The 114,872-nt window shown below is 61.9% G+C and carries 107 protein-coding genes and 2 tRNA genes (1 of these 109 cut by a window edge); 54 read left to right on the top strand and 55 right to left on the bottom strand.

Annotated features, from left to right (window positions below):
* The 11 genes from rlmH to CK910_RS10715 all read left to right on the top strand — a co-directional run.
* Positions 1-282 carry the 3' portion of a 23S rRNA (pseudouridine(1915)-N(3))-methyltransferase RlmH gene (gene rlmH, locus CK910_RS10770; RefSeq protein ID WP_042034723.1) on the top strand. The gene continues 186 nt to the left of window position 1, outside the view, so 282 of the gene's 468 nt are visible here — the last part of the coding sequence; the start codon falls outside the window, past its left edge; the stop codon is at positions 280-282.
* A gap of 101 nt (positions 283-383) precedes the next feature.
* Entirely contained in the window at positions 384-2,300 is a 1,917-nt protein-coding gene (gene mrdA / locus CK910_RS10765; RefSeq protein WP_043135745.1) for a penicillin-binding protein 2, read from the top strand.
* On the top strand, positions 2,293-3,396 hold the full coding sequence (rodA, locus tag CK910_RS10760; protein WP_043135747.1) for a rod shape-determining protein RodA: 1,104 nt from the start codon (positions 2,293-2,295) through the stop codon (positions 3,394-3,396). Before mrdA ends, rodA begins: the two co-directional genes overlap by 8 nt.
* A complete protein-coding gene (mltB, locus tag CK910_RS10755; protein WP_098982890.1) occupies positions 3,396-4,394 on the top strand; it encodes a lytic murein transglycosylase B in 999 nt (332 codons plus the stop codon). Before rodA ends, mltB begins: the two co-directional genes overlap by 1 nt.
* Positions 4,336-5,316: a septal ring lytic transglycosylase RlpA family protein gene (locus tag CK910_RS10750; protein WP_098982887.1), complete on the top strand. Its 981-nt coding sequence runs from the start codon at positions 4,336-4,338 to the stop codon at positions 5,314-5,316. Before mltB ends, CK910_RS10750 begins: the two co-directional genes overlap by 59 nt.
* Before the next feature lie 195 nt (positions 5,317-5,511).
* A complete protein-coding gene (locus tag CK910_RS10745) occupies positions 5,512-6,702 on the top strand; it encodes a D-alanyl-D-alanine carboxypeptidase family protein (RefSeq protein ID WP_043555087.1) in 1,191 nt (396 codons plus the stop codon).
* 279 nt (positions 6,703-6,981) lie between these two features.
* Positions 6,982-7,245: a DUF493 family protein YbeD gene (ybeD, locus tag CK910_RS10740; RefSeq protein ID WP_042867550.1), complete on the top strand. Its 264-nt coding sequence runs from the start codon at positions 6,982-6,984 to the stop codon at positions 7,243-7,245.
* Positions 7,246-7,338: 93 nt separating this feature from the next.
* The gene (gene lipB, locus CK910_RS10735; protein WP_098982884.1) at positions 7,339-8,028 is read left to right on the top strand and encodes a lipoyl(octanoyl) transferase LipB; all 690 of its coding nucleotides are present in this window, start codon (positions 7,339-7,341) and stop codon (positions 8,026-8,028) included.
* An 85-nt stretch (positions 8,029-8,113) separates the two neighbouring features.
* A complete protein-coding gene (gene lipA / locus CK910_RS10725) occupies positions 8,114-9,079 on the top strand; it encodes a lipoyl synthase (protein WP_042867544.1) in 966 nt (321 codons plus the stop codon).
* A gap of 162 nt (positions 9,080-9,241) precedes the next feature.
* Positions 9,242-9,745, top strand: a complete 504-nt coding sequence (locus tag CK910_RS10720; RefSeq protein ID WP_172955292.1) for a GNAT family N-acetyltransferase — start codon at positions 9,242-9,244, stop codon at positions 9,743-9,745.
* Positions 9,746-9,882: 137 nt separating this feature from the next.
* Positions 9,883-10,455, top strand: a complete 573-nt coding sequence (locus CK910_RS10715; protein WP_098982876.1) for an RBBP9/YdeN family alpha/beta hydrolase — start codon at positions 9,883-9,885, stop codon at positions 10,453-10,455.
* Between the two features lie 41 nt (positions 10,456-10,496).
* On the opposite strand, the gene nqrE is transcribed toward CK910_RS10715, so the two are convergent.
* The 4 genes from nqrE to CK910_RS10695 all read right to left on the bottom strand — a co-directional run bounded on the left by nqrE (position 10,497) and on the right by CK910_RS10695 (position 14,358).
* The gene (nqrE, locus tag CK910_RS10710) at positions 10,497-11,096 is read right to left on the bottom strand and encodes an NADH:ubiquinone reductase (Na(+)-transporting) subunit E (RefSeq protein ID WP_042867538.1); all 600 of its coding nucleotides are present in this window, start codon (positions 11,094-11,096) and stop codon (positions 10,497-10,499) included.
* A gap of 154 nt (positions 11,097-11,250) precedes the next feature.
* Positions 11,251-11,661, bottom strand: coding sequence for a hypothetical protein (locus tag CK910_RS24070; protein WP_043135758.1), 411 nt, complete (start codon positions 11,659-11,661; stop codon positions 11,251-11,253).
* A gap of 284 nt (positions 11,662-11,945) precedes the next feature.
* A complete protein-coding gene (gene recJ, locus CK910_RS10700) occupies positions 11,946-13,676 on the bottom strand; it encodes a single-stranded-DNA-specific exonuclease RecJ (protein ID WP_098982871.1) in 1,731 nt (576 codons plus the stop codon).
* Positions 13,642-14,358 (bottom strand): disulfide isomerase DsbC N-terminal domain-containing protein, encoded by a 717-nt coding sequence (locus CK910_RS10695; protein WP_043555080.1) that lies wholly within the window; start codon positions 14,356-14,358, stop codon positions 13,642-13,644. The genes recJ and CK910_RS10695 overlap by 35 nt, the downstream gene beginning before the upstream one ends.
* Before the next feature lie 260 nt (positions 14,359-14,618).
* Between CK910_RS10695 and mscL the strand changes: the two genes are divergently transcribed.
* Complete coding sequence (mscL, locus tag CK910_RS10690) at positions 14,619-15,026, top strand: large-conductance mechanosensitive channel protein MscL (RefSeq protein ID WP_005317444.1); 408 nt, start codon at positions 14,619-14,621, stop codon at positions 15,024-15,026.
* Positions 15,027-15,092: 66 nt separating this feature from the next.
* On the opposite strand, the gene xerD is transcribed toward mscL, so the two are convergent.
* Positions 15,093-16,004: a site-specific tyrosine recombinase XerD gene (gene xerD / locus CK910_RS10685; protein WP_043555079.1), complete on the bottom strand. Its 912-nt coding sequence runs from the start codon at positions 16,002-16,004 to the stop codon at positions 15,093-15,095.
* A 207-nt stretch (positions 16,005-16,211) separates the two neighbouring features.
* Between xerD and fldB the strand changes: the two genes are divergently transcribed.
* The 5 genes from fldB (at position 16,212) to CK910_RS10660 (ending at position 21,129) form a co-directional block, all read left to right on the top strand.
* Positions 16,212-16,730, top strand: coding sequence for a flavodoxin FldB (gene fldB / locus CK910_RS10680; RefSeq protein ID WP_042867526.1), 519 nt, complete (start codon positions 16,212-16,214; stop codon positions 16,728-16,730).
* A gap of 454 nt (positions 16,731-17,184) precedes the next feature.
* Positions 17,185-18,585: a TldD/PmbA family protein gene (locus CK910_RS10675; protein ID WP_098982868.1), complete on the top strand. Its 1,401-nt coding sequence runs from the start codon at positions 17,185-17,187 to the stop codon at positions 18,583-18,585.
* Complete coding sequence (locus CK910_RS10670) at positions 18,585-19,925, top strand: TldD/PmbA family protein (protein WP_098982865.1); 1,341 nt, start codon at positions 18,585-18,587, stop codon at positions 19,923-19,925. Before CK910_RS10675 ends, CK910_RS10670 begins: the two co-directional genes overlap by 1 nt.
* A 299-nt stretch (positions 19,926-20,224) precedes the next feature.
* The gene (locus CK910_RS10665) at positions 20,225-20,599 is read left to right on the top strand and encodes a VOC family protein (RefSeq protein WP_098982863.1); all 375 of its coding nucleotides are present in this window, start codon (positions 20,225-20,227) and stop codon (positions 20,597-20,599) included.
* A 230-nt stretch (positions 20,600-20,829) separates the two neighbouring features.
* The gene (locus tag CK910_RS10660) at positions 20,830-21,129 is read left to right on the top strand and encodes a type 1 fimbrial protein (protein WP_172955291.1); all 300 of its coding nucleotides are present in this window, start codon (positions 20,830-20,832) and stop codon (positions 21,127-21,129) included.
* Positions 21,130-21,201: 72 nt separating this feature from the next.
* On the opposite strand, the gene CK910_RS10655 is transcribed toward CK910_RS10660, so the two are convergent.
* The 5 genes from CK910_RS10655 to CK910_RS10635 form a co-directional block, all read right to left on the bottom strand.
* Positions 21,202-22,128: a L,D-transpeptidase family protein gene (locus CK910_RS10655; protein WP_043135772.1), complete on the bottom strand. Its 927-nt coding sequence runs from the start codon at positions 22,126-22,128 to the stop codon at positions 21,202-21,204.
* A 269-nt stretch (positions 22,129-22,397) separates the two neighbouring features.
* On the bottom strand, positions 22,398-23,681 hold the full coding sequence (locus tag CK910_RS10650) for a glycosyltransferase (RefSeq protein ID WP_098982857.1): 1,284 nt from the start codon (positions 23,679-23,681) through the stop codon (positions 22,398-22,400).
* Positions 23,681-24,556, bottom strand: a complete 876-nt coding sequence (locus tag CK910_RS10645) for a TauD/TfdA dioxygenase family protein (RefSeq protein ID WP_098982854.1) — start codon at positions 24,554-24,556, stop codon at positions 23,681-23,683. The genes CK910_RS10650 and CK910_RS10645 overlap by 1 nt, the downstream gene beginning before the upstream one ends.
* Before the next feature lie 10 nt (positions 24,557-24,566).
* A complete protein-coding gene (locus CK910_RS10640) occupies positions 24,567-25,541 on the bottom strand; it encodes an L-tyrosine/L-tryptophan isonitrile synthase family protein (protein ID WP_043140241.1) in 975 nt (324 codons plus the stop codon).
* A 545-nt stretch (positions 25,542-26,086) separates the two neighbouring features.
* A complete protein-coding gene (locus CK910_RS10635; RefSeq protein ID WP_098982850.1) occupies positions 26,087-26,935 on the bottom strand; it encodes a patatin-like phospholipase family protein in 849 nt (282 codons plus the stop codon).
* 141 nt (positions 26,936-27,076) lie between these two features.
* Between CK910_RS10635 and CK910_RS10630 the strand changes: the two genes are divergently transcribed.
* On the top strand, positions 27,077-28,441 hold the full coding sequence (locus tag CK910_RS10630) for an endonuclease/exonuclease/phosphatase family protein (protein WP_172955290.1): 1,365 nt from the start codon (positions 27,077-27,079) through the stop codon (positions 28,439-28,441).
* A 56-nt stretch (positions 28,442-28,497) separates the two neighbouring features.
* Here CK910_RS10630 and CK910_RS10625 read toward each other — a convergent pair whose 3' ends face one another.
* From CK910_RS10625 to dsrO, 3 genes are read right to left on the bottom strand one after another with little or no spacing between them, the layout of a single operon-like run.
* Complete coding sequence (locus CK910_RS10625; RefSeq protein WP_098982844.1) at positions 28,498-31,605, bottom strand: tetrathionate reductase subunit A; 3,108 nt, start codon at positions 31,603-31,605, stop codon at positions 28,498-28,500.
* Positions 31,605-32,732 (bottom strand): NrfD/PsrC family molybdoenzyme membrane anchor subunit, encoded by a 1,128-nt coding sequence (nrfD, locus tag CK910_RS10620; protein WP_098982841.1) that lies wholly within the window; start codon positions 32,730-32,732, stop codon positions 31,605-31,607. The genes CK910_RS10625 and nrfD overlap by 1 nt, the downstream gene beginning before the upstream one ends.
* The gene (dsrO, locus tag CK910_RS10615) at positions 32,722-33,510 is read right to left on the bottom strand and encodes a sulfate reduction electron transfer complex DsrMKJOP subunit DsrO (protein ID WP_098982838.1); all 789 of its coding nucleotides are present in this window, start codon (positions 33,508-33,510) and stop codon (positions 32,722-32,724) included. The genes nrfD and dsrO overlap by 11 nt, the downstream gene beginning before the upstream one ends.
* Positions 33,511-33,769: 259 nt before the next feature.
* Here dsrO and CK910_RS10610 point away from each other — a divergent pair, with 259 nt between their 5' ends.
* The 7 genes from CK910_RS10610 to fumC all read left to right on the top strand — a co-directional run bounded on the left by CK910_RS10610 (position 33,770) and on the right by fumC (position 43,548).
* The gene (locus CK910_RS10610) at positions 33,770-35,713 is read left to right on the top strand and encodes a sensor histidine kinase (protein WP_098982835.1); all 1,944 of its coding nucleotides are present in this window, start codon (positions 33,770-33,772) and stop codon (positions 35,711-35,713) included.
* A gap of 1 nt (position 35,714) precedes the next feature.
* The gene (locus CK910_RS10605; RefSeq protein WP_098982832.1) at positions 35,715-36,326 is read left to right on the top strand and encodes a response regulator transcription factor; all 612 of its coding nucleotides are present in this window, start codon (positions 35,715-35,717) and stop codon (positions 36,324-36,326) included.
* Positions 36,327-36,538: 212 nt separating this feature from the next.
* Positions 36,539-38,233: a sensor histidine kinase gene (locus CK910_RS10600; protein ID WP_098982830.1), complete on the top strand. Its 1,695-nt coding sequence runs from the start codon at positions 36,539-36,541 to the stop codon at positions 38,231-38,233.
* Positions 38,227-38,976: a two-component system response regulator BtsR gene (gene btsR, locus CK910_RS10595; RefSeq protein ID WP_098982827.1), complete on the top strand. Its 750-nt coding sequence runs from the start codon at positions 38,227-38,229 to the stop codon at positions 38,974-38,976. Before CK910_RS10600 ends, btsR begins: the two co-directional genes overlap by 7 nt.
* A 214-nt stretch (positions 38,977-39,190) precedes the next feature.
* A complete protein-coding gene (locus CK910_RS10590; RefSeq protein ID WP_098982824.1) occupies positions 39,191-40,999 on the top strand; it encodes a carbon starvation CstA family protein in 1,809 nt (602 codons plus the stop codon).
* A gap of 288 nt (positions 41,000-41,287) precedes the next feature.
* Positions 41,288-42,028: a dipeptidase PepE gene (gene pepE / locus CK910_RS10585; protein WP_098982822.1), complete on the top strand. Its 741-nt coding sequence runs from the start codon at positions 41,288-41,290 to the stop codon at positions 42,026-42,028.
* Positions 42,029-42,153: 125 nt separating this feature from the next.
* Positions 42,154-43,548 carry a class II fumarate hydratase gene (fumC, locus tag CK910_RS10580; protein WP_098982819.1) on the top strand — a complete coding sequence of 465 codons (1,395 nt, stop codon included), beginning with the start codon at positions 42,154-42,156 and terminating at the stop codon, positions 43,546-43,548.
* A 65-nt stretch (positions 43,549-43,613) separates the two neighbouring features.
* On the opposite strand, the gene CK910_RS10575 is transcribed toward fumC, so the two are convergent.
* Positions 43,614-43,988: a DUF1090 domain-containing protein gene (locus tag CK910_RS10575; RefSeq protein ID WP_098982817.1), complete on the bottom strand. Its 375-nt coding sequence runs from the start codon at positions 43,986-43,988 to the stop codon at positions 43,614-43,616.
* A 178-nt stretch (positions 43,989-44,166) separates the two neighbouring features.
* Here CK910_RS10575 and CK910_RS10570 point away from each other — a divergent pair, with 178 nt between their 5' ends.
* Both CK910_RS10570 and CK910_RS10565 read left to right on the top strand, forming a co-directional pair.
* Positions 44,167-44,520 (top strand): DsrE/DsrF/TusD sulfur relay family protein, encoded by a 354-nt coding sequence (locus CK910_RS10570; RefSeq protein ID WP_098982814.1) that lies wholly within the window; start codon positions 44,167-44,169, stop codon positions 44,518-44,520.
* Between the two features lie 134 nt (positions 44,521-44,654).
* Positions 44,655-45,737, top strand: a complete 1,083-nt coding sequence (locus tag CK910_RS10565; RefSeq protein ID WP_098982811.1) for a protoglobin domain-containing protein — start codon at positions 44,655-44,657, stop codon at positions 45,735-45,737.
* On the opposite strand, the gene CK910_RS10560 is transcribed toward CK910_RS10565, so the two are convergent.
* From CK910_RS10560 to rlmE, 16 genes are all read right to left on the bottom strand, one after another.
* On the bottom strand, positions 45,734-46,954 hold the full coding sequence (locus CK910_RS10560; protein WP_098982808.1) for an MFS transporter: 1,221 nt from the start codon (positions 46,952-46,954) through the stop codon (positions 45,734-45,736). The genes CK910_RS10565 and CK910_RS10560 overlap by 4 nt on opposite strands.
* 132 nt (positions 46,955-47,086) lie before the next feature.
* The gene (pnp, locus tag CK910_RS10555; protein ID WP_043140206.1) at positions 47,087-49,228 is read right to left on the bottom strand and encodes a polyribonucleotide nucleotidyltransferase; all 2,142 of its coding nucleotides are present in this window, start codon (positions 49,226-49,228) and stop codon (positions 47,087-47,089) included.
* Between the two features lie 167 nt (positions 49,229-49,395).
* The gene (gene rpsO, locus CK910_RS10550) at positions 49,396-49,665 is read right to left on the bottom strand and encodes a 30S ribosomal protein S15 (RefSeq protein ID WP_005317514.1); all 270 of its coding nucleotides are present in this window, start codon (positions 49,663-49,665) and stop codon (positions 49,396-49,398) included.
* Between the two features lie 129 nt (positions 49,666-49,794).
* Positions 49,795-50,754 (bottom strand): tRNA pseudouridine(55) synthase TruB, encoded by a 960-nt coding sequence (gene truB, locus CK910_RS10545; RefSeq protein WP_043140204.1) that lies wholly within the window; start codon positions 50,752-50,754, stop codon positions 49,795-49,797.
* Between the two features lies 1 nt (position 50,755).
* Positions 50,756-51,187: a 30S ribosome-binding factor RbfA gene (gene rbfA, locus CK910_RS10540; protein WP_042866616.1), complete on the bottom strand. Its 432-nt coding sequence runs from the start codon at positions 51,185-51,187 to the stop codon at positions 50,756-50,758.
* 55 nt (positions 51,188-51,242) lie between these two features.
* A complete protein-coding gene (gene infB, locus CK910_RS10535) occupies positions 51,243-53,939 on the bottom strand; it encodes a translation initiation factor IF-2 (RefSeq protein ID WP_098982805.1) in 2,697 nt (898 codons plus the stop codon).
* Positions 53,940-53,959: 20 nt separating this feature from the next.
* Positions 53,960-55,462 (bottom strand): transcription termination factor NusA, encoded by a 1,503-nt coding sequence (nusA, locus tag CK910_RS10530; RefSeq protein WP_043140200.1) that lies wholly within the window; start codon positions 55,460-55,462, stop codon positions 53,960-53,962.
* A gap of 14 nt (positions 55,463-55,476) precedes the next feature.
* Positions 55,477-55,935 (bottom strand): ribosome maturation factor RimP, encoded by a 459-nt coding sequence (rimP, locus tag CK910_RS10525; protein WP_005317527.1) that lies wholly within the window; start codon positions 55,933-55,935, stop codon positions 55,477-55,479.
* Positions 55,936-56,101: 166 nt separating this feature from the next.
* Positions 56,102-56,178 (bottom strand) — tRNA-Met (locus CK910_RS10520).
* Positions 56,179-56,270: 92 nt separating this feature from the next.
* Positions 56,271-56,355 (bottom strand) — tRNA-Leu (locus tag CK910_RS10515).
* A gap of 9 nt (positions 56,356-56,364) precedes the next feature.
* Positions 56,365-56,691: a preprotein translocase subunit SecG gene (gene secG / locus CK910_RS10510; RefSeq protein ID WP_025326063.1), complete on the bottom strand. Its 327-nt coding sequence runs from the start codon at positions 56,689-56,691 to the stop codon at positions 56,365-56,367.
* Positions 56,692-57,456, bottom strand: coding sequence for a triose-phosphate isomerase (gene tpiA / locus CK910_RS10505; protein WP_098982802.1), 765 nt, complete (start codon positions 57,454-57,456; stop codon positions 56,692-56,694).
* 131 nt (positions 57,457-57,587) lie between these two features.
* The gene (gene glmM, locus CK910_RS10500) at positions 57,588-58,922 is read right to left on the bottom strand and encodes a phosphoglucosamine mutase (protein WP_043140194.1); all 1,335 of its coding nucleotides are present in this window, start codon (positions 58,920-58,922) and stop codon (positions 57,588-57,590) included.
* A gap of 17 nt (positions 58,923-58,939) precedes the next feature.
* Positions 58,940-59,785, bottom strand: a complete 846-nt coding sequence (gene folP / locus CK910_RS10495; protein WP_098982799.1) for a dihydropteroate synthase — start codon at positions 59,783-59,785, stop codon at positions 58,940-58,942.
* 62 nt (positions 59,786-59,847) lie between these two features.
* Positions 59,848-61,797 (bottom strand): ATP-dependent zinc metalloprotease FtsH, encoded by a 1,950-nt coding sequence (gene ftsH, locus CK910_RS10490; RefSeq protein ID WP_098982797.1) that lies wholly within the window; start codon positions 61,795-61,797, stop codon positions 59,848-59,850.
* A 45-nt stretch (positions 61,798-61,842) separates the two neighbouring features.
* Positions 61,843-62,472: a 23S rRNA (uridine(2552)-2'-O)-methyltransferase RlmE gene (gene rlmE, locus CK910_RS10485; RefSeq protein ID WP_042866625.1), complete on the bottom strand. Its 630-nt coding sequence runs from the start codon at positions 62,470-62,472 to the stop codon at positions 61,843-61,845.
* A gap of 97 nt (positions 62,473-62,569) precedes the next feature.
* On the opposite strand from rlmE, the gene yhbY reads away from it, so the two are divergent.
* Positions 62,570-62,866 (top strand): ribosome assembly RNA-binding protein YhbY, encoded by a 297-nt coding sequence (gene yhbY / locus CK910_RS10480; RefSeq protein ID WP_042035811.1) that lies wholly within the window; start codon positions 62,570-62,572, stop codon positions 62,864-62,866.
* Positions 62,867-62,971: 105 nt separating this feature from the next.
* Positions 62,972-63,565 carry a hypothetical protein gene (locus tag CK910_RS10475; RefSeq protein WP_043140188.1) on the top strand — a complete coding sequence of 198 codons (594 nt, stop codon included), beginning with the start codon at positions 62,972-62,974 and terminating at the stop codon, positions 63,563-63,565.
* Positions 63,566-63,612: 47 nt separating this feature from the next.
* Here the strand turns inward: CK910_RS10475 and greA are convergent, their stop codons facing one another.
* The 3 genes from greA to pomA all read right to left on the bottom strand — a co-directional run bounded on the left by greA (position 63,613) and on the right by pomA (position 65,891).
* Positions 63,613-64,089: a transcription elongation factor GreA gene (greA, locus tag CK910_RS10470; RefSeq protein ID WP_042866628.1), complete on the bottom strand. Its 477-nt coding sequence runs from the start codon at positions 64,087-64,089 to the stop codon at positions 63,613-63,615.
* 144 nt (positions 64,090-64,233) lie between these two features.
* Positions 64,234-65,127, bottom strand: a complete 894-nt coding sequence (locus tag CK910_RS10465; RefSeq protein WP_043140185.1) for a flagellar motor protein MotB — start codon at positions 65,125-65,127, stop codon at positions 64,234-64,236.
* A 5-nt stretch (positions 65,128-65,132) separates the two neighbouring features.
* Entirely contained in the window at positions 65,133-65,891 is a 759-nt protein-coding gene (gene pomA, locus CK910_RS10460; RefSeq protein ID WP_043140183.1) for a flagellar motor protein PomA, read from the bottom strand.
* Between the two features lie 220 nt (positions 65,892-66,111).
* On the opposite strand from pomA, the gene xseB reads away from it, so the two are divergent.
* The 3 genes from xseB to dxs are packed head-to-tail and all read left to right on the top strand — an operon-like array spanning position 66,112 to position 69,141.
* On the top strand, positions 66,112-66,363 hold the full coding sequence (gene xseB, locus CK910_RS10455; RefSeq protein ID WP_005317577.1) for an exodeoxyribonuclease VII small subunit: 252 nt from the start codon (positions 66,112-66,114) through the stop codon (positions 66,361-66,363).
* Positions 66,364-67,254: a (2E,6E)-farnesyl diphosphate synthase gene (ispA, locus tag CK910_RS10450; protein WP_098982794.1), complete on the top strand. Its 891-nt coding sequence runs from the start codon at positions 66,364-66,366 to the stop codon at positions 67,252-67,254.
* Between the two features lie 21 nt (positions 67,255-67,275).
* Entirely contained in the window at positions 67,276-69,141 is a 1,866-nt protein-coding gene (dxs, locus tag CK910_RS10445) for a 1-deoxy-D-xylulose-5-phosphate synthase (protein ID WP_098982791.1), read from the top strand.
* A gap of 211 nt (positions 69,142-69,352) precedes the next feature.
* Here dxs and CK910_RS10440 read toward each other — a convergent pair whose 3' ends face one another.
* The 15 genes from CK910_RS10440 to glyA all read right to left on the bottom strand — a co-directional run bounded on the left by CK910_RS10440 (position 69,353) and on the right by glyA (position 83,890).
* On the bottom strand, positions 69,353-70,294 hold the full coding sequence (locus CK910_RS10440; RefSeq protein WP_043140174.1) for an ABC transporter permease: 942 nt from the start codon (positions 70,292-70,294) through the stop codon (positions 69,353-69,355).
* 89 nt (positions 70,295-70,383) lie between these two features.
* Positions 70,384-71,358: an ABC transporter permease gene (locus tag CK910_RS10435; RefSeq protein WP_098982789.1), complete on the bottom strand. Its 975-nt coding sequence runs from the start codon at positions 71,356-71,358 to the stop codon at positions 70,384-70,386.
* A 97-nt stretch (positions 71,359-71,455) separates the two neighbouring features.
* Entirely contained in the window at positions 71,456-73,012 is a 1,557-nt protein-coding gene (locus tag CK910_RS10430) for an ABC transporter substrate-binding protein (RefSeq protein ID WP_098982787.1), read from the bottom strand.
* Positions 73,013-73,082: 70 nt separating this feature from the next.
* On the bottom strand, positions 73,083-74,807 hold the full coding sequence (locus CK910_RS10425) for a dipeptide ABC transporter ATP-binding protein (RefSeq protein WP_098982784.1): 1,725 nt from the start codon (positions 74,805-74,807) through the stop codon (positions 73,083-73,085).
* Positions 74,808-75,319: 512 nt separating this feature from the next.
* Positions 75,320-75,814, bottom strand: a complete 495-nt coding sequence (locus tag CK910_RS10420) for a phosphatidylglycerophosphatase A family protein (protein WP_043555036.1) — start codon at positions 75,812-75,814, stop codon at positions 75,320-75,322.
* Complete coding sequence (gene thiL, locus CK910_RS10415; protein WP_043140161.1) at positions 75,811-76,770, bottom strand: thiamine-phosphate kinase; 960 nt, start codon at positions 76,768-76,770, stop codon at positions 75,811-75,813. Before thiL ends, CK910_RS10420 begins: the two co-directional genes overlap by 4 nt.
* Positions 76,771-76,827: 57 nt before the next feature.
* Positions 76,828-77,241 (bottom strand): transcription antitermination factor NusB, encoded by a 414-nt coding sequence (gene nusB / locus CK910_RS10410; RefSeq protein WP_042035824.1) that lies wholly within the window; start codon positions 77,239-77,241, stop codon positions 76,828-76,830.
* A gap of 14 nt (positions 77,242-77,255) precedes the next feature.
* A complete protein-coding gene (ribH, locus tag CK910_RS10405; protein WP_042866640.1) occupies positions 77,256-77,726 on the bottom strand; it encodes a 6,7-dimethyl-8-ribityllumazine synthase in 471 nt (156 codons plus the stop codon).
* A 131-nt stretch (positions 77,727-77,857) separates the two neighbouring features.
* A complete protein-coding gene (gene ribBA / locus CK910_RS10400) occupies positions 77,858-78,967 on the bottom strand; it encodes a bifunctional 3,4-dihydroxy-2-butanone-4-phosphate synthase/GTP cyclohydrolase II (RefSeq protein WP_043140152.1) in 1,110 nt (369 codons plus the stop codon).
* Positions 78,968-79,109: 142 nt separating this feature from the next.
* Positions 79,110-79,763, bottom strand: coding sequence for a riboflavin synthase (locus CK910_RS10395; protein ID WP_098985058.1), 654 nt, complete (start codon positions 79,761-79,763; stop codon positions 79,110-79,112).
* Between the two features lie 55 nt (positions 79,764-79,818).
* Complete coding sequence (gene ribD, locus CK910_RS10390; protein ID WP_043140151.1) at positions 79,819-80,928, bottom strand: bifunctional diaminohydroxyphosphoribosylaminopyrimidine deaminase/5-amino-6-(5-phosphoribosylamino)uracil reductase RibD; 1,110 nt, start codon at positions 80,926-80,928, stop codon at positions 79,819-79,821.
* A 189-nt stretch (positions 80,929-81,117) separates the two neighbouring features.
* Positions 81,118-81,567 (bottom strand): transcriptional regulator NrdR, encoded by a 450-nt coding sequence (gene nrdR, locus CK910_RS10385; protein ID WP_042866644.1) that lies wholly within the window; start codon positions 81,565-81,567, stop codon positions 81,118-81,120.
* Between the two features lie 134 nt (positions 81,568-81,701).
* Positions 81,702-82,034: an NIPSNAP family protein gene (locus tag CK910_RS10380; protein WP_098982781.1), complete on the bottom strand. Its 333-nt coding sequence runs from the start codon at positions 82,032-82,034 to the stop codon at positions 81,702-81,704.
* Between the two features lie 65 nt (positions 82,035-82,099).
* Positions 82,100-82,528, bottom strand: coding sequence for a hypothetical protein (locus CK910_RS10375; RefSeq protein ID WP_098982779.1), 429 nt, complete (start codon positions 82,526-82,528; stop codon positions 82,100-82,102).
* Positions 82,529-82,636: 108 nt separating this feature from the next.
* The gene (glyA, locus tag CK910_RS10370) at positions 82,637-83,890 is read right to left on the bottom strand and encodes a serine hydroxymethyltransferase (RefSeq protein ID WP_098982776.1); all 1,254 of its coding nucleotides are present in this window, start codon (positions 83,888-83,890) and stop codon (positions 82,637-82,639) included.
* A gap of 350 nt (positions 83,891-84,240) precedes the next feature.
* Here glyA and CK910_RS23700 point away from each other — a divergent pair, with 350 nt between their 5' ends.
* The 8 genes from CK910_RS23700 to CK910_RS10330 all read left to right on the top strand — a co-directional run bounded on the left by CK910_RS23700 (position 84,241) and on the right by CK910_RS10330 (position 90,873).
* Complete coding sequence (locus CK910_RS23700; protein WP_157774609.1) at positions 84,241-84,471, top strand: hypothetical protein; 231 nt, start codon at positions 84,241-84,243, stop codon at positions 84,469-84,471.
* Complete coding sequence (locus tag CK910_RS10360) at positions 84,461-84,748, top strand: hypothetical protein (RefSeq protein ID WP_098982770.1); 288 nt, start codon at positions 84,461-84,463, stop codon at positions 84,746-84,748. Before CK910_RS23700 ends, CK910_RS10360 begins: the two co-directional genes overlap by 11 nt.
* Positions 84,749-84,774: 26 nt before the next feature.
* A complete protein-coding gene (locus tag CK910_RS10355) occupies positions 84,775-85,179 on the top strand; it encodes a GFA family protein (RefSeq protein ID WP_098982768.1) in 405 nt (134 codons plus the stop codon).
* Positions 85,180-85,327: 148 nt separating this feature from the next.
* Positions 85,328-85,972: a molecular chaperone TorD gene (gene torD / locus CK910_RS10350; protein WP_098982765.1), complete on the top strand. Its 645-nt coding sequence runs from the start codon at positions 85,328-85,330 to the stop codon at positions 85,970-85,972.
* A 4-nt stretch (positions 85,973-85,976) separates the two neighbouring features.
* Positions 85,977-86,345: a hypothetical protein gene (locus CK910_RS10345; RefSeq protein ID WP_098982762.1), complete on the top strand. Its 369-nt coding sequence runs from the start codon at positions 85,977-85,979 to the stop codon at positions 86,343-86,345.
* 169 nt (positions 86,346-86,514) lie between these two features.
* Positions 86,515-87,654, top strand: a complete 1,140-nt coding sequence (locus CK910_RS10340) for a hypothetical protein (protein ID WP_043555023.1) — start codon at positions 86,515-86,517, stop codon at positions 87,652-87,654.
* Positions 87,644-88,282, top strand: a complete 639-nt coding sequence (locus CK910_RS10335; protein ID WP_098982759.1) for a hypothetical protein — start codon at positions 87,644-87,646, stop codon at positions 88,280-88,282. Before CK910_RS10340 ends, CK910_RS10335 begins: the two co-directional genes overlap by 11 nt.
* A 140-nt stretch (positions 88,283-88,422) precedes the next feature.
* Positions 88,423-90,873: a sensor domain-containing protein gene (locus CK910_RS10330; protein ID WP_098982756.1), complete on the top strand. Its 2,451-nt coding sequence runs from the start codon at positions 88,423-88,425 to the stop codon at positions 90,871-90,873.
* Positions 90,874-90,913: 40 nt separating this feature from the next.
* On the opposite strand, the gene CK910_RS10325 is transcribed toward CK910_RS10330, so the two are convergent.
* Positions 90,914-91,213 carry a hypothetical protein gene (locus CK910_RS10325; RefSeq protein ID WP_098982754.1) on the bottom strand — a complete coding sequence of 100 codons (300 nt, stop codon included), beginning with the start codon at positions 91,211-91,213 and terminating at the stop codon, positions 90,914-90,916.
* A gap of 168 nt (positions 91,214-91,381) precedes the next feature.
* Here CK910_RS10325 and acs point away from each other — a divergent pair, with 168 nt between their 5' ends.
* The 7 genes from acs to CK910_RS10290 all read left to right on the top strand — a co-directional run bounded on the left by acs (position 91,382) and on the right by CK910_RS10290 (position 99,326).
* The gene (gene acs, locus CK910_RS10320) at positions 91,382-93,328 is read left to right on the top strand and encodes an acetate--CoA ligase (protein WP_098982751.1); all 1,947 of its coding nucleotides are present in this window, start codon (positions 91,382-91,384) and stop codon (positions 93,326-93,328) included.
* 265 nt (positions 93,329-93,593) lie between these two features.
* Entirely contained in the window at positions 93,594-94,043 is a 450-nt protein-coding gene (gene aroQ, locus CK910_RS10315; protein WP_043140128.1) for a type II 3-dehydroquinate dehydratase, read from the top strand.
* 36 nt (positions 94,044-94,079) lie between these two features.
* Entirely contained in the window at positions 94,080-94,535 is a 456-nt protein-coding gene (gene accB, locus CK910_RS10310) for an acetyl-CoA carboxylase biotin carboxyl carrier protein (RefSeq protein ID WP_043140125.1), read from the top strand.
* A 15-nt stretch (positions 94,536-94,550) separates the two neighbouring features.
* Positions 94,551-95,891, top strand: coding sequence for an acetyl-CoA carboxylase biotin carboxylase subunit (gene accC / locus CK910_RS10305; RefSeq protein WP_042866664.1), 1,341 nt, complete (start codon positions 94,551-94,553; stop codon positions 95,889-95,891).
* Between the two features lie 207 nt (positions 95,892-96,098).
* Complete coding sequence (locus tag CK910_RS10300; RefSeq protein WP_098985057.1) at positions 96,099-96,362, top strand: YhdT family protein; 264 nt, start codon at positions 96,099-96,101, stop codon at positions 96,360-96,362.
* Positions 96,352-97,809: a sodium/pantothenate symporter gene (panF, locus tag CK910_RS10295; RefSeq protein ID WP_098982749.1), complete on the top strand. Its 1,458-nt coding sequence runs from the start codon at positions 96,352-96,354 to the stop codon at positions 97,807-97,809. Before CK910_RS10300 ends, panF begins: the two co-directional genes overlap by 11 nt.
* Positions 97,810-97,898: 89 nt before the next feature.
* A complete protein-coding gene (locus CK910_RS10290) occupies positions 97,899-99,326 on the top strand; it encodes a PTS transporter subunit EIIC (protein WP_098982746.1) in 1,428 nt (475 codons plus the stop codon).
* A gap of 2 nt (positions 99,327-99,328) precedes the next feature.
* Here the strand turns inward: CK910_RS10290 and CK910_RS10285 are convergent, their stop codons facing one another.
* Complete coding sequence (locus CK910_RS10285) at positions 99,329-100,201, bottom strand: LysR family transcriptional regulator (protein WP_172955289.1); 873 nt, start codon at positions 100,199-100,201, stop codon at positions 99,329-99,331.
* 100 nt (positions 100,202-100,301) lie between these two features.
* On the opposite strand from CK910_RS10285, the gene CK910_RS10280 reads away from it, so the two are divergent.
* The 4 genes from CK910_RS10280 (at position 100,302) to CK910_RS10265 (ending at position 104,625) form a co-directional block, all read left to right on the top strand.
* Positions 100,302-101,318 carry a zinc-binding alcohol dehydrogenase family protein gene (locus CK910_RS10280; RefSeq protein ID WP_098982744.1) on the top strand — a complete coding sequence of 339 codons (1,017 nt, stop codon included), beginning with the start codon at positions 100,302-100,304 and terminating at the stop codon, positions 101,316-101,318.
* A gap of 528 nt (positions 101,319-101,846) precedes the next feature.
* The gene (gene prmA / locus CK910_RS10275; RefSeq protein ID WP_098982739.1) at positions 101,847-102,725 is read left to right on the top strand and encodes a 50S ribosomal protein L11 methyltransferase; all 879 of its coding nucleotides are present in this window, start codon (positions 101,847-101,849) and stop codon (positions 102,723-102,725) included.
* A gap of 239 nt (positions 102,726-102,964) precedes the next feature.
* Positions 102,965-103,939: a D-2-hydroxyacid dehydrogenase family protein gene (locus CK910_RS10270; RefSeq protein WP_098982737.1), complete on the top strand. Its 975-nt coding sequence runs from the start codon at positions 102,965-102,967 to the stop codon at positions 103,937-103,939.
* Between the two features lie 110 nt (positions 103,940-104,049).
* Complete coding sequence (locus CK910_RS10265) at positions 104,050-104,625, top strand: sugar O-acetyltransferase (protein ID WP_098982734.1); 576 nt, start codon at positions 104,050-104,052, stop codon at positions 104,623-104,625.
* A 516-nt stretch (positions 104,626-105,141) separates the two neighbouring features.
* Here CK910_RS10265 and CK910_RS10260 read toward each other — a convergent pair.
* Both CK910_RS10260 and CK910_RS10255 read right to left on the bottom strand, forming a co-directional pair.
* Entirely contained in the window at positions 105,142-105,690 is a 549-nt protein-coding gene (locus CK910_RS10260) for an NAD(P)H nitroreductase (protein WP_098982732.1), read from the bottom strand.
* Positions 105,691-105,790: 100 nt separating this feature from the next.
* Complete coding sequence (locus tag CK910_RS10255; RefSeq protein WP_098982729.1) at positions 105,791-107,806, bottom strand: NADPH-dependent 2,4-dienoyl-CoA reductase; 2,016 nt, start codon at positions 107,804-107,806, stop codon at positions 105,791-105,793.
* Positions 107,807-108,137: 331 nt separating this feature from the next.
* On the opposite strand from CK910_RS10255, the gene sppA reads away from it, so the two are divergent.
* Entirely contained in the window at positions 108,138-109,982 is a 1,845-nt protein-coding gene (gene sppA, locus CK910_RS10250; RefSeq protein WP_098982726.1) for a signal peptide peptidase SppA, read from the top strand.
* A 65-nt stretch (positions 109,983-110,047) separates the two neighbouring features.
* On the opposite strand, the gene CK910_RS10245 is transcribed toward sppA, so the two are convergent.
* Both CK910_RS10245 and CK910_RS10240 read right to left on the bottom strand, forming a co-directional pair.
* Positions 110,048-110,605 carry an NUDIX domain-containing protein gene (locus CK910_RS10245; protein ID WP_043555005.1) on the bottom strand — a complete coding sequence of 186 codons (558 nt, stop codon included), beginning with the start codon at positions 110,603-110,605 and terminating at the stop codon, positions 110,048-110,050.
* 5 nt (positions 110,606-110,610) lie between these two features.
* Complete coding sequence (locus tag CK910_RS10240) at positions 110,611-111,411, bottom strand: DUF2989 domain-containing protein (RefSeq protein WP_098982723.1); 801 nt, start codon at positions 111,409-111,411, stop codon at positions 110,611-110,613.
* A gap of 197 nt (positions 111,412-111,608) precedes the next feature.
* On the opposite strand from CK910_RS10240, the gene CK910_RS10235 reads away from it, so the two are divergent.
* The gene (locus tag CK910_RS10235) at positions 111,609-113,039 is read left to right on the top strand and encodes a glyceraldehyde-3-phosphate dehydrogenase (RefSeq protein WP_098982721.1); all 1,431 of its coding nucleotides are present in this window, start codon (positions 111,609-111,611) and stop codon (positions 113,037-113,039) included.
* A gap of 40 nt (positions 113,040-113,079) precedes the next feature.
* On the top strand, positions 113,080-113,373 hold the full coding sequence (locus CK910_RS10230) for a YeaC family protein (protein WP_043140085.1): 294 nt from the start codon (positions 113,080-113,082) through the stop codon (positions 113,371-113,373).
* A 264-nt stretch (positions 113,374-113,637) separates the two neighbouring features.
* Here CK910_RS10230 and ansA read toward each other — a convergent pair whose 3' ends face one another.
* Positions 113,638-114,645: an asparaginase gene (ansA, locus tag CK910_RS10225; RefSeq protein ID WP_042866682.1), complete on the bottom strand. Its 1,008-nt coding sequence runs from the start codon at positions 114,643-114,645 to the stop codon at positions 113,638-113,640.
* Between the last annotated feature and the right edge of the window lie 227 nt (positions 114,646-114,872).

The raw sequence follows: 114,872 nt of genomic DNA, 5'->3' as shown, positions 1-114,872 counted from the left end.
GCCGCCGGCCGTTCGCGCATAGTGACCCTGGATATTCCCGGCAAGCCCTGGACCACGGAGCAGCTCGCCGTACAACTGGAAGCCTGGAAGCTGGATGGGCGCGACGTGGCGCTGCTGGTCGGGGGCCCGGAGGGGCTGTCACCCGAGTGCAAGGCCGCCGCCGAGCAGAGCTGGTCGCTGTCGCCGCTGACCCTGCCCCACCCGCTGGTACGGGTGCTGGTGGCCGAGAGCCTCTATCGCGCCTGGAGCATTACCACCAATCATCCGTATCACAGGGAATGAACCATGCACATCTGGCGCATCACCCCCTTATATCACCCGTATCACAGGGAATAACCCATGGGGTTTTTGTCTTCTCCCTTCGTCTGTCATAAGGTAGCGGCATGCTGAAGAATCGCATCGAAATGCGCGACCACAGCGCCGAGGGTCGCCTCTTCTTCCGACGCACCCTGGTCGCCTACATCGGCATGATAGTGCTGATGCTGGTGCTGCTGGGCAATCTCTATTACCTGCAGGTCGAATCCTTCGAGACCTATCAGACCCGCTCCAACGACAACCGGATCCGGGTCGTGCCCGTGGCGCCGCCACGGGGCCTCATCTATGACGCCAACGGCGTGCTGCTGGCGGAGAACCGCCCCGTCTACAGTCTCGAAATCGTGCCGGAAGAGACCAAAGACCTGGACAAGACCGCCGACGAGCTGATCACCCTGCTGGCCCTGCCGGAAGGGACCAAGGAGAAGTTCCTGGCCGAGGTCAAACGCCAGCGCCGCTTCAAGCCGGTGGCCCTGTTCGAGAAGCTGACCGAATATCAGGTCGCGCTCTTCTCGGTCAACCAGCACAACTATCCGGGCGCCAGCATAGAGGCCTACCTCAAGCGCTACTATCCGTTTGGTGACACCCTCACCCATGCGCTGGGCTACGTGGCCAAGATCAACACCCGCGACGTGGAGCGCCTCGACAAGGAGGACAAGCTCGCCAACTATGCCGCCACCAAGGATATCGGCAAGCAGGGGGTGGAGAAGTTCTACGAGGATCAGCTGCACGGGGTGGCCGGTTATCAGGAGGTCGAGGTCAACAACCGCGGCCGCGTGGTACGGACCCTCAAGTTCCAGCCGCCGGAACCCGGCAAGGACATCTACCTCAACATCGACATTCGCCTGCAACTGAAGGCCCAGCAACTGCTGGCCGGTCGCCGGGGCGCCATCGTCATGATGGATCCCAATACCGGCGCCATCCTGGCCATGGAGTCGAGCCCGAGCTATGACCCCAACCTGTTCGTGACCGGCATTTCCAACACCAACTATTCGGCGCTGCTCAACGATCCGGCCCGCCCGCTGGTGAACCGCACCACTCAGGGCATCTATGCCCCCGCCTCCACCGTCAAGCCCATGATGGCGGTGATGGGACTCAACGAGGGGGCCATCACCCCCAACTACCGCTACTTCGGCGGCCCCAGCTTCTCCATCCCCGGCACCACCAAGAAGTTTCGCGACTGGCGCCGCTGGGGCCACGGCTGGCTCGACGTCTACCGCGCCATCGAGGTGTCGGCAGATACCTATTTCTATGATCTCGCCTATCGAGTTGGCATCGACAAGATCCACAGCTACATGACCAAGTTCGGTTTCGGTCAGTACAGCGGGGTGGATCTGTACGAGGAGACCAAGGGGGTGATGCCCTCTCGCGACTGGAAGATGGCACGCTGGCGCCAGCCCTGGTATCAGGGTGACACCATCTCCATCGGCATCGGCCAGGGCTACTGGAGCGCCACCCCGATCCAGCTGGCCAAGGCGATCAGCATACTGACCCAGAACGGTCACGACGTGACGCCGCACCTGCTCAAGAGCACGGCCTCGCTGGATGGGGTGGTCAACGCCCCCGTCAACCCTAACATGGCGCTCAAGGCCAAGAACGACGCCTATTGGCAGGTGGCCAAGGACGGCATGTGGCGCGTCATCAACGGCAATGAAGGCACAGGGCGCCGCGCCTTTGCCAACACGCCCTACAAGGCCGCGGGCAAGTCAGGTACCGCCCAGGTGGTGGGTCTGAAAGAGAACCAGGTCTACAACGCGGCCACCACCAAGGTTGAGCACAGGGATAATGCCCTGTTCGTCTCCTTCGCCCCGTTCGAGGCACCCAAGGCCGTGGTGGCCCTGGTGCTGGAGAACGCCGGGGGCGGCAGCAGCATGGCCGCGCCCGTGGCACGCCAGATGCTGGATGCCTATCTGGTGCCACCAGAGCCCCAGTTGCCCCCCGCTCCCAAGCAGCCGTCCCCATCACGCGAGGCCGTTTCCCATGAGTAATTCCGCGCAGCGACAGAGCATCTGGTACCGGCTGCATATCGACCTGCCGCTGTTTCTCGGCCTGCTGGCCCTGATGTCCCTCTCCATGGTGGTGCTCTACTCCGCCTCCGGTCAGAGCGTGGACTCCATAGTGCGCCAGCTGGTGCGTGGTGGCCTGGCCTTCGCCCTGATGATAGGCATGGCCCAGCTGCCCCCCTCCCTCTACGCGCGCTGGTCCGTGCCGCTGTTCGTGGTGGTGGTGCTGCTGCTCATTGCGGTGGACGTGTTCGGCCATATCGGCAAGGGCGCCCAGCGCTGGCTGGATCTCGGCTTTATGAAGTTCCAGCCCTCCGAGGTGATGAAGCTCTCCATGCCCATCATGGTGGCCGCCTGGCTCAGCCGCCATTCGCTGCCCCCCAAGTTCAGCCATGTGGTGATCGCGCTGGTGATGGTGCTGCTGCCCACCCTGCTGATCGCGGCCCAGCCCGATCTCGGCACCTCCATCCTGGTGGCCGCCTCCGGCTTCTTCGTCATCTTCCTGGCGGGGATCAGCTGGTGGCTGATCGGACTGGCGGTGCTGCTCATCTGCGCCTTCATGCCGGTGCTCTGGTTCTTCCTGATGCACGACTACCAGCGCCAGCGGGTACTGATGCTGCTCGACCCGGAGAAAGACCCGCTCGGTCGCGGCTATCACATCATCCAATCGAAGATTGCCATCGGCTCCGGCGGCGTCTTTGGCAAGGGCTGGCTGCAAGGCACCCAGTCCCAGCTTGAATTTCTGCCCGAGCGCCACACCGACTTCATCTTCGCGGTGTTCAGCGAGGAGTTCGGTCTGGTGGGCGTCGCCCTGCTGCTGGTGATCTATCTCTACATCATCAGCCGCTGCCTGTTTATCTCCATGCAGGCCCAGAACAGCTTCGAGCGCCTGCTCGGTGGCGCCCTGACCCTCACCTTCTTCGTCTATGTGTTCGTCAACATGGGCATGGTGAGCGGCATACTGCCTGTGGTGGGGGTGCCCCTGCCGCTGGTGAGCTACGGCGGCACCTCCATGGTGACCCTGATGGCCGGCTTCGGCATCCTGATGTCCATCCAGACCCACAGAAGGCTGCTGGCCTGATGAGAGGTGCCTGGCTGGCGCTCTCCCTGTGCTCGCTGACGGCGAGTGCAGCCCCTGTGCCCGAGCGGCTGGCGTTGCTGGCCGAGCAGCAACAGGTGCCGCTGGCCGAATTGCAGGCGGCCACGGCGCAGGCCCGGCTGCGCCAGGAGATACTCGACACCATCAGCAAGCCGTGGGAAGCCAGGCCCTGGCACAGCTACCGGCCCCTATTCGTGACCCAGGCCCGCATTCAGGATGGGGTCAACTTCTGGCAACGCCATGCCGATGCCCTGGCGCGGGCCGAGCAGCACTACCGGGTGCCCGCCTCCCTCATAGTCGCCATCATAGGCATAGAAACCTTCTACGGCCGCCAGATGGGCCGCCACTCTGTGCTCGACAGCCTCTACACCCTGGGATTTCACTACCCAGCGCGCGAGGAGTTCTTCGCCAAGGAGTTTGCCCAGCTGGTGCTGCTGGCCAAAGAGGAGAAGTGGCCACTCACCCGCCTCAAGGGCTCCTACGCGGGCGCCATGGGCATGGGGCAGTTCATGCCCTCCAGTTACCGCCACTACGCGGTCGATTTTGACGGAGATGGCAAGCGGGATCTGTTTGCCAATCCGGTGGATGCCATCGGCAGCGTCGCCAACTATTTCGCCCTGCACCAGTGGCGCTGGGGCGAGTCGGCCGTCGAGCCCGCCTTGATCGGGCTGGCGCCAGTGAGTACCCTGCTTCGGCCCGAACCCGAGCTCAGGCAGCTGTGGGCAGAGCTGGCCGCCGCCGGGATTGAACTCGCCACCCCGCTGGCACCCGACACGCCGGTGAAACTGCTGGCATTGGAACAGGCCGATGGACCGGAATACTGGGTCGCACGCCACAATTTTTATGTGATCACCCGCTATAACCGCAGCCCTCTCTATGCGATGGCGGTGCATCAACTCAGTCAAGCAATCCAGGAAGCGTATGCATTACAGCCACAAACTTCTCCCGCTCAGCCTGAGCTTGTTGCTGGCCGCCTGTAGCAGCCAGCCGGAACAGGCTCCCCTGCCGCAGGAACCTATCCAGCAGGAAAAACCCCAGGTCATCGAGATCCCGCAAGCCACGGGCGCCATTCCGCGTCCCGAGCCCCTGAGTGCCAGCGGCAACCGGGACTACTGGATAGGCAAGCAGAAGAACGAGGTGTGGCGCGACATCAAGCACTACACGGAAGAGGGCACCGCCAGCTGGCTGGCCCAGGATCTGGACGGTCAGCAGACCGCCAACGGCGACGTGCTGGACAGCAAGCTGTTCAGCGCCGCCCACCGCAACCTGCCGCTGCCAAGCTATGTGCGGGTCACCAACCTGGCCAACGGGCTGGAGACCATAGTGCGGGTCAACGATCGCGGCCCGTCCGACAGCACTCGCCTCATCGATCTCTCCTACGCCGCCGCCAAACAGCTGGACATGGTGGAGAGCGGCGAGGCGCGCGTGCGGCTGGAGCTGATCAACGACAAGCCGGATCAGATGGTCGAGATGGTGCCCATGATGACGATGCAGCCCATGCAAGCGGCGCAGAGCCCGGCGACCCCGGCCGCTCCGCAGGCTGCGGCGCAGGAGGGTTTTCTGGGTGAACCGACCGCGCTCGCCATGGCCACGCCGGCCGCCGCTGAACCGGCCCCCGTCAAGGCCCCCTCGGCCAAACCCGCCAAACCGGCACCGACCAAGGCGGCCGCCCCCGCCGGCAGCGGCGACGGCAAGATGATCCAGGTGCTGGCCAGTGGCTCCCAGCCCAGGGCCGAGGCCATGGGCAAGGTGATGACCCAGCGCTACGGCGTGCCGTATCAGGTGGTGGCCCACGGCGCCATCTTCCGGGTCCTGCTGGGGCCGGTCGCCGCCGATCAGCAGGCAAGCCTGCTGGAACAGATCCGTCAGGGGGGGCTGGAGCAAGCCTTTATCGTCCCCTGACACCAGCTGGCTCACCTCGGGTGAGCCACCGCCGGGTGCCCGTCGTCACGTCGTTTCCCGGCGTGACGACGGTTCCCGATGGATAAAAAACCAGACCAGATGGCACGTCGGACTATGACCGACGGTCGCTTCTGGTATAGTGAAGCCCGCATTTTTAACTTGGGTTACCCCCATCCAGGCTCCAGGAATTTCAAGATGTCCAAATTTGCCCGTTCAGTTATTCTGGCCTCCCTGTTAAGCGCCACCGCCCAGGCCAACCAGCCTGTACCGACCCCGAACGCAACCCCCATGGTCGTTCCCGCCGCGCCGGAGATCTCCGCCAAGGCCCATATTCTGATCGATTACTACTCGGGTCAGGTGCTGGCCGAGCAGAACGCCGAAGAGCGTCTGCCGCCCGCCAGTCTGACCAAAATGATGACCTCCTATATCATCGGCCAGGAGCTGCTGAAGGGGAACATCAAGCGCACCGACATGGTGACCATCAGCCAGAACGCCTGGTCCAAGAACTACACCGACTCCTCCAAGATGTTCATCGAGGTGGGCAAGCAGGTCTCCGTCGATGACCTCAACAAGGGCATCATCATCCAGTCCGGCAACGATGCCTGCGTCGCCATGGCCGAATTCCTGGCCGGCAGCACAGACTCCTTCGCCAGCCTGATGAACTCCTGGTCCGCCAAGCTCGGCATGAAGGACAGCCACTTCATGAACCCGCACGGTCTGGATGCGGAAGGCCACTACAGTACTGCCCACGACATGGCCCGTCTGGGTCAGGCCCTGATCCGCGATCTGCCTGAGGAGTACAAGATCTACTCCCAGAAATCCTTCGTCTTCAACGGCATCACCCAGCACAACCGCAACCGCCTGCTGTGGGATCAGTCCCTGCAGGTGGATGGCATCAAGACCGGCCACGTCAGCCAGGTCGGCTACAACCTGGTCTCCTCCGCCACCAACAACGAAGGCATGCGCCTGATCGCCGTGGTACTGGGCGCCAGCAGCGAGGGTTCCCGCGCCGCCGAGAGCAAGAAGCTGCTCACCTACGGTTTCCGTTTCTTCCAGAGCCTGACCCCGTACAAGGCCGGCACCGAGCTGGTCACCCAGAAGATCTGGATGGGCGACAAGTCTGAAGTGAAACTGGGTGTCGACAAGGATGTGTCCGTGCTGGTCACCCGTGGTCAGGGCAACAACCTGAAGGCGGATTTCCAGCTCGAGAGCGAACTGAAAGCCCCGCTGGCCAAGGGCCAACGGGTCGGCACCGTGTTCCTCAAGCAGGGCGACAAGGAGATCAAGCAGGTGCCGCTGGTCGCGCTGGAAGAGGTGCAGGAAGGCGGACTGATGAGCCGTCTGTGGGATTACCTGGTGATGCTGGTCTCCAGCTGGTTCAAGTAAGAGAGACGCACAATCCTGACCAAACAGCGGCGCCAACAGGCGCCGCTGCTGTCTTTACCCGGTCATACCAGCGAATAACCCTGCAATCTGCAGGTTCCGCCGACTGGCGATTTGTGGTAAAAAGCAGCATCTCCATGTCTTGTCGCGCGGCCCGGGCCTTGATCTCTGCCCGGGCTATGCCCATATAGACTTGTACATGACGGCCTGATGAGCCATTGGCCACCAGCCACGCAAGATTAAAGATGAAGTCATCCCGTGATGACGCCAAAAGGTGAGTAGATGAATACCAAGTTTGATGAACTGCTGGAGTTCCCCTGCAAGTTCCCGTTCAAGGTGCTCGGCATTGCCGACCCGGCCCTGCCGGATCAGGTGGTTGAAGTGCTGCAGCAACACGCCCCCGGTACTTACAGCCCGACTGTTCAGCCCAGCTCCAAGGGCAACTACCACTCGGTCCGCGTAACCGTGACAGCCCAGAGCAAAGAGCACATCGAAGCGATGTACCACGCCCTTGGCAAGATCGAGCTGGTGAAATACGTACTGTAATTTCTCTCTCGCCCCGCCAGGGGCGATTGATTTTGCGTCACCCCCGAGCGCTGACCCATGGTGCCGACTCAAGCGCCAGCCTGTGAGGAAAAGATGTCACCCCAGATCCCCGCCCAGCCACAGCTGCTCGTCAGACACCTGGGTCGCCGCCCCTACCAGCCGGTATGGGACGCCATGAAGGCCTTCACCGACAGCCGCACCAGCGACACCCCGGACGAGTTCTGGGTGGTGGAGCACGACCCCGTCTACACCCAGGGCCAGGCCGGCAAGGCCGAGCACCTGCTCGCCCCGGGCGACATCCCTGTAGTGCAGAGCGATCGCGGCGGTCAGGTGACCTATCACGGCCCCGGCCAGCTGGTGCTCTACGTGCTGGTGGATGTGCGCCGCAGCAAGCTCACGGTGCGCGAGCTGGTGACCTGCCTCGAGACCGCCATCATCAAGACCCTGGCAAAGAGCGGGATTGAGGCTTATGCCAAACCCGACGCCCCCGGCGTCTACGTGAAAAACGAGCTTGGCACCTCGTTGCAGACAGAAGCCAAGCTGGCCTCGCTGGGCCTGCGCATCCGCAAGGGCTGCTCCTTCCACGGGCTGGCACTCAATATCAACATGGACATGACCCCCTTCCTGCGCATCAATCCGTGCGGTTATGCAGGCATGGCCATGACCCAGACCAGCGCCCTGGGCGGCCCGCAGAGCGTGGCCGAGGCGCAAGCCATTCTGGTGGCCGAACTGGCCAGCCTGATTGGCTATGAGACGATCACCCATACCGAAGAGGCGGCATGAGCAAGCCCATGCTGCGTGGCCATGAGGGCACAGAGATGACCCCGACGGCTATCTACCAAACAATAACAAACACCGAGAGTGAATCATGAGCAAACCCGTTCGTATGGAGCCGGGCGTCAAGCTGCGCGATGGCGACAAGATGGCCCTGATCCCGGTGAAATTCATGCCGGATCCCGACGAGGAAGTGCTGCGCAAGCCGGACTGGATGCGGATCAAGCTGCCGCCGTCGAGCCAGAAGATCGAGCACATCAAGAGCACACTGCGCAAGAACAAGCTGCACTCAGTGTGTGAAGAGGCCTCCTGCCCCAACCTGGCCGAGTGCTTCAACCACGGCACCGCCACCTTCATGATCATGGGCGCCATCTGCACCCGTCGTTGCCCCTTCTGCGACGTGGCCCACGGCCGCCCGCTGGCGCTGGATCCCGACGAGCCGCACAAGCTGGCACTCACCATCAAGGAGATGGGGCTGAAATACGTGGTCATCACCTCGGTGGACCGCGACGATCTGCGCGACGGCGGTGCCCAGCACTTCGCTGACTGCATCAAGCAGATCCGCGAGCACAGCCCGCAGACCCGCATCGAGATCCTGACCCCGGACTTCCGCGGCCGGATGGAGCAGGCGCTGGAGGTGTTCCGCGAGACGCCCCCTGACGTGTTCAACCACAACCTGGAAACAGCCCCGCGCATGTACCGGGTCGCCCGCCCCGGCGCCGACTACAAGTGGTCCCTCGAGCTGCTGCGCCGCATCAAGGAGATGCACCCCCATGTACCGACCAAGTCCGGTGTCATGATGGGCCTTGGCGAGACCAACGAAGAGATCGTGCAGGTGCTCACAGATCTGCGCGAGCACGGCGTCAACATGCTGACTCTGGGCCAGTATCTGCAGCCGAGCCGCCACCACCTGCCGGTGAAGCGCTACGTGCCGCCCGCAGAGTTTGACGAGCTCAAAGACGTCGCCATGGGGCTGGGCTTCTCCCACGCGGCCTGCGGCCCCTTCGTCCGCTCCTCCTACCATGCGGACCTGCAAGCCAAGGGCGAAGAGGTGAAATAACCTCATCCACCCCTGGTCAAAAAAGAGCGCCCAAGGGCGCTCTTTTTTATGGGCCAGCCGCGGGCTGACGCCGTTCCGGCTCCCGACAGCAGCCAGCGTCGTTTGCGCTCACTTCGCCGCCGGGTTAACGTGAACCTCCTTTCCCTTTGAGTGATGTGCAGTATGCCAACCCCCCTCGTTCGCCTGCTCCCCATGAGCCAGGCCCACTACCCCGCCTATTGCGCCTACTTCATCGAGGATTACGCGCAGGATATCGCCAGCAATCATGGCCATGATCTCGCCACCGCCCGTCGCAAGGCCGAAGCCTCCCTGCTGCACTCCCTGCCGCAGGGGGTAGCCACCGCCGGCCACAGCCTGCTCTGCATCCTGCCCGCAAGCGAAGAGGGGTCGGTTGCGACCGCAGAAGTGCAGCCACTGGGCTATCTCTGGCACGCCATCGACCCCGATGCCAGCGCCACCTTTATCTATGACTTCTATGTCGCCCCGGCTCACCGCAGCCAGGGTATCGGCAAGGCCGCCATGGCGGTGCTGGAGGCCGAGCTCAGGGCCAGTGGCATCAGCCAGATCAAGTTGCGGGTCGCGTACGACAACCCGCGTGCCCTGGCGCTCTACCAGGAGGCGGGCTTCGCCATCACCGGCTACAACATGGCCAAGCGGCTGGACTGAGCGGTTTACCCCTCCCCTGTATCACCTAGACAGGGACGTGTCGGCACCCAGGGGCGCTGGTATTATGTGGCCGCCCCGGCCAGTTGCCGCAGCGGCACGGTTTTTCATTCCCTGTTGCCCGTTTCAGGATCATGCTCATGTCACACACCCGCGTCTTCATAGTGCACGGCTACACTGCCTCCCCCCACTCCCACTGGTTCCCCTGGCTCAAGGAGAAACTTGAAGCCCGCGACATTCAGGTCGAGGTGCTGGCCATGCCGGACCCGCACCGGCCGGAACCGGCCGCCTGGGATGCCGCCATGGACAGCCTGGTGCGGGATCACGATGAGCGCACCTTCCTGCTGGGCCACAGCCTCGGCTGCATCGCCATACTGCGTCAGCTCAGCCGCCTGCCCGCCTCCCGCCGGGTGGGCGGGATCCTGCTGGTGTCCGGTTTCGATCAGCCCCTGCACACCCTGCCGGAACTGGATCCCTTCATGCAGCCGGGCTACGACCCGGCGCACATCATGACCCTGGCTCCCCAACGCGTCGTGGTTGCCTCCCGCGACGATGCCATAGTGCCCTATCGCTACTGCCAGCACCTGAGCGAGCAGCTGGCCGCGCCGCTCTACAGCCTGGAGCAGGGTGGCCACTTCCTCGACCGGGACGGCTTCCTGACACTGCCGCTGGTCCACGACCGGCTGCTGGGGATGATAGCCCCAGCCGCATAGCAAAACGGCCACGCAAGTGGCCGTTTTCACCGATGGCGTGCCTAGAGCGACATGCCGGAGAAGGACATGAAGCCAAGCGACATCAGCCCGGCCACTATGAAGGTGATGCCGATACCGCGCAGCCCCTCGGGTACATCCGAATACTTCATCTTCTGGCGCAGGCCGGCGATGGCGACGATGGCCAGCAACCAGCCAAGCCCTGAACCCGCCCCATACACTATGGATTCGATGAAATCGTAATCCCGCTGGGCCATGAACATGACGCCACCGAAGATGGCGCAGTGCACCGTCAAGAGCGGCAGATAGATGCCCAGCGCGTGATGGAGCGCCGGGAAGTGCTTGTCGAGCACCATCTCCATCACCTGCACCAGCGCGGCCAGCACCCCTATGTAGACGATGAAATCGAGAAAGCTGAGATCAAACTCGCCGAGGAAGGTGCTCTCGGGACGCAGGATATGGCGGTAGATCAGGTTGTTGAGGGGAATGGCGATCACCATGACCACCAGCACCGTCAGGCCCAGGCCGAAGGCGGTATTGATGTTCTTGGAAACGGCCAGGAAGGTACACATGCCCAAAAAGAAGGCCAGCGCCAAGTTTTCGACAAAAATCGACTGAATAAACAGGTTTACATAATAATCCATCGGATCGGCTCACAGCTTGTGCAGATAAGGGCCCGGCTCCCGCACAGCGGGTGGGATAGCAGGGGCAACAAGGCGCGGCAACCGATCGCAGGCGTCAGCCGGCAGAGGGGTCAAACAGTCAGTCGACGGGGAAACGCCGGGATCCGGTGCGCGCTCAGCAGCAAGCCGGACGCGAGTGGCCGTGGCAGAAGCGAAATTGCAGGTGATGGCAGACCAGCAGGCGTTTGTGCAGGTAACCGAAGTAATCGGACAGTTGCCTGAGGTAGATGAGGGGCAGGAAGAACAGCAGGCCGCAGAGCAGACCCAGGATCTCGTGCTGGAACCAGGCCAGCAGCATCTGATAAAGCTCGGGGTGGCCGGCGCTCTCCAGCCGCCGCCCCTGCTCGAAGCTGAGCCGCCACTGGCCGCCCGGCGGCAGGCTGACGCTGTTGACGAACCCGGGATCGGACGGCTCGTGCAACTGCATCGCGGCGCCCTGGCCGACCGAGGCCTGACGAACGGCTGCACCGACCTCTGCCGCGGCGAAGGCGGCAAGCCACAGCAGACTGGCGATGGCGAGAGCCATCGCCCAGGTCGAGAGTCGGCCAGAGGGTGACAAGCGGGCAGTCCCTTCTTGAAAAGAGGATTCAGCGAGGCCGAATATATCACAATCCATCTTTTTATTGAATTTGAAACCCTGCAAATCAGCGTGAATTGATACTAAAAACCCTCGTTATCAATAAAGCCGGCAATTTAAAACCACCATGAGCGAAGGGAACATTCACTATGTGCCCCGAAGTGCAACCGCCCACAACAACACGGCCACCCCGAGGGATGGCCGTGACAAGACAGCTGACAAGCGGCCAACGGCTAGAGACCGGCCGCCTCCAGATGCTCCACCAGCAGCTGCACGCTGCGGTTGCCGCGCCACTCGTTGACATCGAGCCGATAGACCAGCCGCACCCGCTTCACCGAGGCGTCCGGCCAGCGCTTGAGATCGACCCCGAAGGCGATGGCATCCACCGCATGACCGGAATCCGTGGTCAGCATCATCTTGAGGTGCTTCTCCCCCACCAGCCGCTGCTGCACCAGCACGAATTCGCCGTCAAACAGCGGCTCGGGGAAGGCCTGGCCCCAGGGGCCGGAGGCGCGAATAAGCTCCGCCAGCTCAAGGCTTAGCTCATCGGGCAGCAGTTCGCCGTCGGTGAGCAGCACCCCGGTCAGCAGTTCGGGGGTCACCAGCTCGCTTATCACCGTCTCAAACGCCCGGCCAAAGGCCTCGATATTGGCCTTGGGCAGGGTCAGCCCGGCCGCCATGGCATGACCGCCAAACTTGCCCATCAGACCCGGGTGACGGGTGTCGAGCAGTTCGAGGGCATCGCGCAGGTGCACACCGGGGATGGAGCGACCCGAGCCCTTGAGCTCGGTGTCGCTGCTCTCGGCGAAGGCGATGACCGGGCGGTAGTACTTCTCCTTCACCTTGGAGGCCACCAGCCCCACCACCCCCTGATGCCACTCGTCTCTGTGCAGCACTATGCCGGAGGGCACCTCGCCGTCCCGGAAACGAATCTGCTCCAGGGTGGCGAGCGCCTCCTGCTGCATCCCCTGCTCTATCTCCTTGCGCTCTTGGTTGAGGCTGTCCATCTCGGCCGCAAGCTGGCGCGCCAGATTGAGATCGTCGCTCAGCAGACAGGCGACTCCGAGGGACATGTCATCGAGCCGGCCCACGGCGTTGAGGCGCGGCCCCAGCGCGAAGCCAAGGTCGGCGGCGGTGAGGCGGCGGCCGTCCCGGCCCGACACGTCCACCAGCGCCTGGATGCCGGGACGGCAGCGACCGGCCCGGATCCGCTGCAGCCCTTGGTGCACCAGGATGCGGTTGTTGCCATCCAGCGCCACCACGTCGGCGACCGTGCCAAGCGCCACCAGATCCAGATAATCCGCCACATTGGGGGCGCGAATGCCTTGGCGCTCGTACCAGCCCAGCTGACGCAGGTGGGTGTTGAGGGCCGCCATCAGATAGAAGGCCACCCCCACCCCGGCCAGGGACTTGGAGGGGAAGTCGCAGCCGTGCTGGTTGGGATTCACTATCGCATCGGCAGCCGGCAGCTCCTGGCCCGGCAGGTGATGATCGGTGACCAGAACCTGCATGCCGGCCGCCTTGGCCGCCGCCACCCCGGCGATGCTGGAGATGCCGTTGTCTACCGTGATGAGGAATTCGGCGCCGCGCGCCACCGCCAGCTCGACTATCTCGGGGGTGAGGCCGTAGCCGAACTCGAAGCGGTTGGGCACCAGAAAGTCGATGTGCTTGCCGCCCATGGCCCGCAGGGCCAGCACGCACAGGGCCGAGCTGGTGGCGCCGTCGCAGTCGAAATCACCGACGATCAGGATGCGCTGCTGGGCGGTGAGCGCCGCCGCCAGCAGCGGTACCGCCTGCTCCATGCCGAACAGGCGCTGGGGTGGCAGCAGCGAGCTGGCGCTGCGCTCCAGCAGGACGGGATCTTCTACGCCACGGCTGGCGAAGACTTGACGAAGCAGTGGATGCAGGGTGGCGGGCAGATGGGAATCATCAACTCGCGGACGACGACGGATTTGCAGGGGCATTGATGTGATCCAGTATCTTGAGCAGTTGTTCAGGGCTCTGATAACCCCGTACCAGATCCCCGTTTGGCAGGACCCAGCTCGGCAGCGCCTTGATCCCGAGCCACTGGCTCAGGCCGATATGATGGGCAAGGATCTCATTACAACCGGCCGCAGGCAAACGATCACTGAGACTGAGTTCACTGAACAGAGCGGGATCGCACCAGCGCGCCTGCGCCTCGGCCAGATCGGCGAAGGTACTCAGCGCTGGCAACAGCTGCACGCTCACCCCCTGCGCCTGCAGTATGGGCAGCTCATCGAGCGAGGTACGGCAGCTGCGGCAAGTCAGATCGGTAAAAAGTGTGATGCTGTGACGCTCGGGCACCGCCTTGAGCTGCATACGCCGTTCGCCGATCTGGGTCAGGGCCCGCTGCCGTTGTTGACGCTGGCCCAGCATGGTGAGGTTTTTCATATCGTGGCCCAGATCCAGCATGATGCCCTGGAGCACATAGTCCCCCTTGGCATCGGCATAGAGCGGCCCCTGACTGGTGCCCAGCATGAAGAGGCCGGGCATGGGGGTCGCATCCACCAGATAGACCTGGACCCCGAGCCGCTGCTCTATACGCTGTTTCAATAATTGGGGATCCATCCCCGCGCTGGCAGCAAAGGTGCACAGCAGCATCATTCCCAGTAGTAAATGCTTCACTCTTTTACTCACTTGGCATGAACGAATGGACTCACAAGGTAACTCAGGCCATATACTGGCCTCAACCTGTTAATTACTGATTGATTAATAGCGAGGGCTGCAAAAAAATCCCTCCCTGACAGGTTGCCAATTGGGCAGAGGCCCAGCAAGCTAACCGTGACGACAGGAAACAAGACGGTCATCCCTCTGTTTTCCTGATGCTTTATTATTCAAACCTTGGTGCGGCAGCGGCCGCACTCTGCCCATTTTTGGAGGGAAACATGAGTCTGATTCAAGAGTTCAAGGCCTTTGCAGCCAGGGGCAACGTCATCGACATGGCGGTCGGTATCATCATAGGTGCCGCCTTCGGCAAGATAGTCTCCTCCTTCGTGGGTGATGTCATCATGCCGCCAATTGGTCTGATCCTGGGGGGAGTGGACTTCAGCGATCTCGCCGTAACCCTGAAGGCCGCCGAGGGTGCCACCCCGGCCGTGGTCATCGCCTACGGCAAGTTCATCCAGACCATCATAGATTTTCTGATCATCTCCTTCGCCATCTTCATGGGGCTCAAGGCCATCAACACCCTCAAGAAGAAGCAGGAAGAGGCAGCCGCCCCCGCCGGTCCCACCAAGGATCAGGAGCTGCTGAGCGAAATCCGCGATCTGCTCAAATCCCAGCAGGGAAAATAAGCGCCAACTCCTGTCGTGTTTTTAAAAAAACCGCCCGAGGGCGGTTTTTTGTTGCGCGTCAGCGGCTCAGGCGCGGGGGTGGTGCTCCCCGTGCAGCGCCTTGAGTCGCTCGTTGGCCACATGGGTGTAGATCTGGGTGGTGGAGAGATCCGCATGACCCAGCAGCATCTGCACCACCCGCAGATCGGCGCCGTGGTTGAGCAGATGGGTGGCAAAGGCGTGGCGCAGGGTGTGGGGAGAGAGCTCGCCCTGGATCCCGGCGCGCAGGGCATAGAGCTTGATGCGATGCCAGAAGGTCTGGCGGGTCATCATGCGGGCCAGCCTGGAGGGGAACACCACGTCCGAGCTGGTGCCCCCCAGCAGCAGGGTGCGGGCCTCGCGGTAGTAACGCTCGAGCCAGTGGATAGCCTCCTCCCCCATGGGCACCAGCCGCTCCTTGTTGCCCTTGCCCACCACCCGCACCAGCCCCTGGCGCAGGCTGACATGCTCGGCGGTGAGCCCCACCAGCTCGGAGACCCGCAGCCCGGTGGCGTAGAGCAGCTCCAGCATCGCCTTGTCCCGCAGCTCCAGCGGATCGTCCACCAGCGGCGCCGCCAGCAGCGCCTCCACCTCCCCTTCACTGAGATCGGAGGGGAGCTTCTTGGGCAGCTTGGGCCCCTCCAGCAGCACGGTCGGGTCATCACTGCGCAGCTTTTCGCGGTTCAGATACTGATAAAAGCGGCGCAGGGCAGACAGAAAGCGGGCCGTGCTGCTGGCAGCGAACTGGTGATCCACCCGCCAGGCGAGGTAGTGCTGGATCTCGTCCATCCCGGCCAGCAGCAAAGAGCTGCCCTGCTCATCGAGCCAGAGGGCAAACTTTTCCAGATCGCTGCGATAGGAGCTGACAGTGTTGTCAGACAATCCCCGCTCCAGCCAGAGGGCGTCGAGGAAGGGTTCGATCAGGGGATGATTGTGCACGGCAGGCGCTGGCTTGGTCATGGTACTGGGTCTTGGGCAAACGGTGGCCCATTGTAGCGCGCCCGACGCCCGGCGACAGCGGGATCTGATGAGGCCTGCACCACGCTTGCCCCGTGAAGGGTGCCGGGCAATCTGTTAAACTGGCGCCCCTCCCTGCTGCCTCCGCGCGCGCCAGCCCCACGCGCCGCCAGGATAAAGAGCTATCTGTTTTACGGTAAGGACAGTGCGATGAAGATAGGTTTGTTTTACGGTTCCACCACCTGTTACACCGAGATGGCCGCCGAGAAGATCCGCGCCCTCATAGGCCCGGAGCTGGTCGATCTCCACAACATCAAGGATGTGCCCCTCATCCGCATGCAGGAGTACGACATCCTGATCCTCGGCATCTCCACCTGGGACTTTGGCGAACTGCAGGAAGACTGGGAATCCCGCTGGGAGGACATCAAGGATGTCCATCTGGAGGGGCGCATCATAGCCCTGTTCGGCCTGGGCGATCAGCTGGGCTATGGCGAATGGTATCAGGATGCCCTCGGCCTGCTGCACGATCAGCTGGTGCCCAAGGGGGTCAAGCTGGTGGGTTACTGGCCCAGCGAGGGGTATGAGTTCGACGCCTCCAAGGCGCTGATCGACGATGGCCGTCACTTCGTCGGCCTGGCGCTCGACGACGCCAACCAGTACGACCAGACCGAATCCCGCATCGAACAATGGGTCGACCAGATATTGAGCGAGATCCACGAGCTGCTCTGAACCAGGTGGTTTGACGATGGCCGTCATCTTGCGTCGGCCTGGCGCTCGATGACGCCAGCCAATGGGACCAGACCGACCCCGCATCGAACAGTGGGTCGACCAGATATTGAGCGAGATCCACGAGCTGCTCTGATCCAGGTGGTTTGACGATGGCCGTCATCTTGCGTCGGCCTGGTCTTCGACGACGCCAGCCAATGGGACCAGACCGACCTCGCAGCGAACAGTGGGTCGACCAGATCCTCGGCGAGATCCACGAGCTGCTCTAACCTCTCCTGCCGGCGGCCTGGATCTGGGCCGCCGGGCGCACGAATCGCACCGATTTTCTCAATCGGTATCATCGCATGACGCTATAGCGACTTTTTTGTGCTGGTCTGCAACAATGCAATCGACACCCCATAACACAATCAGAAGGGTGTCGGAAGCAAACAGGAAACAGACCAGAAAAGGATATTCTATGACCTCATTCTCCCTGTTGGCCCCCGCCATTGCCCGCGACGTGCTCGATCACGCGCTGGCGCTCGGTGCCGACTTCGCCGAGCTGTTTGTGGAGCGCAAGCGCCGCAGCCAGCTCAGCCTGCTCTCCAGCCAGATCGAAAATATCAGCGGCGGCCTCGATTTCGGCATAGGCGTGCGCCTGTGCTACGGCCACAAGGTGCTCTACGGCTACACCAACCTGGCCGATCGCAACGAGCTGCTGCGCATCGTCACCCTGCTGGCGGCCAAGGACAGACGCGACCCAGTGGTGACCGCCACCGCCTTCGACTTCAGCCGTTTCACGGACCGCAACCCGGTCACCCTGCCGCTCGGTGCCGACAAGCTGCTGGAGCAGAAGATTGCCTATCTGCACGCCATGGATGCATCGGCCCGCGCCGAGAGCGCCAAGGTAAGCCAGTTCTCGGGCAATGCCCTGGGCTGGGAGCAGGAGGTGGAGATCTTCAACAGCGAAGGGCTGCAAGTGGCCGATCGTCGCCACTACAACCGCATCATGGCCCAGACCATAGCCATGGAAGGGAGCGAGCAGAGCGTGGGCTACGAGGCCCCCGGCGCCATGATGGGCTGGGAACACGCGGCCCTCATAGACCCGCGCGAGCTGGCCCTCACCGCCACCCGCCAGGCGCTGGTGAAACTCGGCGCAGCCCCCTGCCCGAGCGGCACCCTGCCGGTCATCATGGAGAGCGGCTTTGGCGGCGTCATCTTCCACGAGGCGTGCGGCCACCTGCTGGAGACCACCTCGGTGGCCAAGAAGGCCTCGGTGTTCCACGACAAGATGGGCCAGCTCATCGCCAACCCCGTGGTCAACGCGGTGGACGAAGGCTTGCAGAGCAACGCCTGGGGCTCCATCAACGTCGATGACGAGGGCATGGCGACCCAGCACACCCAGCTCATCAAGGATGGCGTGCTGACCGGCTTCCTGGTCGATCGCATGGGGGCGCTTAGAACCGGCTATGCCCGCACCGGCTCGGGAAGACGCGAATCCTATCGCTTCGCCCCGGCGTCGCGCATGCGCAACACCTATATCGAGGCGGGCAGCCACAGCCTGGACGAGATGCTGGCGACGGTGGAACACGGCATCTATGCCAAGCGGATGGGCGGCGGATCTGTGCAGCCGGGCACAGGCGAGTTCAACTTCAACGTGCAGGAGGCCTACCTCATCGAGGGGGGCAAGATCACCCGGCCGCTCAAGTCGGCCACCCTGATCGGCACAGGGCCCCAGGTGCTCAAAGAGATCTCCATGGTGGGCCGCGATCTCGCCATCGCTGCCGGCATGTGCGGCTCTGTCTCCGGCTCGATCCCGGCATCCGTCGGCCAGCCACCACTCAAGGTCGACAATATTCTGGTCGGAGGTAACGCCTGATGAGCCAACTCGATATGAATACTCTGCTCACCCGCCTGCTGGACAAGGTCGCCGATATCAATGCCGAGGCGGACATCATAGCCAATCGGGACAAGGCTTTCTCCCTCAAGGCCGACAAGGGCGAGCTGGGTGAATACAAGGTCACCAGCAGCCAGCAGCTCGGCATCCGCCTCATCAAGGATGGCCGGGTCGGCATCGCCTACTCGGAATCCCTGGATGAGCCGGCGCTGGATGCCATGCTGCAGGATGCGCTCGATGCCAGCCGCTTCGCCAAGCTGGATGCGGATCAGCGCATCTCGGTGGCCAACAGCCGGATCACCACAGACTGCGCCGAGATAAACCAGCCCGACACCACGGCGGCGGAGGAGAAAATCGCCCTGGCCCTGCGCCTCGAGGCAGACATGCTGGCCCTGCCGGACGTGACAGGCGCGCCTTACAACAGCTTCTTCGAGGGGGAGAGCCAGCTCTGGCTCGCCAACAGCCTGGGCAGCCGCTGCCAGCACAGTGAATTCAGCGTCGGCTGCTACACCTCAGCGCTGATCGAGCGGGCTGGCCGCCAGTCCATGCATTCCCAGGGGCAGTATGGCCGTCGCTTCGACGAACTCGACAGCCAGTCCCTCATAGCGCAGATCCATGCCGTGGCCGACGGCCTGCTGCCGGGGGAAGCCGTGCCGAGTGGTCACTACAGCGCTATTTTCAGCACCAACTGCTTCGCCAGCCTGTTTGGCTGCTTCCAGGCGGCGCTGTCGGGCAAGTGGGCCCAGCAGGGGATCAACCCCTGGCGGGGCAAGCTGGGCCAGTCTGTGGCCTCCCGCTGGCTCACCCTGGAGAGCCGGGCCTATATGCCGGGCGGCATGAACATCAAGGCGTTTGACGGTGAAGGGGCCCCCACCTCGGATCTGCTGCTGATTGGCGAGGGCGAGCTCAAGACGCTGCTGCACAACAGCGCCACCGCTCACCACTTCGGCCTGGCCAGCAACGGCTCGGCAGCGCGCAGTGCCCGCGGCGCGCTGGATGTGACGGCGCGCCACCTGGTGTTTGGCACAGGCCCCCACAGCGAGGCCGAGGTCAAAACCGGCGAGTATCTGGAACTGGTCAAGCTGGACGGTCTGCACTCCGGTGCCGATGCGGTGAGCGGCGACTTCTCGTTCGGGGCATCGGGCTTCCTGTGCCGGGATGGCATTCGCATCCAGCCGGTGCGCGGCATTACGGTGGCGGGCAACTTCTATCGCCTGCTGGGCGAGCTGGAGGCGGTCGGCGATCGGCTGCACCACGACGATGGCAAGGGCTTCTACGCGCCCCTCATCCGCTTTGGTGGGCTAAATATCGCAGGCAAGTAACAGCCAATGGATGACCAGGAGCATCATGCTCCTCCATCCATCCGCTTTGGCGGGCTGAACATCGCAGGCAAGTAACAACCAATGAATGAGAAGGAGGACCAGGCTCCTCCATCCATCCGCTTTGGCGGGCTGAGCATCGCAGGCAAGTAACTGTATATCGAGGGGAAAAGACTTCACTTCCCCACCCAATAACGGCGCCATCAGGCGCCGTTTTTTTGCCTCTGGCGCCCCTCGGTGGCCACTCCTACCCTCTAAGAGCCACCGGCCGCATCGGCCGGTAACATCTGGAGATCACCAAGATGGACAATACCCTGGTCTGGGCCGACATTCCGACACGGGATCTGGATCGCGCCATGGCCTTCTACTCGGCCCTGCTCGACGTGCCGGTCACGCCGATACAGGAGGAGATACGCTTCGCCATGCTGCGCCACGATGGCAACAACGCGGCGGCCTGCCTCGGCCCCATGGATAAATACCACCAGCCGGGCGGCAATGGCCCCCTCATCTATCTCTCCCTCGGAGACAGGCTGCAAGCGGCGCAAGAGATGGTCCCAAGGCTAGGCGGACGCGTGCTCGAACCCTTGCACAGCATCGGCAGCGGCCATGGCTCCCGGGTCATCATAGAAGACACCGAAGGCAACTGGCTTGCCCTCTACGCCCCTCCCACCCCCTGAGCCAGATAAGCGCCGCGTCTGGATGTACGCGGCCTTGTCACCCGCAGCCGGCGGCCATAGCAAGGGCAACCTCTGGGTTGCCCTGTTTTTTTCAGTCAACCCGCCAGCGCCGGGCGACATGGCAAGCGCTCAAATAACGCTCAGCTCCCTTCTGATCAGGTCGATAGTGACAGTGCAAGGCAATGAAAAAGTGGTTTCCTACCAGCGTGCAAGACAATCAGGAGGTCTGCATGAAGACAATCGCAGTGGCGCTCACCCTCGCCACCATCTCCACGGCACAGGCGGTGCCGGCAACCAGTACGGGACGCATCAGCTTCAGCGGAGCCATAGTGGAAGATGCCTGCCGTATCCAGCAGCAACAGGATCAGATGCAGGTCACCTGCCTCTCGGGCCCAGCGCAAACTACAGAGACACTCAATCTGCAGCAGTTGGCGAAACAGTCGCCACTGCGTCTCGCCAGCAGCCAGGTTTCCTGTCGATGGATTGACCCGCGCCATACCATGGCGGTGATCACCATCAGCCACGAATAGCTCTCACCAAGGCCGGAAACAACAACGGCGACCACAAGGTCGCCGTTGTTCATTACCGGGTCTCCCGGGCCATCAGGCCTGCGGGTTGAGACGGGTCGGCATGCCGGTACGCTGTTCCAGCACCTGCTTGACCACATTGGAGTCGCTGTCCATGTGGGCAATGAAGCGGGTGATGGCCGGGGTCATGGGCAAGGGCACGGACGTGGTGGAGTTGAACTCCTCCTCGTTGCGCGACAGCGGCTCATGGACTTCCATGTAGCGACCGCCATCCGGCTCGACCGTGGACTTGACCGGCTGGTTGACGAACTGGACACGGGTACCGACCGGCACCTTGTCGAACAGGTACTTGATGTCGTCGGCACGCAGACGCACGCAACCACTGCTCACCCGCAGACCTATGCCGAAGGTGGCGTTGGTGCCGTGGATGGCATACAGGTTGCCGATGTAGAGAGCGTGCAGACCCATGGGGTTGTCCGGACCGGCCGGCCAAACCGCAGGCAGTGTCTTGCCCTGGGCGGCGTAGCGGCGACGGATGTTCTCGGTCGGGGTCCAGGTCGGGTTGGCACGCTTGCGCTCCACCTTGGTGATCCAGTTTTCCGGGGTATTCACACCCAGCTGGCCTATGCCGATGGGCAGCACTTCCACCACGTTCTTGCCCTTGGGGTAGTAGTAGAGGCGCATCTCGGCCACGTTGATGACGATCCCTTCACGGGGCGCATTCGGCAGGATCAGCTGATGGGGGATGACCAGCTTGCTGCCCGGTGTCGGCAGATAGGGGTCGACGCCCGGGTTGGCTTCCATGATGTTGGTCAGGCCCAACTGGAAGTCGGAGGCGATCTGCTCCAGCGGACGGTTGTCCGCAGGCACCACGTATTCCTGGTTCTCACCGATCAGGCGGCTGTTGGCCGCGGGCAGTGTGTATTCAACGGCGGCGGCCTGATGGCTGACCAGCGTCAGAGTACATAAAAGGGCCGAAGCGGCAGTGCGAAGGGGATTCATAAAATTCCTGTGTGGTTTCCTGTACCAAGTTGGCCGGGGGCCGTGTCATCCTCGGTCTGGCCTGTGACGAGTCACCCTGCGCCCGAGGTCAATAACCGAGCGCGCATTCTTTCCTGAGTCGGCCAAAAATTCAACGTCGGGATAGCTCTTTTTGCATGAAAAAGTGCATCCATCGCCGCCGGCGCCTGCTCTTTAACTGGCAAGCAGGCTAACAACCGCAAACTGAGCAGAAGCTGAACAAAAAGGGAGGCCAGATCGGCCTCCCTCTGTTAGCGGGTGCTGGCGAGCAGGGTCGTCACCGCCCCGGCGATGGCAGCCCTGGCATCCAGCCTTCCCATCTCGTCGGCCAGCAGGCGCGCCCGTGCCCGATAGCGCTGCTCGCGTACCAGCTTGCGCACCGCAGCGGCTACGGCCGCTGCCGTCGGCTCGTTGCTGTGCAGATTGATGCCAACGCCACTCCACGCCACCCGGGTGGCCACCTCGGCCTTGTCCTCCCCCGTGCCCGCCACCACCAGCGGCACCCCGTGGGCCAGTGCGGCCTGTACAGAACCATAGCCGCCGTTGGTCACCAGCACGGCGGCCCGGGGCAGCGCCAGCTCGAACGGCACATGCTCGGTGACGATGGCATTGGCGGGGATGCATGGACCCAGCAGCGCCGGATCCCGCCCGCCCGTGGTCAGCAGCAGTTGCAGCTCGTCACCCGCCAGCCCCTGCATGGCCGGGATCAGCAGCTGCCCCAGATCCACGTTGGCCAGGGTGCCCTGGCTGACGATGACCAGCGGCCGTTCATCCAGTTGCTCCCACCAGGGCGGCGGCACCAGCTCAATCCGGGGTGGCAGCAGGGGGCCGATATAACGGATCACCCCTTCCAGCTCGGGCCGCTCGTATTCAAAGCCGGCGCAGGAGAGTTGCAGGAAGGCATCCGGCGCCGCCATCATCACATCGGTGAAGGGGGCCGCCAGCGGCGGTGCCCCCGCCTCTGCCAGCGCGGCATCGAAGCACTGCTGAACCTCCCTTTGCAGTCGCCGGGTCTGTTCATCCAGCCAGGGCAGATCGCCAAGGGAGCGGCGCAGCTCGGGAGGAATACGCGGGCCGTAGAAGATGGCATCCGGGCTCGAGAAAGATACGGGGTTCACCCCCAGCATCAGTATGGGAAGGCGCCGGCTGCGCGCCTGCTGTAACAGCGGCAGCACACCGTAGAAGCCGTTCTCCACCAGCAGCAGATCCACCCCCTCTTCCGCGATCAGCGCCCGCAAGCGGCGGTCGTGCTGCGGGATGGGCGCGGCGAAGAAACGCCTGAGCGCCAGCGCCATCTGGGCGGTACCGCTCAGGCTGGCCCGCTCGGGGAAGTGCTGCTCCAGCGCCCGGTAGTCAAAATCCAGCTCGGGGGAGAAGGGCACAAACTCGGCGCCGCTCTGGCGGATGCGCTGCTCGAACAGGGCGCCGCACAACATCAGCACCCTGTGCCCCTCCCCCACCAGCAGGCGGACCGCCGCCAGCATGGGATTGACGTGGCCTGGGGTGGCGGTGGCCGCCAGCAAAATGGTCGCCATCACGCCGCTCCTTGCGGCGCCAGCGCCGGGTTGAGGCAGAGCGGGCTGGCCTGGATATGGACCCGCTGGATGTGGCGCGCCGAGCGGGCTGTGAAGCCTTCGCGGCCGTGCAGCAGGCCGAGGTTGTCGGCGATCACCACGTCTCCCGGCTGCCACTGGTGGGCATAGAAGTAGCGCGGATCGTAGAGTCGCTCGTGCAGATCCTGCAGGAAGGCGGCCTGCTCATCGGGCGGGATCCCCTCAATCTGCAGCGCATGCTGATTGAGGAAGCGCACCCCCTCGCGCGGCGGCTCGTTGTAGCGCATGACGGTCTCGCCGCTCACCGGGTGGGGCACCAGCAGGGGTGAGCTCACTTGGCCGCCGTAGTGCACCACCTGCTTGATGCGATAGGTGATCCGCACCCGCTCCCAGCGGGCCAGCCGCTCGCCATCGAGATCCACCAGCAACTGGCGGGTATTGATGAAGGTGGTGCGCCCCCCCTCGTCGGCAGCCGGGGCGTGCACGCAGTGAAACAGCTGGAATTCGGGCAGGGTCGGCTTGTACATGCCATCCCAGTGCAGCGGTACATAGCTGGAATCGAAGATGTGGTCGGTGGCGTTCTCGTGCTCCTTCACGTCCAGCACGGCACCGAACGGCCACATCATGATCTCACCCCACGCCTCGCCGTAGCGGGTCAACCGCTCGGGGTCGGTGAAGCCGGACTCGAATCCGCGCAGGATCAGCACGCCGTGGCGACGGGCCAGTTCACGCAGCGATTCGACCGGCAGGGCCTGTACAGCCTGCCCCTCCCGGGCCGGTTCGATCAGCAGGCCGAAGGGGGCCTGGGGGTGAATGCGGCAGTGCTCGCCGCCAAGGGGAATGATGGATGCTGTCATGGTGAACTCCTCAGGCGGCGGCCTGCTTGCTGTGGATCAGGTAGTGACTGGGACGGCCGTGGATGTGGACCAGTTCGTGCTCCAGAGCCAACACGTCGCGCCGCTTCATCAGCACGAACTGGCCATCCAGATTGGCCGCCACCCCGTGCCAGGGGGTGAGCCAGTCATCCCGGGTCGGCAGCATGTGAATGCCCATCTTCAGGCTGTGGCTGGCCTGGGGGTGGATGGAGAGGCGGATCGCCTCGGGGAAGCGCTCAGCCAGCAGCTTGCCCCAGGCGCGGCTGCGCTGGATCACGGCATGGGTGCGCGACTTGGCATCCCGCTGCAGCGCCGTGTTGGAGAGTGGCGTGTCCGGCAGCTGGCTGTCTTCATAGAGGAAGCGGGTCATGGCGCGATAGAGACGAACCCCCTCCTCCGTGGTCTTCACCTCTTCACTGATCTGCGCCAGCGGCTCGGCATAGCGCTCGACCAGCTGTTCACGCAGGGTGTCGAAGTCGCGGCTGGCGCAGAACTCGGCCATGCCCGCCACCATCCCCAGGTGGAAGACCCCGAGGTGGGTCGCCCCCAGCTCCAGGATCAGCTGCTCGATATGGGCCTGATAGGCGTCGATGGCCGGATCCGGCACCCGGATGAGGTCACCGAACACGTGACCATCCGAGCAGATGAGGATCCGCATGCCGGGCCTGTAGTGCAGCTGGATGCGCTGGCAGAGATGATTGAGAAAGCTGAGGGAGAGGCGCTCCGCCATGTCCGGCAGGGTGCCCAGCACCTTGTTCGGGTTCGGTGACTTGGTGGGGAAGGCGGGCAAGACGCAGGTGATGGTCTCGCCCCGCTCGATGAAGGCCTGCAGCCGGGGGATCTGGATGGCGGCCACCTCCTGCTCTTCGCTGTGCCGATCCAGGATGGGATCGGGAAAGCGACGACGATAGGGCAACAACTCGGCAAATATCTCACGGGCAATTTGATGGGAAGATAAACCACTCATTATTCCGGCTCCTTTGGCAGGATTAAAATCAATAAAGATGACTCTTTATCAATGCGTCCAGTCTCTGTCGTTATTATTGACGTATCCGTTTGCTACCCAAACGAATCGAGAGGGGACAGTAGCCGAGATGAAGTCAGGCTATCAATTCGCCATTAATGTAAAGAGATTCAACCCAGCGCTAATAATCTATTTCGCATAAGTTAACTAACTCTATGCATATGAATAAAAACAGATTTAATGAATAATTTGGCGTATTAAAAAACACCGATCAGGAAAGTTCCCCACCGGCTTTATTATTCAGTCACAATTTGACTCGTGGATTATTTAGCTCAACTTAATAGTGATATTTCTTCATGCTGGCAATGCTGACCATTTCGCTTTAAATATCGTAAATAATTATCCAGCTGCATATTAAGCGGACGAACAAAAGCTGGCTCTGGCAATCAAGACGGGGAGTGGCGGGCAGGATGATTCATCCCTGACCCGCAGCGGCATCGCCATGGTTTTTCATGGTGACGGCCCTGGGCGGAGCCGCCCAAACAGGTTCAAGGCTGGGCCAGGTCGGCCGCCAGATAGTCCAGGGCCGCCTGCCAGCCCATTTGGTAGCCCTGCTCCAACCGCCCCTTGTCTGTGGTCATGCGGCCGACCCGAAAACCCGCCGGCGGCACTATGACCCGGATGCGGCAATCGGCCGGTGGCTGGCGGATGAAATCGATGGCGTCGTTGTAGCTTTGATGACGCGAAAGGCTGGCGCGAGCCAGGGCCGGGGTCTCGCGCAGCAGATAACGGTGCAGGGCCGGCAGACGTGGCGCCCGCTTGCGATAACCCAGCGGCCGGGAGAGCACCACTGTGATGTCGCGCGCCCCCTGTTCGTAGGCATGACGCACCGGAATGGAATCGGCCACCCCGCCATCCGTCATGGCTTCCCCGCCGATGCGCACGAAGTCGCGATAGACCAGGGGCACAGAACAGGAGGCCTTGATCTGCTGCTCCAGCTCGGCCGCATTCCCCTTGAGGTAGGCGGCCTGACCATCCGAGACCCGGGTGGCCACCACGGTCAGCGGCACCGGATTGGCGGCGAAGCGGGCCAGATCGAGTCGGCACTCACGGATAGTGATCGCCCACAGCCAGTCGAGATCGAGCCAGTGGCCGCCGCGCACGAACCTGGCCAGACTGATGAACTCGGGGCGGCAGGAGTAGTCAGTGATGACGCTGTGGTTGCGCCCCCGCTGGCCGGCCAGAAAGGCCGCCAGATTGACCGCCCCCGCCGAGACCCCGATACAGTGATCGAACGCCGTCCTGCCCTGTGCCAGAAAGGCATCCAGCACACCGGCGGCAAAAATGCCGCGCATGGCGCCCCCCTCGACCACCAGGGCCGTTTGTCGCCGACTCATCTCGCCTCCCCTCATTGCTCTGTGAATGGACTCACACTTTGGCTCATCCGGCGCCCGGCCCGGAGCCGGTATCCCTATAATGGGCGCGCCTCAACGCTCGTACCAACGAGATATAACTTATTGATGCTACGGAATATTACAATGAAAAATATCAGCAAGTCCCTACTCGCCGCTGCCATTTCCCCTAGAGGATTGATGGCAGGCTGTAACAGCCAAAACGACTCCGAGACCCCGACCCCCATGGTTCGCTTCGCAACGTTCAACCTCTCCTTCGATCGCACCGCCGCCGGCATGCTGAGCGGGGAACTGGCCCTGACCCGCGCCGAGCAGGACACCCTGCTGGCCCGCCTCGCCGACAGCACCTTGAGCGGCGCAGAGAAGACCAAGGCCCTGGACGTGCAGCAGATCCGCAATATCGCCGAGATAGTGCAGCGCACCCGGCCGGATGTCTTCCTGCTCAACGAGTTCGACAACGACGGCAAGGGCGCCGGCACCGCCGACCTCAAAGCCTTCAACGACAACTACCTGGCCCACGCCCAGCACAGCGAGGTGACCGCCATCAGCTACCCGGTGCTGCAAAACTTCGCCACCAACACAGGCCTGATGAGCGGCCATGACCTCAACCTGGACGGCAAGGTCAACAATGGGCCGGACGACGCCTGGGGCTTTGGCAACTACCACGGCCAGTACGCCTTTGCCGTCATGTCCCAGTACCCCATCGATACCAAGCAGATCCGCACCTTCCAAAAATTCAAGTGGAAGGACATGCCGGGCGAAGCGAACCCCGTCATCGACGACTGCAACAATGCCAAGGCCCCGATCCCGGCCGGCCGCCAGTGTGGCGATGCCTGGTATGACGACGCCGCCTGGCAGGCCTTCCCGCTCTCGTCAAAGAACCACGCAGACGTGCCGGTGCGCATCAAGCGCGGCAACAAGGAGGAGGTGATCCACTTCCTCGTCTCTCATCCGACCCCGCCCATCTTCGGCAACGCGGCGCGCCACAACGTCAAGCACAACCGCGCCGAAGTCGCCTTCTGGCAGGACTACGTGGAGACCGCCAGCTACATGGTGGATGACGCAGGCAAGGCCGGTGGCCTGGCCGAGGGCGCCAAGTTCGTCATCGCCGGCGATCTCAACGCCGATCCCCAGATCGGCGATGGGGATCTCACCGCCATCCAGGATCTGCACAACCATGTGCTGGTCAATCAGGCGGTCACCAACGGCGCCATCATACCGGTCAGTCAAGGCGGCCCCGAGTGCCTCGCCAGCCAGCCGGATCAGTGCAAGCGCAACAACAAGCGCCCCACCCCGGAGCGCATCACCAGCAGCAGCGGCCTGCAGCTCGATCATGTGCTGCCCTCCGCCAACCTGAACGTGGTCGCCTCCGGCGTGTTCTGGCCGGCCAGCTTCGAGCCGGGCTATCACCTGGTGTACGACGCCAAGCTCGGCATCGCCAAGGGAGTCAGCTCGGATCACCGCCTGGTGTGGGTCGACTTCAAACTGTGACAGTGACGCAGAGCAGATAAGCAACGGGGCCCGCAGGCCCCGTTTTCATTGGATCGTCATACCAGCTTCTCCACCCGGGCCGGCAGCCCCTGGCGGGCCGACGAGCCAATGGCCCAGTCCACCAGGGGGTAGCGGCCATGGCGGCTGGGATCCAGCACCGCCAGATCGTTGAGATTGACCCCGGCTCCGCGCAGCGGATTGGCGACCACTTTCTGGCCGTCTATCCAGTGTTCCCGCGCCCCCAGCTCCTTGTGGCCGAAACCGTGCTCGATGGCGATGGCATCGGCCTGCACCCCGGCCACGCACTCGGCCACCCCGATCACGCTGCCATCCGGGGTGCTGACCCGCACCCTGTCCCCACTCTCTATTCCCAGCTGCGCCGCCGTCTGCGCATTGAGCCGCACCCGGTTGCTGGGGTTCACCTGGCGCAGGCGATCCGAGCCGATGCTCATGGAGCTCATGGTGTGGGATTTGTAACTGGTGAGCAGCAGCGGCCACTGGGCCGGCTTGAACGCCTCATTGAGCGGCGTGCCGTCCGCCAACTGGGGGCGGAAGAAACGCGGGGTGCCACTCAAGTATTGCCCGCTCTGGCTGTGACGGCGGCTGCCCACCTCGGGGTTCCACACCATCAGCGGCTTGGGCCAGCGCTTGCTCGGCTGACCCGCGTCGTCGCGCCCCTTGGCCGCCGGCTCGAAGCGCCCGCCACGGGCGAAGAGATAGGCGGCGCGGCCCGCCTCCTCCGCGCTCAGGGTGGCATTCAACACCGGCAGGATCCGTTCCACCCCGGACCAGGCGAGATCCTCGGCCCCTATGGGGGGCACCGGCTCACCCAGATAGGCGACGTTGGCCGCCCCATAGAGGGAGAAATCTGCCGCCCGATTGAGGGCATGCAGGCTGCCATCGGCCCCCTTGACCGCCCCCTCGCCAAAGCCCGGCAGCCCCAGGCGTTTCGCCACAGCGATAAAGAAGGACTCCATGCAGACGGGGTCCCCCGAGGCCGTCTTGGCGACGCGAGGCTCCACCACCGGCCAACGGCCGGTGGAGACCTTGGTCATGACCCCGTGCCAGGCGGTGGCCCAGCCCCAGGACTCGTAGGTCAGGGTGTCAGGCACTAGGTAGTCCGACAGCGCCGAGGATTCGTTGATTAAGCTGTCGATGCTGACAAAGAGCGGCAGCACCTTGGGGTCCTTGAGCTGCGGGCCTATGGCCTTGGCGAGCCCCGCCTGACCGTAGAGGGGGTTGCCCATGTGGTTGATCCAGGCCTTGGCGCGGTAGGGATAGCCGCTCACCGCCGCGGTCAGGTGCTCGCCAAGCAGGGGCCCCGAGATGGGGAACCAGGGCTCGTGGGCCGGATAGGGGTTCTGCCCCGCCTCTTTCTTGCGGCGATATTCCGAGGTCTTCTCGTAGGGGAACTTGGAGCGGGAGAGGAAGACCCCGGCGGTTTTGACCATACCCGGGAAGCTCGCCAGATCGTAGCGCGGCCCGGCGCCGAAGGGATCGAACTTGCCGCCGCTCGCCACGGCGCCGCCCCGGGCGTTGAGGTTACCTATCATGGCGTTGAGCATCATGATGGCCCAGGCCGTGTAGAAACCGTTGGCGCTCATGGTGCCGCCGTGGGTGATCACCGCCGCCCGGGTGCCGTGGCTGGTGAACTCCCGCGCCAGCTCGACGATGTCGTTCACCGGCACGGCGCACTCGGTGCTGTATTGCTCGAGGGTATGCTCCCGGCTCGCCTCGGCCAGCAGCTGGAAGCTGCTCTTGACCATAAGCTCCCCTTTTGGGCCCTGAATGAGGCGATCCACCCGGAGGCTGGCTCGCTCGCACTGGCCGGCGGGCAGCAGGGCGTCGCTGTCCTCTTCGACCACCAGCACGGCGTCCCCTTCCCCATGGGCCTCGCCCTCAAAGGGCAGCCCCAGATCGCTGGCGTGCAGCATCTGACCGAAGCGCGGGTGGGATTCATCGCTGATAACCAGATGGCTGGCGTTGCAAAAGCCGCGATAGCCGGCCCGCTCGGCGGCCTCGGCATTGGGGGCCGCCAGGAAGGGCTCGGCGTAGCGCTCGTTGTCGATGATCCAGCGCAGCATGGCCATGGCCAGCGCCGAGTCGGTGGCGGGCCGGATGGGCAACCAGCGGTTGGCGGGGGCGGAGGGCAGGTTCACCGTGTTCGGCAGGCTGGGGGCCACCACCACGTAGGAGAACGGCTTGCCCTCCCGCGCCCGCCCCGCCGCCAGCTGGCGGGACTGGCGCTTGAAGGGGTTGCCGGACTGCTGGGGGGAGGTGCCCATGAACAGCAGGAAGTCGCTCTCGTCCCAGTCGGGCTTGAGGTGGGCGTTCTTCTCCAGATCGTCCAGCAGGGCGCCGGCACCCACCCTGAACGACAGGCCGCAATAGGCGCCGTGGTTGGCGAAATTGCGGGTGCCGAAGCTGTTGAAGGTGAAGCGCTTGATGAAGGCATCTCGCCCCTCGTCCGAGGCGTTGCTCACCAGCAGCTGGTTGGCCCTGGGGCCGTATTCCGGGTTGGCGGGATCGAGCGGCTCGGCCAGGTTGCGGATGGCCCTCAGCCCTTCAACCTGGCCCTCCCCGAACAGATCGCCCCCCTCCACCACCTCCTCGATGAGCTGCTCGAAGGGGATGCTCTGCCAGCGGCCGCTGCCGCGGGGGCCCAGCCGCTTGAGGCAGCGGGTGACCCGGTGGGGGCTGTCGAGCTGCTCCAGCATGGCGTTGCCCCGGGCGCAGGCGGTGGAGCGTCCCTCCAGCCCCCCTTCCTGATAGCCGCTGGTAGCGATCAGCGCCTGCTTGACCGGGGTCTTGAAATCGATGTGATGGCGGGCGGAGAGCGGGTGATAGGGGTTGCCGAGGATACGCACTATCTTGTCGTTCTCATTGTCGATGCGGGCCCGCACCCCGCACAGGGTCCAGCAGCCGAGGCACATGGTGTTGGCGAGGCGCTGGTCCGGGTTGGGGTGAAGCTCCCCCTGCCCGTCGACCCTGTACTCCACCGCCAGGGAGTTGCCGTGGATGGGATCCCGGGTCGGCTTGCCCGAGCTGCCGGTGGCCACTCCGCTCGCCACCTGCTTGAGGGTGTCGCTGTAACCGGCCACGAAGAGCCCCGTGCCCCCGGCAATGGCGGCCCCTTTGAGAAACTTGCGCTTGCTGTGATCCATCAGAGTGCCTCGCGAGCGGAATGGGTGGTGGCTGCCTGGGTGGCAGATGAGTGTGTGACGGATGGCAGAGCCGGGGCGCGCACCAGCTCTGAGAGCTCCACCAGCAAGGCCAGCAGCAGGCCGAAGGTGCCGAGAATGCCGAGCACACCGGCCGGGCCCCAGGCGATTTCATAGAGATAGACGCCGGCCCCGTATTTCGGGACCAGCTGCCCCTGGATAAGCACCAGCCAGCGCAGGCCCCACACCAGGTGCAGTGCCAGCAGCCCCAGGCCCCAGGTTTGCAGGCGGGGGGATAATCGGTGCCCCGCCAACAGCAGCAGGCCGAGCAGGCCCAGGGTCAGCAGCAGCCAGTGGGCCGCCAGCCGCCAGCTGGGATCCAGCCGATAGAGGGCACTCGCCTCAGCCGCCGAGGCGCCCCCAAAGAGGGCCCAGCCCAGCAGGGAGAGGACGAGCAGCGCCAGGGTCGGGCGGATCTGGCGTAGCAGCCCCGCCTCGGTACGTTGCTGCCAGCCGGCCAGCAGGCGGTTGAGCAGCAGCAGGGCGCTCTGGGCCGCCAGCAGGGCGCTCAGCGCCAGCAACCAGGGGAGCCAAGGGCTGTGCCAGAGGGGCCGCGCCGCTACCGCCATGGTCTCGAGCCCGGTGTAGAGGGCGATGCTGAGCCCGCTCAAGGCCGCCATCAAAGCCAGCGGTTTGAGCCAGGGGTCGCCGGGCCAATGTCCCAGGCAGAGCAGCCGCGCCAGGGCGGCGACCCTGTCATGCTCCTCGCCGCGCCGGGCCAGATTCGGCCTGAGCAGCAGCCAGCCGAGCAGCATGGAGAGCAGGCTGAACAGCGGCAGCAGATAGGCGCCATACCACATGACGGAGCCAAAGCGCGTCTGGGCGTAGAAGTGCCAGGCCCGGGCCGGCTGGTGCAGATCCGCGGTCAGGGCGATGGGGGCCACCAGGCCGGCCACCACCATCAGCACCGCCGCCAGGGTCTGCAGCCGCGGATCCGGTGCCTTGCGCCACAGATCAAAGGCGCCGAGCCAGAGGGCCCCATAGGCGAGGCCGATCAGAAAGAAATATTGCACCGCCCAAGGCAGCCAGGTGATGGGCTGAGCCGGGGCCAGCAGTTCGTTAATGACCATGGGCTATCTCCTTGCCATCGTCGGTGAGCAGGGTGCGCAGGGCCGGGTTGCCGTCGACCTTGCTGACGAAGGCCTCGTCCATGCCGAGATAAAAGACCCGCGGCTGGGTATTGGCCTCCGGCTTGAGCACCTTGAGCGCCGGCTCGTGTTCGCGCAGCAGCCGGCTGATCCGGCTCTTGGGATCGTTCAAATCGCCTATGATGCGCGCCTCGCCGACACAGCTCTCCACGCAGGCGGGCAAGAGCCCCGCCTCCAGCCGATGGGCGCAGAAGGTGCACTTGTCGGCGGTGTTGGTCTCGTGGTTGATGAAGCGGGCATCGTAAGGGCAGGCCTGCACGCAGTAACCGCAGCCGACGCACCAGTCGTTGTTGACCACGACGATGCCGTCATCGCACTGGAAGGTGGCGCCGGTGGGGCAGACCTCGAGGCAGGCGGGCTCGGCGCAGTGGTTGCAGAGCCTTGGCAGCATCAAGAGGGAGGCAGGAGCATCGAGGGCGGCCACGTCGCTCACCTCGTACTGGCTCACCGTGGTGCGAAACTGGCCGAGAGGGGGCTGGTTTTCGATGGTGCAGGCCACGGTGCAGGCCTGACAGCCGACGCAGCGGCGCAGGTCGATCAGCATGCCGTAACGCTTGCGCCCGTCCCCCCGGCTGATGGCCGCCCGCCCGTTGCGGGGAGCGGGAACGGACTGCGCCTGAACCTGGGTGACGGGGATCAGGGCCGCCCCTGCGGTGAGGGCGGCGATCCCGGATAACAATCGGCGCTTGCTGGGCTCCATGGCGTCTTTCCTTCTGCTGAGCTGGCTTGAAAGGGGTTGGGCCGATTGTCCTCAACGCAGGAAGTCGCCTCTATTGTGGTTTTCCACATACCGGGAGCCGGGTTGATCCAGCGCAATAAAAAATGCCCCAGCCCTGCTGAACTGTGACCGGGGCGGCGTTTGCCACCCCTCCTGGCCCCGTTCGCGTGCAAGCGCGCGCCCTGGTGATAGACTGCCCCCTTTGCACCGAGAGGAGAGCCCCCTGCACGCCCCAGTTCCCTTGCCCCTGCTCAGCCTGCTGCTCTGGCTCGCGCTGTCAGCCCTGCCGCTGCGGGTGCATGCCGCCCCGACCCCCTCTTCGCCAGCGCCAGCCCGGCAACAGCCCGCGTCATCCCAGGCCACGCCGGTGCAGGCCTTGGCCGAACCGATACGCATCGGCGTGCTGGCAACCCGCGGCCCGGCCCAGGCCAGAGCCCAGTGGCAACCGCTGCTGCGCTGGCTGGCACAGCGCGTGCCCGATCATCGCTTCGTGCTGCATCCGCTGGGGCTCGATGAACTGGCCGAGGCCGTCGCCCTCGAGCACCTCGATTTCATCATCACCAACCCGGGCCAGTCGGTGAGTCTGGCGCGCCAGTACCCGCTGGCCTGGCTCGCCACCCTCAAGAGCCCGGCAGGGGGAGACAACCTCGCCATCGGCGCCGCCCTGGTGGTGCCTGCCCAGACCCCCTACCGACACTGGCGTGACCTCGAGGGGCAAGCGGTCGCCGCCGTCTCGGAGAACGCCTTCGGTGGCTACCTCGCCTATCGCTTCGAGGCAGGCGAACAGGGGGTCAGGCTGGAGCACTTCTTCTCCACCGTGCAGTTCACCGGCTTTCCGCTGGACCGGCTCATCGAGCGGCTGGCGACAGGGGAGGTGGCCGCAGCCATCGTGCCGGTGTGCCAGCTGGAGCGCATGGAGCGGGAGGGCAAGGTCGCCAGGGGGGCGTTTCGGGTACTGGACAATCAGGCGCCGGCCGGCTTTGGCTGCCAGAGCTCGACCCGGCTCTACCCCAACTGGTCCTTCGCCAAGACAGAGCGGGCCTCCCCCGCGCTGGCGCTGGCGGTGACCCGTGCGCTGTTCGACCTGCCCGCTGATAGCGAGGCGGCCATCACCGCCGATTCGGCGGGCTGGACCGTGCCCACCAGCGAGCTCGCCATCGACCGCCTGCTCAAGGCGCTGGATCGCCACCCGCTGCAGGGCCCCTGGTGGCAAACGGCCTGGCACTGGCTGCGCCAGCATCAACAGTGGGGTTGGGGCGCCCTGGCGCTGATACTGCTGCTGGGGGGCCACCACCTGCTGCTGCAATACCTGTTCAACCGCAGCCAGCGCCGGCTGCTCAAAGCCCGCCACCAGCTCGAGCAGAAGGGACGCCAGCTGGCACAGGCCAGACGGCTCGCCGAACTGGGCGAGCTGGGCGCCAACGTGGCCCACGAGATCAATCAGCCCCTCAGCGCCATCGCCAACTACAGCCAGGGGGCCTTGTTGCGACTGGACAGATTGGCACAGGATCCGGCCCAGGTTGCCGCCCAGGCCTCCCTGCGTCAGGCTCTGGAGCAGATTGGGCTCCAGGTCCAGCGCATCACCCAGACCGTCAACCGGCTCAGGGCCAGGCTGCAAAAGCGCCCTCCCCGCTTCGCGCCTTGCGATCTGCCCACCCTGCTGGCGGAGCTGCGCCCCCTGCTGGAGCAGATGCTGGCGCCGCTCGACGTTGCCTTCACCCTGCACTGGCGGGGCCAGCCGCGCCGGCTGCCTCTGGACGGCACCGGGATGGAGCAGTTGCTGGTCAACCTCATCAAGAATGGCGCCGAGAGTGCGGCGAAGAGTGCGCGCGCCACTGTTCACTCTCCTGCTCGCTCCCCTGCGCAAGCAGCGGCACAGGAGCCTGCCCGGGTCGAGCTGCTGATCGCCTTCGAGGCGCAAAGGCTGCTGCTGGAGATCCGCGACAACGGCGCCGGCCTGAGGGTCTCCGCGACCGAACTGCAGCAGGCGTTTTACAGCGACAAGCCCGATGGCATGGGGCTGGGGCTGGCCATCTGCCGGGAGGTGGTCGAGAGCCATCGCGGCCAGTTCAGTCTGGAGAACCTGAGCCCCCACGGCTGCCTGGCCCGGGTCACCCTGCCCGTGCCGCCACCCGAGGATCCCGCCTCAGCCACCCCCACCCACCCGCCGACACCGAGGAACTGAGATGACGCCCCCCTCCCGCCCCCCGCTCTATCTGGTCGACGACGACGAGGCCGTGCTCGACTCCCTGCGCTTCATGCTGGAGAGTTGCGACGAGCGGCAGCTGTTCAGCTTTGCCGATGGCGAGCGCTTTCTGGCCGAGGTCGACCTGCACCAGCCCGCCTGCCTCATCCTCGACTGCCGCATGCCGGGGCTGTCGGGCCCCGAGGTACAACAGCGGCTGAAGGTGGCCCGGAGCCCCATCGCCATCCTGTTTCTCACCGGCCACGGCGAGGTGCCGCTGGCGGTGGAGTCCCTCAAGCAGGGGGCGGTGGATTTCTTGCAAAAGCCGGTGCAGCTGGCCCCCCTGCTCGCCGCCATCGCACGGGCCGAGCAGGCGACGCTGAGTGCGGCCACCCGTTTCGCCCAGCTGGCCGCCTATCAGCGGCTCACCCCGCGCGAGCACCAGTTGCTGCAACTCATCGCCCGGGGCCACAAGAATCAGCAGATAGCGCAGGATCTCTGCATCTCGGTGCGTACCGTCGAGGTGTGCCGCGCCAGCCTGATGCGGCGCCTCGAGGTCGACTCCCTGGCCGAGCTGATGCTGCTCTATGCAAACGTCCATTCAGCCCCCTGAGCCGGGCCCCTAATCCAGGCCAGAGAGAGTGACTCACTTGCAGGGCCTATGCCCATCCCCCATCGGCCGCACAGGGGATGCCTTTGGCTCAGGCTGTCAACCAAATCTGTGCGCAACCCCGCTATTCCGGCGCCCGTGGCTTGCAGCGCAAATCTGGGTTTGCTAATACTCCGCGTCCATTGGATGAGCATCCCCTTTCGAGATAGTGTGCCGTGGCTTTCGAACAATTCGCGCTCGTGATATCTCTCTTCCAGCAGCTCTGCGTCTATCTGGTGATCGCCTGGCTGCTCTCCAAGACGCCGCTGTTCATGCCGCTGACTCAGGTGACCCTGAGCTGGCCCCACAAGATCCTCTGCTACCTCATCTTCTCCGGCTTCTGCGTGATGGGCACCTACTTTGGCCTGAGAGTCGAGGACTCCATCGCCAATACCCGCGCCATCGGCGCCGTGCTGGGGGGCATAGTCGGCGGCCCTGTCGTGGGGCTGCTGGTGGGGCTCACCGGCGGCATCCATCGCTACTCGCTGGGGGGCTTCACCGCCCTGGCCTGCACCTTCTCCACCATAGCCGAGGGGCTGCTCGGCGGCCTGGTGCACCGCCACTTTGTCGCCCGCCATCGGCTCGATCTGCTGTTCAGCCCCTGGGTGGTGGGATCTGTGGCCCTGGTCGCCGAGCTGATGCAGATGGGCATCATACTGCTGGTGGCCCGCCCGTATGACGATGCCATCCACCTCATCGAGAACATCATAGCCCCCATGCTGGTGGCCAATACCCTGGGGGCCGCCATGTTCATGCGGATGATCCTCGATCACCGCGCCATGCTGGAGAAGTACTCGGTCGCCTTCTCCGCCCGCGCCCTCAAGATCGCCGAGCGGGCGATGCGGGTGCTGGACAAGGGCTTCACCCAGCAGGCGTGCCAGCAGATGGTGCGCATTCTCTACGAGGAGACAGGGGTGGGCGCCGTGGCCATCACCGATCGGGAGAAGCTGCTCGCCTTCATCGGCATAGGCGAGGATCACCACCTGCCGGGCACCGCCATCAACTCGGCCCACACCTTCAAGGCGATCCAGCACAACGAGGTGGTCTATGCGGACGGCAACCTGATCCCCTACAGCTGCAACCTGCATCCCCAGTGCCGGCTCGGCTCCTCCCTGGTCATTCCGCTGCGGGGGGAAGAGGGGTCGGTGGTGGGCACCATCAAGCTCTACGAGCCCAAGCGCAAGTTCTTCTCCTCCATCAATCGCACCCTGGGAGAAGGGATTGCCCGGCTGCTCTCCGGCCAGATCCTGGCCAGCAAGTACAACGAGCAGAAGCGGCTGCTGGCCCAGTCGGAGATCAAGCTGTTGCAGGCGCAGATCAACCCGCACTTCCTGTTCAACGCCCTCAACACCCTGGCGGCGGTGATCCGGCGCGACCCCGAGGATGCCCGCACCCTGGTGCACCACCTCTCCACCTTCTTTCGCAAGAACCTCAAGCGCCAGGGGGACGAGGTGACCCTGGCCGACGAGCTGGAGCACGTGAACGCCTACCTGCACATAGAGCAGGCCCGTTTCGCCGAGCACCTGAGCGTGGAGATCCATATTCCCGAGCCGCTGCTGGAGTACCGGCTGCCCACCTTCTCCCTGCAACCCATAGTCGAGAACGCCATCAAGCACGGCATCTCCCAGATGTTCGAGCCCGGCCGACTGACCCTGACCGCGCGGCAGGAGGGCGAGCAGCTGGTGCTGGAGGTGTGTGACAACGCCGGCCTCTATCAGGCCAAACGGGAAGAGAGCGGCCTTGGCATGAACATAGTGGATCGGCGCATCAAGGCCCGTTATGGCGCCGAGTACGGGGTCACCATTCACTGCGAACCCCATCAATCCACCCGGGTGAGGATCACCCTTCCCCTGCAGGAGAGCCCATGCTGACCGCCCTGATCGTCGACGATGAACCCCTCGCCCGCGAGGAGCTGCGGCTGCTGCTGGAGCAGGCGGGCAATATCCGCCTGCTGGGGGAGTGTGCCCACGCCATGGAGGCGCTGCCCGCCATCCACCGCCTCAAGCCCGACCTGCTGTTTCTCGACATCCAGATGCCGCGCATCAGCGGGCTGGAGCTGGTGAGCATGCTGGACCCGGACTTGCGCCCCCACATCGTCTTCATTACCGCCTACGACGAGTTTGCCCTGCGCGCGTTCGAGGAGAACGCCCTCGACTACCTGCTCAAGCCGGTCACGGCTGAGCGGATGAACAAGGCGCTGGAGCGCATCCAGCGACTGCTCTCCCCCCTCTCCTCCAAAGGGGGTGAACTGGCTGGCCAGCCGCTGCCGGATCCTACCCGCATCGCCCAGCCCCTGCGCAGCATCCCCTGCAGCGGCCACAACCGCATCCTGCTGCTGCCCCTTGGCGAGGTGGAGTTCGTCCACAGCGATCTGGCCGGCAACAAGGTGGTGAGCGCCCAGCAACAGGGCACCACAGAGCTGACCCTGCGCACCCTGGAGGAGAAGACCGGCTTCGTGCGCTGTCACCGCCAGTACCTGCTCAACCCCGGCCAGATCCGCGAGATCCTGCTGCTCGACGGCGGGCTGGCGGAGGTGGTGACCCAGGGCGGCCACAAGGTGCCGGTGAGTCGGCGCTACCTGAAACCGCTCAAGGAGCTGCTGGATATTCCCTGATGGGGCGGGGCGCTTCACTCCGCCACCCTGCCCGTTACCGCTCACCCGCCTCCCACGCCCGCCAGCTCCCCCCTCAAACCGCTCGGGGCCGCTTTTCTGCCGCTCGCGGGCGGCCCTCTGCCACTGACCTTTTCTGCGCTCCCCTTTCCCTGCCGCCTGCGTAGAGTGCAGCCTGAGCCCGGCCGGATTGGCCGCAGGAAAAGGAAACTCCGTCATGCAACACGCAATCACCTTCGTCATTGCGGCCCTCTGCATCCTCGCCATCGCCTATCGCCTCTACGGCGTGTTCTTTGTGCGCAAGGTGCTGATGGCCGACGACAAGCTTGTCACCCCCTCCCACCAGCTGGAAGATGGCAAAAACTATGTGCCGACCAACAAGTGGGTCAACTTCGGCCAGCACTTCGCGGCCATCGCCGCCGCCGGCCCCCTGGTGGGCCCGGTCCTGGCGGCCCAGTACGGTTACCTGCCGAGCTTCCTCTGGCTGCTGATCGGTTGCGTCATCGGCGGCGCGGTGCACGATACCGTGGTGCTGTTCGCCTCCATGAAGCATCAGGGCAAGTCCCTCTCCGAGGTGGCCAAGGCCGAGCTCGGCCCCATCGCCGGCTGGTGTACGGGGCTGGCCATGTTGTTCATCATCACCATCACAATGGCGGGCCTCTCCATGGTGGTGGTGCACGCGCTGGAGCGTAACGCCTGGGGCGTGTTCGCGGTCTTCATGACCATCCCCATCTCCATGGTGGTGGGGATCTGGCACAAGCTGACCGGCAACCTGCAAGCCGCCTCCTGGGTGGGCTTCATCGCCGTGCTGGCCTGCGTCTTCTTCGGCCCCTACGTGCAGGAGAGCGCCTTCGGTGCCTGGCTGACCCTGCGTGCCGAGACCATCAGTCTGGCGCTGCCCATCTACGCCTTCTTCGCGACCGCCCTGCCGGTCTGGCTGCTGCTCACCCCGCGCGGTTACATCTCCAGCTTCATGAAAATCGGCGTGTTCGGCGCCCTGGTCATCGGCGTTATCTGCATCAACCCGGAGATCCAGTTCCCCGCCATGACCCAGTTCGTCCACGGCGGCGGCCCGGTACTGGGCGGCCCGGTCTGGCCCTTCATCTCCATCACCATCGCCTGTGGCGCCATCTCCGGCTTCCATGCCTTCATCGGCTCAGGCACCACCCCGAAACTGGTGGACAAGTGGAGCGACATTCTGCCGGTCGCCTTCGGTGCCATGCTGGCCGAGTGCGTGGTGGGCGTGATGGCGCTGATCGCCGCCACCGCCCTGCACCCGGCCGACTACTTCGCCATCAACGCCACCCCGGAGGCCTTCGCCAAGCTGGGGATGCAGGTGGTGGATCTGCCCTTCCTCTCCCAGGAGATCGGCATGGACCTGAACGGCCGCACCGGCGGCGCCGTCACCCTGGCGGTAGGCATGTCCTACATCTTCACCAAGGTGCCCTGGTTCAGCAATCTCGCCTCCTACTTCTTCCAGTTCGTGGTGATGTTCGAAGCGGTCTTCATCCTGACCGCCGTCGACTCCGGTACCCGGGTCTCCCGCTACCTGATCCAGGACTTCTTCGGCGAGTTCTACCCGCCCCTCAAGCGCATCGACTGGATGCCGGGCGCCATAGGTGCCAGCGTGCTCGCCTGCGTGATGTGGGGTTATCTGCTGATGTCCGGCGATATCGGCTCCGTGTGGGCGCTGTTCGGGGTCTCGAACCAGCTGATGGCCTCGGTCGGTCTCATCATAGGTGCCACCATCATATTGCGACTGGCCAGCAAGCGCCGCTACATGCTGACCTGCCTGATCCCGCTGGCCTACCTGTTCGTCACCGTCAACTACGCCGGTTACTGGATGGTGAGCCACGTCTACTTCAACCCGGAATCCAAGGGCTACAACCTGCTCAACGGCGGCATCTCGCTGCTGATGCTGGGGCTGGGCGCCATCATACTGGTGTCGGCCATCCGCAAGTGGATTGAGCTGTGGAAGCTGCGCCAGCAGCCCGAGTTCCAGATTGCCCCGGCCAGCGCCAGCTGACGGGAACCGTCCTCAAGGAATCAAGGCCCCACCTCGGTGGGGTCTTTCGTATTTGAAACGCGGCGGGAGGCAGATCACCGCCGGTTTCGGTGGCCCGGCGGATGCATATCGAGCAGTTGGTAGATGGCGCAGAGGGTGGACTGCTTGATAACCGGCCAGAGGGCAGGCTCATCGGGATACATGAACCGATCACAGAACCCTGCGGCCAATCAGGTTAGAATGGGGGCTCCTGTCGCCACGGCACGTCCTGGCGACCCTCCTCCGCTTTCACTCATGAGGACACTTTTCATGGAACTGCTTCTTCTCAGCAACGGTAAAGCCACCGAATTTCCGGGTCTGCTCGGCTGGGCCCGGGACCGGGTGCAGACCCTGCTCGCCCGCAAACAGGTCAAGCGCATCCTGCTCATCCCCTACGCAGTGATCCGCAGCGACTGGGATGCCAGGGCCAATGAGCTCGGCGAAAGTCTGGGGGTGGAAGCCATCAGCATCCATCAATTCGACGATCCGGTGGACGCCATCAACCAAGCCGACGCCATCTTTATCAGTGGCGGCAACACCTGGCGCCTGAACCAGCTGCTGCACGAAAATGGCCTGGTCGTGCCCATCCAGCGTGCCGTGCGCGAGCGGGGCGTACCCTATGTGGGCTGGAGCGCAGGTTGCAACGTAGCAACCCCGAGCATTCGCACCACCAACGACATGCCGGTGTGCAACGCCGCCGTGCTGCCCGCCCTTGGCCTGTTCCCGCTGCAGATCAACCCCCACTATCTGGACGCCAGCATCAGCGGCCACATGGGGGAGACCCGCGACGAGCGTCTGGCGGAGTTCTGCGCCATCAACCCGAGCGAACACGTGGTGGCCCTGCGCGAGGCCAGCCTGCTCCAAATAAGTGGCGAGAGCAGCGGTGAGACCCTCGAGTACTGGAGCGCCCGCGGCGAGGGCTTCAAGATCTTCAAGCACGGCGAGGCGATTCAGGAATGCATGGATGCCAGCCCGCTGGCGGCGCTGACGCCGTTTCGCCCCCACGGCTGAACCATGATGCAAGAGGGCACGCCACAACGTGAGGCGCCATTCTGAGCGACCTGGCCTGTGGTTTGCCATGCTGTGAGGGGCAAGGGATATTCCCTCGCCCCTTTTCTTTTCGGCGGGAGGATGCAATGACGACACGGATAGAACACGACAGCTTCGGGGAGATAGCCGTTCCGGCCGAGCGGCTGTGGGGGGCCCAGACCCAGCGCTCCCTGCACCATTTCGACATCTCGGGGGAGCGTCAGCCCATGGAGCTGATCCACGCCCTGGCGCGCATCAAGTCTGCCTGTGCCCGGGTCAATCACGCCAAGGGACTGCTGCCCGCTCGCACGGCCCAGGCCATCATGAGCGCCGCCGATGAGGTCCTCTGTGGTCAGCACGGGGGGGAGTTTCCGCTCAGGGTCTGGCAGACAGGCTCGGGCACCCAGACCAACATGAACGTCAACGAGGTGCTGGCCAACCGGGCCAGCGAGCTGCTCGGCGGCCCGCGCGGCGAGGGGCGTCTGGTGCACCCCAACGACGAGGTGAACAAGAGCCAGTCGAGCAATGACGTCTTCCCGAGCGCCATGAACCTGGCGGCCGTCAGCGCCATCACGCTGCAACTGCTGCCCGCTCTGATCACCCTGAGCGCCACCCTGGCCCGCAAGGCACACGCCTTCGACGACATAGTCAAGATTGGCCGCACCCACTTGCAGGACGCCACCCCGCTCACCCTGGGGCAGGAGTTCTCCGGCTGGGTCGCCCAGCTGGAACAGGCTGAGCGCCACATTCGGGCCGCCCTGCCCCACCTGTGCGAGCTGGCGCTGGGAGGCACGGCCGTCGGCACGGGCCTGAACACGCCACCCGGCTTTGCCGACGAGGTGGCAGCCACCCTGGCGGAGCAGACGGGCCTGCCGCTGGTGAGCGCCCCCAACAAGTTCGAGGCGCTGGCGGCGAGCGACGCCCTGGTGCATGCCCACGGCGCCCTCAAGACGCTGGCCGCATCGCTCATGAAGATCGCCAACGACGTGCGCTGGCTGGCCAGCGGCCCCCGCAGCGGGCTGGGAGAGCTGCTGATCCCGGAAAATGAGCCCGGCTCCTCCATCATGCCCGGCAAGGTCAATCCGACCCAGTGCGAGGCGCTGACCATGCTGTGCGCCCAGGTGATGGGCAACGACGTGGCCATCAACATAGGCGGTGCCAGCGGCAACTTCGAGCTGAACGTGTTCCGCCCGCTCATCGCCCACAACTTTCTGCAGAGCGTGCGGCTGCTGGCTGACGGCATGCAGAGCTTCCACGATCACTGCGCCATCGGCATCACGCCGAACCGGGCACGCATCGATGATCTGCTGGCCCGCTCCCTGATGCTGGTCACTGCGCTCAACCCCCACATCGGCTACGACAAGGCGGCCGAAATAGCCAAGCGTGCGCACCACGAGGGGGTTAGTTTGCGAGAGGCGGCCATCGCCTCCGGCCATCTCACGGCGCAGCAGTTCGATGCCTGGGTGGTGCCGGCCAACATGGTCGGTCGACGGGGAGCATGATAGGAGGGATAACTGAACAGCAAAAAGCCGGGCATGCCCGGCTTTTTCACGCTGCAATGCGGCGATCAGGGGGTGATCAGCTTGTTCAGCGCATCCAGCTCGTTCTGGGCTGCCAGCAACTTGGTCTGGGCCTCTTCCAGCTTGACCTGCTTCTTGGCGATCTTGTCAGGCTTGCCCGACACCCGTGCATTTTGCAGCTCGATCAGCCGCTCGTTCACCTGCTCTTTAAGCTCGGCCACCCGTTGCTGCTGCTCCTTGAACAGGCCCGCATCGGTACAGTGAGCCTCGATATTGCGCAGCGCCCGCTCCAGCCCGGCCACCTGATCCGCGTTGTTGTGCGCCTTGGCGAAGACCAGCTGATCCGCCACCGCCTGTTGCCGTGCCTTGCAGCCCACCTCCTGGCTGCCATAAGCCTGACCGGCCAACAGCAGCATACCCATTCCGATAACCTTCCACATAACGACCTCACTCCTCTGTCATGTTTGATGGCCGCCTATCAGACCGCACTCGGCCTAGCGGGTCAAGCCGTGTGCCAACCGGTACGACAGAGTTTGTGCGACATCACGCCAGCGCGGCCCCGACGAGTCTACAATAGCGGCTTTCAGGATGGAGTCTTTTATGAATCAACGTATTGTCATCATCGCCAACGGCGCACCCTACGGTAGCGAATCCCTGTTCAACACCCTGCGGCTGGCCATTGCCCTGGGCGAACAGGGCGGTGCCAGCCTGCAACTGTTCCTGATGTCCGATGCGGTCGGCGCCGCACTGGCGGGGCAAGCCCCGGCCGAGGGGTACAATCTGCGCCAGATGCTGGAGATCCTGCTGGCCCAGGGCACCATCATCCGACTGTGCAAGACCTGTACCGATGCCCGCGGCATCACGGCCCTGCCGCTCATCGAGGGGATCGAGATCGGTACCCTGCCGCTGCTGGCCCAGTGGACCCTGGCGGCCGACAAGGTGCTGACCTTCTAGTAGATAGAGCGATGGGGGCAGAGGTTGATCTGCAACAAGCCTGCGCCATTTGAAGACCTGCCCCTTGCTGTTAATGTCTACACTGTCAGTTAGATAACAAAGTACGCGCCGTCATTTTCGTTCAGGGAACAGCCATGAATCCAACCGAACAGACTCTGCTGGAACAGATGCGGATCACAGAGTTCGAAATCGCCCATCGCAAGGAGCTGTTGCTGCTGGGCGAGGACGATTTCACTCTGCTCGCCAGTTATCGCGTCAAGATAGAGCCCCACATAGATGCGCTGGTCGACAAGTTCTATATGCTGCAGACCGGGATCACCGAGATTGCCCTGCTGATCGGCGACGCCGATACGCTCACCCGGCTGCGGTCGGCCCAGCGCCGTTACATCCTCGACCTGTTCAGCGGCCAGTATGATCTGGAGTACGTCAACAACCGGTTGCGGATCGGGCTGGTGCACAAGCGGATCGGGGTGGAGCCCAAGCTCTATCTGGCCGCCATCAACACCCTCAAGGGGCTGCTCATCGAGGATATCTTCACCCAGATAGACCATGAGCCGGATCGCATCACAATGCTGACCGCCCTCGACAAGCTGTTCCTGTTCGACATCACCCTGGTGTTCGAGACCTATATCCGCAGCCTGGTGTCGGAGATAGAGTCCTCCAAGGAGAAGTCGGAGATCTACGCCAAGTCGCTGGAGGAGAAGGTGCGCGAGCGCACCCAGCAACTGGAGGAGATGAGCCGGACCGATGCCCTCACCGGCCTGCTCAGCGTGCGCCACCTGCAGGAGAACCTGACTCGCACCCTGCGCACCTGCCAGCGCCGCGCCGAGCCCGTGGTCATCGCCTACCTCGACATCGACGACTTCAAACAGATCAACGACACCCAGGGACACCAGCGGGGAGATGAGATACTGCGCATCGTCGGCGCCTGCATTCGCAAGGTGTCGCGGGCGGAGGATTGCTGCTTTCGCTACGGCGGGGATGAGTTCTGCCTGATCCTGCCCAACTGCAACGAGGATCAGGCCAGGGACGTCTATCTGCAACGGCTGACCCACACCCTGGCAGAGCAGCTAGGGGACGTGACCCTCAGCATCGGCATGGTGCAGACGGGCCCCATCCAGTTCGACGAGGGCAACAGCCTGATCCGGCTGGCCGACGAGCGCATGTATGCCGCCAAGAAGGCGATGAAGCAGGTCAACCTGAAGGAGACCCACTAACCCTCGCGGGAACAGGCTTTCGTCACCTCGGGGCGCGGGATCCGCGCCCCCCACTCGTACAGCAGAAAGGTCAAGATGCAGCACAGCGCCATCAATATGTAGAGTGACGGCCCGCCCCACAGCTCCAGGATCCAGCCCCCCAGCACGGCCCCTATGGCACCGCCCAGCCCGGCCAGCGCACCGGCCCCGAAATAGCTCCCCTTCAGATGAGGGGGCGACATCTGATCGATCAGCACGTTGAGCAGCGGGAACAGTATGGTCTCCCCCACGCTCAGCAGCAGCACGGCCCCGATCCAGTGCGACCACTGCGCGGGATCCCCCAGCGCAAACAGCACCTGAGCCCCCAGAAACAGCATGATGCCAAGCTGCAGCCGTACCTTGCCTGGCCAGCGGGCGAGCAGATGCAGCAGCGGGAATTGCAGCAAGACCACGGTCAGCGCGTTGATCGTCACCAGAATGGCGACCAGCCGCGCCACCTCCGGGGTCTCGGCCCGGGTCAGGTACTGCACCAGGGGTGAGTGAAACTGGGAGTAGACCAGCACCATCAGCAGGTTCGCCATTACCAGCAGCAGAAAGCCCCGATCCAGCCACAGCACCTTGATGGCGGCCCGCAGACCCAGGCCGCCACCGCGCCGCTCTTCCTCATTCAGCCTGCGAAAGCCCCAGACGAAGGCGGCCCCCAGCAACAGATAGCTGCCGGAAAGCAGCAGGAAGGTCTGCTGCTGGGCGCTGATGCCCATGGTCACCCCGAGCAGGGGCCCTGTCGCCGCCCCCAGGTTGAGCAGGAAGTAGCGCATATGCAGCGCCAGCTCGCGCGCCTTGGCCGAAGCGAGACTGTCGGCCATCAGCGCCTTGCCCGGTGCATCGATGAGACCGGAGGAGAGACCGCTGCCGATCACCCCGACCCCGAGCCAAAGCACTGAGTGGGAGAAGCCGAGCAGGCCGTAGCAGAGCAGCGCCACCAGGCAGCCGGCCAGCAAGATGTTGCGCCGCCCAAGCCGGTCCGACAACCAGCCGCCATAGAAGCTGATCAGGGTGGAGAGCGCCGCGCTCGCTCCCAGCATGGCCCCAATGCTGGTGGCCGAGAGGGCATACTCCCGATAGAGCAAGATGGAGAGAAAAGGCCAGACCATGTAATAGCTGGTGCGCACCATGAAGGTACCCAGGATCACGGTCCAGACCAGCGGGGGAAACTGCCTGAGGAGGGCCCACGACATCATACTGCTCCTTGTTGCCCGTCGCGCGGGGAGCCCATTGTTGTAACAGAGGGCTTCATAAGAAACAACATCGCCGCCGAGCAGGCACAAAAAAGCCGACCCTGAGGTCGGCTTTTCAACGGCACGGCAGCCTTATTCGGCAGTCGGCTCTTCGGCAACAGCCACGTCAGCAACCGGTGCGGCGGCTTCGGTCGGTGCATTCGCTTCCTTGATGGAGAGACGCACGCGGCCTTGACGGTCCACTTCCAGTACCTTCACCTTCACAACATCACCGATCTTCAGGAAGTCGGCCACGTTCTGCACACGGGCATCGGTGATTTGGGAGATGTGTACCAGACCGTCTTTACCCGGCAGGATATTGACGAAGGCGCCGAAGTCGGCCAGACGCACAACCTTGCCTTCATAGATGCGGTTCACTTCGATCTCGGCGGTGATGGCCTCGATGCGACGAATGGCTTCCATGGCGGCTTCGTTGGCAACGGCGGAGATGCGGACGGTACCGTCATCATCCAGCTCGATGTTGGTGCCTGTCTCTTCGGTCAGCGCGCGGATCACGGAACCACCCTTGCCGATCACGTCCTTGATCTTCTCAGGATTGATCTTGATGGTGTGGATGCGCGGGGCGAAGTCGGAGATTTCGCTACGCGGCGCCTGGATGGCTTCGTCCATCACTTTCAGGATGTGCAGGCGAGCACCACGGGCTTGCTTGAGGGCAATCTCCATGATCTCTTTGGTGATGCCTTCGATCTTGATGTCCATCTGCAGCGCTGTGATACCTTGAGTGGTACCAGCCACCTTGAAGTCCATGTCGCCCAGGTGATCTTCGTCACCCAGGATGTCGGACAGCACGACGAAACCTTCTTCTTCCTTCACCAGACCCATGGCGATACCGGCAACGGAGGCCTTGATCGGCACACCCGCGTCCATCAGCGCCAGGGAGGAACCACAGACGGAGGCCATGGAGGAGGAACCGTTGGATTCGGTGATCTCGGAAACCACGCGCACCACGTACGGGAACTCGGCGGCGCTCGGCATCACGGCAGCAACGCCGCGCTTGGCCAGACGACCATGACCGATCTCACGACGCTTGGGGCTGCCCATCATGCCGGTCTCGCCGACGCAGTACGGCGGGAAGTTGTAGTGCAGCATGAAGCGGTCGGCACGGTGGCCAGCCAGCTCGTCGATGTTCTGGGCGTCACGCTCGGTACCCAGGGTCGCAACCACGATGGCCTGAGTCTCACCACGGGTGAACAGGGCGGAGCCATGGGCGCGCGGCAGAATGCCGGTGCCAACGGACAGGGCACGGATCATTTCCGGATCGCGACCATCGATGCGCGGCTCGCCACGGACCACACGGCCACGGACGATGCGGCTTTCCAGGCTGTGGAACTCTTCGCCGATCTTCTTGGCATCTTCTTCCACGCCGGAGGCGATCACTTGCTCAACCACACGGGACTTGATGGCACCGATGGCGGCGTAACGCACGGCCTTCTCGGTGATGCGGTAAGCTTCACCCAGCTCGGCGGTGGCCAGCTCGGCAACCTTGGCTTTCAGCGCTTCGTTGGTCGCAGGCGGGGTCCAATCCCACGGCTGGGTACCCACCTCGGCGGCGAATTCGTTGATGGCGTTGATCACGACTTGCATCTGCTCGTGGCCATAAACGACGGCGCCCAGCATGGTCTCTTCAGACAGGATGGCCGCTTCGGATTCGACCATCAGTACCGCGTTGGCGGTACCGGCAACCACCAGGTCCAGATCACTCTGGGGCAGTTCGGCTGTGGTCGGGTTCAATACGTACTGACCGTTCATGTAACCCACGCGAGCCGCGGCAATCGGGCCACCGAACGGGATGCCGGAGATGGCCAGTGCAGCAGAGGCACCGATCATGGCAACTATGTCTGGGGAAACCAGCGGGTTCACGGACATTACGGTGGCAACCACCTGAACCTCATTGAGGAAGCCTTCCGGGAACAGCGGACGAATAGGACGGTCGATCAGGCGGGAGGTGAGGGTTTCGCCTTCGCTCGGACGGCCTTCACGACGGAAGAAACCACCCGGGATACGACCAGCAGCATAGGTACGCTCCTGGTAGTTGACGGTCAGCGGGAAGAAATCGCGACCGTGATCGGCCTCTTTCTTGCCTACTACGGTCACAAATACGCAGGTATCGTCCATGCTGACCATTACGGCCGCAGTGGCTTGACGGGCCATCACACCGGTTTCCAGAGTGACGGTGTGTTGACCGTACTGGAATGACTTTACAATAGGATTCACGTGAATTTCCTTTTTACAATTTGGCTCTTTAAATTCGCGTGCAAGTATACTTGATTCGAACCAAAAGGTAAGCAGTGACACAAATTCTGTGAAGCCGGTAACAGCCTGACGCACAATAAAAAAGGGGAACCCTGAGGTTCCCCTTTTTCGCGAAATCTGATGGTCGATTAACGACGCAGACCCAGCTTGGCGATCAGAGCAGCATAACGCTGAACATCTTTACGCTTCAGGTAGTCCAGCAGCTTGCGACGCTGGGAAACCATGCGCAGCAGACCACGACGACCGTGGTGATCTTTAGCGTGCTCTTTGAAGTGACCTTGCAGATGGTTGATCTGGGCAGTCAGCAGGGCAACCTGCACTTCGGGGGAGCCAGTGTCGTTGGCGCAACGAGCGTTGTCAGCAACGATGGAAGCTTTGATCTCAGCATTTAGAGACATGGTATTACTCCAAGTAGAGTGTTTAAAGGTTCACAGCCAATCTCTAATTCAGCCGTGAAATGAGGGCGGTATCATAATCGTCCCCGTCACTTTTCGCAACGGGAAAGACGCCCAGATGCCGCCTGAGGATCACTCCTCGTCGTGATCGTCGTGGTAGCGCACCAGACGCTTGGGGGCAACCCGCCCTTCGTCGTCGATCTCGCCCACCCCGATGAACTCACGCTCAGGGCCGACCGTCATGCGAACCTGGCCGCTTTGCGGCGCGCCAGCTACCTGCACGGCCTGACCCTGGTTCACATAGGCGGCCACCGCCGCCAGCATGTTCACCTCGGGCAGCGCGGCCACGGCGGTATCCATCGGCAGCAACAAGGGATCGAGCTGCTCCCGTGGCGGGATGCTTTCGGCCTTGGCCTGTTCGAAGATGCACTCGAGCTGTTCCAGGGTCAGCATCCGCTCATAGGGATAGCTGGCCACCTGGGTGCGGCGCAGCTGGGTGACGTGAGCGCCACAACCCAGCACTTCCCCCAGATCGTCCACCAGGGAGCGAATGTAGGTGCCCTTGCTGCAGTGCACCTCCAGCTTGACCTCATCCCCTTCAAAGCTGATGAGCTTGAGCTCGAACACCGTGATGGGACGGGCTTCACGCTCTATCTCTATGCCTTCACGGGCATATTCGTAGAGCGGGCGACCGTTGTGCTTGAGGGCGGAGTACATGGACGGCACCTGCATGATGGGGCCGCGGAACTGGTCCAGCGACTCGATCAGGGTGCCCACGGCCACGTTCACCGGCCGGGTGGAAACCACCTCGCCGTCGGAGTCGCTGGTGTTGGTGCGCTCGCCCAGCTTGGCGGTCACCTCATAGCGCTTGTCCGCTTCCAGCAGATACTGGGAGAACTTGGTGGCCTCGCCGAGACAGATCGGCAGCATGCCGGTCGCCAGCGGATCCAGAGCACCGGTGTGACCGGCCTTAGCGGCGTTGTAGATACGCTTGACCTTCTGCAACACATCGTTGGAGGTCAGACCGGTCGGCTTGTCCAGCAGCAGGATGCCGTGTACGTCACGACCCTTGAAACGGCGTCTACGAGACATCTCAGGCTTTATCCTCTGTATCATCCGGTGCGGCTTCGTCTTCTTCACGGCCGGCTTCGGCCATGCGACGCTTGTCGTCACGCACTGTGTTGGACACCAGGTTGGAGATGCGCATCCCCTCGACCAGGGTCTGGTCGTAGTAGAAGCGCAGCTCGGGCACCACCCGCAGGCGCATGGCACTGCCGAGCAGGCTGCGGATGTAGCCGGCCGCTTCGGTCAGGCCCTTGAGCCCTTCCGCGATGCGCTCGGCATCGATATCCAGCTGCAAGAAGGTGACATAAACCTTGGCATAGTTGAGGTCCTTGGACACTTCCACGTCCGAGACGGTTACCATGCCGATGCGCGGGTCCTTGACCTCACGCTGCAAGATCAGCGCGATTTCACGCTGGATCTGCTGGCCGACCCTGTTGGTCCGGCTGAATTCTCTGGCCATATTCTATCCTGCGATAAAAGGGGGCCGCGGCCCCCTATTTTGTCTAACTCTCGGCTTACAGAGTCCGTTGAATTTCAATGGTCTCGTAAACTTCGATCTGGTCGCCTTCGCGTACGTCGTTGTAGTTCTTGACCGCGATACCACATTCGTAACCGTTGCGGACTTCGTTGACGTCATCCTTGAAGCGGCGCAGGGATTCCAGCTCGCCTTCATAGATAACCACGTTGTCACGCAGAACACGGATACGGTTGGAACGCTTGACCACACCTTCGGTAACCATACAGCCGGCAACGGCGCCGAACTTGGGTGACTTGAAGACGCTACGCACTTCAGCCAGACCGATGATCTCCTGACGATACTCAGGAGCCAGCTTGCCGCTCATGGCCTGCTTCACTTCGTCGATCAAATCATAGATGACGGAGTAGTAACGCAGATCCAGGCTCTCGGACTCGATGACCTTGCGAGCAGAGGCGTCGGCACGGACGTTGAAGCCCACCAGGATGGCGCTGGAAGCCGCTGCCAGAGTGGCGTCGGTTTCGGTGATGCCACCGACACCCGAGCCCACGATCTTGACCTTGACTTCGTCGGTAGAGAGCTGGACCAGCGCATCGCAAATCGCTTGCACCGAACCCTGTACGTCGGCCTTGATCACCACGTTCACTTCGGACACTTCGCCCTCGGTCATGTTGGCGAACATGTTTTCCAGCTTGGCCTTCTGCTGGCGAGCCAGCTTGACGTCGCGGAACTTGCCCTGACGATAGAGTGCCACTTCACGGGCCTTCTTCTCGTCACGTACAACGGTGGCTTCATCACCGGCAGACGGCACCCCGGACAAACCCAGGATTTCCACCGGCAGGGACGGACCCGCTTCCTTGATTTCACGACCCAGCTCGTCACGCATGGCACGGATACGACCGTATTCCAGACCACACAGTACGATGTCGCCCTGGCGCAGAGTACCTTCTTGTACCAGCACTGTGGCAACCGGACCACGACCCTTGTCCAGGAAGGATTCGATCACGACGCCGCTGGCCATGCCATCGACAACCGCTTTCAATTCCAGTACTTCGGACTGGATCAGGATGGCTTCCAGCAGGTCGTCTATGCCTTCGCCAGACTTGGCGGAGACGTGAACGAACTGGCTGTCGCCACCCCAGTCTTCGGACATGACGTTGTAACGGGCCAGCTCGGTCTTGACGCGATCCGGATCCGCTTCGGGCTTGTCGATCTTGTTGACCGCAACCACGATGGGCACTTCTGCCGCCTTGGCGTGCTGGATGGCTTCGATGGTCTGCGGCATGACGCCGTCATCGGCAGCAACAACCAGAACGACGATATCGGTCGACTTGGCACCACGAGCACGCATGGAGGTAAAGGCCGCGTGACCCGGGGTATCCAGGAAGGTGATCATGCCACTGTCGGTTTCGACGTGGTAAGCACCGATATGCTGGGTGATGCCACCGGCTTCGCCAGCAGCGACCTTGGCTTTACGGATGTAATCCAGCAGCGAGGTCTTGCCGTGGTCGACGTGACCCATGATGGTCACGACAGGTGCGCGCGGCTTGGCTTCGGAGGTCTCGTCACGATCGGACAGTACCGCCTCTTCCAGCTCGTTCTCACGACGCAGCACAACCTTGTGACCCATCTCTTCGGCGACCAGCTGGGCTGTCTCCTGATCGATCACCTGGTTGATGGTCGCCATGGCGCCCATCTTCATCATCGCCTTGATGACTTCCACGCCCTTGACGGCCATCTTGTTGGCCAGTTCGGCCACAGTGATGGTTTCGCCGATGACGACGTCACGGTTAACCACGGCCGCAGGCTTGTTGAAGCCGTGCTTCATGGCATTGGGCATGGCCACCTTGCCGCGCTTGCCTTTACGGGCACGCGGGTTGCGGGAGTCGCGATCATCTTCACGACGACCGGCCTTTTTCGGCGCCTTGACGGCGGCGGCGGCGGTACGACGGCTGGTCTCTTCCTTCCGGTCCAACTCGTCTTCTGCGGCTTGCGCATGCTTGTTGGTGGTCAGATGATAGTCACTGCTCTCTTTGGCGCGAGCAGCTTCTTCTTCAGCCCAGCGAGGGCCGTTTTGTTCCGCCATGACGCGAGCCTCTTCGGCTTTCTTCGCGGCGAGTTCTTCTGCTTTTTGCAAAGCGGTTTGATCCTGTTGGCGCTTCAGTTCTTCTGCTTCGCGCTTGGCCATCTTTTCTGCCTCTTGCTGAGCTGTGCTACTGGCTGCTTTGGCGGGCTGTGGAGCCTGTCGAGCCTTTTGTTGTGCCTCGATCCGCGCCTTTTCCTCAGCTTCACGACGAGCCTGCTCAGCCTCACGGCGAGCCTTCTCTTCAGCATCGAGACGAACCTTGTTTTCGGCCTCGCTACGAGCTTTTTCTTCTGCTTCCAAACGCGCTGTTTCCTCGGCTTCCGCCTGGCGCTGTTCATCTTCCAGCGCCGAGCGTCTTACGTAGGTGCGAGATTTACGCACTTCAACCTGCACTTCCTTGTTCTTGCCGCCAGTCCCCTGAACACTGATGGTGCTCTTGGTCTTGCGCTGCAAGGTCATGCGGGCAGGTGCGGTGACCTCGTCACCTCCATGCTGTTTCTTCAGATGGGTCAGCAGAGTCTGTTTCTCAGACTCGCTAACCATGTCGTCGGCCTTGCTCTTGCTGATACCGGCATCGACAAACTGCTGGAGAAGACGATCAACCGGTGTGTCGATGTCAGTGGCAAGTTGTTTGACTGATACTTCTGCCATTCATTTTCCTCCGTTTGATCTTACTCAGACTGCTCTTCTCCGAACCAACAGATATTACGAGCAGCCATAATCAGCTCACCGGCTTTCTCTGCCGTCAGCCCTTCAATATCAGCAAGGTCATCGATGCCTTGCTCTGCCAAATCTTCCAGGGTGCCGATACCGCGAGCGGCCAGGGCATACGCCATGTCACGGCCAAGGCCGTTCAGATTGAGCAGATCTTCGGAAGGTTCTACACCTTCAAAGGATTCTTCTTTGGCCAGAGCCTTGGTGGTCAGCGCATTCTTGGCGCGCTGGCGCAGCTCTTCAACCATGTCTTCGTCCAAGCCATCGATGGCCAGCAGCTCGTTGACCGGTACGAAGGCGATCTCTTCCAGGGTAGAGAAGCCTTCTTCCATCAGCAGACCGGCGAAATCGTCGTCGATGTCGAGGGTGCTGGTGAACAGGGTCAGGATGCGGTCGTTCTCGGCCTGGTGCTTGGCACGCATGTCCTCAACGGTCATGACGTTCAGCTCCCAACCGGTCAGCTGGGATGCCAGACGCACGTTCTGACCGTTGCGACCGATGGCCTGGGCCAGGTTGGCGGCTTCCACGGCGATATCCATGGTGTGGTTGTCTTCATCCACTATGATGGAGGCCACATCGGCGGGCGCCATGGCATTGATCACGTACTGGGCGGGGTTGTCATCGTACAAGACGATGTCGGCACGCTCACCGCTCAGCTCGGCGGAGACGGCTTGCACACGGGCACCGCGCATGCCGATACAGGCACCGATCGGATCGATACGACGATCGTTGGTCTTCACCGCTATCTTGGCGCGGGAGCCCGGGTCACGGGCGGCGCCCATGATTTCGATCATCTCTTCACCGATTTCCGGTACTTCGATGCGGAACAGCTCTTTCAGGAAGTCCGGGCTGGAACGGCTGACGAACAACTGGGAACCACGGGCTTCGGGACGCACGGCGTAGAGCAGGCCACGGATGCGGTCGCCCGGACGGAAAGTCTCGCGCGGCAGCATGTCGTCACGGAAGATCACGGCCTCGGCATTGCTGCCCAGATCCAGAATCACGTTGTCACGGTTGCTCTTCTTGACCACACCGCTGATGATGGTGCCTTCCTTGTCCTTGAACTGGTCAACGACTTGGGAACGCTCGGCTTCGCGCACTTTCTGCACGATAACCTGTTTGGCGGTCTGGGTGGTGATACGGTCGAAGGTCACAGAGTCGATCTGGTCTTCTACATAGTCACCGAGCTGGATCTCGGGCTGCTCGATCTGAGCGGCTTCGAGGGTGATTTCACCGTACGGGTTCTCCATTGCAGCCTGATCGGCCACCACAACCCAGCGACGATAGGTATCGTAGTCACCGGTCTTGCGATCGATTTCGACCCGAACTTCAATCTCGCCTTCATATTTTTTCTTGGTCGCAGTCGCCAGCGCGGTCTCCAGAGCCTGGAAAATTTTCTCGCGGGGCACAGCTTTCTCGTTGGATACTGCGTCAACGACCAGCAAAATCTCTTTATTCATATCCGATAGCCTCGTTAACCAAAGTTCGGCACTATGTTCGCTTTTTGGATATTGGTGAAAGCCAACACGTCGTCCTTACCATCTACTGTCAGGGTGATCATGTCGCCTTGCACAGCTTTGATTACGCCTTTGAACTTGCGGCGGTTATTTGTTGCCATCCGCAGCTGCACCGCCGCCTCTTGGCCAACGTATTTTTCGAACTGGGCAACCTTGAACAGCGGACGATCCAGACCAGGGGAGGATACTTCCAGGAAGTATTCTTCTGTGATGGGATCCTCGACATCCATGATGGCGCCAACCTGATGGCTGACTTCAGCACAGTTCTCGACAGTCACACCATTCTCGCCGTCGATAAAGACACGCAAAGTGGAGTGGTTACCCGCGCGGATAAACTCAATACCCCAAAGTTCAAAACCCAAGGCAACGACCGGAGCCTCGAGCAGATCGGTCAAACGTTGTTCCAACGTAGCCAAAGTCACCCTCCGAAAAACAAAAAAAGGGCATAAAGCCCAGATAGAGATCGATTCAGAGTAAATCGCACATAACAAAAAGCCCCGATGTCAAATCGGGGCTTGGCGCTTTACCCTGATTGTCGCCTCGCAGCGACCGCCTTCCTGAGCGTAGGAAATGCGTGAAATTTGGTTGCGGGGGCCGGATTTGAACCGACGACCTTCGGGTTATGAGCCCGACGAGCTACCATGCTGCTCCACCCCGCGTCCGAAATCGTGCGAGATTATAGCCAGTTCATTCTCTTCACACAAGACTGACTGGCTATAATATACCCGGTTGCCCGAGCTCACTACTTAATTGGTGCCGTGGGCGGGACTCGAACCCGCACACCCTAGAGCACTACCCCCTCAAGATAGCGTGTCTACCAATTCCACCACCACGGCAAAACTCACTTATTCGGGAACGTCAGTGTCTTTCTTTACTGGCGCTTTGGTCTGCTCAACCTGTTGGGTTTGTTGCAGATTTTCCCATTCACTACCCTGTTTGACCTTGTTGCTGGACATAGAGCCGAGCACCAAGCTAATCAGAAAGAACAGAGTAGCCAAAATTGCTGTTGTTCGGGTCAGGAAACTGCCTGAACCACCGGAGCCGAATACGGTATTCGATGCCCCTGCGCCGAAGGAGGCGCCCATGTCAGCCCCTTTACCTTGCTGAATCATCACCAGACCAATCAGAGCCAGTGAAACCAGCAGATAAACGACTAAAAGAATTTCGTACATTTAACTTGCACCCTTTGCCGCTTCAACAATTCCTAAAAACGTCTTGTCATCGAGACTCGCTCCACCAATCAGGCCACCATCAATGTCGGGCTGGGCAAACAAATCTCTCGCATTGGTCGGTGTCACGCTCCCACCATAGATGATTCTAACTTTCTCACCTATTACCGGAGTATCCTCCGCCAAGCGACCACGTATAAAGGAATGAACCTCTTGTGCCTGCTCGGGTGTGGCGCATTTACCTGTACCTACAGCCCAAATCGGCTCGTAGGCGATGATAGCATTATCGAAAGCCATCGCGCCATTTTTCTCTATGACGATGTCCAGCTCTTCGGCGATCACCTCGAAGGTTCTTCTCGCCTGCCTCGCCGCGCCCGATTCACCCAAACAGAGGATGGGGATCAAGCCTGCCGCTCTGGCTGCCGCAAACTTCTCTGCGACGATAAAGCTGGTCTCACCAAAGAGACGCCTGCGCTCGGAGTGCCCTACCAGTACGTAACGACACCCTGCCTCAACCAGCATCTGACACGAGACTTCACCCGTGTAAGCGCCAGCCTGGTGCTGACTCACATTCTGAGCCCCCAACTTCATCACCTTCTGCTCGTTGAGCAGAGCGGCCGTGAAGTCGAGATGCACATGGGATGGACACAAGACCACATCTACTCGCTCATCCATGCCTTGCAGGCACTGGCCAGTAAACTGCTCTAACTGCGACCTACTACCGTGTAACTTCCAGTTGGCGGCTACAAACGGCTTGCGATGTCCCATCGGCAACTCCCTTGCGAAAGCGGGGCTGATAATATCCAGAGGATTGTCAGCTGACAAGCGCTATTTTTGAATTTTCGAATCGTTTGAACAAGATACAACCAGGGCGGCTAAAAAGCCGCCCATTTTGTTCATTAAAACGCCGATTCGACCTGTTGAGCGATGCGTTGTGCCATATCACGCACCTGCTGCTCATGCTCACCTTCCACCATGACCCGGATCAGGGGTTCGGTGCCGGATTTGCGCAGCAGGACGCGGCCACGGCCAGCCAGCTCCTGTTCCACCTTGGCCACTTCCTGGTTGACGGCATCAGCCGCCAGCGGATCCTTGCCCTCGGCAAAACGGACGTTCACCAGCACCTGCGGGAACTTGCTCATGCCGGAACGCAGCTTGGCCAGCGGCATCTCGGCGGTGCAGATGGCCATCAGCACCTGCAGGGCAGCGACGATACCGTCCCCTGTGGTGGTCTGATCCAGGCAGATGATATGACCGGAGTTTTCACCCCCGATACGCCAGCCCTTCTCGTTCATCATCTCCAGCACGTAGCGGTCACCCACCTTGGCACGGGCGAACGGGATGCCCAGAGTCTGCAGCGCCAGCTCCAGGCCCATGTTGGCCATCAGGGTACCAACCACACCGCCCTTGAGGCGGCCGTTGCGCAGCGCATCGCGGGCGATGATGTAGAGGATCTCGTCACCGTCGATGATGTAACCCGTGTGGTCCACCATCACCAGGCGATCGCCGTCGCCGTCGAAGGCCACGCCCAGATCCGCCTTGCACTCCAGCACCTTGGCCGCCAGCGCGTCGGGAGCGGTCGAGCCGACACCGTCGTTGATGTTGAGCCCATCCGGGCTGCAGCCGATGGCTATCACCTCGGCGCCCAGTTCGCGGAACACGGAGGGGGCTATGTGATAGGTAGCGCCATTGCCGCAGTCGACCACCATCTTCAGCCCTTCCAGGCTCAGATGGGAAGGGAAGGTGCTCTTGCAGAACTCGATATAGCGACCCGCCGCATCCTCGATGCGCACGGCTTTGCCCAAATCCGCAGACTCGACGCACTTGATCTCGTGATCCAGCTCGGCTTCGATGGCCATCTCGACCTCGTCAGGCAGCTTGGTGCCATCGGCGGAGAAGAACTTGATGCCGTTGTCATAGTAAGGGTTATGGGAGGCGCTGATGACGATGCCGGCCTCGGCACGGAAGGTGCGGGTCAGGTAGGCAACGGCCGGGGTGGGCATGGGGCCCATCAGTATGGCCTTGAGACCGGCGGCGGAGAGACCCGCTTCCAGCGCGGACTCCAGCATGTAGCCGGAGATGCGGGTATCCTTGCCGATCAGCACTTTACGGGTGCCCTTCTTGGAGAGCACCTTGCCTGCGGCCCAACCCAGCTTCATCACGAAATCAGGGGTGATCGGGAATTCGCCAACCTTGCCGCGGACACCATCGGTGCCAAAATACTTTCTTGCCATTGTCTGTTCTCGTTTTTTTATTTGGATATGAAATCTTGTCCCGTCATTACCATCCAGCCGGCGCGCAGGGCATCCATGGTCTCTCGCACATCGTGCACCCGGATGATACGGGCGCCATGCTGCATCCCGATGAGCGCACAGGCCAGACTGCCGGCCAGCCGTTCATCAACCGAACGGCCGAGCAGGTTGCCTATCATAGACTTTCGCGACATACCGACCAAGAGCGGAAGCTGGTAATCGAGCAACTTCTCCTGCCAGGCCAGCAGCTGATAGTTGTGTGCCAGTGTCTTGCCAAAGCCGTAGCCCGGATCCAGCAACAGCTGCTGGCGCCCTATCCCGGCGGCCAGACAGGCGGCGATACGCTCGTCGAAGAAGGCCCTCACCTCCCCCAGCAGGTCGTCATAGTGGGGCTCGGCCTGCATGGTTCTCGGCTGGCCTTGCATGTGCATCAGGCACACGGGTACGTCAGCTTCTGCGGCGGCGGCCAGGGCGCCGGGTTCGAGCAAGGCCCGCACGTCGTTGATGAGGTGGGCCCCCGCCTTGCAGCCTTCCCGCATCACGGCAGCCTTGGAGGTATCGAGGGAGATCATCACATCCAGCTCGGCGACCATCCGCTCGACCACGGGGATCACCCTGTCCAGCTCATCCTGCTCGCTCACGTCGGGGGCACCCGGACGCGTCGACTCGCCGCCGATGTCGATGAGGGTTGCCCCGTCGGCGATCATCTGGCGAGCATGGGCCATGGCCCGGTCAACCTGATTGAAATTGCCGCCATCGGAGAAGGAGTCGGGTGTCACATTGAGGATCCCCATCACATGGGGACGATCGAGGGAGAGGCTGAGCCCCTTGCTGGTTAGCTGCATCTTCGCTTCCATTTACATAAAGAAAAACCCCGGGACCAGCCCGGGGTTTGCATCATCACGATTTATTTGGCCGGGAGATCGTTGGCCTTGTCGATGTCGACATCCGCCACCGGCTCCACGTCGGTCACTGCCGGTTTGGCATCCGCCGCGACAGTGGCACCGCCTTGCGGAGTGTCGCTGTGCTCGTCATGCCAGTTGCTGGGAGCACGCACCTCGCGACGGGCCATCAGATCGTCGATCTGCTTGGCGTCGATGGTTTCGTACTTCATCAGCGCATCTTTCATGGTGTGCAACACGTCCATGTTGTCCAGCAGGATCTGCTTGGAGCGGGCGTAGTTGCGATCGATGACCTGCTTGACCTCGGCGTCGATGACGCGCGCTGTGTCATCGGACATGTGCTTGGCCTTGGCCATGCTGCGACCGAGGAACACTTCACCATCTTCTTCCGCATAGAGCATGGGACCGAGACGCTCGGACATGCCCCACTGGGTAACCATCTTGCGAGCGATGTCGGTCGCACGCTCGATATCGTTGGATGCACCGGTCGATACCTTCTCGGCACCGTAGATCAGCTCTTCCGCCAGACGACCGCCGTACAGGCTGGAGATCATGGACTCCAGGTGCTGCTTGGAGTGGCTCCAGCGATCCTGCTCGGGCAGGTACATGGTCACACCCAGCGCACGACCGCGCGGTATGATGGAGACCTTGTAGACAGGGTCATGATCCGGTACCAGACGGCCTATGATGGCGTGACCCGCCTCATGGTAAGCCGTCATCTCCTTCTCGGAGTCTCTCATCACCATGGAGCGACGTTCCGCACCCATCATGATCTTGTCCTTGGCCTTCTCGAATTCGGTCATGGAAACCACTCGACGGCTCTCACGGGCGGAGAAGAGGGCGGCTTCGTTGACCAGGTTGGCGAGATCAGCACCGGAGAAACCTGGGGTACCGCGGGCAATCAGGGCCGCATTGACATCATCTGCCAACGGCACCTTGCGCATGTGCACCTTCAGGATCTGCTCGCGACCGCGCACATCCGGCAGACCGACCACGACCTGACGGTCGAAACGGCCCGGACGCAGCAAGGCAGGGTCCAGTACATCGGGACGGTTGGTGGCGGCGATGACGATGACGCCTTCATTGCCTTCAAAACCATCCATTTCGACCAGCATCTGGTTCAGGGTCTGCTCACGCTCATCGTGACCACCGCCGAGACCGGCGCCACGCTGGCGACCGACCGCATCGATTTCATCGATGAAGATGATGCAGGGGGAAGACTTCTTGGCCTGCTCGAACATGTCACGCACCCGGGAGGCACCGACACCCACGAACATCTCGACGAAGTCGGAACCCGAGATGGTGAAGAAAGGCACCTTGGCCTCGCCCGCAATGGCCTTGGCCAGCAGGGTCTTACCGGTACCGGGAGGGCCTACCAGCAGTACGCCGGTGGGGATCTTGCCACCCAGTTTCTGGAACTTGCTCGGATCGCGCAGATAGTCGACCAGCTCTTTCACCTCTTCCTTGGCCTCATCGCAGCCTGCGACGTCGGCAAAGGTGGTCTTGATCTGATCTTCACTCATCAGGCGAGCCTTGCTCTTGCCGAACGACATGGCACCCTTGCCACCACCGCCCTGCATCTGACGCATGAAGAAGACCCAGACACCGATCAGCAACAGCATCGGGAACCAGGAGATGAAGATAGAGGTCAGCAAAGACGGCTCTTCCGGCTTCTCGCCCATCACTTTGACATTGTGATTGAGCATGTCGTTGAGCAGCTGGGGATCCGGCGCCGGTATGATGGTGGTGAAGCGTTCACCAGTGCGCTTGACGCCATTAATGACCTTGCCATCCATCCGCACTTCACGGATCTGCTCTTGGGTCACTTCTTTAACGAAGCTGGAATAGTCCAGCTGGCGACTGGTGGTATCGCTGGGGCTGAAGCTATTGAACACCGACATCAACACGACGGCGATGACCAGCCACAGGATTAGGTTTTTCGCCATGTCACTCAAATCAATGACCTCGCAGACTGACAGTTAACGATGAAGGTTAGGGTACTACAGTTTAAAACCGGTAGCCACAATGTAGACTTCTCGTGAACGGGCACGAGACGAGTCTGGTTTACGAATCTTGACAGCAGAGAAAAGCTTACGAATTTCATTGAGATAGGCATCAAACCCCTCTCCCTGGAATACCTTCACCACGAAGCTGCCATTACTGCGCAATACCTGGTTGCACATGTCGAGCGCCAGCTCGACCAGGTACATGGCGCGGGCCTGATCCACCTGTTGGGTGCCACTCATATTGGGCGCCATATCAGACATGACCAGGTCCACCTTGTCCGGACCGACACGGGCCAGCAAGGCGCCGAGTACAGTTTCCTCCCGAAAGTCCCCTTGCAGGAAATCGACACCGGCAATGGGATCCATCGGCAAAATATCACACGCGATGACCCGTCCATCGTCACCCACCTGCTCAACGGCAAACTGGGACCAGCCACCCGGGGCCGCCCCCAGATCCACCACTGTCATGCCGGTACGGAGCAATTTGTCCTTGCCCTGGATCTCATCAATCTTGAAAACAGCGCGGGAGCGCAGCCCCAACTTCTGGGCTTTTTTGACGTATTGATCGTCGAAATGTTCTTTTAACCAGCGGCTTGAGCTGGGGGAACGTTTTTTCTGGGTCATGATTGTCGACTTTAAAAAACCACAAGGGTTATTAGTATTAAGGGCTAAGTGGGGGTAGAATACGCCCCTTTCAACCCTGACTTATGAAGAAATTGCCATGATTCTCAACAATAAACAGAAACAGTACCTCAAGGGCCTTGCCCACAGTCTGAAGCCCGTTGTCCTGCTGGGTCAACATGGTCTGACCGAAGGCGTACTGGCCGAGATCGATCTGGCCCTGAACTACCACGAGCTGATCAAGGTTAAGGTTGCGTCTGAAGATCGTGAGATGAAACAGCTGGTTATGGATGCAATCGTCCGTGAAACCGGCGCGGTCAAGGTACAGAGCATCGGCCACGTGCTGACCATCTACCGTCAGGCCAACGAGCCGAAAATCCAACTGCCCCGCAAGTAACAGGAAAGAGCCTCGCTCTTTCCTTCATTTCCCTTCTTCCCAAGTCGCTTGCCAAAGTAGTCTCCAGGCCCTTAACCTGCGATGAATACTCGTGGACACCCCGCTATGGATCACCATCAGATTCTCACCGAAGATGAACTGGCCATGTTACGGGACTTGGGGAGCAGTCAGGAGACGGCCGCCGGACAATCCCTGAGCGGTTATCTCGCCACCCCCTTGCTCGGACTGCTGCAACGCGCCGATCAACTGGTGCTCGAAGCCCGCTTCGCCGGGCATCAACTCCGCTTTCCGCTGCGCTTCACCCAGGGGGACGATGGCTTCGTCGAACCGCGCATCGCCGCGCCCGTCATCAAGGAGCTGGGTTATCCCCATCTGCGCGCCTGGCGCCTCGACCAAGAGGCGCGCCTGAAGGTGGCCGATACCGAGTGTCTGGTGCACAGCCTGTCGCTGGACGGATTGGTGGTGGAGGGCTTGCCCGCCGGCCTGACGATAGGCGCCACCCTCAGCGGCACCCTGCTCATCCAGGAACTGGCCCCCCTGCCCCTCTGCGCCGAGCTGGTCAGACATATCCATCAACGCAATGGTGTACAGGGCTGGGCACTGCACTTCCAGATGGCCAAGCCGGATCTTGAGCAACTGCGCAGCTGGATGTTCCAGCGCCATCAGGACGCCTTCACCCAGGCTTACCAGCCCCGCTAAATACAAACAGGGGAGCCGGGCTCCCCTGTTTCAGGCATCACCTCACATCAGAGGTAAGCGACGGCCAGAACTTCGTATTCCACATCGCCGGCCGGCGTCTTGACGATGGCCACATCGTCCACTTCCTTGCCGATCAGGGCACGGGCGATGGGCGAGTTCACTGAAATCATGTTCTGTTTGATGTCAGATTCGTCGTCACCCACGATACGGTAGACAACTTCCTCTTCCGTCTCGCTTTTCAGTAGGGTCACGGTCGCCCCGAAGATGACGCGACCATTGTTGGTAATCTTGGTGACATCGATCACCTGGGCATTGGAGAGCTTGCTCTCAATTTCCTGAATGCGGCCTTCACAGAAGCCCTGCTGCTCACGGGCGGCATGGTACTCGGCGTTTTCTTTCAGATCACCATGTTCACGGGCATCTGCAATCGCTTCGATAATCTGCGGACGAAGCTCGCTCTTCAGATAGTCGAGCTCTTGACGCAGCTTTTCAGCGCCGCGAACAGTCATCGGAGTATGATTCATAGTCGAAACCTGGGTTGCTTGAAAAGAGAAGCTGCGGCTATCAAAGAGAGCCGCAGCTATCGGTTCGGATGAGGCATCTTAATATGAAGCCGGCACAAAATCCATGTCAGTCCCTGCGAGCGGGATCGCGCTTTGCCATCGACACTACTTCTGCTCAGAGACGCCGATTGGGGCCGATACTGTCGGCTTGCCCTGCATGATGGCGATCTCCACCCGCCGGTTCATGCGCCGGTTTTCCGGGGTGGTGTTCGGCACCAGCGGCTGGGAATCGGCCATGCCCTGCACCACCAATCGCCCGCCGTCGAAGCCGGGCACCTTGATCATCTGATGGGCCACCGCCACCGCCCGCTGGGAAGAGAGCTCCCAGTTGGACTGAAACAGCTCATCTTCGGTGGCCACATCATCGGTATGACCCGAGATGGTGATCTCCCCCGGTACATCCTTGAGCAGAGTCGCCACCTTGCGCACCACGGGCCAGAACTGGGGCTGCAGGAAGGCGGAACCAGCCGGGAAGGCCGCCTTCTCGCGGATCCGTATGATAATCTGCTGACCCAGCGCCTCCACTTCGATGGCACCATCCTGGATCTGGGCCTTCATCTGCTCCGCCAGCTCCTTGGCCAGGGCATTGGACTGCTCCTGCTGTTTCTGCGCCTCCTGCCGGGTGTCGCCCCCCACCAGCTTGTCTTCGCTCTTGTCATGACCCCCGGCCTGATCGGCGTCACCTGGCTGGAAGTCCAGCTCTGTCTGGGTCATGTCCATGGTCTGCTGCATGATGGTGTCTATGGGGGTCGGCTCGGGGCGGCCCGGCCTGAACTCGAGGGCAACGACGGACGTCCCCTTGGGTATGTCTTTGACCTCCAGAATATTCTGCACCCCGAACGCCTTCTCCATGGAGCCGGCGATCTGCTTGAACTTCTGCACATCCATCTCGGCGAAGGAGAGCAGCAGCACGAAGAAGCACATCAACAACGACATCAGATCGGCGAAGGTGCCCATGTAACCGGGCAGACCAGGTGGCGGACACTTGCACTTAGCCATGGGGATTACTCGCTGCCATTGTTGCGTTTGGACTGGTTCAGGTAATTTTGCAGCATGGACTGGATCACCCGCGGGTTCTGGCCATCCTGAATGCCCATGATGGCGTCCAGCACCAGGCAGCGGCTCAGTTGCTCTTCACCGCTGCGCAGCTCCAGCTTGTCGGCGATGGGGATCGCAATCATGTTGGCCTCGATGGCGCCATAGAGGGTGGTGAGCAAGGCCACCGCCATGGCCGGGCCTATGGATTTGGGATCGCTCATGTTGGCCAGCATGGCAACCAGACCCACCAGCGTGCCTATCATCCCCATGGCGGGCCCCAGATCCCCGAGCGCGCGAAACACCTTGATGGCGATGACATGCCGTTCGGCGGTGAGCTCGATGTCCTTCTCCATCACGCCGCGGATGACATCGGCATCGTGCCCGTCCACCAGCATGTCGATGCCTTTTTTCATGAAGGCATTCGGCACTTCGGCGGCTTCCAGCGCCAAAAAGCCCCCTTTACGGGCCGCATCGGCCAGTTCAACCGCCTTGATGATGAGGTCATCCAGCTTGTCGCCCTTGTAGATGAATGCCTTGCCGGCCACCTTGAACGCCATCAGGAACTGACCGATGTTGAACTTCATCATGCAGATAAAGAGGGAACCCAGTATGGTGATATAGACCGAAGGCATATCCACATACATGCTCATGGGGCCACCCAGCAGCATGCCGTACACCACGACCCCAAATCCCAGCACTATGCCAATCAGACTACCTAGATCCACATCCCTACTCCTGTCAGCTGAAATTCGTTGTATCTGCAGTTTGTTGAATTTTCTGCTATTGGCTCATCAGCGGCAAGGGCCACCACGTTTTTCCTAGTTCACAAGATGGCTTGTTATCGGCCACTTTTCCGAGAGTTTAAGCTGACCGCACTTTTCAGCCTCCCCCCTGCCCGCCGTCGATGTTAAGATAAGCCGTTTTTTTCAATCCCCGAGGATGGACATGGCCAGTAAAAAAATCGACCGCCTGAGTTTTGATGCCACTCTGGAAGAGCTGGAAACCATAGTTCATCAACTGGAACAAGGTTCCTTACCGCTGGAAGAGGCCCTCAAGCAGTTCGAACAGGGTGTCCACCTGGTGCGGGCCGGCCAGCAGAAGCTGGAACAGGCCGAACAGAAGATCCAGATCCTGCTGACTCAGGCCGATGGCACAGAGCAAGCGGTCCCCTTCCAGCCAGAGCAAGGAGAGGAGTGAGTGACGCTGGACGATTTTTCCCGCCTGCATCGTCAACGTATTGACGACTGCCTGTCTGCACAACTTGAATCCTTGCCCGCCATGGCCCCGCGTCTGCGCGATGCCATGCGCTATGGCCTGCTGCTCGGCGGCAAGCGGGTGCGCCCCTTCCTGGTCTACGCCGTAGGCGAGATGCTGGGCGTCAAGAGCGAGCTGCTGGATGGCCCCGCCGCCGCGGTGGAGTGCATCCACGCCTACTCCCTGCTGCATGACGACCTGCCCGCCATGGACAACGACGACTTGCGTCGCGGCCAGCCGACCGTGCACAAGGCATTTGACGAAGGCACCGCCATCCTGGCCGGCGATGCCCTGCAGACCCTGGCCTTCGCCATTCTGGCCGATCACCCCATGCCGGCCGCCCTGATGGCCAACCGGGTGCGGATGCTGAGTGCCCTCGCCCGCGCCTCCGGCTACCTCGGCATGTGTGGTGGTCAGGCGCTGGATCTGCAGGCCGAAGGGCGCCAGATCAGCCTGCCCGAGCTGGAGCAGGTGCATCGCCACAAGACCGGGGCCCTAATCGAGTGCGCCGTGGCACTGGGTGCCCTGTGCAAGCCCGACGTGGACGACGCCACCCTGGCGGCGCTGCAAACCTATGCGGCCGCCATAGGCCTCGCTTTTCAGGTACAGGACGATATCCTCGACATCACGGGCGATACCGCCACCCTGGGCAAGCCGCAAGGCTCGGATCTGGCGCAGGAAAAGAGTACCTACCCGGCCCTGCTCGGACTCGACAATGCCCGTGAGCTGGCTCGCGAACTGCACGGTAAAGCCTTAACAGCCTTGCAATCTTTGCCCTACAATACCGACATTCTGGAAGCGTTTGCCGATTACATCATCGAGCGAACCCACTAAACGCTGGATAACAGTAACAATATGAGCGTTGATATAAGCAATTTCCCCAACCTGGCCCTCGCGGATACGCCGGTCGAGTTGCGATCCCTGCCCTTCGAGCGACTGCCCGTACTGTGCAACGAACTGCGTGAATATCTGCTGCGTTCGGTGAGCCGCTCCAGTGGTCATCTCGCCTCCGGGCTCGGCACAGTCGAACTGACGGTGGCGCTGCACTACGTCTACAACACGCCGTTCGATCGACTGGTGTGGGACGTGGGCCATCAGGCCTATCCCCACAAGATCCTGACCGGTCGTCGCGACCGGATGCAGAGCATCCGCCAGAAAGACGGCCTGCACCCCTTCCCCTGGCGCGGCGAGAGCGAATATGACGTGCTCTCGGTTGGCCACTCCAGCACCTCCATAGGTGCGGCACTCGGCATGGCGGTCGCCGCCGAGAGCGAGGGTCTGGGTCGCAAGGTGGTAGCGGTGATAGGTGACGGCGCCATCACGGCCGGCATGGCCTTCGAGGCGCTCAATCACGCCGGCGATGTCCACAAGGACATGCTGGTGGTGCTCAACGACAACGAGATGTCCATCTCCGAGAATGTCGGGGCGCTCAACAACCACCTGGCCCGCATCATGTCGGGCAAGCTCTACACCACCATACGTGAGGGGGGCAAGAAGGTGCTGGCGGGTCTGCCGCCGGTCAAGGAGCTGGCCAAGCGGGCCGAGGAGCATCTCAAGGGGATGGTGGTGCCTGGCACCCTGTTCGAAGAGTTCGGCTTCAACTACATAGGCCCCATCGACGGCCATGACATCAACGCCTTGGTCGAGACACTGCGCAACATGCGCAACCTCAAGGGGCCGCAGCTGCTGCATGTCAAGACCAAGAAGGGCAAGGGCTACGAGCCTGCCGAGAAAGACCCTATCGGTTATCACGGCGTGCCCAAGTTCAATCCAGACGAGTGCACCCTGCCCAAGGCGAGCGGCGGCAAGCCGAGCTTCTCCGCCATCTTCGGTCAGTGGCTGTGCGACATGGCGGCCAAAGACGAGAAGCTGGTCGGCATCACCCCCGCCATGCGCGAGGGCTCAGGGCTGGTCAAGTTCAGCCAGCAGTATCCGGATCGCTACTTCGACGTGGCCATTGCCGAGCAGCATGCGGTCACCTTCGCCGCCGGCCTCGCCATCGCCGACAAGAAGCCGGTGGTCGCCATCTATTCGAGCTTCCTGCAGCGCGCCTATGACCAGCTGATCCACGACGTGGCACTGCAGGAACTGCCGGTGCTGTTCGCCATCGACCGGGCCGGTCTGGTGGGCGCCGATGGCCCGACCCATCAGGGGGCGTTCGACATCAGCTTCCTGCGCACCGTGCCCAACATGGTGGTGATGACGCCGTCCGACGAGAACGAGTGTCGCCAGATGCTCTACACCGGCTATCAATGCAACCAGCCTGCGGCGGTGCGCTACCCCCGCGGCAGCGGCACAGGCATCGAGGTGCAGACCGAGATGCAGGCGCTGGCGCTCGGCAAGGGCCGTGTCATTCGCGAGGGCAAGGGCACCGCCATACTGGCGTTCGGCACCCTGCTGCAGCAGGCCAGGGCCGCCGCCGAGGCGCTCGATGCCACCCTGGTGGACATGCGCTTCGTCAAGCCGATGGATGAAACCCTGGTGCTGTCGCTTGCCGCCAGCCATGACCAGTTCGTGACCATAGAAGACAACGCCATCATGGGCGGCGCCGGCTCCGCGGTGAACGAGCTGCTGATGCGCAGCAAACAGTGCAAGCCTGTGCTCAATCTCGGCCTGCCGGATCGCTTCGTGGAGCAAGGCACCCAGGAGGAGATCTACGCGCTGCTGGGACTCGACAGCACTGGCATTCAAGCCAGCATCGAGGCCTGGCTGCTGGCCTGATCAGGCACGTTGACGAGCAAATAAAGAAGGGCGCCTGATGGCGCCCTTCTTGTTATCCATTATTTCAAACCTGTGCACACACTGTCGCGAGAAGGGCGTCAGCAAGGTGAAGAGCAGCGCAGGAACCGGAGCGTATAGACATACGTGAGGATTCCGAGCAGCACATGAGCCTTGATCACGCCCTCGCAGTAAGTGTGAGGACAGGTTTTTATCAGCCCTTGTAGATCTTGGGGTTGAACACATCCCGCAGCCAGTCGCCCAGCAGGTTGATGACCAGCACCAGCACCACCAGACAGATGCCCGGGAAGGCGGTGATCCACCAGGAGCCGGAGAAGATGTAGTTGAAGCCGACGCTGATGAGCGAGCCCAGCGATGGCTGATCCACCGGCATCCCCAATCCGAGGAAGGAGAGTGCCGCCTCGCTCATGATGGCGTTGGCCACCTGCACCGTGGAGATGACCAGGATGGGGGACAGGCAGTTCGGCAAGATGTGGCGGAACATGATGCGCGGGGCACGGAACCCCATCACCTGCGCCGCTTCCACATACTCCTTCTTCTTCTCCGCCAGCACGGAGGCACGCACGGTACGAGCGTACTGCGGCCACTCGGCGATGCCGATGATCACCACCAGCATGACGATGGCAAATTCGGAGTAAACCTCGGAGCCAAAGCTGGCCTGGAAGATGGCGGAGATGATGATGGCCACCATCATGGTGGAGAACGACAGCTGCACATCGGCGAAGCGCATCAGCAGGTTGTCGATGCGGCCACCGAAGTAACCGGCGATCAGGCCGATGACGATGCCGAGCACCAGTTGCAGCCCCACCGCAAACAGCCCTATGGTCAACGAGATGCGGGCACCGTAGAGGATGGTGCTCCAGATGTCGCGACCCTGGTTGTCGGTGCCAAGCCAGAAGCGCTCCTCACCCCCTTCCAGCCAGGAGGGCGGCAGCTCGGCATCCATCAGATCGAAGCTGGTCTGGTCGTAGACGTTGTGCGGCGCCAGCCAGGGTGCCAGCAGCGCAGCCAGCACGAACACCACGAACACCGCAAAGCTGAACATGGCGACTTTATCGCGCAGGAAGTAGTAGACGATGTCGGAATTTTTAAAACGTGCCCAACGGCTTGGGCTTGCAGTTACTGCGTTACTCATGCTTACCCCTTCGTAGCCGGGTTGATGGCAAGACCCGCGTGGTTGCGCCATGTCAAACAGCGGCTCACAGTCACAGCGTTAGTCATGTGTTACCCCTTGGCAGTCAGGTTGACGGTCGGGTTGATGAACCCGTAGAGCAGGTCGACCAGGGTATTGGTCACCACGAAGATCAGGCCGACGAAGATGACGTAGGCGGTGATCAGCGGGGTATCGACCCTGTGGATCGCCTCGAGGAACAGGAAGCCGGTCCCCGGCCACTGGAACACGCTCTCGGTCAAGATGGTGTAGGCAACCATGGTGCCGATCTGCACGCCGCCGACGGTAATGACCGGCAGCATGGTGTTTTTGAGGGCGTGCTGGTAGTAGACCTTGTTGTTGTCCAGCCCCTTGGCACGGGCGAACTTGACGTATTCGGAGGAGAGCTGCTCCAGCATCTCGGAGCGCACCAGCCGGATGAACAGCGGCAGCATGATGGAGGAGAGCGACACCGCCGGCAGGATCAAGTGCTTGATGCCATCCCAGGTGAAGAAGCCCGACTCCCAGCCCAGCAGGTTAAGGGTCTCGCCACGGCCATAGGCCGGCAGCCAGCCGAGCTGGATGGAGAACAGATACATCAGCATGATCGCCGTCAGGAAGACAGGGATCGAGATGCCGATGCTGCTCACCGCCATGATGAGTTTGGTCAGGAAGCTGCGTGGCCTTATCGCCGAGTAAACCCCCAGCGGAATGGAGACGGCGACGATGATCAGTGCAGCGGCAAAGACCAGCTCAAGGGTAGCCACCAGCTTGTCGAGTATCACCTCGAGAGCGGGTCGCTTGAAGAAGTAGGAGGTGCCCAGATCCCCTTGCACTGCATTTTGCAAGAAGCGGCTGTATTTCACCAAAAAGGGATCGTTAAGGCCCATCTTTTCGCGCAACTCATGGCGCACGGACTCGGAGGCGGATTGTCCCACCAGCTCGCGCAGCGGATCCCCCAGGTTGTCCTGGATGGAGAAGGCGACCAGGCTGATGACGAACATCACTATCACGGCCTGATAGAACCGTTTCAGCAGGAATGTAAACATGCTTGTCCTTCTACGTGGCCTGTGTCTTGGCACAGGCTTCTGTTAATGGCGGGGGCAGCCATGGCCGCCCCCGCCAGGTCCTTCTTTACGACCCTGCTTACTTGTTGACCACCAGGTCACCCAGGTAAGGGAAGTTCATCACGTTGACCACTGGCTTGATGTCGACGTTTTTCTTGGCGCCATAGGCTAGGTCTTCCCAGTGCAACGGCACATAGGCAGCGTCGTCGATCAGCATGGCTTCCACCTTCTGCAGGATGGCGGCACGCTTGGCCGGATCGGTTTCGGCGTTGGCATCCATCACCAGCTTGTCAGCCTCTGCGTTGGCATAACCGCCGCAGTTGTACTGACCCATGCCGGTCTTGGCATCCTTGGTGAAGGTCAGGAACTCGAAGAAGTTCGCACTGTCTTCGGTGTCTGAGTGCCAGCCGATCAGCTGCATGTCTGCCGCACACTTGTCAAACTCGGGCCAGTACTGGGCCACCGGCATGGTCTTCAGATCGACCTTGATGTTGATCTTGGACAGCATGGCGGAGACAGCCTGGGCAATCTTGACGTCGTTGACGTAGCGGGCAGCCGGGGAGATGAAGCTCATCTTGAAGCCCTGCTCGAAACCGGCTTCCTTCATCAGCTGCTTGGCCTTGGCCAGATCATACTGGGGCTTGAGCGCCTCGTTGTGACCGGCATAGCCTTTCGGGCTCAGCTGGCCGGCCGGAGTGCCGAAGCCTTTGTTGATCTTGTCGACTATGCCGACTTCGTTGATGGCCAGGTTGATCGCCTGACGCACGCGCTTGTCTTTCAGCGCCGGGTTGGTGTTCTGGTTCAGCTCTATGATAATGGCGCGGGTACCGGACAGGGTCACCAGTTGGGAATCCTTGCCATTCTTCACGCGCTCCAGATCGTTCGGAGCAACCGGGTAGATCATGTCCACGTCACCACCCAGCAGGGCGGCCACACGGGTGGCATCTTCCTTGATCGGTACCACGGTCAGGTTCTGAACGTTGCCCTTGGAAGCCTTGTCCCAGTAGTTGGCGTTGCGCACGTATTCCAGCTTGACGCCCTGCTCGCGGAACTTGACGCTGAACGGACCGGTACCGGAAACATGGGTGGAGGCATAGGAGCTGCCGTTCTTGACGATCTCGGCCTTGTCTTTGCCAGCTTCATCCTTGCCGGTGTAGAACTTGGAGTCCATCGGGAAGATATAGGTAACGGTCTGCAGCACCAGCGGGAACGGCTTGGCGGTGATCAGATCGACGGTCAGATCATCGACCTTCTTCACTTCGGCAATGGGGTCGAAGATGGCCTTGAAGTCGGGAGAGGCCTTCAGGCGGTTGACGGTCCACACCACGTCGTCGGCGGTGAAGTCGTTGCCGGAGTGGAACTTGACGCCCTTGCGCAGGTGGAAACGCACCGTCTTGTCGTCGATACGTTCAAACTTCTCGGCCAGACGCGGCTCGAACTTCAGATCCTGGGTGTAACGCATCAGGGGATCGAACACCAGGTGAGACATCTCCAGGGTCTGACCGGAGAGCTGCTCCTGCGGATCCAGCGAGGTGGCGTCGGAGGCGACGGCCACAGTAATGTCGGCGGCAGAGACGTTAAACGCGAGACCCGCGGCGAACAGCGCCATGGCAATCTTGGATAATCCTTTCTTCATGTCTTTCTCCATGCTTTTGGCTTTTTATTGACACTTTTTGTGACAAGCAGACCGGCGAGCCGGCTCTTTCCTAGCTTGCGATTTCCAGCCCCTCGCGGGACATTCCCTTGAACTCCGGCATCAGCGAGATCAGCTTGCGGCTGTACTCATGCTCGGCATTGGTAAACAGTTTTTCGGTCTCGGCCACTTCCACCAGATGACCGTGCTGCATCACGCCGATGCGATCGCACATCTGGCGGATCACCGGCAGATCGTGGCTGATGAACAGCATGGTCAGCCCAAGCTCCTGCTGCAGATCCTTGAGCAGGTTGAGGATCTGGGCCTGTACCGACACATCCAGCGCCGAGGTGGGCTCGTCGCAGATGAGGAAGCGCGGCCGGGTCGCCAGAGCACGGGCGATGGAGATGCGTTGACGCTGACCGCCAGAGAACTCGTGGGGATACTTGACCCCGGCACCACGGCCGAGCCCCACGTGATCGAGCAGATCGTTGACTATGCCCTCGATCTGGCTCTCGCTGCCTGCCAGCCTGTGGAAGCGGATGGGCTCGGCGATGATGTCACGCACCTTCATGCGCGGGTTCATCGAGGAGTAGGGGTTCTGGAACACCATCTGCATCTGGCGGCGCAGCGGACGGCGCTCGTGCTCCCCTTTCAGAGCCGTCAGATCGATCCCCTCGAAGAAGATCTTGCCGGTATCGGGCGGATAGAGGCCTGTAATGGCACGGGCTATGGTGGATTTGCCGGAACCCGACTCCCCCACCAGACCGAAGGTTTCCCCTTCGAAGATCTCGAAGCTGATGTTGTTGCAGGCGCGCACATACTGGCGGCGGCTCGGGAAGATGGAGTCCTTGGTGACGAACCTCAGATCCACGTTCTCCACCCGCAGCAGGGCCCCCTCGTAGGTGCGCTCATCCTGACTCTGGCCGAGCCAGTGGGTCTTGAGATCGATATTGGTATCAGGCGCACTGGCATCCTCGATATAGGAAACCAGCGGGAAGCGCACCAGCTTGACGTCCGAGCGGGGCACAGCCGAGATGAGACTGCGGGTATAAGGGTGAGTGGGGCGACCCAGCACCTGTTCGGTGGTACCGAACTCCACCAGATCGCCGCGATACATGACCGCCACCTTGTCGGTAACGTTGGAGACCACCCCCATGTCGTGGGTCACCAGCATGCAGCCCACCTGGCGCTCTTTGCAGAGGTTGCGGATGAGCTGGAGGATCTGATCCTGAATGGAGACGTCGAGGGCCGTGGTCGGCTCATCGGCGATGATGAGCTCGGGATCGCACGACAGCGCGATGGCGATGACCACCCGCTGACGCATGCCGCCGGAAAACTGATGCGGATACTGCTTGATGCGCAGCTCGGGCTGCGGGATCCCGACCGCGCCCATCAGCTCGAGCGCCTTGGCAAAGGCGGCATCGTGAGAGAGCTTGGTATTGGCAAGAATGGTCTCCACCAGTTGCTGTTCTACGGTGAACAGCGGATTGAGGGAGGTCATGGGATCCTGGAAGATGAAACCGATGCGGGAACCACGGATGGCCCGCATCTCGTTCTGGCTCTTGCCGGAGATGAGTTCGCCGTTGAGATAGATGTCACCACGGGCGATGCGGCCCGGCGGGCTCAGCAGATCGATGACGGCATTGCCTATGGTGGATTTACCGGCGCCAGATTCGCCCACCACACCGACGATCTCCCCTTTTTCGACACACAAAGAGAGATCTTTGACCGCGGCCAGCACCCCATAGCGGGAGGGGTACTCGATCCGCAAGTTTTTCACTTCGAGCAAGGACATGTTTACCTCTGCGGGGGACATCCGTCCCAAATAATTCGTCCGTAAATCGGCCGCAGATGCCGGTTGTGCCTTGAGTACTGATCTTGAGTGCTTTTCTGAGTAATAAACGCTCAATCCATGAGGCAGCGAAACCAGCGATCCGGGCGGGTTTTTTTGCATTTTTTTGGAATAACCCGCGAGTAACTTAGACGGTTTGACCGCGAGTGTAAATGATCGGGTTATACAATTTCGCAATACTTTGCTCAGTCAGTGGCCATTGCAGTAGTCATAAATGATGACTTGTGTCACATAACCAGACTATATGACCACCATCAAGATTTTTTAGTGCTTTTACTTTCAACAAAGACGCAACAGGCGGGAATAATCACTATTGGCACAATAGCATTAAGCTTCGAATGAGTAGTGAATATTTATGTGAAATGATTTTTTAACGGCAGCATATGCCGATGAATGAAAACTAAACAGAGCTATATAGGGGGATGCCAGGCTGGCGATCCCCCTTGCGGGGAGATTCACCCCAGCCAGTATGCCAGCAATTGCATACAAAACAGGGCGAACAGGCCGGCGATGAGATCGTCCAGCATGATGCCGAGTCCGCCGTGAATGCGGCGATCAAACCAGGAGATGGGCCAGGGCTTGAACACATCAAACAGCCGGAACAGCACGAAACCGGCCAGCACCCACTGCCAACCGGCTGGCGCCGCTATCATGGTCACGCCAAAACCTATCACCTCGTCCCAGACGATGGCACCATGATCCGGCATGCCGATGGCATCGGTGGCACTCTGGCAGATGCGAATGCCCGCCACGAACCCCACCGCCAGCAGGGCGATGAACCAGGGCGTCGGCAGACCGCTCACCAGCAGATAGAGCGGAATGGCGACCAGCGTCCCCATGGTGCCCGGCGCCCTGGGGGAGAGACCGGAGCCAAACCCCACCGCCAGCAAGTGCAGCGGGTGCTTCAGGTTCAGTCGTGTCAGCTCGGGCTTTATCCTGAACAAGCTCATGCGAAGTGATCCCACCCTTTCAGTTGCAGTTCAACCACTTGCTCGCCTCTCAGGTAGTCGATGCCCACCTCGCCCGCTACGATGCGGCCGATGCGGGTGAACTTGACGCCACAGTTGGCCAGCGCCGTATCCAGCGCGCCGCGATACTCCTCCGGCACGGTGAAACAGAGCTCGTAGTCATCGCCACCGGCCAGCGCCAGCTGCCAGGCATCCTGCTCGGGCACCGCATCCTGCAGCACGGGCGAGAGGGGCAGCAGGCCGAGATCTATTTGCGCCCGCACCCCGGAGGCCTTGAGGATGTGGCCAAGATCCGAGGAAAGCCCGTCGGAGAGATCCAGCGCACTGCTCGCCAGCCCGCGCAGGGCCTGCCCTGCCAGAATGCGGGGATGGGGATGATCGAGCCGTGGCAGCACGGCGGCCAGCTGGTTCTCGTTGAGGCTGCGCTTGCCGAGCAGATGGGAGAGCGCCAGGGCGGCATCCCCCAGGGTGCCGGTGACATAGATGCCGTCGCCGGCCTTGGCACCGCTGCGCATCAGGGCACGACCGGCGGGGACGGATCCCTTCACCGAGACTGTGATGGAGAGCGGGCCGCGGGTCATGTCCCCACCCACCAGCGCCACGTTGTAGTATTCGGCCAGTTCGAGAAAGCCTTCGGCAAAGCCGGCGACCCAGGGTTCGTTGATGGCAGGCAGCGTCAGTGCCAGCGACACCCAGCGCGGCTCGGCGCCCATGGCGGCAAGGTCGGACAAATTGACCGCCAGCGCCTTGTAGCCGAGATCCACCGGATCCATGTCGGGGAAGAAGTGGACGCCGCTCACCAGGGTATCCGTGCTCACCGCCAGCTGAGTATCGGCAGGCAGGGTCAGCAGGGCGCAGTCATCTCCAGGGCCCATCACCACGTCCTTGCGGGCGTGGGGGACCTTGAAGTACTTATCAATCAGCTCAAATTCACCCATACAGTAAAAAGCCAGCGGTTAGGCTGGCTCCTCTCTTAATGCTGACGGACAGCAGGATCAACGCTTGGCCAGCGTCTTGATCACCTTGTCCAGTACACCGTTGACAAACTTGTGGCTGTCATCGGCAGCAAAGGCCTTGGCCAACTCGATCGCTTCGTTGATCACCACGCGCGGCGGCACATCATCACGACGGGTCAGCTCATAGGTCGCCAGACGCAGGATCGCCTTGTCCACCATGTCCACTTCTTCCAGCGGACGGGAGAGGAAAGGGGAAAACACCTTGTCCAGCTCGTTGCAGTGGAGGGCTACCCCGAACAGCAGATCGCGGAAATAGTTCAGGTCCACACCCTTGGTGTCCTGATCTATCTTGAACTGCTCTTCGATGTCGCCCACGTTGGCCCTGGTCATCTGCCACTGGTAGATGGCCTGGGTGGCGCAATGGCGGGCTTTACGGCGCTCGGACGGTTTCAATGTACTTCTCCTCGTTACACGTCCAGCTGTTTCAGGACGTTGATCATTTCGAGCGCGCTCAGTGCAGCCTCTGCACCCTTGTTACCCGCCTTGGTACCGGCGCGCTCGATGGCTTGTTCGATGTTTTCTGTGGTCAGTACGCCGAAGGCAACCGGAATTTCATATTCCATCATTACCTGGGCCAAGCCCTTGCCGTTCTCGCTCGCCACCAGCTCGAAGTGGTAAGTGCCACCACGGATGACGGTGCCCAGCGCGACTATGGCGTCGTATTGACCACTCTTGGCCAGCTTCTTGGCTGCCAGGGGGATTTCGACGGCGCCCGGCACGCGCACCAGGGTCAGATTGCTGTCCTGGATCTGGCCTTGACGCTTCAGCACGTCCACAGCACCGTCCACCAGGCTTTCGTTGATGAAGCTGTTGAAACGGGCAACGACAATAGCAACGCGCGCCTCAGGAGCGGCGATATTTCCTTCGATAACCTTCATTGGAAATCCTGTATCTGTGCAATCAAAAGGGGCCGGAGTCAAAAGTGCGCACATTCTAGCACAACAGACCCACGACAAAAACCATGGCCGCAACGGGCGGCCATGATCTCAATGTCATTCGGACGACGCGCTTATTCGCCGACGTATTCCACCACTTCCAGGCCGAAGCCACCGAGGGCGTGATACTTCTTGGGGGAGCTCAACAGCCGCATCTTGCCGACCCCCAGCGTCTTGAGGATCTGGGAGCCCACGCCGACCCGGCGCGAGGTGCCCTGCCACTTGGCCCCTTCCGGTTGCAGCCCCTTGTCGGCAGCTTCAAAGCCCTTGACCCTGGCCAGCAGCTCCTCGCCGTGGGCCTCGGCCCCCAGGATCACCAGCACGCCACCTTCCTGGGCGATGCGGGCCATGGATTTGGGCAACGGCCAGCTGCGGGCGGCGTGACGGTCGGTCAACAGCAGATCGCTCAGCACGTCGTGCAGATGGACCCGCACCAGGGTCGGCTGCTCGGCCTGTACTTCGCCTTTCTTCAGAGCAAAGTGCACCTGGTTGTCTATGGTGTCGCGGAAGGTGATGAGGTCGAACTCGCCGTATTCGGTAGGCAGCTTGCACTCGGCCACTTTCTCGACCGTGGTCTCGTGCTGGTTGCGGTATTCGATAAGGTCGGCAATGGTGCCAAGCTTGATGCCGTGCTGCTCGGCGAAGATCTCCAAGTCAGGACGGCGCGCCATGGTGCCATCCTCGTTGAGGATCTCGACGATGACGGAGGCCGCCTCGTAACCGGCCAGCCGGGCCAGATCGCAGCCCGCTTCGGTGTGACCGGCACGGGTCAGCACGCCGCCATCCTGTGCCATCAGCGGGAATATGTGGCCCGGCTGCACCAGATCGGCGGCCTTGGCATTGGGCGCCACCGCAGCCTGTACCGTAACAGCGCGATCGGCAGCCGAGATGCCTGTGGTCACCCCTTCGGCCGCTTCTATGGTGACGGTGAAGGCGGTGGAGAACTGGGCATTGTTGCGATCAACCATCAGCGGCAGCGCCAGTTGCTTGCAGCGATCCCGGGTCAGGGTCAGGCAGATGAGACCACGGCCATAGCGGGCCATGAAGTTGATATCCTCCGGGCGGACACAGGAGGCGGCCATGATGAGGTCCCCTTCGTTCTCCCTGTCTTCGTCATCCATCAGGATCACCATCTTGCCAGCCTTGATATCGGCAATGATTTCCTGGGTTGTGCTCAGCGCCATGGGTTACTCCATCAACATGCTTCGGGGATTGAGCCTGCCGGCTCGACTTGATACGGGATTATTCTGCTCTAGATGGGGGCACAAGGCCCCATTTCAATCGGAGCGGGATCACAGAAAAGCGTTTTTCCCGCGGCATCGGTCGTTACAGGAAGCCGGACTGGGCCAGCTTTTCCAGCGTCAGGGTCGATGACGAGCTGTCATGGGCCTTGCCTTGCATCAGTCGCTCCAGATAGCGGGCTATCTGATCCACCTCGAGATTCACGCTATGGCCCGGTTTCCAGCGCGCTATGGTGGTCTCCTGCGCCGTGTGGGGCACTATGGTCAGGCGGAACAAGTCCCCCTGCACGGCGTTGACCGTCAGGCTGATGCCGTCCACCGCGATCGAGCCCTTCTCCGCTATGTAGCGGGAGAGCGACCCTGGTGCCTTGATCCAGTATTCGATGGCGCGGCCGCTGCTGGACTTGCTCTTCACCTCCCCCACCCCGTCCACATGACCGGAGACCAGATGGCCGCCCAAGCGGGAGCTGGGCATCAGCGCCTTCTCCAGATTGACGGGATCGCCCACCTTGGCCGTGGCAAAGCCGGTGCACGACAGGGTCTCCAGCGACACATCGGCGCTGTAGCGCTGGTCGCCAAGGCCAATCACAGTCAGGCAGACACCGTTGGTGGCGATGGAGTCACCCAGTTTGACGTCACTCAAATCCAGGGTCGGGGCCTGGACGGTGAGAACCATGTCTTCACCCTGGCGACGCAGCTCGGCCAGGGTGCCCACAGCTTCGATAATTCCGGTAAACATGCAGATCACCTTGCTGATGACGGGGCCGGGCAGGCCCCAGATAAACATTGAAAAATCAGGCTATTTTCGCCGTGATGCGAATGTCCTGCCCCACCAGCCGCACATCCTTGATGTTGAGCTTGGGTGCCTGGAACAGCCGGGTGAGTTCGGGCAGATGGAACAGGCCACGCCCCTCATCCCCCATCAGTCTGGGCGCCTGGTAGAGCACCAGCTCATCCACCAGCCCCTTGTTCAGCAGGGCGCCACACAGCCGCGGCCCCGCCTCCACCAGCACCGAGTTGATGTGCTGCTTGGCCAACAGCATGAAGAGGCTGACCAGATCCAGCTTGCCATCCAGCAGCGGCAGCTCCAGTTGCTGCACCCAGGCCGGCCAGTCGCCGGCCGCCTTGTGACGGGCCAGCAAGACAGGGCCTGTGCTCTGGAACAGGGGCAGGTCCGGGGTGAGCCGGTTTTGCGAGTCGACTATGACCCGCAGCGGCTGGCGCAACGTCTCTTTGGGGTAGCTGGCCTTGACCGAGGGGGGCAGCTCGTCCCAGCGCACGGTCAGGGAAGCGCCATCGGCCAGCACGGTTTCGGCGCTGGAGAGCACGGCGTCGTGACGGGCCCGCAGTCGCTGCACATCGGCACGGGCCAGGGGACCCGTTATCCACTGGCTCTCGCCGCTTGCCATGGCGGTGCGGCCATCCAGGCTGGCGCCGAGCTTGACCGTCACCTGTGGGAAAGCGGTGCGCATCCGCTTGAAGAAGCCCGGATTGAGTGCCTCGGCCTCGGCGCTGAGCAGGCCGAAGTCGGTCTTGATGCCGGCCTCAGACAACATGCGCAGCCCGCGTCCACCCACCTCGGGGTTGGGATCGACCATGGCGGCCACCACCCGGGTCACCCCGGCCTTGATCAGCGCCTCGGCGCAGGGCGGGGTACGGCCATAGTGGGAACAGGGCTCCAGGGTCACGTAAGCGGTGGCGCCACGGGCTTGTTCACCGGCGGCATGCAGGGCATAGACCTCGGCATGGGGCTCGCCGGCACGCTTGTGCCACCCCTCACCGACCACCACGCCGGCTTTCACCAGCACGGCACCGACGCAGGGGTTGGGTGCCGTGGTATAGCGGCCGCGGCGGGCCAGTTCGAGGGCCCGACTCATCCATTGGTAATCATCTTGACTAAACATCTGAGCTCCCGTTCAAAGCGAGAAAATGGGCGTTGCAGGTTCGATTAGCGCAGCGTGATCGGACGTTGAGAAAGCTTGTTTCTCCAACTTCGTAATCTCTTCGCCGCTTCTTGCCATAAACAAGGCGAATATCTTCGACGCTGCGATAGGTGGAAACGAAGCGGATATCAGCTTGCCCACCCGACAACGTTACTTCTCCAGCTTGGCGATCTCTTCGCCAAATTCACGAATGTCTTCGAAGCTGCGATAGACGGAGGCAAAGCGGATATAGGCGACCTTGTCCAGACCCTTGAGCTCATCCATCACCAGGTTGCCCACCAGCTGGGAGGCGACTTCGCGCTCACCTGTGGCCCGCAGGCGGGACTTGATGTGATTGACCCCCTTCTCGATGGCCTCCATGCTCACCGGCCGCTTCTCCAGTGCCCGCAGTATGCCGGCACGCAGCTTGTCTTCGTTGAAGGGTTCACGGGAGCCGTTGGACTTGATGACGCGGGGCATCACCAGCTCGGCCATCTCGAAGGTAGTGAAGCGCTCGTGACAGAGCAGACACTCACGACGGCGGCGCACCTGATGGCCTTCTGCCACCAGACGGGAATCGATCACCTTGGTATCAACGGCACTACAGAAAGGGCAATGCATCTGACCTCCGGCGTTAACTGAAAAGGCACCTGCCCCGCGGGGTCAGGATCTTGGTCGGCCAGTGTAGCACGGCCATCCAAAGCCGGTAAAAGCCCAGAAAAACAATATGTCACCGCAGCTGCACCTTGGCCATCTCAGCCAGTGCGCAGCGCCTCTATGGCCTCGCCTGGCAACCAGAGCACAGTATTTGCATCCCCCTCGATCAGCGCAACGATGGCCTCTCTCGGGCCTGTTTGCCAGGCCTCGGTCCCATAGAATGCCGCCTGGGAGCGGTTCAGATGCTCAAGGTCATCGTAGGCCCGCATCAGAAAATAGGCGTCCGGATCATGCAAGGAGGGGCCATGGCTCACCACATCCATCCCCCAGGCAAGGTGCAAGGGCAGGCTCTGCTCGGTAACCAGCCGATGAAAAGCCGCACGGCTCCCGGCCTTGAGCCGATAGCTCCGGATCTCCAGCACTCGCTTCATCACGCTTTCTCCTGCTAAAAATGGTGTAAAAAAGCCCGTATGGCGCCACTCGATCGACCAGAGGCTCAATCGTCATAGGACAAGGCGTCAGGGTCGCAATCCACATGGTCGGGCGCCGGGTCTTGCTCGAACTGCACCGCATCGATATGGGTATGGCCCTGCATCAGCGCCTTGCTCACCCTGTGCATGCCATCCATGACCCGGCCCGCACTGTCCAGAATGATGGGATAGGCGAGCTCGGCGGCCAGCATCAGCTGACAGTGCTCGACTATGCTGCGCACCGTGGGCCGGATGTTCCCATGCCCGTACCAGTGATCCCTATCGAGCTCCACGATCTGCGAGAGCGGCACAGCTTGCACCGGCAGCCCGCGGCTCAGCCGCACCAGACGGCGCACATCCCATGCCAGCAGGCCCCCGGGGCTATCGCGAAAATGGTACTGGGCACGGATGGCAGAGATGAGTTCCTCATCACTGATCGCGGTCTGATTTGGCATGGTGCCTCCTCTGTCGGTCGAATGAGTACAGCCCTATGGCAAGGCCGGAGCAGAAACAACAATGCCACCCTGGGGTGGCATTGTTTTTATACCAGAGTCTCTGGCGTATCAGGCATAAACCGGGAAACGACGGCAGATATCCAGTACCTGCTCGCGCACTGTGGCCAGCACGGCATCGTTGTCATGGTTGTCCAGCACGTCGCAGATCCAGTTGGTCAGCTGGATGGACTCGGCTTCCTTGAAACCACGGCGGGTGATGGCCGGAGTACCGATCCGCACACCCGAGGTGACGAACGGGGAGCGCGGGTCGTTCGGCACCGAGTTTTTGTTGACCGTGACGTTGGCCTTGCCAAGGGCGGCATCGGCTTCTTTACCGGTCAGCTCGCGGCCGATCAGGTCAACCAGCATCAGATGGTTGTCGGTACCGCCGGAGACGATCTTGTAACCGCGCTCGATGAAGGTGGCCGCCATGGCCTTGGCGTTTTTCACTACCTGAGCCTGATAGGTCTTGAACTCGGGCTCAAGCGCTTCCTTGAACGCCACGGCTTTACCGGCGATGACGTGCATCAGCGGGCCGCCCTGGCCGCCCGGGAAGACGGCGGAGTTCAGCTTCTTGTAGAGCTCTTCGTCGTCGGCGGCGGAGAGGATCAGGCCACCACGGGGACCGGCCAGGGTCTTGTGGGTGGTGGAGGTAACCACGTGGGCGTGGGGCACCGGGTTCGGGTAGACGCCAGCGGCAATCAGACCGGCCACGTGCGCCATGTCGACGAACAGCCAGGCACCGATCTTGTTGGCGATTTCGCGCATGCGCGCCCAGTCAACCACACCTGAGTAGGCGGAGAAGCCACCTATCATCATCTTCGGCTTGTGCTCGACCGCCAGACGTTCCATCTCGTCATAGTCGATCTTGCCGGACTCATCGATACCGTAAGGAATGATGTTGTACAGCTTGCCGGAGAAGTTGACCGGGGAGCCGTGGGTCAGGTGACCACCGTGGGCCAGGTTCATGCCCAGCACGGTATCGCCCGGCTGCAGCAGGGCCATGTAGACGGCGCTGTTGGCCTGGGAGCCGGAGTGCGGCTGCACGTTGGCATAGGTGGCACCAAACAGTTCCTTGGCGCGCTCGATGGCCAGGGTTTCGACCACGTCGACGTACTCGCAACCACCGTAGTAGCGCTTGGCCGGATAGCCTTCGGCGTACTTGTTGGTCAGCTGGGAGCCCTGGGCTTCCATGACGCGGGGGCTGGTGTAGTTCTCAGACGCGATCAGCTCGATATGCTCTTCCTGACGACGGGTCTCGTCTGTGATGGCCTGCCACAGCTGGGGATCATAGCCTGCGATGGTCATGTCACGTTTCAACATCCGTTTCTCTCCTGAAAATCGTTTGCGCGTTAGGTGAAGTGGGCAGCGGCATTGTAACGTGAGCGAGATCAAAGAGACAGTCCAACCACCCAAAAAAATGTTTAAAAAATGTAAAATGTGTCGCAAATATCCAAGCCAGCGTTAGTTGTCCAGTCTCCCGAGAGGGTGCCGGTCAAGGCCCTCTTTCCCATGCATCCTTCCCTGCTGTTCACTCCTCCACAGCGCAGCAAGCCGCCGCAAGCACAGCCAACAAACAGCAAAAACCAGAGCCGGATCATGGATATAGCGTTTACTAACAGATAACATCTTTGCGGGGCACAGTGGTTGCCCAGCCAAGATGGAGGCTAAAAATGCCGAGCAAGGCCCTCACCCTGCTCCCGATGGATCTGGATCTGCACCTTCCCCTGGCGCTCACCCTCCGCCAGCACACCAGCCAACCCTGGGTGGGTGGCGACGACCGCCTGACTGAGCCGCCCAGCCGCCGCCGGCCGCCCCATTGCAACGCCATGTTCCCGACCCACCTCCGCCTCTCTCTTCCTTCTCTGCACCAGTGCTACACGGGAGTACGCCATGATGGATAACCTGATGCTTTTTCTGATCATATCGGTATTCTCTGTTTTCTATTGGGTCTACTATACCGGCAGTCGCAAGAGCCCCTTTGCCCACCAGTGGGAGGCCTTGCCCACCCGGGAGCAGTATCTGGCCGCCCATCCGGAGGCCGTCGATGGCGATATCATCTTCTGCATCCATTGCGGCCATCATGAGCAACTGGATGTCGGCCTGCTGCATCAGACCGACTTCCGGCGCCAGCATATCTGCACCCGTTGCAAGCAGGCGCTCTACCGCGAAGAGCGCTGAATCATCATCAGCCAAGGAACCGCAAGATGAAACAATTGACCGCCAGCTGCCTGTGTGGCGCCGTGGCCCTGAGCCTGCCCGACCGGTTCGACTACCTGGGCAACTGCCACTGCTCCGAGTGCCGCAAGTTCTCCGGTGCCGATTACGCCCCGGTCGGCGGACTGGACGGTGACAAGGTCACTGTCACCCGTGGTGAAGAGGCCATCAGCCGCTTTCAGAAATCCCCCGAGACCCGCCTCGCCTTCTGCCGCCACTGCGGCTCCTGCCTGTTCAGCGAGAAGCGCAGCAGCGGCAAGCTGAACCTGCGCCTCGGCATCCTCAACGAGGCGCCGACCCAGCGACCCGGCTTCCACATCTTCGTCGGATCCAAGGCCCCCTGGCACGAGATCTGTGATGCACTGCCGCAGTTCGAGACCCGCCCCACCCCCTGACGTCGTCGCCGACATGCCCTGAAAACGTCGCCTCCGGCGGCGTTTTTGCTGGCCTGTTCGGTGAATTGTCACCTATGGGTTAACTTTTCTGCCAAAGCCGTTAGAATCGGGCTCACTCTGTTTCCCGCTTGCCATCCACGGAGGAAAAATGCAGGAATTTCTGGCCACTAGCGAACGTCGGGCCGAACTGTACTGGTGGTTTGCCACCCTGTTTAGCGCCCAGCTCAGCGATGAACAGATCGCCGAATACGACAGCTACGATGTGCGAAGCTTCCTGAAGAGCCTCTCCACGCTGGATCCCATGCGCCCGGCCGTCGCCGAGCTCAACGAGGCCATCGCCCGTCTGCTGGTACGCCCGGATCGGGCCCGGGCCCTGGCGGCCGATTTCAAGGCGCTGTTTCTGGCCGACCCGGCCGTTCAGCCTTATGAATCTGCCCATCTGACGGCCACATCTCTGGTGCGCATGCAGCAACGGCTGGCACGGCTCGCCATCGACGTCAGCGCCAAGTACCCGCAGCCGGTCGATCATCTGGGAGTCGAGCTGGATCTGATGGGCAATCTCATCATACGCGCCGCCGAAGCCACCAGTACCGATCAGCGTGAGCTGTGGCTCGGCGAGCAGGAAGAGTTGCTGCACACTCATCTGCTGGTCTGGTTCCCCCATTTCGAGGCCGCCTGCCGCGCCGCCGATCCATTCGGCTTCTATGGCGCCAGCGCCCGCCTGCTGGGGGTATTCCTCACCATGGATGCCAACTACCTCAGCCTGGTCAAACCGGCCCCTTCCGCCGACTGAGTCGATGAAAACCGCCCTGTTGCTGATCGCCTGCTGGCTGCTGACCCTGATCCCGCAGGATCAGGGTCTGACGCCGCTCTTCAGCCTGCTGTTCCATCCGGACAGAGACTTGTATGGTACGGCACAGCTCACCGGCTTTGGCGGCATATTGCTGACCCTCTACCTCGCCAACCTGGGGGTGGAGGTGGTGCTGCGCCGCCGCTTTCAGATAGCCGGCATGCTCACCCTGCTGGTCGCCTGGATAGGTTTTATCAATGCCAGCGGCAGCGAGGCCCACTGGCTCTTGTTACTTGCCCTCTCCCTGCCCTTTCAGGTGCTCGGCCTGCTGGTGCTGGTGCGCGGCATTCAGGCATTCGGCCGCCAAAAGGGCTGAAAAAGCACCAAAAGTATTACAAATCATGACAGCCGGATCCGCAGATCCCCCGTTATCGCGGGGCTGATGCAACCACAGCTGGTAACATCCGCTTACATTCAGCTCCCATTCAGTTTTGTTGCAACCGTTATAGTGCCGCTCCTTTTCCCACCGATACAGGAGCAACCCCATGCCTCCACAGGACGCACGCATCACGGGTCTCGACCTGTTGCGAGGGCTCGTCATCTTCATGGCCGTCTTCGAACACTACACCGGCTACCTCAACTACTGGTACATCGACTTCTTCACCCGGGAACAGGCCCTGTGGGACAGCTTCTATCTGTCGCACAAGGCCATGGCCGGCCATCTGCTGCCCATGGATCACACCACGGCCCAGGTCTCGGCCTGGCTCATTCCCTGGGTGAGCCAGATCTACCTGGCCCTGGCGGCCTTCAACCTGAGCCGTCGCGATCAGGCCAGCTTCAGACCGCAGCTGGGCGGCAAGCTGGTGCTGTTTGCCAGCATCATTCTGGTGCTCTATGTCGAAGGACTGGTCATAGCCCCCAACTTCGGCGAGGCCATCTCTTTCTATCCGGTCATGCTGTGGATGTGCCTGCTGGCGCTCTTCTCGCTGGTCTACGCCTGGTTCGGCATTCGCGGCATGCTGCTGCTGACCCTGCTCAGCCTGCTGCTGGATCAACTCGGCGTGCAGACCCTGCTCGGCCACATCGACGGCTGGATGAAGCTGCATGTGCACCCCGACTATGAGCTGGATGCCCGCCTCGATCTCTTCATGGCCAGCGGCTGCTTCGGCTTCCTGTATGGCTGGTGCTGGCATCAGCGTCCCCAATGGCGGGATCGCCTCAACGGCCTGGTGCTCACCCTCTCCCTCATAGCCCTCGCCGTTTACCTGGTGTTTGGCGAGAGCAGTTCGGTCGAACTCAACGACATCTACGCCAACGAGCATGAGCTGGCGATGGACATGACGGGCCGCGCCGGGATCTGGGGCATGGAGTTTCTGGTGATCGGGGTCGTGCTCTGGCTGCATCAGCGCAACATCCGCCTGTGCTGGCGCCCGCTCAACTGGATTGGCATGTATTCGCTGACCGTCTTCATCTTCCACAAGAGCATCTTCGTGCACCTGTGGGGCCCCTTGCTGCTGTGGTGGACTGCGCGCCAGGGCACCATATTGCCCAACAGCTTCGGCCTCATCATGGCACTCAGCGCCACCAGCGTGCTGCTCATCTACGCCTTCCAGCGCTCCGGCATCATCTGCCATCTGATGGGCATGCATCAGGACAGAGACTGGGTGCGGCTCTATGGCAAGTAGTCATCGCTGGCTGCTGCTGGCCCTTGCCCTGGCGTTGCCCCTGTCAGCCAAGGAGCCGGACAACCAGTGGCAAGTGGGCGGCCAGTGGCAGCTTGGCAGCAATCAGGCGGGGGTCAGCGCCGACGCCAGCATGCAGTTCTGGCTCGCCTACGAGCGGGAAACCCAGGTCGGCCTGCTCTTCGCCGATGGCCAGAGCGCCGGGCTGGCCTTGCCGCTATATAAAAAGAGCTTCTTTGCGGTCGGCGTCGCTCCCATGCAGGTGGTCGATCGCACTCGCTTCAGCGCGCTCTGGCGCCTCGGCTGGCAGCTGGACGAGGATCATCAGCTGACCCTGGGCCAGCTCTATGATGTCACCGGCCGCTATGGCCAAATCTGGTATATGGAGCACAGCCTGCCGCTGCCGGCAGCCCTCTCCCTCAACCTCTGGCTGACCCGGGGCAGTCAGGCGCACATGGCAGCCTATGATGCCGATGCGGGTTGGCGGGACTGGGGGCTCACGCTGGAGCGCAGCTGGGCCTGGCAGCAGTGGCGACTTGGCACCGAGCTCGGGGCCAAGCAGTGGCTGATCAAGGAGCACGACTGGCAGCCTGTGGCGTACCTGACCCTGAGCTATCGCTTCAGCTGGTAGCGCCCCCCTTTGACAAGCCAACCCCTGAACGAGTCAGGCACCAGATAGGGGGCAAATGCAGCCCCCTCTCTTCCCTCCAAAGCGCTTCATGCCATACTGACAACACCTTAAATGACAATAAAGTCAATTCAGGAGCCGTCATGCGTGAAGAGACATCCGAATCCATGCCTGATCCGCCGATACCGGGTCAGCTGAATCCAAACGAGCTGCAGCAACTGTTCGAGCTGGCGCCGTTTGGCATAGGCGTGTTCGACCGCCAATTTCGCTGCCGCAGCGTCAATCAGACCCTCGCCGATATCAACGGCCTCTCCCGGGAGGATCACTACGGCAAATACCTGCGTGAGATAGTGCCGACGCTGGCGCCTGTGCTGGAACCCCTGTTCCAGCAGATCATCAGCAGCGGCGTCCCCCAGGTGGAGCTGAGCCTGAGCGGCCAGACGGCGGCGCATCAGGGCCAGCAACGACACTGGCAGGCCATTTACAGCCCCATGCGGGATGAGCAGGGCACGCCTGACGGCATCCTGACCATAGTGCGGGATGTGACCGAACAGATCGAGGCGCAGCAACGGCTGCAACTGGCCATGAGCGCCGGCCGGGTCGGGGTCTGGGAGTGGCACGTGGCAGAGGATCGGCTGCAATTTGATGGCCAGGTCGAGCGCCTGCTCGGCACGCAAGCCAATCAGTTTCAGGGGGGAATGGATCAGTTCATCAAGCGCTTCGACCCGGTATCGGGGGAGCAGCTCAGATCGGCACTCAAGGGCACAGCCCCCCTTCATCTGACCCTGAGCTACCTGGGGCCCGATCAGGTGCGGGGCTGGGTCGATCTCCACGCCGATCACGTGGCGGCCACCGACAGTCTGGGGCGTCGCATCATGGGGGTACTCCACGATGCGACCGATCGCTGCATTCAGGAGGACCGGCTGCGCCAGGCCAATGTGGTATTCGAAACCACGGCCGAGGGCATCATCATCATGGATGGCCAGCGCCAGATCATCTCGGTCAATCCGGCCTTCTGCAACATGACCCAATATGAAGCGGACGAGATAGTGGGCAAGTCACCGGAATCCATCATGCATCCGCGCCGCCATACCGACATCGACTACCCCTGGCATACCCTGCTGCCCGGCAGCCATGCCTGGCACGGGGAGATGATGTGCCTGCGCAAGGATGGCGGCTACTTCACCTCCTGGCAGCACGTCAGCGCCGTCTACGACAGTCGCCACAACACCACCCACTACGTGATCGCCTTCTCCGACATCAGCGCCATCCGCAAGGCCGAGGCACAGCTCAATCACCTCGCCTATCACGATCCCCTGACCGAGCTCGGCAACCGCAACCTGCTGCAGGAGCGGCTCGAACTGGAGCTCAAGACAGCCCAGCTCAACCGGCAGCGGCTCGCCCTGCTGTTCATCGACCTGGACGGCTTCAAGCTGATCAATGACAACCTGGGCCACAGGGCGGGGGATCAGCTGCTCAAGCTGCTGGCCGAACGCATCCGCCTCTGCCTGCGTCACAACGATGTGGCCACCCGGCTCGGTGGGGATGAATTCCTGGTGCTGATCCCCTATTTCGAGCAGCCACAAGAGCTGGAGCTGCTCGCCGAACAGCTGCTGGCCCGCCTGCGCGAGCCGGTCGAGCTGGCGCACGAGCAGGTTGCCGTCTCCGCCAGCATAGGCATAGCCCTCTACCCGGAACACGCCCAGAACCCGGATGCCCTGGTCAGCGCCGCCGACAACGCCATGTACGAGGCCAAGAGTCAGGGCCGCAACGGCTATCTGTTCTACACCCCCGGCATGGCCGAGCAGATCCGTGAGCGCATGAGCATGGAGCAGGGGCTGATCAAGGCCATAGAGCAGCATCAGCTCTGCATCCTGTACCAGCCCATGACGGATCTGACCAGCAACCGCCTGAGCGGGCTGGAGGCCCTGCTGCGCTGGCAGCATCCCGACGAGGGCATGATAGCCCCCGCCCGCTTCATCCCGGTGGCCGAGGAGTGCGGTCTGATAGAGCAGATTGGGGAGTGGGTGATGCGCACCGCCTGTCAGCAAGGGCAGACGTGGCTGGCGGCCGGGCTGTCGGTGCCACGGCTCTCGGTCAATGTCTCGGTGCGGGAGATGCGATCCCTTGGCTATGTGGAGCGGGTCGCCGCCATTCTGGCGGAGACAGGTTTCCCGCCTGAGCGGCTGGAGATAGAGGTCACCGAGAGCATCATACAGCGGGTCGATCAGAGCCTTTTGCTGTTCACCCGCCTGAAGGCGCTGGGAGTGCAGATCGCCATCGACGACTTCGGGACCGGCTTCTCATCCCTGAGCCTGCTGAAAAGCCTGCCCATCGATCGCATCAAGATAGACCGCACCTTCGTGCAGGCCCTGCCGGATGACAAGCACAGCCGGGAGCTGTGCCGCACCATCATCAACCTGGCCGACAGCCTGAACATGGCGGTCACCGCCGAGGGGATAGAAACCCAGGCTCAGCGCCAGTTTTTGCAATCCCTGCACTGCCAGGAGGGACAGGGCTATCTGTTCAGCCACCCCTTGACCGAACCCCATCTGGCGGCGCAGCTGGCTCCCCAGAAGGGAGTCTGGTGTTGAAACGGGCGTGGCAGCAACCGCTCGATGGCAGATGAACAACTCACTCGCTGAACATCAATCGGGCACCCCATCCCTCACTCTGCCCCTGGGGTGAGTCTGCCAGCAGCGAATTCTGTGGATAGGGCGACTTTTTCTCTTCGAGGGTGACGGACACCGGCGGTTTGCGGGCCAGAAATGCACTCCCCATCTGCTCGGCGACACGCTCCCGCACCGCCGGCGAGCCCGTCTGTTCGCGGGTCACGGCAAACTCTTTAGGCTGGGGAGCCGCCAGTGCGGCGTCATCGGCAAGCGGGGGGGCATCGAACTGCCAGAGGGAGGTGCAAAGAAGCAAGGACAGCATGGCTATCTCCATCGATAAAACCGATGTTTTTACTCAATCACGGATGAATTGTCACTCATGGCGCTGTAAGCGGATGTTTCCATCTATCCAAAAGTCTAATTGCCCTCCCTCGCCAAAGGTATAAGTTGTTATCTAATCATTACGGGAATGTATTCAAAGGAGTGACAGATGAGCGAGAGCAAGGTCTACCCGGTCAAGGCCCACATCAGCAAGGGCGCCCTGTTGAACAAGGCAGGCTATGAGGCCATGTACCAGGCCTCGGTGCAGGATCCGGATGCCTTCTGGGGCGAGCAGGGAAAAATCCTCGACTGGATCAAGCCCTATACCAAGGTCAAGAACACCTCATACGACCCGGGCCACGTCTCCATCAAGTGGTATGAAGATGGTCTGCTCAACGTCTCGGCCAACTGCCTGGATCGCCATCTGGCACAGCGCGGTGACAAGGTCGCCATCATCTGGGAAGGGGACAACCCGGCCGAGGATCGCAAGCTGACCTACCGCGAGCTGCACGCCGAGGTGTGCAAGTTTGCCAACGTATTGAAAGCACAAGGTGTGCATCGGGGTGACGTGGTCTGCCTCTACATGCCCATGGTGCCGGAGGCGGCCATCGCCATGCTGGCCTGTACCCGCATCGGCGCCGTGCACAGCATAGTCTTCGGCGGCTTCTCACCGGAGGCCCTGGCCGGTCGCATCATAGACTCCGGCTCCTCCATCGTCATCACGGCCGACGAGGGGCTCCGCGGCGGCCGCCCTGTCCCGCTCAAGAAGAACGTGGATGAAGCGCTCACCAACCCGGATACCCAGGTCAGCAAGGTGATAGTGCTCAAGCGCACCGGCGGCAAGGTCGCCTGGCACGGCCACAGGGATATCTGGTGGCACGAAGCCATCACGACCGTCAGTGCCGACTGCCCGCCCGAGGCCATGGGTGCCGAGGATCCCCTGTTCGTCCTCTACACCTCGGGTTCCACCGGCAAGCCCAAGGGCGTGCTGCACACCACGGGTGGCTATCTGGTCTATGCCACCCTCACCTTCAAGTACATCTTCGACTACCACGAGGAGGACATCTACTGGTGTACCGCCGACGTGGGCTGGGTCACGGGTCACTCCTATCTGGTCTACGGGCCGCTCGCCAACGGCGCCACCACCATCATGTTCGAAGGGGTGCCCAACTACCCGGCCACCAACCGCATGAGCCAGGTGGTGGACAAGCACCAGGTCAGCATCCTCTACACGGCGCCGACCGCGATCCGCGCCCTGATGGCCAAGGGCCGTGATGCGGTCGAGGGCACCTCGCGCTCGAGCCTGCGCATCATGGGTTCCGTGGGTGAGCCCATCAACCCGGAAGCCTGGGAGTGGTACTACCGCACCATAGGCGAGGAGCGCTGCCCCATAGTCGATACCTGGTGGCAGACCGAGACCGGCGGCATCCTCATCAGCCCGCTGCCCGGCGTCACCGATCTCAAGCCAGGCTCGGCCACCCGTCCCTTCTTCGGCGTGCAGCCGGCGCTGGTGGACAACATGGGCGAGCCGCTGGAGGGGGCCACCGAGGGCAACCTGGTGATCACCGACTCCTGGCCGGGTCAGATGCGCACCGTGTTCGGCGATCACGAGCGCTTCGAGCAGACCTACTTCTCCACCTTCCCGGGCCGCTACTTCACCGGCGACGGCGCCCGTCGCGACGAGGATGGTTACTACTGGATCACCGGGCGGGTGGATGATGTACTGAACGTCTCGGGCCACCGCATGGGCACAGCCGAAATTGAATCTGCGCTGGTCTCCCATCCCAAGGTTGCCGAAGCGGCCGTGGTGGGGGTGCCCCACGAGATCAAGGGCCAGGGCATCTACGCCTATGTCACCCTGATCGCCGGGGAAGAGCCGAGCCGCGAGCTGCATAAAGAGGTGAAGGAGTGGGTTCGCAAGGAGATTGGTGCCATCGCCACCCCGGATGTGATCCACTGGGCCGAGGGGCTGCCCAAGACCCGTTCCGGCAAGATCATGCGCCGTATATTGCGCAAGATTGCCACCGGCGAGACCGACAGTCTGGGGGATATCTCCACCCTGGCGGATCCGGGCGTAGTCGACAAGCTCATTCGCGAGAAGTCCGAAGCGGCCTGATCCCGCCCCTTATCCACCTCCAAAGCCGGCCCAGTGCCGGCTTTGTCGTCTCTGCTACTGAGCAATTGAACAGCGAACCGACAAGCTCAAAAAACAGACAGATGTAGAGATTAGACCAGTAAAATGCTGCTAATTTTCACGAAATCAATATAATTGCGAAATCTGTGTACCAGTGCACACCGAATTGCGCAGAAAATGGCTAGATTTCTGGTAGTCCACAAGATAGCTGATAGATAGCAGCATTATCATCGAGGATGTACTCAATATGTCGCAACATCACCGAATTCTCCTGCTCAACGGGCCGAACCTGAACCTGCTGGGCAAACGGGAACCGGGCATCTACGGCAGCAAGACGCTCGACGAGATCGTTGCCGATCTGATGCACAACGCCAGCGAACTCGGCGCCACACTGGAACACCTGCAATCCAACGCCGAACATGAGTTGGTCAGCCGCATTCACCAGGCCATGGGCCAGGTGGATTTTATCATCATCAATCCGGCCGCCTTCACCCACACCAGCGTCGCCATTCGCGATGCGCTGCTGGGTGTGGCCATCCCCTTTATCGAGGTTCACCTGTCAAACGTCCATGCCAGGGAACCCTTCCGTCATCACTCCTATCTGTCTGATGTCGCCAGGGGGGTGATCTGCGGGCTGGGTGCCGATGGCTACCAATTCGCTTTAACCGCGGCCGTGCATCAGTTGCGCGCGGCTTGATAATCACTGATCAGATAAAGAAGAAAGAGAATGCTAATGGATATCCGCAAAATCAAGAAGCTGATTGAACTGGTTGAAGAGTCCGGCATCGCCGAACTGGAGATCTCCGAGGGTGAAGAGTCCGTTCGCATCAGCCGCAACTTCTCCGGTCAGGTGACCACCGCCATGCCGCAGATGATGATGCAGCCAGCCATGGCCCCTGCCGCCGCACCGGCAGCCAGCGCCGCAGCACCGACCGCAGAGGCGGCCGCGCCGAGTGGCCATCTGATGCGCTCCCCCATGGTGGGTTCCTTCTATCGCTCCTCCAGCCCGGAAGCCAAACCGTTCGCGGAAGTGGGCCAGCACGTCAATGTCGGCGATACCCTGTGCATCGTCGAAGCCATGAAAATGATGAACCAAATCGAGTCTGACAAGGCCGGCGTGATCAAAGCGATCCTGGTTGAAAATGGTCAGGCCGTCGAATTTGACGAGCCGCTGTTCATCATCGAATAAGGGAAATTGCCACCCATGTTGGACAAAGTAGTCATCGCCAACCGCGGTGAAATTGCCCTGCGGATCCTGCGCGCCTGCAAAGAGCTCGGGATCAAGACAGTGGCCGTTCACTCCACCGCCGATCGGGAGCTCAAACATGTGCTCCTGGCCGACGAAACCATCTGCATCGGCAAGCCTGCCAGCGGTGAATCCTACCTCAATGTGCCGGCCATCATAGCCGCCGCCGAGGTGACGGGTGCCGTTGCCATCCACCCGGGTTACGGCTTCCTCTCCGAGAACGCCGATTTCGCCGAAGTGGTCGAGAAATCCGGCTTCATCTTCATCGGCCCGCGCGCCGAGACCATTCGCCTGATGGGTGACAAGGTCTCCGCCATCGAGGCGATGAAGAAGGCTGGCGTACCTTGCGTACCCGGCTCCGACGGCCCCGTCGACAGCGATGCCAAGCACAACGCCGCCATCGCCAAGCGCATCGGTTATCCGGTGATCATCAAGGCCGCCGGTGGCGGTGGTGGTCGCGGCATGCGCGTGGTGCGCAGTGAAGCCGAGCTGGCTGCCGCCATCGCGCTGACCAAATCCGAAGCAGGCCAGTTCTTCAAGAACGACATGGTCTACATGGAGAAGTACCTGGAAAACCCGCGCCATATCGAAATTCAGATATTGGCAGACGGCCAGGGCAACGCCCTCTATCTGGGCGAGCGTGACTGCTCCATGCAGCGTCGCCACCAGAAAGTAGTCGAAGAGGCGCCGGCACCCGGCATCACCGAAGAGATGCGCAAGTTCATCGGCGAGCGCTGCGTGCGCGCCTGTATCGAGATCGGCTACCGCGGTGCGGGGACCTTCGAGTTCCTGTACGAAAACGGCGAGTTCTATTTCATCGAGATGAACACCCGTATCCAGGTTGAACATCCGGTCACCGAGATGGTCACCAGCGTGGATCTGATCAAGGAGCAGCTGCGCATCGCCGCCGGTCAGCCCCTGTCGATCACCCAGCAGGACATCCGCATCCGTGGCCATGCCATCGAATGCCGGATCAACGCCGAAGACCCGGCCACCTTCATGCCGTCTCCGGGCCTGATCCAGCGCTTCCACGCGCCGGGTGGTCTGGGCGTACGTTGGGATTCCCACATCTACGCCGGTTACAAGGTGCCGCCTTACTACGACTCCATGATCGGCAAGCTGATCTGTTACGGCGAGAACCGTGACGTCGCCATCGCCCGCATGCGTCAGGCGCTGGATGAGCTGGTGGTGGAAGGGATCAAGACCAACGTCTCCCTGCAAAAAGAGATCATGAAGGACGAAAACTTCCAGCACGGTGGTACCAATATCCACTACCTGCACAAGAAGCTGGGTCTGTAAGGATCTCTGATAGAGACCCGATGACATTGCACGGTGGCAGTTCCAATGCCCACTACCTGCACAAGACGTTGGGTCTGTAAGGATCTAAGGCAGAACAATGACTTCCGATAGAAGTCAGCTCCGCAAGGAGCCTCTGTTGAAAAAGGGCCATGGCGACATGGCCCTTTTTTGTTATCCTTGCGCCCCTCAAAATTGTCGGAGGCCAAGGTGAATCGTTTCGCGCTCGCTCGCCGGGAAGCAGCCCTCTGCCTGCTGCTGACCCTGCTCTACTTCCTTGCCTGGTATGGCACTGCCTATTTCATCCCCGAAGAGATCGAATACTGGGACATGCCGCTCTGGTTCCTGCTCAGCTGCATGGTGATGCCGCTGCTGTTCATAGTGCTGTGCGGCCTGATGGTGGATCGCCTGTTTGTGGATATTCCCCTCGATACGCCTCATCCCCATGCCAAGGAGTCCACCCATGAATCTTGAGCTGATGCTGCCGCTCATCATCTATCTGGTGCTGGTGCTGGGAGTCGGCTTCTGGGCCAGCCGCCACCGCGCCGGCGGTGACTTCGTGCAGGAGTACTTCATCGGCAACCGCAGCATGGGCGGTCTGGTGCTGGCCATGACGCTGGTGGCCACCTACACCTCGGCCTCCTCCTTCATCGGCGGGCCCGGTGCGGCCTACAAAATCGGCCTTGGCTGGGTGCTGCTGGCGATGATCCAGCTGCCCACCGTCTGGCTCACCCTGGGGGTGCTCGGCAAGAAGTTCGCCATCATAGCCCGCCGGGTCAATGCGGTGACCATCAACGACATGCTGTGGGCCCGCTACCAGAGCAAGGCGGTGGTGGTGCTGGGCTCGGTCACCATCATCCTCGCCTTTATCGCGACCATGGTGGTGCAGTTCATCGGCGGCGCCCGCCTGCTGGAGACGGCCACCGGCCTCTCCTACCAGCAGGGTTTGATGCTGTTTGCCAGCTGCGTGCTGCTCTATACCGTGATCGGCGGCTTTCGCGCCGTGGTGATGACGGATGCCCTGCAGGGCATCATCATGCTGATCGGCACCGGCGCCCTGCTGGCGGGGATCCTGGTGGCAGGCGACGGTCTGCCCAATCTCATCCACCAGCTCAAGGTTATCGATCCCAAGCTGGTGAGCCCGCAGGGGGCCGGCGACATGCTGACCCAGCCCTTCATGCTGAGCTTCTGGATCCTGGTCTGCGTCGGTGTGGTGGGGCTGCCCCACTCGGCCCTGCGCTGCTTTGGCTACCGCGACAGCAAGGCGCTGCACCGCGGCATTCTCATCGGTACCGTGGTCAGCGCCCTGCTGATGTTCGGCATGCACCTGGCCGGGGCGCTCGGTCGCGCCATCCTGCCCGGCATGGACAGCCCGGACAAGATCATGCCCTCGCTGATGATGGAGGTGCTGCCCCCCTGGCTGGCCGGGGTCTTCCTGGCGGCGCCCATGGCGGCCATCATGTCTACCATCGACTCCCAGCTGATCCAGGCCTCCGCGACCCTGGTGAAGGATCTCTACCTCAACTACCTCAGTCCGAAGCAGGAGAAGCTGGAGGTGCGCATTCCCCGCCTCTCCCTGCTCTGCACCCTGATCCTGGGCACGCTAGTGCTGCTGGCGGCGCTGCAGCCCCCCGAGATGATCATCTGGCTCAACCTGCTCGCCTTCGGCGGCCTGCAGGCCGTGTTCCTGTGGCCGCTGGTACTCGGCCTCTACTGGTCGCGGGCCAACGGCCCCGGCGCCCTGGCCTGCATGGTGTCCGGCATCGTCTGCTATGGCGTGCTGAGTCAGTGGGGGATCAAGCTGGCCGGACTGCACGCCATAGTGCCGAGCCTGGGGCTGGGACTGGCTGCCTTCGTGGTGGTCAGCCTGCTGACACCGCCACCCGGCCAGAGCGTGCGGCGATTGTTTGAACAGCAATAACAAATAGATTAATAAAGGGTTCCAAAACTATCCCCAAATGGGTGTTTTGCGGGTAAACTGTGCGCCAAGTCACAAAACGCCGCGCCCTTATGCCAGTACAGAACGCCAGACAGATCCTGACTCATGCCCTGCAACGACTCGGTTATGCCCTGTTGTTGCCGGTCTCCATACTGCCGCTGGCGGCCCTGCTCTATCGGCTCGGTCAGCCGGATGTGCTGGATCTGGCGGTGCTCTCCCTCACGGGGCGCGCCCTGTTCAGCCAGATGCCGCTCATCTACGCGGTGGCCATCGCCTTCGGCCTGAGCCGGCAGGGAGAGGGCACCCAGGCGCTGGCCGGGGCGGTCAACTTCCTGCTGCTGAGTTCGGCACTGGGCACCCTGGCCCCCGGCCTGCATGCGGACATGATCTGCGGCCTGCTGGCGGGCATGACCACGGCCATCGTCTACCCCTGGGTGAAACGGCACACACTGTCTGGCTGGTTGCAGAGAGTGAATGGGGACTTCCTCTGCCTGTTCGCCTCTGCGCTCAGCTGCCTGTTGCTGGCGTTCCCCCTCTCCCTGTTCTGGCCGTTGCTGGAACAGGGCATCACGCTGCTGGCCTCAGAGCTGCTCACCACTCCGCTGGGGGCCTTCTGCTATGGCGTGCTGAACCGCTTGCTGATCCCTCTCGGCCTGCATCAGGTATTGGGCAGCCTGATGGGGCTGGGCGAGAGCAACCTGCTGGCGCTGGCCAGCGCCCAGCCGCTGCACGAAGGCTATGTGGCCGGGCTCTACCCCATCATAATGTTCGGCCTGCCCGGCGCCTGTTTTGCCATCTGGCTGCACCGCCAGCGCATGCAGCGCCTGCCGCAGGGGGGCCTGCTGCTCACCCTCGCGCTCACCTCTGCGCTGGTGGGGATCACCGAACCCATAGAGTTCCTGTTCGCCTTCACCGCCCCCTGGCTGTTTCTGGCCCACGCCCTGCTGACCGGGCTGTCGCTCGCCATCTGCAGCGCCCTTGGCATCCAGGTGGGCAGTTACTTCTCTGCCGGCCTGCTGGATCTGGTACTGAGCTATCAGTCCGGCGAGCACAGCTTCTGGCTCATTCCGGTCGGCATCCTCTTCTTCGTCGCCTATACCCTGCTGTTCTATCAACTGCTGGAGCGCGCCCCCCTCAGCCTGCCGAGCAAGCCCATCGCCAAAGAGCATCCACGGCTGGCGAGCGTCGCCCCCTCGGATCCCCAGATGCTGGCGATCCAGTATCTCAAGGTGCTGGGCGGGATGGACAACCTGCAGGCCATGAGCGTCTGCCTGACCCGCCTCAGCCTGCGGGTGCGCGACATAGCGCTGGTGGATCAGTCCCGTCTGCTGGGGCTGGGTTGCCTCTCCTGGATCCAGCTCAACGACCATCAGCTGGTGCTGGTGCTGGGCCCCAATGCCAGCCTGATCGAGGGGCAGATCCGCATGCTGGCGGAGCGCCAGTCGGTGCCGCTCGGCCTCAAGCCCAACCAGGAGTCCGCCAGCCAGAGCAACTGGTAGCCTCAGGCAAACGGCAGCCGCTCGGCGACGAAGTCCATCAGCGAGCGCAAGGTGGGCGCCAGATGTTCCCGGCTCGGGTAGATGAGGTAGAAGGGATTGGGCGGTATGGGGTGATCCGGCAACACCTTGTGTAGCCGCCCCGTCGCCAGATCCTGCTGGCAAACGTGGTGTGGCAGCAGGGCAATGCCCCCCTCGTGCAACGCCAGCTCCCGCAACGCCAGCAAACTGTTGCTGATACAGGCCCCCTGCGGCCGCCAGCCCCCCTCCTGCAGTGGCCACACCGGCAATGCCGAGTGCACCAGACAAGGGTGGAGCCCCAGCTCAGACAGCTGCTGCGGCGCGCCATGGGTCGCCAGATAACCGGGAGCCGCCACCAGATGGCGCGGCACCTGACCGATGCGCCGGCAGATGAGGCTGGAATCTTTCAGCGGCGCCGCCCGCAGCGCCAGATCGTAACCCTCCCCCACCAGATCCAGCTGCTCGTCACTCAGGGTCAGCTCCAGCACCACCTCGGGATAGAGGGCGCGAAACTCGGCCAGGATCCGGCCAAGCAGCAGGGTGCCGGTCGCCTCGGGCGCCGTGATCCTTACCCGGCCTGCGGGGGCGGTGCGCAGCAGCGCCATCGCCAGGTTGGCACTGCGGGCCAGCGCCAGCAGCGCCCGGCACTGCTCCACGTAGATCTCTCCCTGCGGGGTCAGGCTCAGTCGGCGGGTGGTGCGCTGCAGCAGTCGCACTCCGAGCTGGGCTTCGAGCCGCGAGATCTTCTGGCTCACCGAGGACTTGGGCATGCCGAGCGCCTCGGCGGCACCGGTAAAACTGCCCTGCTCCACCACGGTAGCGAACAGCCCCATCAACTCCAGTTCGACATTGTTCATATATTCAAACAGTCTTTACCAATTACCCATCTTAATCAGGATAATCAATCAGACTAGAGTGGCTGGCAATCCCAATCCATCCGATTTGAAAGGAACTGCCATGAAAGCCATCGCCCTGACTCATTATCTGCCCAGCGACCACCCCCACTGCTTCATCGAGGCCAATCTGCCCGACCCGACCCCGGGCCCGCGGGATCTGCTGGTGAAAGTGACGGCAACCTCGGTCAACCCGGTGGATACCAAAGTCCGCTCCCCCAAGGCCAAGGTTGAGAGCACGCCCCGCGTGCTGGGCTGGGATGCGGTCGGCGAGGTGATCGCCGTCGGCCACGAGGTGAGCCTGTTCAAGGCGGGCGACAGAGTCTGGTATGCCGGCGACATCAGCCGCCCCGGCAGCAACAGCGCCCTGCAGCTGGTGGATGAGCGCATCGCCGCCCTCGCCCCCACCAGCCTGACAGACCCGGAAGCCGCCGCCCTGCCGCTCACCGCCATCACCGCCTGGGAGGCGCTGTTCGAGCGCATCGGCCTTCACCGCGAGAGCACGGGCAAGCTGCTCATCATAGGCGGCGCGGGTGGCGTCGGCTCCATCGCCATCCAGCTGGCCCGCCAGCTCACCAACATGGAGGTGATCGCCACCGCCTCCCGGCCAGAAAGCCGTGAATGGTGTCTGGCAATGGGGGCCCATCAGGTGGTGAGCCATCACCAGCTGCAGGCAGAGCTCACCGCCCTTGGCGTCACCCAGCTCGATGCCATCTTCTGCACCAATGCCACCGAGCAGCACTGGGATGCCATGGCCAGCCTCATTCGCCCGTTCGGCCACATCTGTACCATCGCCGAATCCAGCGAGCCCTGGGATCTGGGCCTGCTCAAGAGCAAGAGCGTCACCTTCAGCCAGGAATTCATGTTCACCCGCTCCCTGTTCCAGACCCCGGACATGATCGAGCAACACAAGCTGCTGGGCCGGGTCGCCACCCTCCTCGATCAAGGGGTGCTCAAGACCACGCTCACCCGCACCCTGGCCGAGCTGACCCCGGTCACCCTGGCCCGGGCTCATGCCGAGGTGGAAGCGGGTCGCATGGTCGGCAAGCTGGTGATCGACATGAGTCGATTCGGCAACTAATCCCTTATAGGTAAAAACTGCACCATCATGGGGTGAATTCACCAGTGACAGGCCCCATCAGTGCACAGTTCACAGCAGGCACCAGACAGTCACCACGCAGCATCACTCCAAAAAACGATAAAAAAGGGGCCATCCCGCCGGGATGGCCCTAAATACCTGAACGTTGGGGTAACAATCACACACATATCCTTATGCAGGACATCTCCATCATTGCATCTTGTGTGCCAATCCCCCGGATCTACACCCTTTCTTCACGCTCATCCCTACACAGCAAGCCACGCAAGCCTGCTAACCGCCAGCAGGCAAAAAAAAAAGCCACCCTAAGGTGGCTGAAAAAGATGACGGAACTTTCCTAGAGCAAAGCATTCAGCGGGAACAGGTTGCTTCCCGTCACCCAATGAGGAATACATTAACCGTGCCAACTCGGCAGAGTTCTCTTCCTGCGCCATGCCGACATGGGCAAACCACGACAGCACAGGCCCATGATGATAGAATCTCGCGGTTTCACATTTATGAAGAGTCGACGCCATGCCCTGGATACAAATTCGAATCAACGCCACTGCCAAGACAGCAGACAAGGTGAGCAACATGCTGCTGGGGCGTGGAGCCCAGGCCGTGACCTTTATGGATGCCCAGGATGTACCCGTGTACGAGCCGCTGCCCGGTGAAACCCCGCTCTGGGGCGAGACCGAAGTGATGGGCTTGTTCGATGCCGAAACCGATCCGGCCCCCACCATCGCTTTCTTCCAGCAGATCTTCGGGGAAGACGTGGGCTACAAGGTAGAGCAGCTGGAAGACAAGGACTGGGTGCGCGAGTGGATGGATCACTTCCACCCCATGCAGTTTGGCGAGCGGCTCTGGATCTGCCCGAGCTGGCGCGACGTGCCCAATCCGGATGCGGTCAACGTCATGCTGGATCCGGGTCTGGCCTTCGGTACCGGCACCCACCCCACCACTGCGCTCTGCCTGCAGTGGCTGGACGGGCTGGATCTGGCCGGTAAAACCGTGGTCGATTTCGGCTGCGGCTCCGGCATCCTCGGCATCGCCGCCCTGAAACTGGGCGCCGCCCGCGTCATCGGCATCGACATAGACCCGCAGGCCATTCAGGCCAGCCATGACAACGCCGAGCGCAACGGTGTCGCCGGCCAGATCGAGCTCTATCTGCCGGCGGATCAGCCGCAAGGAGTGGAGGCGGACGTGGTGGTGGCCAACATCCTGGCCGGTCCGCTGCGCGAACTCGCCCCCCTCATCGCCGGCCACGGCAAAGCGGGCAGCCTGATGGCCCTCTCCGGCGTGCTGGAGAGCCAGGCCCCTGAGCTGGAAACCATCTACGGCCAGTGGTTCGACATGGACCCGACCGCAGTGAAAGAGGAGTGGTGCCGCCTCTCCGGCCGCAAGCACGGCTGATAACACGGCTGATAACACGGCTGATAACAGCCGGATTTCACCACCTCCCATACAAGCAGGGCTCCCATACGGGGGCCCTGCTTGTTTCAGTCCCCATGAAACCCGACCAGCTAATACGAGACTCGTTGGCTCGCCCATAGTGCCAGCCTGTCATGAAAAATATCCATTCGAGAACACATTCCGATTCTATTCCGGTAGGATGGCCATCAGACCAGAAATGATGGGAACGGAGACCCTTTATGCGCATTGCCATTCTGGATGACTACCAGGATCAGGTTCGTCATCTACCCTGCTTTGCCATGCTGGCGGGACATGATGTCATGGTACTCAACCAGAGTGAGCCAGATGCCTCACGTCTTGCTGCCAAGCTGGAAGGAATTGAAGCTCTGGTACTGATCCGCGAGCGTACTCGTATCGACGAACAACTGCTGATGGGGCTTCCCTCACTCAAGCTCATCAGCCAGACCGGCAAGATCAGCCAGCATATAGACCCGGTACTGTGCCAACGATACTGTGTTGCCATCGCTGAAGGGGTCGGCAGCCCCATTGCGCCTGCCGAGCTCTGCTGGGCCCTCATCATGGCGGCCTCGCGCCATATTCCGGCTTACTGCGAAGCCCTGACCAAGGGGCAGTGGCAGCAGTCTGGACAGCTCGGTCTGGGTCGCACCCTGCACGGTCTGACACTCGGCATCTGGGGCTATGGCAAGATAGGCCAGCGCATCGCTCGTTACGGCAAGGTATTTGGCATGTCGGTACTGATATGGGGCAGTGACTCATCCCGTCAGCGGGCAGAGCAGGATGGATTGGAAGCCGCTGCCGACAAGGACGCATTTTTCCGGCGGGCCGATATCTTGTCCCTCCATCTGCGGCTCAACGAGATCACTCGAGCCTGCGTCACCCGTGCCGATCTGGCTCGAATGAAAGCAGACTCTCTGCTGGTCAATATCAGCCGGGCCGAGCTCATCGAGCCGGGAGCCCTTTATGCCGAGCTCAGCGCCAATCCGACCAGGCAAGCTGCGCTGGATGTGCTCGATGTCGAGCCAGCCACGCTCGGCAGCGAGCCCCTGCTGCGTCTGCCCAACGTGCTGGCCACACCGCATCTGGGTTATGTGGAGCAAAACAGCTATGAGCTCTACTTTCGCAAGGCATTTGAAAATGTGCTGGCCTTTGCCGATGGCAGGCCACAAAACCTGGTGATACCGGCTCTGGGCTGAGGCTCACGCTTATTCTGCTGACAAAGCAGTAACATATGCCTCTGTCCGTACGCTTGTGCGGCAGCCTGCTGCCCAACTCGCCTCATGCCAATCAGAGATCAGGATGCCCCATGACCGAATATCAGAAGATGATCAGCAGCCAGCCCTATAACTGCATGGCGCCGGAGCTGGATGTCCTGCGCCGGGAGACGGCGCGCTTGTACCGCCGTTTCAATCGCAGCGACGAGGAGGAGGAACAGCTGGCGCTGCTGCAGGAGATAGTCGGCGAGCTGGCGGAGAACGCCTTTATCTGCCCGCCCCTCTACTGCACCTATGGCCGCCATATCAGCCTGGGGAAGGATTCCTATATCAACATGGGAGCCACCATGCTGGACAACGCACCGATCCGCATCGGCGCCAACGTCATGATAGGGCCGAACGTGCAGATCTATACAGCCGCCCACGCGCTGGCAGCCGATGAGCGCATCCAGGGGGTGGAGACGGCGCTGCCGGTGACCATAGAAGACAAGGTCTGGATCGGCGGCGGCGCCATACTGCTGCCCGGTGTCACCATAGGGCGGGAAGCCATCGTCGGCGCGGGCGCCGTGGTCACCAAAGACGTGCCGGCCGGTACCCGGGTGGTGGGCAACCCGGCCCGGATCCTGCCTGCCAAGGCAAACATCACCCAGCAGCAAAGCTGCCCATAAAAATAAAGCCCAATGTCATAACGACCACGCTGGTCTGTAAAAAGGGGCTGCTTGCTAGAGCTGATGGGGTCTGTGCCTGAAAAAACGCAGATAAAAATGAAGCCCCACGTCATAACGACCACGCTGGTCTGTAAAAAGGGTTGCTTGCCGAGGAGATGGGAGCTGTACCTGAAAAGTGCAGATAAAAATGAAGCCCAATGTCATAACGACGTTGGGCTGTAAAAAGGTGCTACGGAATTGCGACTCTCATCGCAGAAAATTAGAAGGGGTCACCTTCTAAACTGGCACAGGGATATTAACGAGGCGCAAACGTTTTACATAGCGTAATCAACCAGGATTGAGAACAGCCTCTCACTATTTAAAAAATTCCCTGCCAAGCCCCATCCCCCTCTTGGCAAGCATTTATTTATCAGTACAGCCTAGGGGGGGGGGGGGGGGGGGGGGGGGGGGGGCTCGTGATCTGGCTGGATCAAAAAAGCCCTGACAAGTCAGGGCTTTGGCTAAAATTGATACGACTTAGAAGCGACGGACAAACTCATCCTGCGGCAGTTCGCGCAACTTGCGCGCCTCCAGCATGGGGGTGCCGAGGTAGAGGAAACCCACCAGTTGATCCTCCGGTGCCAGCCCCAGCCCGGCGTTGACCCGCTCATCGAAGATGAACCAGCCGGAGCGCCAGATGCCGTTGAAGCCCTGGGCCTGAGCCGCCATCTGCATCGCCATCAGGGCGCAACCGGCGGAGAGTTCCTGCTCCAGTTTCGGTACCTTGGGGTGGGCCTGATAGCGGGTGGCGACGGCCACCAGCAAGGGAGCGCGCAGCGGCGCCTCCTGGCACTTCTTGATGCTCTCCTCATCTTCGCCACGGGCACGGGCGGCCTCGGCCAGCAGGGCCCCCAGCCGCTCCCGCCCCTCCCCTTCAAACAGGATGAACTGCCAGGGCGTCAGGGTGCCGTGATCCGGCGCGCGCAGCCCTGCCTTGAGGATATTGTCGAGCACCTCACCGCTGGGGGCGGGTGTGGTCAGGCGGCCACAGGAGTGGCGGTTGAGCAACAGAGTGAGGGCATCCATGGGCAAATCCTTGTCAGGGGCTGTGATGGCGCTACCTTAGCACAGCGCAGAATGAAGAAAACCCCTGAGCCTCAGGGGTTTATCGCAATGCCATGGCGAACTAGATGACGGCCGCCAGCTCGGCCCCCTGACGGATGGCGCGCTTGGCATCCAGCTCGGCGGCCACGTCGGCGCCACCTATGATGTGTACCGGCTTGCCCGCCGCCTGCAAGCCGGCTTGCAGCTCCTTGAGCGGCTCCTGCCCGGCGCAGATGATCACCTGATCCACCGGCAGGCACTGCCGGATTTCGCCCACCTGGATGTGCAGGCCCTCGTCGTCGATGCGCAGGTACTGGACGCCGGAGAGCATCTGCACCTTGCGGTTCTTCAGCACGGTTCTGTGGATCCAGCCGGTGGTCTTGCCCAGGCCGTCCCCCACCTTGCTTTCTTTTCGCTGCAGCAGCCAGATCTGGCGCTCGGGGGCGTCGATCTCGGGGGCCATCAGGCCACCACGTTCGCCAAACTGCTTGTCTATGCCCCACTCCTTGAGCCAGTGATCGCGGCTGCGATCCCCCTTGCCCTCTACCAGATATTCGGCCACGTCGAAGCCGATGCCACCGGCACCGATCACCGCCACCTTGTCGCCCACCGGCTTGTGATCCCGCAGCACGTCTATGTAATTGAGCACCTTGGGATGTTCTATGCCAGGTATGTTCGGGGTGCGCGGGCGTATGCCGGTGGCGAGGATCACCTCGTCAAAGCCGCCGCCGAGCAGGCTCTCGGCGCTCTGGCGCTGACCGAGGTAGAGCTCAACGCCGCACTTCTCCAGCCGTTTGGCGAAGTAGCGCAGGGTTTCGTGAAACTCCTCCTTGCCCGGGATCTGCTTGGCGAAGTTGAACTGGCCACCGATCTCGCTCGCCTGATCGAACAGACTCACCTGATGGCCGCGCTCGGCGGCGTAGCAGGCGAACGCCAGCCCGGCCGGGCCCGCCCCCACCACCGCCAGCTTCTTGGGCTGGGGCACACGGCCGAAGGTGAGTTCGGTCTCGAAACAGGCGCGGGGATTGACCAGGCAGGAGGCGCGCTTCTGCTTGAACACGTGATCCAGGCAGGCCTGGTTGCAGGCGATGCAGGTGTTGATCTCGTCCGCCCGGTTCTCGGCGGCCTTGATGACAAATTCAGGGTCGGCCAGGAAGGGACGCGCCATGGAGACCATGTCCGCCTCCCCCTGGGCCAATATGCGCTCGGCCACCTCGGGGGTATTGATCCGGTTGGTGGTGATAAGCGGCACGCTCAGATGTTTCTTGAGCTCGGCCGTCACCCAGCTGAAGGCGCCGCGCGGTACGCTGGTGGCTATGGTGGGAATACGCGCCTCGTGCCAGCCAATGCCGGTGTTGATCAGGGTCACGCCGACCTGCTCCAGCGCCTTGCCCAGCGTAATCACCTCTTCCAGGGTGGAGCCCTGCTCCACCAGATCCAGCATGGAGAGGCGGAAGATGATGATGAAATCCGTGCCCACCCGCTCGCGAATGGCCCGCACTATCTCCACCGGGAAGCGCATCCGGTTCTCATTGCTGCCGCCCCAGCCATCGGTGCGCTTGTTGGTGCGCTCGCAGATGAACTGGTTGATGAGATAGCCTTCCGACCCCATCACCTCGACCCCGTCGTAACCGGCCGCCCTGGCCAGTTGCGCGGTGGAGGCAAAGTCGCGAATGGTGCCGCGGATCTGCCGCTCGCTCATGGCACGCGGCTTGAACGGGGAGATGGGCGCCTTGAGGGCGCTCGGCGCCAGGCTGAACGGATGGTAGGCGTAACGGCCGGCATGGAGGATCTGCAGCGCTATCTTGCCTCCCTCCTGATGCACGGCCTGGGTCACCTTCTTGTGCCTGGCGACCTGCCAGGGGAAGCTCAGCTGAGAACCGTGGGGCACCAGCCGCCCACGCAGATTGGGGGCTATGCCGCCGGTGACGATGAGGCCGACGCCGCCACGGGCCCGTTCGGCATAGAAGGCGGCCAGCTTGTCGAAGCCCCCCTTCTCCTCTTCGAGGCCTGTGTGCATGGAGCCCATCAATACCCGGTTCTTAAGCTGAGTAAAGCCGAGATCGAGAGGGGTCAGAAGCGTTGGGTAGCGGCTCATCATGAACTCCTTTTCGAGGCCGGTGCGCCGGAATCCATACGCAATGCCCGGTTCTTGAGCTGGGTGACGCCAGCATCGAGGGGAGTCAGAAGCGTAGGGTAGCGGCTCACAAGGCCTCCGGTTAACTTTTTGTTATCAAATTGAAGCTAGAGTAAAGAATCGAAAATGCTTTTTCAAACAAATGTTTGGACATTTTTTCGGCGAACAGACGTGTTCCGAAGCAAGCAAGGAGAATCGCGCCATCGATCGCACCCAAGCGGAAATGGCAATTGGCGGGTCAACTGGTTAATAATGGCCCTTCTCTACCCATTAACAGGGCGATAACGCGGCTATGTCTATTTTCAAAGGTCTGGGGTGGCTGTTTCGCAGCCTCTGGCGTCTGCTCAACTTTACCCGGCTGATGCTGGTCAATCTGCTGTTTCTCATCGTCGTGCTGGTCATCATTTTCAGCGTCAGCCAGAAAGAGGCGCCCAGCGCCCCCATCGAAGGGGCCCTCACCCTCAATCTCTCCGGCGTGCTGGTGGAACAGCGCTCGCAAACCGATCCTACGGTGCAACTGCTGCGCCAGGTGGACAACAGCGAAGAGCTGCCCAGCGAGATAGTCCTCTCCGATCTGCTGTGGGCCATTCGCAGCGCCAAGGATGACGATCGCATCAAAGCGCTGGTGATCAAGCCGCAGGGGCTGCAGGGTACCAGCTTCTCCAAACTGCAGGAGGTGGCGACGGCCATCGACGAGTTCAAGGAGAGCGGCAAGCCGGTCATCGCCATGGCCGACTACTACAATCAGGGCCAGTACCTGCTGGCAGCCCACGCCGATCACGTGCTGCTCAACCAGAGCGGCGCCGTGCTGATCGAGGGGCTGGGCGTCTACCAGACCTACTTCAAGTCGGCGCTGGAGCAGCTCAACATCACCCCCCACGTTTTCAAGGTCGGCACCTACAAGTCCTTCGTCGAGCCCTATACCCGCGACGATATGTCCCCCGAGAGCAAGGAGGCGAACCAGCGCTGGCTGGATCAGCTGTGGCAATCCTATGTGGCGGACGTGGCCGAGCAGCGGGAGATAGAACCCGAGGCCGTCGCGCCCGGCAAGGATCGCTTCCTCGAGCTGCTGCGCAAGGCCGGTGGCAACGCCGCCAACTACGCCCTCGACAACGGTCTGGTGGATCAGCTGGCCACCCGCGACGAGATGACCCAGGCGGTCATCAAGGAAGTGGGGGAAGACGAGGATCACGGCTGGAAAGGGGTCGGTCTGAAAACCTATCTGGCGGCGATCCCCGAGCAGTACCCCCAGAGCGGCAAGGATGAGGTGGGCCTCATCGTCGCCAGCGGCGCCATCATGGATGGCGTGCAGCCGGCTGGCACCATAGGCGGCGACAGCCTCTCCGATCTGCTGGCCGATGCCCGCCGTGACGACAAGGTGAAAGCCGTGGTGCTGCGAGTCGACAGCCCGGGCGGCAGCGCCTTCGCCGCCGAGCAGATCCGCGCCGAGCTGCTGGCCCTCAAGCAGGCTGGCAAGCCTGTGGTGATCTCCATGGGCAGCTATGCCGCCTCCGGTGGTTACTGGATCTCCGCCGATGCGGACAAGATCTTCGCCTCCCCCACCACGCTCACCGGCTCCATCGGGGTGTTTGGCATGTTCGCCACCATCGACAAGGCGCTCTCCCAGTACGGGGTGCACACCGACGGCGTCGGCACCACGGATTACGTCGGCGTCGGCCTGACCCGTGCCCTGCCGGATCACGTCGGCCAAGCCATTCAACTGAGCGTGGAAGACACCTATCAGCGCTTCGTCGGTCTGGTGAGCAAGGGCCGCGGCCTGAGCCCGGAAGAGGCGGAAAAAGCGGCCGAGGGCCGGGTCTGGACCGGCCAGGATGCCAAGGCGCTGGGACTGGTGGATGAGTTTGGCAACCAGGAGGCCGCCATCAAGGCCGCCGCCGAGCTCGCCAACCTCAAGGAGTGGCAGGTCACCCCCATAGAAAAGGAGGAGTCCACCAGAGACAGGTTCCTGCGTCAGCTGTTCGACAGCAGCGCCCAGGCGCTGGCCCCGCACCTGCAAAGCTGGTTGCCGGCAGGTTTTGGCAAGGCGCTGGCAGAGGTGAACCGCAGCCTGGATCCGCTGACCCGCTTCAACGACCCGCAGGGCACCTACGCCTTCTGCCCGGTCTGTGTGCCGTAACCGGATATTCGCAACAAAAAACCGCCCTCGGGCGGTTTTTTTACATCTGCCTCAAGGGGCCCGAGTCACGCCAGCAGGCCGGATTCGTGCCAGTGGTGCAGCTCGGCCAGCACCCGGGTTTCGCGCGCCGTCCACTGGGGACAGGGGCCCGCCAGCTGGGTCTTGTTGGTCTGCAGGGCATCTTCCAGCTCGAACCAGCCGGGAGTGAAACCGAGTCGCACCTCGTAGGGCTGGGGCCGCGGCTCACTCCAGTCCTCCCCCACCTGGCAGAGGTAGTAGAAGGAGCGGATGCAGTAGGCGTCATAATCGGCCTCGCGGGCCGCGCGATACTCACGGGTCTGGCCGAGCAGGGCGCCGACTGCCACCAGCTCGGCGCCACACTCTTCGCGCAGCTCGCGTGCCAGGGCGGCGCTGTGGCACTCCCCCTCCTCTATGCCGCCACCGGGAAACATGAGATCGCCGTTGACCCGGGAGTGAACCAGCAGCAGCCGGTCACCGCGCAGGACTATGGCCCTGACGGTGATGCGCTCCAGCTGGCGGCCACCCGGGGTCACCTGGCCGTGCATGAACTGGATGTCGAAGGGGTGAGGCCAGTCACTGGCCAGTTGTTCAATGTGATTCATCAGGTTCAGGGACGGTAAGTCCCGCTTTTTAGCTGCTCGACCAGGGTGGCGGCCTGGCTATCCCAGGCCTCCTGATCGGCTTTGCTCAGGGAGTGATAGAGGCCGAAGCGCTTGGCCGAGACCTCGGGCGTATTCTGGAACGACTCGCTCACCTTGCCCCACAGATAGGCCAGACCGTACTGCTTCTGGCCCATGTAGAGGGTGCTGAGAGAGGTGAGGATCCGGCTGTTGACCGCATCCCCTTCCCGGTAGAGGGAGAGCGCATGGTGCATGAGCGCGATGGCCTTCTGCGGTTCGCTCTTGGCATGGATGCCCCCCAATGCCAGCTGCAACTCGGGCTCCTCCAGCACGGACTGCCCCTCCAGCGCCATGAACTGCTGGCGTGCCAGCTCGTTGGTGTTGTTGGTCCAGTGCCAGAGCAACAGGTAGGGATCCTGCGAGTTGCGGGTAGCGGCATCGAGCCGGGCCAGCTGATCGCCGGCGGCCAGCATCCCCTCCACCCGAGGGCTCTTCTGCTCCCGGGCCGTCTTGTATTCGATGTTGGTGGAGCGCTCGGCGCACTTGAGGTAACGCTCCAGGCTGCGCATCACATCATATTTGCGCCTGTCCGTCCCCTCTTCCTGCAGATGGTAGCGAGCCCGGATGACGTCGGTTCGCTCATAGCGACACCAGCCGTCGTCCACCAGATCCTGACAGAGGGTCGGATGATTGCCGCAGATGTTGTGGATCCGGTCGTCGTTGCAGGCCGTGAGGGTCAGGCCGCAACAGAGAGCGAACAGCAGGGAGCGCGCTGGAAAATGGGTCATGGTTCACATCTTGTTGGTAACAATTGCAGCCTGTCACGGCCACCCTTGGCTAGCAAACAGATTACATATCCATTACAATGCGCGCGCCGTATAAGGCCGCGACTGCAGAATAATATAACGAAATATACATCCCTACACTGATCTGCATTCGACGAATTTCTATTTGCCCCAACAACGTGAAATAAAGGATCTGGTTAATGACCCACGAGCACTACTTGCAAGCGTGGCAGGAGAGCCAGGAGCTCGCCGAAGCCATGCAACCCTTGATAGGTCGCCTCTACCGACAGCAAGGGATCGAGATCACCGTCTACGGACGTCCCCTGCAAAACGCCTCCACCATCGACATCCTCAAGGCCCACAGGGTCGTCCGCCGCCATCAGGGCGCCCCGCTGCCGATCCAACAGAGCTTCCCCCTGCTGCAGGCCATCCTGGCCCTCAACCCGACCGCCGCCGAGATCGATCTGGGCAAGCTGGCCGTGGGTTACTGGCAGGATCACCAGGATGAAGCCGGCATCGACGACTACCTGCGCGCCAAGCTGGCACCGGCACTGGGTCGCGGCGTACCAGCCCCCACTGATGTTGTGCTCTACGGCTTTGGCCGCATAGGCCGCCTGCTGGCGCGGCTGCTGATCGAGCGCACCGGCGCCGCCAACTCCCTGCGTCTGCGCGCCATAGTCGTGCGCGGTGGCCGCGAGGGGGATCTGGAGAAACGTGCCAGCCTGCTGCGCCGCGACTCGGTGCACGGCCCCTTCAACGGCTCTATCGAGGTGGATGCCGAGCGCAGCGCCATCATAGCCAACGGCACCTTCATCCAGGTGATCTATGCAAACAGCCCGGCCGACATCGACTACACAGCTCATGGCATCCAGAATGCGCTGATCGTCGACAACACGGGTGTCTGGCGCGACGAAGCGGGGCTGTCCGAGCACCTCAAGGCGCGCGGCGCCGCCCGTGTGCTGCTGACCGCCCCCGGCAAGGGGGAGATGAAGAACGTGGTGTTCGGGGTCAACCACGAGGTGATAGGTCCGGATGACAAGATCATCTCGGCCGCCTCCTGCACCACCAACGCCATCACCCCTGTGCTCAAGGTGATGCAGGACAAGTACGGCATCCGCCACGGCCACGTGGAGACGGTGCACTCCTACACCAACGATCAGAACCTGATCGACAACTATCACAAGGGCGAGCGGCGCGGTCGCAGCGCGGCCCTCAACATGGTGATGACCAGCACGGGCGCCGCCAAGGCGGTGGCCAAGGCGCTGCCGGCGCTCAAGGGCAAGCTGACCGGCAACGCCATCCGGGTGCCGACCCCCAACGTGTCGCTGGCCATCATCAACCTGTCGCTGGAGCAGAGCACGGATCGGGATAGCCTCAACGCCTATCTGCAGCAGATGGCGCTGAGCTCGGCCCTGCATCGCCAGATCGATTTCAGCGCCAGCACAGAGCTGGTCTCCTCCGACATGGTGGGTTCCCGCTTCGCGGGCATAGTGGACTCCCAGGCCACCATAGCCGAGGGGGATCACTGCGTGCTCTACGTATGGTATGACAACGAGTTCGGGTACAGTTGTCAGGTAGTACGGGTGATGGAGCAGATGGCTGGCGCGGTTCGCCAGGATCTGCCCGCCTGATCCCGATTCGTCATGGCTCAATGTGCAAGGAGAAGGCCCGATGTCGTTTCAACAGGGTGAGTTTCAACAGGCCATCAGACAGATGCCCAAAGAAGTGTATGAGCGGCTCAAGACCGCGGTCGAGCTCGGCAAGTGGCCCGATGGCAAGCCCCTCACCGACGAGCAGAAGGCCACTTCCCTGCAGGCGGTGATGGCCTGGCAGGCGATGCACATCGACAATCCCGAGCACATGAACATAGGCCGTGACGGCGAGATAGTGATGAAGAGCAAGAGCGAGCTGAAACGTCAGTATCGGGATGAGGAAGAGATAGTCCGCATCGAGATCAGTCACTGAGCCTTGCGGCGAGCCCAGGCTCGCACGCCATAGCAAAAAGTGGAGCCATCATGGCTCCCCTTTTTTTTTTCCTATCTATGCAGGATGACTCATCCCCCTCATCCCCAGCCCTTCTCCCGCAAGGGGAGAAGGGAGCAGAATCGCACCTGCGAACAGTTTAAGCGGGCCACCAGCCGGCGATCTTCATGGCGAGCCTCGCTGCCAACAGCACCTCGATCTATCCCTTCTCCCCCAGGGAGAGGGCCAGGGTGAGGGCCGCAACGCTCAGGGCGTCAGCTCGCCGCGCAGAGATTGCTGCATCAGCTCGCGGATGCGCGGCGCCGGCAAGTCCTGGCTCAGCAGGAAGTGCAGCTTGGTCAGCGCCGCCTCGGCCGTCATGTCAAAGCCCGAGATGACCCCGGCACGGGACAAGGCATTGCCGGTGGCATAGCCCCCCATGTTGACCTTGCCGTGCAGGCACTGGCTCAGGTTGACTATGATGACGCCGCGGGCCGAGGCCTCGGAGAGCAGCGCCAGCATGGCCGGGTTCTGCGGCGCATTGCCCACCCCGAACGACAGCAGGATCAGCGCCTTCACCGGCTGCTGCAGAATATTGGCGATCACCTCGCTGGAGATGCCCGGATAGAGGGTCACCACGCCGATGGGCTGGGGGGTGATGTCGTGCAGCACCAGCGGCCGCTCGGACGGTGCACCCAGCTCGCCCGCTTCCAGCGAGATGGCGATGCCGGCGTTGAGCAGCGGCGGATAGTTCGGTGAATCGAAGGCGTGGAAGCCATCGGCGTGCACCTTCTTGCTGCGGTTGCCGCGATAGAGCTGGTTGTTGAAAAACAGCGTCACCTCGTGGATCGGGTAGTTGGCCGCGATGTAGAGGGCGTTGAGCAGGTTCTGCTGACCGTCGGAGCGCAGCTCGGCCAGCGGGATCTGGGAGCCGGTGATGATGACCGGTTTGTGCAGATCTTCGAGCATGAAGGAGAGGGCCGAGGCGGTGAACGACATGGTATCTGTGCCGTGCAGGATCACGAAGCCGTCGTATTTCTCGTAGTTGTCTCGAATGTCCTCGGCGATGCGCTGCCAGTCCGCCGGCGTCATGTCGGAGGAGTCGATGAGGGGATCGTATTCGTGAATATGGTAATCCGGCATCTCGGGGCGATGAAACTCGGGCATCCGCGCCAGACAGTCTTCCATGAAGCCCGCCATCGGCACATAGCCGTGGTCGGAGCGCTGCATCCCTATGGTGCCGCCTGTGTAGGCAATGTAGATGGACTTCTTCACACCCTCTCCTCTTTGATGGGCACAACACCCATGTTAATGGGCTGAATACCCGCAAACCATGAATCCCATGGGAAACGAACCTGTGTCTTCACATTCCGTTCGTTGCCGCTGATGGGCTGGAAACCGGCGAATTATAGAGACTGGCGCCCCAAATGACAGCCGGGAAATGGCCTGCAGGCCGTATTAAACGGCGACTAACCCAATAGTGTTAAATGTCACAATAAAGT

Origin of the sequence: Aeromonas sp. CA23 (assembly GCF_002587065.1) — a bacterium.
Taxonomy (GTDB): Bacteria; Pseudomonadota; Gammaproteobacteria; order Enterobacterales; family Aeromonadaceae; genus Aeromonas; species Aeromonas bestiarum.
Note: the sequence above shows the minus strand (reverse complement) of the source record. Positions and strands in the feature narration are given on the sequence as shown.

Coding starts and splice junctions, on each gene's coding strand:
- btsR (WP_098982827.1), top strand. CDS start 38,227: ATGCTGACCGCCCTGATCGTCGACGATGAACCCCTCGCCCGCGAGGAG.
- CK910_RS10660 (WP_172955291.1), top strand. CDS start 20,830: ATGAAGACAATCGCAGTGGCGCTCACCCTCGCCACCATCTCCACGGCA.
- CK910_RS10625 (WP_098982844.1), bottom strand. CDS start 31,605: ATGGATCACAGCAAGCGCAAGTTTCTCAAAGGGGCCGCCATTGCCGGG.
- nrfD (WP_098982841.1), bottom strand. CDS start 32,732: ATGGTCATTAACGAACTGCTGGCCCCGGCTCAGCCCATCACCTGGCTG.
- CK910_RS10255 (WP_098982729.1), bottom strand. CDS start 107,806: ATGAGCCGCTACCCAACGCTTCTGACCCCTCTCGATCTCGGCTTTACT.
- CK910_RS10360 (WP_098982770.1), top strand. CDS start 84,461: ATGATGGATAACCTGATGCTTTTTCTGATCATATCGGTATTCTCTGTT.
- glyA (WP_098982776.1), bottom strand. CDS start 83,890: ATGTTGAAACGTGACATGACCATCGCAGGCTATGATCCCCAGCTGTGG.
- CK910_RS10345 (WP_098982762.1), top strand. CDS start 85,977: ATGAAAACCGCCCTGTTGCTGATCGCCTGCTGGCTGCTGACCCTGATC.
- mscL (WP_005317444.1), top strand. CDS start 14,619: ATGAGTCTGATTCAAGAGTTCAAGGCCTTTGCAGCCAGGGGCAACGTC.
- CK910_RS10665 (WP_098982863.1), top strand. CDS start 20,225: ATGGACAATACCCTGGTCTGGGCCGACATTCCGACACGGGATCTGGAT.
- CK910_RS10325 (WP_098982754.1), bottom strand. CDS start 91,213: ATGCTGTCCTTGCTTCTTTGCACCTCCCTCTGGCAGTTCGATGCCCCC.
- nqrE (WP_042867538.1), bottom strand. CDS start 11,096: ATGGATTATTATGTAAACCTGTTTATTCAGTCGATTTTTGTCGAAAAC.
- fldB (WP_042867526.1), top strand. CDS start 16,212: ATGAAGATAGGTTTGTTTTACGGTTCCACCACCTGTTACACCGAGATG.
- CK910_RS10280 (WP_098982744.1), top strand. CDS start 100,302: ATGAAAGCCATCGCCCTGACTCATTATCTGCCCAGCGACCACCCCCAC.
- CK910_RS10270 (WP_098982737.1), top strand. CDS start 102,965: ATGCGCATTGCCATTCTGGATGACTACCAGGATCAGGTTCGTCATCTA.
- CK910_RS10375 (WP_098982779.1), bottom strand. CDS start 82,528: ATGCCAAATCAGACCGCGATCAGTGATGAGGAACTCATCTCTGCCATC.
- tpiA (WP_098982802.1), bottom strand. CDS start 57,456: ATGGGACATCGCAAGCCGTTTGTAGCCGCCAACTGGAAGTTACACGGT.
- CK910_RS10425 (WP_098982784.1), bottom strand. CDS start 74,807: ATGTCCTTGCTCGAAGTGAAAAACTTGCGGATCGAGTACCCCTCCCGC.
- CK910_RS10670 (WP_098982865.1), top strand. CDS start 18,585: ATGAGCCAACTCGATATGAATACTCTGCTCACCCGCCTGCTGGACAAG.
- CK910_RS10715 (WP_098982876.1), top strand. CDS start 9,883: ATGTCACACACCCGCGTCTTCATAGTGCACGGCTACACTGCCTCCCCC.
- dxs (WP_098982791.1), top strand. CDS start 67,276: ATGAGCGTTGATATAAGCAATTTCCCCAACCTGGCCCTCGCGGATACG.
- rbfA (WP_042866616.1), bottom strand. CDS start 51,187: ATGGCCAGAGAATTCAGCCGGACCAACAGGGTCGGCCAGCAGATCCAG.
- CK910_RS10380 (WP_098982781.1), bottom strand. CDS start 82,034: ATGAAGCGAGTGCTGGAGATCCGGAGCTATCGGCTCAAGGCCGGGAGC.
- ybeD (WP_042867550.1), top strand. CDS start 6,982: ATGAATACCAAGTTTGATGAACTGCTGGAGTTCCCCTGCAAGTTCCCG.
- CK910_RS10630 (WP_172955290.1), top strand. CDS start 27,077: ATGAAAAATATCAGCAAGTCCCTACTCGCCGCTGCCATTTCCCCTAGA.
- xseB (WP_005317577.1), top strand. CDS start 66,112: ATGGCCAGTAAAAAAATCGACCGCCTGAGTTTTGATGCCACTCTGGAA.
- CK910_RS10675 (WP_098982868.1), top strand. CDS start 17,185: ATGACCTCATTCTCCCTGTTGGCCCCCGCCATTGCCCGCGACGTGCTC.
- CK910_RS10720 (WP_172955292.1), top strand. CDS start 9,242: ATGCCAACCCCCCTCGTTCGCCTGCTCCCCATGAGCCAGGCCCACTAC.
- CK910_RS10335 (WP_098982759.1), top strand. CDS start 87,644: ATGGCAAGTAGTCATCGCTGGCTGCTGCTGGCCCTTGCCCTGGCGTTG.
- CK910_RS10465 (WP_043140185.1), bottom strand. CDS start 65,127: ATGGCTAAGTGCAAGTGTCCGCCACCTGGTCTGCCCGGTTACATGGGC.
- CK910_RS10285 (WP_172955289.1), bottom strand. CDS start 100,201: ATGAACAATGTCGAACTGGAGTTGATGGGGCTGTTCGCTACCGTGGTG.
- yhbY (WP_042035811.1), top strand. CDS start 62,570: ATGATTCTCAACAATAAACAGAAACAGTACCTCAAGGGCCTTGCCCAC.
- CK910_RS10395 (WP_098985058.1), bottom strand. CDS start 79,763: ATGTTTACCGGAATTATCGAAGCTGTGGGCACCCTGGCCGAGCTGCGT.
- CK910_RS10605 (WP_098982832.1), top strand. CDS start 35,715: ATGACGCCCCCCTCCCGCCCCCCGCTCTATCTGGTCGACGACGACGAG.
- ribD (WP_043140151.1), bottom strand. CDS start 80,928: ATGTTTAGTCAAGATGATTACCAATGGATGAGTCGGGCCCTCGAACTG.
- CK910_RS10650 (WP_098982857.1), bottom strand. CDS start 23,681: ATGGCGACCATTTTGCTGGCGGCCACCGCCACCCCAGGCCACGTCAAT.
- recJ (WP_098982871.1), bottom strand. CDS start 13,676: ATGCCCCTGCAAATCCGTCGTCGTCCGCGAGTTGATGATTCCCATCTG.
- CK910_RS10265 (WP_098982734.1), top strand. CDS start 104,050: ATGACCGAATATCAGAAGATGATCAGCAGCCAGCCCTATAACTGCATG.
- thiL (WP_043140161.1), bottom strand. CDS start 76,770: ATGGGTGAATTTGAGCTGATTGATAAGTACTTCAAGGTCCCCCACGCC.
- CK910_RS10240 (WP_098982723.1), bottom strand. CDS start 111,411: ATGACCCATTTTCCAGCGCGCTCCCTGCTGTTCGCTCTCTGTTGCGGC.
- CK910_RS10245 (WP_043555005.1), bottom strand. CDS start 110,605: ATGAATCACATTGAACAACTGGCCAGTGACTGGCCTCACCCCTTCGAC.
- rpsO (WP_005317514.1), bottom strand. CDS start 49,665: ATGTCTCTAAATGCTGAGATCAAAGCTTCCATCGTTGCTGACAACGCT.
- xerD (WP_043555079.1), bottom strand. CDS start 16,004: ATGACCAAGCCAGCGCCTGCCGTGCACAATCATCCCCTGATCGAACCC.
- prmA (WP_098982739.1), top strand. CDS start 101,847: ATGCCCTGGATACAAATTCGAATCAACGCCACTGCCAAGACAGCAGAC.
- CK910_RS10435 (WP_098982789.1), bottom strand. CDS start 71,358: ATGTTTACATTCCTGCTGAAACGGTTCTATCAGGCCGTGATAGTGATG.
- CK910_RS10560 (WP_098982808.1), bottom strand. CDS start 46,954: ATGTCGTGGGCCCTCCTCAGGCAGTTTCCCCCGCTGGTCTGGACCGTG.
- ribH (WP_042866640.1), bottom strand. CDS start 77,726: ATGAAGGTTATCGAAGGAAATATCGCCGCTCCTGAGGCGCGCGTTGCT.
- fumC (WP_098982819.1), top strand. CDS start 42,154: ATGACGACACGGATAGAACACGACAGCTTCGGGGAGATAGCCGTTCCG.
- folP (WP_098982799.1), bottom strand. CDS start 59,785: ATGCAGCTAACCAGCAAGGGGCTCAGCCTCTCCCTCGATCGTCCCCAT.
- CK910_RS10230 (WP_043140085.1), top strand. CDS start 113,080: ATGTCGTTTCAACAGGGTGAGTTTCAACAGGCCATCAGACAGATGCCC.
- mrdA (WP_043135745.1), top strand. CDS start 384: ATGCTGAAGAATCGCATCGAAATGCGCGACCACAGCGCCGAGGGTCGC.
- CK910_RS10430 (WP_098982787.1), bottom strand. CDS start 73,012: ATGAAGAAAGGATTATCCAAGATTGCCATGGCGCTGTTCGCCGCGGGT.
- CK910_RS10640 (WP_043140241.1), bottom strand. CDS start 25,541: ATGAGTGGTTTATCTTCCCATCAAATTGCCCGTGAGATATTTGCCGAG.
- CK910_RS24070 (WP_043135758.1), bottom strand. CDS start 11,661: ATGGCTCTCGCCATCGCCAGTCTGCTGTGGCTTGCCGCCTTCGCCGCG.
- CK910_RS10745 (WP_043555087.1), top strand. CDS start 5,512: ATGTCCAAATTTGCCCGTTCAGTTATTCTGGCCTCCCTGTTAAGCGCC.
- secG (WP_025326063.1), bottom strand. CDS start 56,691: ATGTACGAAATTCTTTTAGTCGTTTATCTGCTGGTTTCACTGGCTCTG.
- ribBA (WP_043140152.1), bottom strand. CDS start 78,967: ATGGCGCTGAGCACAACCCAGGAAATCATTGCCGATATCAAGGCTGGC.
- sppA (WP_098982726.1), top strand. CDS start 108,138: ATGTCTATTTTCAAAGGTCTGGGGTGGCTGTTTCGCAGCCTCTGGCGT.
- CK910_RS10475 (WP_043140188.1), top strand. CDS start 62,972: ATGGATCACCATCAGATTCTCACCGAAGATGAACTGGCCATGTTACGG.
- CK910_RS10655 (WP_043135772.1), bottom strand. CDS start 22,128: ATGAATCCCCTTCGCACTGCCGCTTCGGCCCTTTTATGTACTCTGACG.
- CK910_RS10570 (WP_098982814.1), top strand. CDS start 44,167: ATGAATCAACGTATTGTCATCATCGCCAACGGCGCACCCTACGGTAGC.
- CK910_RS10355 (WP_098982768.1), top strand. CDS start 84,775: ATGAAACAATTGACCGCCAGCTGCCTGTGTGGCGCCGTGGCCCTGAGC.
- CK910_RS10635 (WP_098982850.1), bottom strand. CDS start 26,935: ATGAGTCGGCGACAAACGGCCCTGGTGGTCGAGGGGGGCGCCATGCGC.
- acs (WP_098982751.1), top strand. CDS start 91,382: ATGAGCGAGAGCAAGGTCTACCCGGTCAAGGCCCACATCAGCAAGGGC.
- CK910_RS10645 (WP_098982854.1), bottom strand. CDS start 24,556: ATGACAGCATCCATCATTCCCCTTGGCGGCGAGCACTGCCGCATTCAC.
- CK910_RS10420 (WP_043555036.1), bottom strand. CDS start 75,814: ATGAGCTTGTTCAGGATAAAGCCCGAGCTGACACGACTGAACCTGAAG.
- pepE (WP_098982822.1), top strand. CDS start 41,288: ATGGAACTGCTTCTTCTCAGCAACGGTAAAGCCACCGAATTTCCGGGT.
- CK910_RS10440 (WP_043140174.1), bottom strand. CDS start 70,294: ATGAGTAACGCAGTAACTGCAAGCCCAAGCCGTTGGGCACGTTTTAAA.
- panF (WP_098982749.1), top strand. CDS start 96,352: ATGAATCTTGAGCTGATGCTGCCGCTCATCATCTATCTGGTGCTGGTG.
- CK910_RS10575 (WP_098982817.1), bottom strand. CDS start 43,988: ATGGGTATGCTGCTGTTGGCCGGTCAGGCTTATGGCAGCCAGGAGGTG.
- truB (WP_043140204.1), bottom strand. CDS start 50,754: ATGTCTCGTAGACGCCGTTTCAAGGGTCGTGACGTACACGGCATCCTG.
- CK910_RS10290 (WP_098982746.1), top strand. CDS start 97,899: ATGCCAGTACAGAACGCCAGACAGATCCTGACTCATGCCCTGCAACGA.
- nrdR (WP_042866644.1), bottom strand. CDS start 81,567: ATGCATTGCCCTTTCTGTAGTGCCGTTGATACCAAGGTGATCGATTCC.
- CK910_RS10340 (WP_043555023.1), top strand. CDS start 86,515: ATGCCTCCACAGGACGCACGCATCACGGGTCTCGACCTGTTGCGAGGG.
- CK910_RS10750 (WP_098982887.1), top strand. CDS start 4,336: ATGCATTACAGCCACAAACTTCTCCCGCTCAGCCTGAGCTTGTTGCTG.
- CK910_RS23700 (WP_157774609.1), top strand. CDS start 84,241: ATGCCGAGCAAGGCCCTCACCCTGCTCCCGATGGATCTGGATCTGCAC.
- CK910_RS10590 (WP_098982824.1), top strand. CDS start 39,191: ATGCAACACGCAATCACCTTCGTCATTGCGGCCCTCTGCATCCTCGCC.
- infB (WP_098982805.1), bottom strand. CDS start 53,939: ATGGCAGAAGTATCAGTCAAACAACTTGCCACTGACATCGACACACCG.
- lipB (WP_098982884.1), top strand. CDS start 7,339: ATGTCACCCCAGATCCCCGCCCAGCCACAGCTGCTCGTCAGACACCTG.
- torD (WP_098982765.1), top strand. CDS start 85,328: ATGCAGGAATTTCTGGCCACTAGCGAACGTCGGGCCGAACTGTACTGG.
- CK910_RS10260 (WP_098982732.1), bottom strand. CDS start 105,690: ATGGATGCCCTCACTCTGTTGCTCAACCGCCACTCCTGTGGCCGCCTG.
- CK910_RS10565 (WP_098982811.1), top strand. CDS start 44,655: ATGAATCCAACCGAACAGACTCTGCTGGAACAGATGCGGATCACAGAG.
- rlmE (WP_042866625.1), bottom strand. CDS start 62,472: ATGACCCAGAAAAAACGTTCCCCCAGCTCAAGCCGCTGGTTAAAAGAA.
- lipA (WP_042867544.1), top strand. CDS start 8,114: ATGAGCAAACCCGTTCGTATGGAGCCGGGCGTCAAGCTGCGCGATGGC.
- mltB (WP_098982890.1), top strand. CDS start 3,396: ATGAGAGGTGCCTGGCTGGCGCTCTCCCTGTGCTCGCTGACGGCGAGT.
- dsrO (WP_098982838.1), bottom strand. CDS start 33,510: ATGGAGCCCAGCAAGCGCCGATTGTTATCCGGGATCGCCGCCCTCACC.
- CK910_RS10330 (WP_098982756.1), top strand. CDS start 88,423: ATGCGTGAAGAGACATCCGAATCCATGCCTGATCCGCCGATACCGGGT.
- CK910_RS10235 (WP_098982721.1), top strand. CDS start 111,609: ATGACCCACGAGCACTACTTGCAAGCGTGGCAGGAGAGCCAGGAGCTC.
- accC (WP_042866664.1), top strand. CDS start 94,551: ATGTTGGACAAAGTAGTCATCGCCAACCGCGGTGAAATTGCCCTGCGG.
- aroQ (WP_043140128.1), top strand. CDS start 93,594: ATGTCGCAACATCACCGAATTCTCCTGCTCAACGGGCCGAACCTGAAC.
- rodA (WP_043135747.1), top strand. CDS start 2,293: ATGAGTAATTCCGCGCAGCGACAGAGCATCTGGTACCGGCTGCATATC.
- accB (WP_043140125.1), top strand. CDS start 94,080: ATGGATATCCGCAAAATCAAGAAGCTGATTGAACTGGTTGAAGAGTCC.
- glmM (WP_043140194.1), bottom strand. CDS start 58,922: ATGGCAAGAAAGTATTTTGGCACCGATGGTGTCCGCGGCAAGGTTGGC.
- greA (WP_042866628.1), bottom strand. CDS start 64,089: ATGAATCATACTCCGATGACTGTTCGCGGCGCTGAAAAGCTGCGTCAA.
- nusA (WP_043140200.1), bottom strand. CDS start 55,462: ATGAATAAAGAGATTTTGCTGGTCGTTGACGCAGTATCCAACGAGAAA.